Here is a 115,343-nt window from a genome sequence, read left to right on the forward strand (position 1 = left end):
CGGCCGCCGCGTGACGGAACTGCTGAAGCAGCCGCAGTACCAGCCGCTGCAGGTGTGGGAACTGGCCGTGTCGCTGTACGCCGCGAACAACGGCTACCTCGACGATCTCGACGTCAAGCAAGTGCTGTCGTTCGAGAAGGGCCTGCGCGACAACCTGAAGACCAGCCACGCTGACCTCATCAAGCGCATCGAGGACACCAAGGATCTCTCGAAGGACGACGAAGGCGCACTGCGCTCGGCGATCGAATCCTTCAAGAAGTCCGGTGCCTATTGATCCGCGAGTGACACACTGAGGCCGCGCGGGTGCTGATGCGCCCGCGCCGCTTCGGTCAAGGAGCAAGCTATGGCTGGAATGAAGGAAATTCGCGGCAAGATCAAGAGCGTGCAGAACACGCGCAAGATCACGAAGGCGATGGAGATGGTGGCCGCATCGAAGATGCGTCGCGCGCAGGAACGCATGCGCGCCGCTCGTCCGTATGCAGACAAGGTCCGTGCCATCGCCGCGCACATGAGCCGCGCGAACCCGGAGTACCGCCACCCGTTCATGGTGGCAAACGACGGCGCGAAGACGGCCGGCATCATCCTCGTCACGACGGACAAGGGTCTTTGCGGCGGTCTGAACACCAACGTGCTGCGTGCGACGGTGCAGAAGTTCAAGGAGCTGGAAGAGAAGGGCCAGAAGGTCGAAGCCACCGCGATCGGCGGCAAGGGCCTCGGGTTCCTGAACCGCTTCGGCGCGAAGGTGATGTCGCAGGTCGTGCACCTCGGCGACACCCCGCATCTGGACAAGCTGATCGGCGCCGTGAAGACGCAGCTCGATCTGTACTCGGAAGGCAAGCTGTCGGCGGTTTATATCGCTTACACGCGCTTCGTCAACACGATGAAGCAGGAAGCCGTGATCGAGCAGCTGCTGCCGCTGTCGTCGGAACACTTCGAAGCCGATGACGGTACGCCGGCCACGTCGTGGGACTACATCTACGAGCCGGACGCGCAGGCAGTCGTCGACGAACTGCTCGTGCGTTACGTCGAGGCGCTGGTGTACCAGGCCGTCGCGGAGAACATGGCGTCCGAGCAATCGGCGCGGATGGTCGCGATGAAGGCCGCGTCCGACAACGCGAAGACGGTGATCAGCGAACTGCAGCTCGTGTACAACAAGAGCCGCCAGGCCGCGATTACGAAAGAACTGTCGGAGATCGTCGGCGGCGCAGCCGCTGTTTAAGCGCGCGCCCGGGACGACAACTGCGCCTTTGCGCGAGTAAAGAATCAGGTATTTAAAGGAAAAGCGATGAGTACTGCTGCTTTGGTAGAAGGCAAGATCGTACAGTGCATCGGCGCCGTTATCGACGTGGAATTCCCGCGCGACAGCATGCCGAAGATCTACGACGCGCTCATTCTCGATGGCTCGGAACTGACGCTCGAAGTCCAGCAGCAGCTGGGCGACGGCGTGGTCCGTACCATTTGTCTGGGTGCATCCGACGGCCTGCGCCGCGGCCTGACCGTGAAGAACACGAGCAAGCCGATTTCGGTGCCGGTCGGCAAGCCGACCCTCGGTCGTATCATGGACGTGCTCGGCCGTCCGATCGACGAAGCCGGCCCGATCGAAAGCGAAACGACGCGTTCGATCCACCAGAAGGCTCCGGCGTTCGACGAACTGTCGCCGTCGACCGAACTGCTCGAAACGGGTATCAAGGTCATCGACCTGATCTGCCCGTTCGCGAAGGGCGGCAAGGTTGGCCTGTTCGGCGGCGCCGGCGTGGGCAAGACCGTCAACATGATGGAGCTCATCAACAACATCGCGAAGGAACACGGCGGTTACTCCGTGTTCGCGGGCGTGGGCGAGCGTACCCGTGAAGGGAACGATTTCTACCACGAAATGAAGGACTCGAACGTTCTCGACAAGGTCGCGCTGGTGTACGGCCAGATGAACGAGCCGCCGGGCAACCGTCTGCGCGTCGCGCTGACCGGCCTGACGATGGCCGAGCACTTCCGTGACGAAGGCCTCGACGTGCTGTTCTTCGTCGACAACATCTACCGTTTCACGCTGGCCGGTACCGAAGTGTCGGCACTGCTCGGCCGTATGCCGTCGGCAGTGGGCTATCAGCCGACGCTGGCTGAAGAAATGGGCAAGCTGCAAGAGCGCATCACGTCGACCAAGAAGGGCTCGATTACGTCGGTTCAGGCCGTGTACGTCCCTGCGGACGACTTGACCGACCCGTCGCCGGCAACCACCTTCGGCCACTTGGACGCAACCGTCGTTCTGTCGCGTGACATCGCTTCGCTGGGTATCTACCCGGCGGTCGACCCGCTCGACTCGACGTCGCGCCAGATCGACCCGAACGTGATCGGTGAAGAGCACTACTCGATCACCCGTCGCGTTCAGCAGACGCTGCAGCGCTACAAGGAACTGCGCGACATCATCGCGATTCTGGGCATGGACGAACTGTCGCCGGAAGACAAGCTGTCGGTCGCGCGCGCTCGTAAGATCCAGCGTTTCCTGTCGCAGCCGTTCCACGTCGCTGAAGTGTTCACGGGCTCGCCGGGCAAGTACGTGCCGCTGAAGGAAACGATCCGTGGCTTCAAGATGATCGTCGACGGCGAGTGCGACCACCTGCCGGAACAGGCGTTCTACATGGTCGGCACGATCGACGAAGCCTTCGAAAAGGCCAAGAAGATCCAGTAAAGGTCGGGTGTAACGCAGCGGGCGCCCGTGCGTTCGTGAAAAATGTCTCGATGGCATCTTTTCACGGACGGGCGCCCACGTAATACGCTCAACCAGGAGTCGATATGGCAACCATCAAAGTAGACGTCGTCAGCGCGGAAGAGCAGATCTTCTCGGGCGAGGCGAAATTCGTCGCGCTGCCGGGCGAAACGGGTGAGCTGGGTATTCTGCCGGGTCACACGCCGCTGATCACGCGGATTCGTCCGGGTGCGGTGCGCATCGAAGTCGAGGGCGGCAACGACGAATTCGTGTTCGTCGCAGGCGGCATTCTCGAAGTGCAGCCGGGCGCCGTGACGGTGCTCGCCGATACCGCGATCCGCGGCAAGGACCTCGACGCGGCGAAAGCCGAGGAAGCGCGCAAGCGTGCCGAGGAAACGCTGCAGAACGCGAAGTCGGACCTCGACCTCGCAAAGGCGCAATCCGAGCTCGCGACCGCGATGGCGCAGCTCGAAGCGATCCAGCGTCTGGCGAAGATTCGCAGCCGGCACTGAGCCGCGCGCGCGTATCCCGCGAAAGAAAGCAGCCTTCGGGCTGCTTTTTTTTCGTCCGTCGTTTTCATCTGTTTTTTTGCGGGCCGGATCGTATCGTCCGGTCGTGCTATTTCATCCGCCCGCCGCGATTTGATGTCAGAGTGTCGTCAGCAGAGCGCGGCATCATCCGGGCAGAGGCAGTCCGCCGCGATCGCGGCGGAGCAGGCGTGCGCGTCAGCCGCGCGCCGGGCCGATCAGACAAAAACGGACGGAGACATCGATGGCAGCAGACCTTGGCAAGGGGGCGCTGATCGCGCCCGAAAACGGACTGTCGTACGTGCGCGGCGCGACCGACGTGCCGCTATCCGACGCGACGATCAGCCGCTTCCTGCTCGACACGGCGGGCCGCTTTCCCGATCGCCCGGCCGTCGTGTTCCGCGAACAGCAGGTGCGCTGGACCTGGCGCGCGTTCGCGCACGAGGTCGACGTGCTCGCGGCGGGCCTGGCCGCGCTCGGGATCGTGAAGGGCGATTGCGTCGGCATCTGGTCGCCGAACCGCAGCGAATGGCTGCTCACGCAGTTCGCGACCGCGCGCATCGGCGCGGTCCTCGTCAACATCAACCCGGCCTATCGGCTCGCGGAACTCGAATACGCGCTGAACAAGGTCGGCTGCAAGGCCGTGATCGCGGCCGAGCGCTTCAAGACATCGGCGTACGTCGAGATGCTGCAGACCATCGCGCCGGAACTCGCGAGCGCGACGCCGGGCGACCTGCATGCGGCGCGCGTGCCGAGCCTGCGCACGGTCGTGTCGATGGGCGAGGTCGCGCCGGCCGGCATGTTCCGCTTCGCGGACGTGATGGCGCGCGGCCGCGACACGCTCGACGTCGTGCGGCTCGACGCCATCGGCGCGACGCTCGCGGCCACCGATCCGATCAACATCCAGTTCACGAGCGGCACGACCGGCAGCCCGAAGGGCGCGACGCTCACGCACCGCAACGTCGTCAACAACGCGCGCTCGATCGCGATGGCGATGCGTTTCACCGAGCAGGATTCGCTCTGCATCCCGGTGCCGCTATATCACTGCTTCGGGATGGTGCTGGCCGTGCTCGCGTGCGTGTCGAAGGGCGCGGCGATGGTGTTCCCCGGCGAGGCGTTCGATCCGGTCGCGACGCTCGCGGCCGTCGCCGACGAGCGCTGCACCGCGCTGCACGGCGTGCCGACGATGTTCATCGCCGAGCTCGATCATCCGGAGTTCGCGAAGTTCGACCTGTCGACGCTGCGCACCGGGATCATGGCCGGCTCGCCATGCCCGATCGAGACGATGAAGCGCGTCGTGTCGCAGATGCATTTGTCTGAGATCACGATCGCGTACGGGATGACGGAGACGAGCCCCGTATCGTTCCAGAGCTCGACCGATGATCCGCTCGAGAAGCGCACGACGACGGTCGGCCGCATCCAGCCGCACCTGGAGGTGAAGATCGTCGACCCGAACGGCGAGATCGTGCCGGTCGGCGCGACCGGCGAGCTGTGCACGAAGGGCTATTCGGTGATGCTCGGCTACTGGGACGACGACGCGAAGACACGCGAGGTGCTGGTCGACGGCTGGATGCATACGGGCGACCTCGCGACGCTCGACGCCGACGGCTACTGCAACATCGTCGGCCGGCTGAAGGACATGGTGATTCGCGGCGGCGAGAACGTGTATCCGCGCGAGATCGAGGAATTCCTGTTCAGGCATCCGAAGATTCAGAGCGCGCAGGTGTTCGGCGTGCCCGACGCGAAATACGGCGAGGAGCTGTGCGCGTGGATCGTGCTGCGCGCGGACGAGCACATGACCGAGGATGACGTGCGCGCGTTCTGCAGTGGCCAGATCGCGCACTACAAGATTCCGCGCTACATCCGCTTCGTTGACGAGCTGCCGATGACGGTGACGGGCAAGGTGCAGAAGTTCGTGATGCGCGAACGGATGATCGACGAACTGAAGCTCGACGTGCAGAAGACCGCTTGAAAAGACCGAGCGGCCCGGCGGCGGGGCAAACGCGACGGCCTGCGGGCTGTTGCGTTTTCGATGGACGAAAAAAAGCGGGCTTATTAGCCCGCTAAAAACCACACGCTACGGGGTTAGCGCGAGGAGACCAAAGATGAAACCGAGTCCGGCGGGGGCCGGAAACGACTCCAACAGGGATGCCCCTCGGAAGGGCTTCGGTACGTGACCGACTGGCTCGCAGCGCTTCGCGTCCGCTCACACTTGGCACACGAGACCGCATCCGTGTTGAAACCGTTGAGGCCATTGTGGGCGAATTAATGACCCCTCGCGGTAACAAAGTGTTTCAGGTTGTAACGCCCGCCAGATAAGGCTTTCCGGGATTTTTTGCTGTTTTCGGGGTCCTGAAAAAGGTCATATTTACCCATCTTTTCCGCAGAGTTTTCATCGGGTGCGCGTAATGCGTTTTTCATGCGTATCGGCGCCGGTGAATTGCCGATTTACACGCCGGAATGCGCACCGCGCGGCAGATACCGCATCTGACGAATCATTCGTCGGAAAGATTTTGAAACGTGATTGGGGCACGCGATAGTCGGCCATTCGCGATTTCACGCCGGCCGGGCGCCACGCCGATGTGTACCGGCGGTGCGCCCGGCCGGCGGCAATAACGGGGTCTCTGCCGGTTATCGGCCGCTTGTTCCGCGAGCGCTCATGCTCACTTCAGCCACTTGTCGGAGATCGCCTGGTATTCGCCGGACGACAGCGTCAGGTGCAGCCACTGGTCGACGTACTGCTGGAACACGACGTCGCCGCGCGGCACCATGTACGCCTTTTCGCCGAACTGGAACGGCTTGTCCGGATGCACGGAGCACAGGCCCGGATTCAGCTTTTGCTGCAGCAGCGTCTCGGATGCATCCGTCACCATGACGTCCGCCTTGCCCGCGAGGATCTGCTTGAAGATCGTCACGTTGTCCGGATAGACGCTCAGGTTCGCATGCGTGAAGAACTGCTTCGCGAAGCGCTCGTTGGTGCCGCCTGGGTTCACGATCACGCGGGTCTCGGGCCGGTCGATCTGCGCGACGGTCTGGTACTTGTCGGCGTCCGCGCAGCGCACGATCGGCGTCTTGCCGTCGACCACGTATGGCTGCGTGAAGAACACGCGCTTCTGGCGCTCAAGAGTCGTCGACACGCCGCCCACCGCGATATCGCACTTCGCGACGAAGTCGTTGGTGAGGTTCGACCAGCTCGTCTTCACGAAGTCGGCCTTCACGCCGAGCGATTTCGCGAGCGACTCGGCCATGTCGATGTCGATGCCCTCGAAACGGCCGTCCGTCCGGTGGTACGAATACGGCTTGTAGTCGCCCGTCGTGCACACGCGCAGCGTGCCGCGTGCGACCACGTCGTCGAGCCGCGAGCCGATGGCTGTGGCGGTCGGGGCCGCCGTCGTGGTCGTACCCTGCGCGTGCGCGGCGGCGCAGCAAAGCATGGCAGCGGTGAGCGTGGCCAGCGTGGCGAATGTCTTCATCGGTCTCCTCCTTCGTTCGGTTCGATATCAGCGTCCGATCATAACGGAGCCATCGCGCGCGTCATATGGCCGCCATCGCATCGGCATACGCGGCCGTGCGGCCGCGCTCCGGTAAAATGCCGCTTTGCCTTCGCATCGTCGCTCCTACCGTGGCCCATACCCTGCTCAACGACACCTTCCTGCGTGCGCTTCTGCGCGAGCCGACCGACTACACGCCGATCTGGCTGATGCGTCAGGCCGGCCGCTATCTGCCCGAATACAACGCGACGCGCGCGCGCGCCGGCAGCTTCCTCGGCCTCGCGAAGAATCCCGACTACGCGACCGAAGTGACGCTTCAGCCGCTCGAGCGCTTCCCGCTCGACGCCGCGATCCTGTTCTCGGACATCCTGACGATCCCCGACGCGATGGGTCTCGGCCTCGACTTCCAGGTCGGCGAAGGGCCGAAGTTCGCGCATCCGGTGCGCACCGAGGCCGACGTCGCGAAGCTCGCGGTGCCGGACATCGAGGAGACGCTCGGCTACGTGACGGGCGCCGTGCGCGAGATCCGCCGCGCGCTGACCGACGGCCAGGGCCGCCAGCGCGTGCCGCTGATCGGCTTCTCGGGCAGCCCGTGGACGCTCGCGTGCTACATGGTCGAAGGCGGCGGGTCGGACGATTTCCGCACGGTGAAGTCGATGGCGTATTCGCGCCCCGACCTGATGCACCGGATCCTCGACGTGAACGCGCAGGCTGTGGCCGCTTACCTGAACGCGCAGATCGAAGCCGGCGCGCAGGCCGTGATGATTTTCGATACGTGGGGCGGCGCGCTGGCGGACGGCGCATACCAGCGCTTCTCGCTGGACTACATCCGTCGCGTGGTCGCGCAGCTGAAGCGTGAGCACGACGGCGAGCGCGTGCCGGTGATCACGTTCACGAAGGGCGGCGGGCTGTGGCTCGAGGAAATCGCGGCGACCGGCGTCGACGCGGTCGGCCTCGACTGGACCGTCAATCTCGGCGCCGCGCGCGAACGCGTCGCCGGACGCGTCGCGCTACAGGGCAACCTCGACCCGACGATCCTGTTTGCGCCGCCGGCCGTGGTGCGCGAGCAGGCGCGAGCGGTGCTCGACAGCTACGGCAATCATCCGGGGCACGTATTCAACCTCGGCCACGGCATTTCGCAGTTCACGTCGCCCGACCACGTCGCCGAACTCGTCGACGAAGTGCACACCCACAGCCGCAAGATCCGTAGCGGAGCGGCGGGCTGAGCGCAAGTGGTGTCATGCTGCACTGCGGGGTGACGGCGTTTCGCTGTCGGCGCTAAACAGGGCGCAACCCCGCACCGGTTGCCGATTCAAGGCTTGTCAAGACTTGACTTATACACATTTTCCACGTTGCAGCGCGGTAGAGCTCTGTATCGGTCGAATTGTCTCGCTATGGTTTCGTAATTTGAATAGCAGCCTTATGGAATAAGGCTCCGCGGGGCGCGGTCGAGGGCGGCCGAAAACAGCGGAAAGCACGGCCCCGCGCGCTTCGCGGCTGTTGAACGGCGAGTTCTCAACAAAGTTATCCACAGGCTGGTCAGGGTATACGGCGATTCCTAATGCGAATCCAAAACTTAGCGCCGAATCTGAAGTTTTACTTTAAGTTCGCCACCGTGGCGCGGGCCCGGGTGCAAGTCGTCGGTGCGCCTCGCATTGTCGCCGGAGCGCGGTGATGGACGGCACTTACCTCAGGGTCGCCCTCGACCATCCGCTCGCCACCCTGTTCGACTACCGCTGCGACGTCCAGCCGGCGCCCGAGCCCGGTACCTTGGTGCAGGTGCCGTTCGGCAAGCGGCAGGTTGTCGGTCTCGTCTGCGAAGTGACGACTCACACCGACGTGCCGCCGTCCCGGTTGCGGGCGATCGACGCGATTTGTACCGAGCTGCCGCCGCTCGCGCCGGATTGGCTCGCGCTGGTGTCGTTCGCGGCCGATTACTACCAGCGCGGTCGCGGCGAAGTTGCGCTGCCGGCGTTGCCGCAGGCGCTGCGCGACGCGGAGCGCTGGGGGCGTCTGCTGGCACCCGAGGTGCGCCACCGCCTGACCGAAGCCGGTCGCGCGGCATTGCCCGACGCACTGCCGGCGCGCGGGGCCGCGCTGCGGCGGCTCGCGCAGGCACTCGCCGACACCGATTCGATGACGTTGCCCGATGCGCGTGCGTTGCATCCGAAGGCGGCCGCCACGCTCGACGACTGGGCGGCGCGCGGCTGGGTCGCCGTCGAGGAAATCGGCTGGGCCGACGCGCCTGTGCCCAAAGCTGTGGATAACCTGTCGACAACCAGTGGACGAACTGTGCCGCCGGCGCTCACCGACCAGCAGGCGGAGGCGCTCGACGCGATCCGCGCCGCGCACGGTTTCGCGCCGTTCCTGCTGCATGGCGTGACCGGGAGCGGCAAGACCGAGGTCTATCTGCATGCGCTCGCCGCGTTGCTCGATGCGCGGCCCGACGCGCAGGCGCTCGTGCTCGTGCCCGAAATCAACCTGACACCGCAGTTCGAGGCCGCGTTCCGCGCACGCTTCGCGGGCACGCTCGCCGACGACGCGATCGTCACGCTGCACAGCGGACTCGCCGAGGGCGAGCGGGCGCGCAACTGGCTCGCCGCACACACGGGCCGCGCGCGGATCGTGCTCGGCACGCGGCTCGCGGTGCTCGCGTCACTGCCGACGCTCGCACTGATCGTCGTCGACGAGGAGCACGAACCCGCGTACAAGCAGCAGGAAGGGCTGCGCTATTCGGCGCGCGATCTTGCCGTGTGGCGCGCGAAGCATCTCGGCATTCCGGTCGTGCTCGGTTCGGCGACGCCGTCGCTCGAGAGCTGGTGGCAGGCCGATCAGGGCCGCTACACGCGGCTCACGCTGTCGCGCCGCGCGGTGGCCGACGCGACGCTGCCGACCGTGCGGCTGATCGATCTCGAAGAGGAGCGGCGGCGCGGGCGCGCGTCGATGGGCGGGCTGTCGGGGCCGCTCGTCGCGGCGTTGAAGGCGCGGCTCGAGCGCGGCGAACAGAGCCTCGTGTTCCTGAATCGGCGCGGTTACGCGCCGCAGCTCGCGTGCGACGCATGCGGCTGGGTCGCCGGTTGCCCGCGCTGCAGCGCCTACGTCGTGCTGCACAAGCCCGAACATGCACTGCGCTGTCATCACTGCGGCTGGGAAGCGCGCATTCCGCGGTCGTGCCCGGAATGCGGGAACGTCGATATCGCGCCGCTCGGGCGCGGCACGCAGCGTATCGAGGAGGCGCTCGCCGAGGCGGTGCCGGGCGCACGGATACTGCGGATCGACGCGGACAGCACGCGACGCAAGGGCAGTGCGCAGGCGCTGTTCTCGGACGTGCACGCCGGTGAAGTCGACATCCTGGTCGGCACGCAGATGATCGCGAAGGGGCACGACTTCCAGCGCGTATCGCTCGTCGGCGTGCTCAATGCCGACACCGCGCTGTTCTCGCACGACTTCCGCGCGAGCGAGCGGCTGTTCGCGCAGCTGATGCAGGTGAGCGGCCGCGCGGGGCGCGCCGGACTGCCGGGCGAGGTGCTCGTGCAGACGCGCTATCCGCGTCACGCGCTGTATCACGCGCTCGGCCGGCAGGATTACGTCGGCTTCGCGAATTCGACGCTCGGCGAGCGCCGCGACGCGCACCTGCCGCCGTTCGTCTACCAGGCGCTGCTGCGCGCCGAAGGACGCACGCTCGACGCGGCGCTCGCGTTCCTGCTGCAGGCCGCGGCCGCGTTGCCGGGGCTGCCGGGCGCCGATCGCGTGACCGTCTACGACGCGGTGCCGATGACGATCGTCAAGGTCGCGAACGTCCACCGCGCGCAGTTGCTGCTCGAAAGCGCGTCGCGGGCGGCACTGCAGCACGCGCTGCGCGCATGGCAGCCGGAACTGCGTGCGCTGAAGGGCGTGCTGCGGTGGAGCGTCGAGGTCGATCCGCTCGATATCTGAGCGGAGCGCGCGCGGCCGCCGTGCCGCATGCCGATACCGAGCCGGCCGGATCCACCGACCCACCGACCCACCGACCGCGCGATCCTCCTCCTGACCCGTCCCACACCCGCCTGCATGACCCGCCGCCACGTACAGTGCAACCCGCTTTTCCCCTTGGTGGTGCACGCCGCGGGTTGCCCACGTACGCCAACTTGACCCGATCAGGGAAAACACCGATCCGCCGACCACGGGCAACCCCTAGGTTGCAACCTCATAAGTGGCTGATTATATTGAATAACTTGTGGGTGCAACCAATCCATCAATTCGGTTGCACCTTTTTATTGCGTGCCGTAGGATTTCGCGCATCCTCTCACACCACATTGCCGGGCTCGCACCGGCGCACGAACCCACCATGGCAAGCACGACTCTCGGCGTCAAAGTCGACGACCTTCTCCGCTCGCGCCTGAAAGACGCGGCAGCGCGTCTCGAGCGCACTCCCCACTGGCTGATCAAGCAGGCGATCTTCGCGTATCTCGAGCGGATCGAGCACGGCCAGCTGCCGCCCGAACTGTCGGGCAGCAGCGGCGTGACGGAGCTTGCCGACGGCCAGGCGACGGACGGCGACGACGACAACTCGCCGCATCCGTTCCTCGAGTTCGCCCAGAACGTGCAGCCGCAATCGGTGCTGCGCGCGGCGATCACGGCCGCGTATCGTCGCCCCGAGCCGGAATGCGTGCCGTTCCTGCTGGGCCAGGCGCGCCTGCCCGCGAATCTGCAGGCCGACGCGCAGGCGCTCGCGACGACGCTCGTCGAGGCGCTGCGCGAGAAGAGCTCGGGCGGCGGCGTCGAGGGGCTGATCCACGAGTTCTCGCTGTCGAGCCAGGAAGGCGTCGCGCTGATGTGCCTAGCCGAAGCGCTGCTGCGCATTCCCGATCGCGCAACCCGCGATGCGTTGATCCGCGACAAGATCAGCAAGGGCGACTGGCGCTCGCACGTCGGCCACGCGCCGTCGCTGTTCGTGAACGCGGCGACCTGGGGCCTGATGATCACCGGCAAGCTCGTGACGACCAACAGCGAAGCGGGCCTGTCGTCGGCGCTCACGCGCCTGATCGGCCGCGGCGGCGAGCCGCTGATCCGCAAGGGCGTCGACATGGCGATGCGCCTGATGGGCGAGCAGTTCGTCACCGGCGAGACGATTTCCGAAGCGCTCGCGAACAGCCGCAAGTACGAAGCGCGCGGCTTCCGCTACTCGTACGACATGCTCGGCGAAGCGGCGACGACCGAAGAGGACGCGCAACGCTACTACGCATCGTACGAGCAGGCGATCCACGCGATCGGCAAGGCGGCCGGCGGCCGCGGCATCTACGAAGGTCCGGGCATCTCGATCAAGCTGTCGGCGCTGCACGCGCGCTACTCGCGCTCGCAGCAGGACCGCACGATGAGCGAGCTGCTGCCGCGCGTGCGCGCGCTCGCGCTGCTCGCGCGCCGCTACGACATCGGTCTGAACATCGACGCGGAAGAAGCCGACCGTCTCGAACTGTCGCTCGACCTGCTGGAAGCGCTGTGCTTCGACCCGGAACTCGCGGGCTGGAACGGCATCGGCTTCGTCGTGCAGGGCTATCAGAAGCGCTGCCCGTTCGTGATCGACTACCTGATCGACCTCGCGCGCCGCAGCCGTCACCGCCTGATGATCCGTCTCGTCAAGGGCGCGTACTGGGATACCGAAATCAAGCGTGCGCAGGTCGACGGCCTCGAAGGCTATCCGGTCTACACGCGCAAGATCTACACGGACGTGTCGTACCTCGCGTGCGCGAAGAAGCTGCTCGCGGCGCCTGACGCCGTCTACCCGCAGTTCGCGACGCACAACGCGTACACGCTGGCCGCGATCTATCACCTGGCCGGCCAGAACTACTACCCCGGCCAGTACGAATTCCAGTGCCTGCACGGGATGGGCGAGCCGCTGTACGAGGAAGTCACGGGCCGCGACAAGCTGAACCGTCCGTGCCGCGTGTACGCGCCGGTCGGCACGCATGAAACGCTGCTCGCGTACCTCGTGCGCCGCCTGCTGGAGAACGGCGCGAACACGTCGTTCGTGAACCGCATCGCGGATAAAACCGTGTCGGTGAAGGAACTGGTCGCCGATCCGGTCGACGAGGCGTCGAAGGTCGTGCCGCTCGGCGCGCCGCACGCGAAGATCCCGCTGCCGCGCAACCTGTACGGCGACGAGCGTCCCAACTCGATGGGCCTCGACCTGTCGAACGAACATCGTCTCGCGTCGCTGTCGTCCGCGCTGCTCGCGAGCGCGCACCATCCGTGGCGCGCGGCGCCGATGCTCGCCGACGACGCGCTCGCCGACGCCCCGGCGCGCGACGTGCGCAACCCGGCCGATCAGCGCGACCTGGTCGGCACCGTCAGCGAAGCGACGGCCGAACACGTGAGCGCGGCGCTCGCGCACGCGGTGGCTGCCGCGCCGATCTGGCAGGCGACGCCGGTCGATGCGCGCGCCGACTGCCTGGTGCGCGCGGCCGACCTGCTCGAAGCGCAGATGCACACGCTGATGGGCCTGATCGTGCGCGAAGCCGGCAAGTCGCTGCCGAACGCGATCGCCGAAATTCGCGAAGCCGTCGACTTCCTGCGCTACTACGCGGCGCAGATCCGTGACGAATTCTCGAACGACACGCACCGTCCGCTCGGCCCCGTGGTCTGTATCAGCCCGTGGAACTTCCCGCTCGCGATCTTCATGGGCCAGGTGGCCGCCGCGCTTGCGGCCGGCAACACGGTGCTTGCGAAGCCGGCCGAACAGACGCCGCTGATCGCCGCCCAGGCCGTGCGCCTGCTGCGCGAGGCCGGCGTGCCGGCCGGCGCGGTGCAGCTGCTGCCGGGCACGGGCGAGACCGTCGGCGCGGCGCTGGTCGCCGATCCGCGCACGCGCGCGGTGATGTTCACCGGCTCGACCGAAGTCGCGCGCCTGATCAACAAGACGCTGTCCGCGCGCCTCGACCCGGACGGCAAGCCGATTCCGCTGATCGCGGAAACGGGCGGCCAGAACGCGATGATCGTCGACTCGTCGGCGCTCGCGGAGCAGGTCGTCGCGGACGTGATGCAGTCGTCGTTCGACTCGGCCGGTCAACGGTGTTCGGCGCTGCGCGTTCTGTGTCTGCAGGACGACGTCGCGGACCGCACGTTGACGATGCTCAAGGGCGCGATGCACGAGCTGGCGCTCGGCAACCCGGACCGTCTGTCGACCGACGTCGGCCCGGTGATCGACGGCGAAGCGAAGCAGACGATCGACACGCACGTCGCGGCGATGAAGGAGAAGGGCCACGCGGTCACGCAGCTCTCGTCGCCTGAAGCCTGCGCGCACGGCACGTTCGTGCCGCCGACGCTGATCGAGATCGGCAGCATCGACGAGTTGAAGCGTGAAGTGTTCGGCCCGGTGCTGCACGTCGTGCGCTATCGCCGCAGCCAGCTCGACAAGCTGCTCGAGCAGATCCGCGCGACGGGTTACGGCCTGACGCTCGGCATCCACACGCGGATCGACGAGACCATCGCGCACGTGATCTCGAACGCGCACGTCGGCAACATCTACGTGAACCGCAACGTGATCGGCGCGGTGGTCGGCGTGCAGCCGTTCGGCGGCGAAGGGCTGTCGGGCACGGGCCCGAAGGCCGGCGGCGCGCTGTACCTGCAGCGCCTGCTCGCGACGCGTCCGTCGGGCCTGCCGCGTTCGCTCGCGCAGACGCTGATCGCGGACGGCGCGGTTGACGGCGAACAGCGCAGCAACCCGGCGGCGGCGCTCACCGCGCTGCGCGACTGGCTGATCGAGCAGCGCGAGCCGGCGCTGGCCGCACGTTGCGACGGCTATCTGGCGCAGGTGCCGGCCGGTGCGACCGCAGTGCTGACCGGGCCGACGGGCGAGCGAAACACGTATACACTCGGCCCGCGCGGCACGGTGCTGTGTGTCGCGGCCACGCCGGGCGGCGCGCGCGCGCAGTTCGCGGCGGTGTTGGCGACGGGCAACCGCGCGCTGTTCGTCGGCGCGGCGGGCGAGGCGCTGGTCGCCGCGCTGCCGGCTGCGCTGAAGGCGCATGCCGCCGTGCGCAAGCAGGCCGACGCGCCGTTCGACGCGGTGCTGTTCGAAGGCGACAGCGACGAACTGCAGACGCTCGTGAAGGACGTCGCGCAGCGGCCGGGCCCGATCGTGTCGGTGCAGGGCGTGTCGGCGGGCGCGTTCGAGAACGGCGACGCGGAAGACTACGCGCTCGAGCGCCTGCTGACCGAGCGCTCGGTGAGCGTGAACACGGCCGCGGCGGGCGGCAATGCGAATTTGATGACGATCGGCTGACCATCCTTGCCGTTCGGATCAAACAAAGGAAGCGGCAAGGCGATCCCGAAGCCGCTCCATTTACCCTGGTACCAAGGAGATGCTATGCAACACACGATGAAAAAGCTGGCAGGCGCGACGTTCGTCGCCGTCATGTCGCTTGCGGGGACGGCCCATGCGGACGACGTGAAGATCGGTTACGCAGGGCCGATGACGGGCGCCCAGGCTCACTACGGCAAGGATATGCAGAACGGGATCGCGCTCGCGCTGGAAGACTTCAACGCGACGAACCCGAAGATCGGCGGCAAGGCAGTGAAGTTCGTGCTCGAGACGCAGGACGACCAGGCTGACCCGCGCACCGGCACGACGGTTGCGCAGAAGCTCGTCGACGACGGCATCAAGGGCATGCTCGGCCACTTCAACTCGGGCACGACGATTCCGGCCTCGCGCATCTACGCGAACGCCGGCATTCCGGAAATCGCGATGGCGACGGCGCCGGAATACACGCAGCAGGGTTACAAGACGACCTTCCGCATGATGACGTCCGACACGCAGCAGGGCTCGGTGGCGGGCACGTTCGCGTCGAAGGATCTCGGCATGAAGAAGATCGCGATCGTCGACGACCGCACGGCCTACGGCCAGGGTCTCGCCGACCAGTTCGAGAAGGCCGCGAAGGCCGGCGGCGCGACGATCGTCGACCGTGAATTCACGAACGACAAGGCCGTCGACTTCAAGGCGATCCTGACCAAGCTGAAGGCGGCGAAGCCGGACCTCGTCTACTACGGCGGCGCGGATTCGCAGGCAGCGCCGATGGTCAAGCAGATGAAGACGCTCGGCATCACCGCACCGCTGATGAGCGGCGAAATGGTGAAGACGCCGACGTTCCTGAAGATCGCGGGCAACGCGGCCGACGGCACGATCGCATCGCTGGCAGGCCTGCCGCTCGAGGAAATGCCGGGCGGCAAGACCTACGCCGACAAGTACAAGAAGCGCTTCGGCGAAGACGTGCAGACGTACTCGCCGTACGCGTACGACGGCGCGATGGCGATGCTCAACGCGATGAAGAAGGCCGATTCGACCGATCCGGCGAAGTACCTGCCGGTGCTCGCGAAGACCGACATGGCCGGCGTCACGTCGTCGCACGTCGCGTACGACGCGAAGGGCGACCTGAAGAACGGCGGCATCACGATGTACAAGGTCGAGAAGGGCGAGTGGAAGCCGCTGAAGAGCATCGGCGGCAAGTAAGCATGGCGTGAGTCGCCGGCGGCGTCGAAGGGCGCCGCGCGGGGCATCATGTGAAGAAGCCACCGGGCCGTCGGGTCCGGTGGCTTTTTCTTTGGCGTCGGCGGCGGGTTCGGCACCCGTCAGGCCGGGTACGCGCGCTGCAGCAGCGCGGCGACGTCGAGCGCGTGCGGATCGAAGCCGCCCGCGATGCGGCCCCAGTCGGGCGCGGCAAGCCGCGTCGCGATGAACGCGTCGGCGACGGCGGCGGGCGCGTCGCGCCGCAGCAGGCAGGCCTGCGCGACGAGCGCGAGCCGCTGCGCGAACGCGCGGGCCGATGCCTCGAGCGTATCGGCCGATGCCTCGAGCGTATCGGCCGGTGCCGCGAGCATCGCGCGCAGCGCATCGAGCGCCGCGCGGATGCGCGGTTCGCCCGCGCCGAGGTCGGTCAGCTCGGCGAAGAGCGCCGCGGCCGCGTCGGGCTCGCGCGACACCGCGCGCAGCACGTCCAGGCACATCACGTTGCCGGAGCCTTCCCAGATCGAGTTGACCGGCGCTTCGCGGAACAGCCGCGCGATCGGGCCGTCGTCGACGTAGCCGTTGCCGCCGAACACTTCCATCACCTCGCCGGTCAGCTCGACCGCGCGCTTGCAGACCCAGAATTTCGCGGCGGGCGTGACGATCCGCTTCCACGCGCGTTCGCGCGGCGAGTCGTCGCGCTCGAACGCATCGGCGAGACGCATCGCGAGCGCGAGCGCGGCCTCGCTTTCGAGCGCGAGATCGGCGAGCACGGTGCGCATCAGCGGCTGCTCGGCGAGCGCGCGGCCGAACGCGTGGCGCTGGCGCGTGTACGCGATCGCCTGCACGATGCCCTGGCGCAGCATCGCCGCGCTGCCGAGCACGCAGTTCAGCCGCGTGTGCGTGGCCATCTCGATGATGGTCGGAATGCCGCGGCCTTCGTCGCCGAGCATGATGCCCCATGCGTCGTTCAACTCGATCTCGCTGCTCGAGTTGCTGCGGTTGCCGACCTTGTTCTTCAGCCGCTGGATCTCGACCGCGTTCTTCGTCCCGTCGGGCCGCCAGCGCGGCACGTAGAAACACGACGGGCTGCCCGCTTCGGTGCGCGCGACGACCAGGTGCGCGTCGCACATCGGCGCGGAGAAAAACCACTTGTGGCCGCGCAGCCGGTATTCGCCGCCGCGCCCGCCCGCGCCGACGGCGCTCGCCAGTGTCGTGTTCGCGCGTACGTCGGAGCCGCCCTGTTTCTCGGTCATGCCCATGCCGAACCAGATCGAGCGCTTGTCGGCGACCGGCACGTCGCGCGGATCGTAATCATCGCTGTACAGCTTGTCGCGCAGCAGGTCCCACAGCGCGGGTTCCTTCTGCAGCACCGGAATCGCGGCCTGCGTCATCGTCGCCGGGCACAGCGTGCCGGCCTCGATCTGGCCGTGCAGGTAGAAGCCGGCCGCGGTCGCAGCCCAGCGGCCCGGGCGCGTATCGCGGAACGCGAGCGACACGAAGCCCTCGTTGCGGTACATGCCGAGCAGCGTGTGCCACGCCGGATGGAAGTCGACGCGGTCGATGCGCCGGCCGCGGCGGTCGAACGCGTTCAGTTCCGGCGTGTGGCGGTTCGCTTCGTCGGCGAGCTGCGCGGTGTCGGCGCTGCCGAGCCGCGCGCCGTACGCGTCGAGCCGCGGCACGGCCCAGCCGGCGCCCGCGCGGGCGATGGCCTCGCGCAGCGCGACGTCGGTGGCGAAGAGGTTATAGTCGACCAGTTCGTCGAACTGGTTCGTGACGGCATGGGTCGATTCGGTCATCGGGCTGTCTCCGGTCTCGTGCTTCGCGGTCTGCCGGTCAAACGCGTTTCCGCTGAATTTCAGAGTAGCAAATATGCCGCCGCGACATGTTCAGGTTCCGGCGCCGCCCGGCCAGCCGGCGGCGCAACCCGCGCCCGCATTGCGCCGCCGGCCGCGCCAGTCGCGCGCGCAGGCCACGTCCGACGCGCTCCAGGAGGCCTTCGTTCAGCTTTTGCTCGAGCGCGGTTACGCGAAGGCGACGATCCGCGAAATCGCGGCCGTCGCGGGCGTGAGCGTCGGCACCTTCTACGAATACTTCGGCGACAAGCAGAGCCTCGCCGCGCTGTGCATCCACCGGCGCGTGCTGGCGCTGGCCGACCGGCTGCGCGAAGCGGCGCACGGGCTGCGCGGCGTGCCGCGCGCCGCGCTCGCGGCCGCGCTCGTCGATTTGCAGGTCGATGCGATCGCCGCCGACGCCGCGTCGTGGAGCGCGTTCTTCGCGCTCGAGCGGCAGGTGTCGCCGCTCGCCGCATACCGCCGCCATTACGACGCGTATGTCGCGCTGTGGCACGACGCGCTTGCGCAGTGCAGCGATCCGCCGCCGGCCGCGCGGCTCGACGGGATCGCGCGGATGGCGCATGCCGTCTGCTACGGCGGCGTGTCGCAGGCGCTGCTCACGCTCGGGCCGGCGCTCGACTTCGCGGCGTTGCGCGGCGAGTTGCAGGCCGTGCTGGGCGCTTATCTGGCGGCCGCGGGCGCGTGACGCGCGCCGTGGCCGTGCGTCCGAGCGGCCGGCGCACGCCTGTCGCGAGCGTGAACAGGCCCTAGGGGAAATGCCTGACGCGCATGCATTGCCGGGCACACGGCCTTGGCATTGAGCCTTGCGTATGGCCAATCATGAGAAAAATGCATGACCCCCATGACGAACTTTCGATTGTCCGCCCTTATTGACTCGGGCTAAATCATGCGTCATGAGCCGGGCCGCGCGCGTCGCGCGGGCCGGTGCGAAGGACATCTGAAGGAGGAGTCATGCGAAGCGCCACCACGCCCCGCTCGAAGCTGCCGGACGTCGGGACGACGATCTTCACGGTGATCGGCCAGCTCGCCGCGCAGCACGATGCGCTGAACCTGTCGCAGGGCGCGCCGAATTTCGCGCCCGATCCGGCGCTCGTCGAGGGCGTCGCGCGCGCGATGCGCGACGGCCACAACCAGTACGCGCCGATGGCCGGCGTCGCGTCGCTGCGCGAACGCCTCGCGGAGAAGACGGAGACGCTGTACGGCACGCGCTACGACCCGGGCACCGAGATCACGGTGATCGCGAGCGCGAGCGAAGGGCTCTACGCGGCGATCAGCGCGCTCGTGCATCCGGGCGACGAAGTGATCTATTTCGAGCCGTCGTTCGACAGCTATGCGCCGATCGTGCGGTTGCAAGGGGCGATGCCGGTCGCGATCAAGCTGTCGCCCGAGCATTTCCGCGTGAACTGGGACGAAGTCGCCGCGGCGATCACGCCGCGCACGCGAATGATCATCGTCAACACGCCGCACAACCCGACCGCGACGGTGTTTTCCGCCGACGATCTCGAACGGCTCGCGCAGCTCACGCGCAATACCGGCATCGTGGTCCTGTCGGACGAGGTTTACGAGCACGTGGTGTTCGACGGCGCGCAGCATCAGAGCGTCGCGCGTCACCGTGAGCTCGCCGAGCGCAGCGTGATCGTGTCGTCGTTCGGCAAGTCGTTCCACGTGACGGGCTGGCGGGTCGGCCATTGCATCGCGCCGGCCGAACTGATGGACGAGATCCGCAAGGTGCACCAGTTCATGGTGTTCTCGGCCGATACGCCGATGCAGGTCGCGTTCGCGGAAATCCTCGCGCGGCCGGAAAGCTATCTCGGCCTGTCGGCGTTCTACCAGGCCAAGCGCGACCTGCTCGCGCGCGAGCTGGCCGGTTCGCGCTTCGAGCTGCTGCCGAGCGAAGGCTCGTTCTTCATGCTCGCGCGCTTCCGGCACTTCTCGGACGAACGCGACAGCGACTTCGTGTTGCGCCTGATCCGCGATGCGCGCGTCGCGACGATTCCGCTGTCGGCGTTCTACACCGACGGCACCGACGCGGGCGTGATCCGGCTCAGTTTCTCGAAGGACGACGCGACGCTGATCGAAGGCGCGCGGCGGTTGCGTTCGCTGTAATCGCGGGCGCGGCCCGCACCCCAAGCAGGCGACGTGTACGTCGCACGGAAAGTCACCGCCGGAACCGGCGCACGTGCGAACGCACGGCGCCGGCCGACAAGCCAGGAGATCACGATGAAGCATGCACACACTCTCAAGCTCGCGTTCGCACTCGCGTGCGCGCTCGGTTCCGGCGCGGCGCTCGCCGACGGGCAGACGCTGCGTTTCGGCCTCGAGGCGCAATACCCGCCGTTCGAGTCGAAGGCGCCGAACGGCGACCTGCAGGGCTTCGACATCGACGTCGGCAACGCCGTCTGCCAGACCGCGAAGCTGTCGTGCAAGTGGGTCGAGACGTCGTTCGACGGGCTGATTCCCGCGCTGAAGGGCCGCAAGTTCGACGCGATCAACTCGGCGATGAACGCGACCGAACAGCGGCGCCAGGCGATCGACTTCACGACGATCATCTACCGCGTGCCGACGCAGCTGATCGCGCGCACCGGCAGCGGCCTGCTGCCGACGCCGGAATCGCTGAAGGGCAAGCGCGTCGGCGTGCTGCAGGCATCGATCCAGGAAACCTACGCGAAGGCGCACTGGGAGCCGGCCGGCGTGTCGATCGTCGCGTACCAGGATCAGAACCAGGTGTATGCGGATCTCGTGGCGGGCCGTCTCGACGCAACGCTGGTGCTCGCGCCGGCCGGCCAGCGCGGCTTCCTGTCGCGCCCGGACGGCAAGGGTTTCGCGTTCGTCGGCCAGCCGGTGCGCGACGACCGGATTCTCGGCAGCGGGATCGCGTTCGGCCTGCGCAAGGGTGACGACGCGCTGAAGGCGAAACTCGATTCCGCGATCGACAAGCTGAAGGCGGACGGCACGGTGAAGTCGCTCGGCCAGAAGTACTTCGGCGATATCGACATCTCCACCAAGTAAGCGGACGCGCACGATGCAGAGCCTGGATACGGGCGGAGAGCCTGGCGGCGACGGCGCGGCGGCGCCGGCGGACGACACGCTCGAGGCGGCGCTCGTCGCCGCACTGGGCGACACGCTGGTCACGCGGGCGGCCGAGATCGATCCGCGCTACTTCACCGCGTACAACGAGCCGGCCGGTGTGCGGCCTCGCGCGCTGGTGCGCCCGCGCAGCGTCGACGACGTGTCGCGCACGCTCGCGCTGTGCACGCGGCTCGGGCAGCCGGTCGTGCCGCAGGGCGGTCTTACCGGGCTCGCGCGCGGCGCGGTCGCGCTGGGCGGCGAGGTCGTGCTGTCGATGGAGCGTTTCGCGGGCGTCGAGGCAATCGACGCGGCGGCGGGCACGATGACGGTGCGCGCCGGGACGCCGTTGCAGACGGTGCAGGAGGCCGCGGACGCAGCGGGCTTCACCTTCGGCGTCGATCTTGGCGCGCGCGGTTCGTGCCAGATCGGCGGCATGCTCGCGACCAACGCGGGCGGCACGCGCGCGATCCGCTACGGCATGATGCGCGAGCAGGTGCTCGGACTCGAGGCCGTGCTCGCCGACGGCACCGTCGTGTCGTCGATGAACCGGATGCTGAAGAACAACGCGGGCTACGACCTGAAGCAGCTGTTCATCGGCAGCGAAGGCACGCTCGGCGTCGTCACGCGCGCCGTGCTGCGGCTGCATCCGAAGCTCGCCGCGCCGGCCACCGCTCTCTGCCGCGTGCATGGCTACGACGCCGTCGTCGGGTTGTGGAACCGCCTGCGCGCACTGCCCGAGATCGTCAGTTTCGAAGCGATGTGGCCGGCCTTCTACGACTACGTTGCGGGCCGCACGCCCGGCGTCGTCGCGCCGTTCGCGGGCGACGGCGGCTTCGCGGTGCTGATCGAATGCGCGACGAGCGCACCGGGCGGCGATGCGCGCCAGGCGCTGGAAACCGGCCTGGCGGATGCGATCGAGGCGGGGCTGGTCGACGATGCGGCACTCGCGACGTCCGAGCGGCAGGCGCACGACCTGTGGACGTTGCGCGAGGGCCTTGCGATCGATGCGCTGCCGCATCTGGTGAACTTCGACGTGAGCCTGCCGACGGGCGAGCTCGGCCGGTTCGCAGAACGCTGCGAGGCGGCGTTGCGTGCGGTGTGGGCCGACATCGTGTGCCTGTTCTTCGGCCACGTCGGCGACGGCAACGTGCATATCGGCGTATCGCTCGCCGGCATGCACGACGCGGACGCCGAGGCGATCGATCGCTGCGTTTACGCGGTCGTTCGGGACATGGGCGGCTCGGTGTCGGCGGAGCACGGCATCGGCATGCTCAAGCGCGCCTATCTCGCGCACACGCGCAGCGAAGCGGAAATCGGCTTGATGCGGCGCCTGAAGGCCGCGCTCGATCCCGCAGGCGTGCTCAATCCCGGCAAGGTGCTCTAATCGATCGGTGCGAGCCGGGGCGGGCGCGTCAGCCGTCGACCCAGCGCAGCGCGCCGATCTTCAGGTGTTCGACGACGCTGCGCGCCCAGTCGAGCTCCGCGTTGAGCAGCACGAGCGCATGCTCGTTCTGCAACAGGAACAGGCGCGGCACCTGGTCGTTCTGCGCGGCGTTGCGCAGCGACTCGAGACGTTCGCGTTCGGTGTCGAGCGCGGCGATGCGGCGCTCGAGTTGCTGGCGTGCATCGTCGGCGTCGAGCAGCGGCAGGAAGGCGAGGCCGGCGCCGAATGCCGGAAACTCGCGCGCGGGCTCCGCGAGCAGCGCATGCAGCCACGCCTGCCCGGCCGTATGCCCGGCTTCGGTCAGCGTGTACAGCGTGCGTTCGGGAAACGCGCCATCGCGCTCGGTGTCGTGCACGGCGATCAGCCCGTCGCGCAGCAGCCGGTCGATCGTCTGGTAGAGGCTCGTGCGCTGCCGCACGTTGACGACTTCGTCATAGCCGCGCGCCTTCAACTGCTGGAGCATTCCGTATGGATGCATCGGCGTTTCGGTGAGCGTCGCGAGGACCGCGAGCGCGAGCGGAGACAGGCGGCTTGTTGCCATGAATAGTTCGGTTATGTCTAGTGAGAATATAACTAGTATCGACTAGACTATCATATTCCACAAGGGTTTCAGCCGAGGTGTGAGCGCTTCGCGGCCGGCGCGACGGTTTCCATCGTCGTGAGACCGTGAACGATGCCGCAGTCCTCGACCGAATGTTCGCCGACGCACTGGCGGCGCAATTCGGTGAGCTGATCGCGCAGATGCGTCAGTTCGGCGAGGCGCGCGTCGACGTGGCCGATGTGCTCGTCGAGCAGCGCGTTGACCGAATCGCACGGGTCGGCCGGCGTGTCGGTGAGATGCAGCAGCGCGCGGATTTCGTCGTGTGCCATGTCGAGCGCGCGGCAGTTGCGGATGAAGCGCAGCCGCTCGACGTGCACGTCGGTGTAGTTGCGGTAGTTCGAATCGGTGCGCTCGGCGTCCGGCATCAACCCCTCCTTCTCGTAGAAGCGGATCGTTTCGGGCGTGCAGCGGGCCGCCTTGGCCAGTTCGCCGATCTTCATGGCTTTCTCCGTTGTAAGGGTTGACCTTGTAGTGGCTTCAGGGTGTTAACTCTACACCGTCAAGCCATAGAGGAGGTTGTCATGACCGACGCCCAGCGTACCCCCGACCCACGACACCGCCATGCCGGCGGCGCCGATGCGTGCTGCGCCGACGCGCGCGACACGCAGGCGGCGACCGTTGCCGACGCGGCGCCGGCGGCCGGCGAGCACGCGCATGGCGACGCGGCGGCGCACCGCGCGCAGCCGCATGCATGCGGCCACGATCATGACCACGATCACGCATCCGCACACGGGACGGCGCACGATCACGACGACCATGCGCACGGCGACGGGCATGAGCACGGAGCGGCGTGCTCGCACGCCCACGCGGCGCATGACCATGCCGGTCAAGACCACGACCACGACCACGACCACGACCACGACCACGACCACGACCACGACCACGACCACGACCACGACCACGACCACGACCACGACCACGACCACGACCACGACCACGACCACGACCACGACCACGCGGCCGGCGCCTGCTGCGCGCCGGCCGCGCTGACGCTCGCGCCGCTGCCGGTCGCGCGGGCGACCGCGACGGGTCACGTCCGCTCCGCGTTCCGGATCATGCAGATGGACTGCCCGACCGAGGAAACGCTGATTCGCAAGAAGCTCGGCGGAATGCAGCAGGTCTCGGCGCTCGAATTCAACCTGATGCAGCGGATGCTGACCGTCGAACACGTGCCCGGTGCGCAGCCGGCGATCGAAAGCGCGATCCGCACGCTCGGGATGACGCCGGAAGCCGCGTCGGCCGACGCACCGGCAGCACCCGTCGCACCGCCGCCCGCGAAGCCGTGGTGGCCGCTCGCGCTGGCCGGCGTGGCCGCGATCGCGTCCGAGGCCGTGAGCTGGGCCGGTCTGCCGGTGTGGCTGTCGGCGGTGCTGGCGCTCGCGGCGGTGCTTGCATGCGGGCTGACCACTTACAAGAAAGGCTGGATCGCGATCCGCAACGGCAACCTGAATATCAACGCGCTGATGAGCATCGCGGTGACGGGCGCGATGGCGATCGGCCAGTGGCCGGAAGCCGCGATGGTGATGGTGCTGTTCACGATCGCCGAGCTGATCGAGGCGAAGTCGCTCGATCGCGCGCGCAATGCGATCCAGGGCCTGATGCAGCTCGCGCCCGACACCGCGACCGTGCAGGACGCCGACGGCACGTGGCGCACGATCGAGGCCGCGCAGGTCGCGCTCGGCGCGATCGTGCGCGTGAAGCCGGGCGAGCGGATCGGGCTGGACGGCGAAGTGGTCGCGGGACGCTCGACGGTGAACCAGGCGCCGATCACCGGTGAGAGCCTGCCGGTCGACAAGACGTCCGGCGACGCGGTGTATGCGGGCACGATCAACGAAGCGGGTTCGTTCGACTATCGCGTGACGGCGGTGGCCGCCAACTCGACGCTCGCGCGGATCATCCACGCGGTCGAGGAAGCGCAGGGCGCGAAGGCGCCGACGCAGCGCTTCGTCGACCAGTTCGCGCGCGTCTATACGCCGATCGTGTTCGCGGTCGCGCTGCTGGTCGCGGTGGCGCCGCCGCTCGTCATGGGCGGCGCGTGGCACGACTGGATCTACCGTGCGCTGGTGCTGCTCGTGATCGCGTGCCCGTGCGCGCTGGTGATCTCGACGCCGGTGACGATCGTGTCGGGGCTCGCGGCCGCGGCACGGCGCGGGATTCTCGTGAAGGGCGGCGTATATCTGGAAGAAGGCCGCAAGCTCGCGTGGCTCGCGCTCGACAAGACCGGCACGATCACGCACGGCAAGCCGGTGCAGACCGATTTCGACCTGAATGCGACGGACGTCGACGCGGCGCGCGTGCGTCACCTCGGCGCGAGCCTCGCGGCGCGTTCCGATCACCCCGTGTCGCAGGCGATCGCCGCCGCGGCCCGCGACGCGCAGACGGCAGCGTTCGCCGATGTAGAGGACTTCGAAGCACTCGTCGGGCGCGGCGTGCGCGGCACGATCGACGGCACGCGCTACTGGCTCGGCAACCACCGCCTCGTCGAGGAGCTCGAACGCTGCTCGCCGGCGCTGGAGGCGAAGCTCGACGCGCTCGAGCGGCAGGGCAAGAGCGTCGTGATGCTGGTCGACGACACGCGCGTGCTCGGCATCTTCGCGGTGGCCGACACGATCAAGGACACCAGCCGCGCGGCGATCGCCGACCTGCACGCGCTCGGCATCCGCACCGCGATGCTGACCGGCGACAACCCGCACACCGCGCAGGCGATCGCGCGGCAGGCCGGCATCGACGATGCGCGCGGCAACCAGTTGCCCGAGGACAAGCTCGAGGCGGTCGAGGAACTGTCGGCGGGCGGTGCGGGCGCGGTCGGGATGGTCGGCGACGGCATCAACGACGCACCGGCGCTCGCGCGCGCCGACATCGGCTTCGCGATGGGCGCGATGGGCACCGACACGGCGATCGAGACGGCCGACGTCGCGCTGATGGACGACGACCTGCGCAAGATCCCCGCGTTCGTGCGGCTGTCGCGCGCGACGCATCGCGTGCTGGTGCAGAACATCGGCTTCGCGCTCGGCGTGAAGATCGTGTTCCTCGGCCTCACGGTCGCGGGGCTCGGCACGATGTGGATGGCCGTGTTCGCCGATGCGGGCGCGAGCCTGATCGTCGTCGGCAACGGGCTGCGGCTGCTGTCGAAGACGGGCGTGTTCGACGGCGCGGCGGCTAAGCGATGAGGAGCGGGCGATGAGCTTTCTGAAGCGGATCCTGGGCGGCCACGGAGGTCGCCACAGCGGTGGTGGCCACGGCAGCGGGCATGGAGGCGGCCACGGTAGCGGCGGGCATCACGGCGGGCAGCAACGCGATGGTCACGGCGGCCACGATGCGCGCGGCCGCGACCGGCACGGATGGGGCTGGCAGCCGTCGGCCGACGCGCAGGGCGGCCCGGGCGGCAACGTGCCGCTGCGCCAGCTCGCGTGCGCAGGCTGCGGCGCGATCAACGCCGCGGATGCGCGATTCTGCGCGCAGTGCGGCGGATCGCAGCGCGGCAAGGCGTGCAGCCGGTGCCACGCGGCGCTGGCCGCCGACGCGCGCTTCTGCCCTGGCTGCGGGACGCAGGCCGGGTAAGGCGCGATCGCCGGCCGTGTTGCCGGCGTGACGGCCGATCCCCAAGACGGCATGGCGCGCGGGCTCGGCGCCCCCGGCGCCACGCAACACCGCTCAACGCAGCGGCAAATGAATCTCGGTGCGCAGGTCGGCCGGCGCCGCATCCATCGGCGTATTCAGATACAGCTCGAACGGCGGCGCATCGGCGGCTTCGCGGCCCGAGTGCCGCAGCCAGTCGCCGTACAGCCACTGGTAGGCCGTCTTCAGGTCCGCATACGGCCCCGTGTGCAGCAACACCGCGTACTCGCCGCCGGCAACCGCGATGCGCTCCACGGGCGGCGTCGGCTCGACGTCGGGCGCGCCGTCGGCCGGCACGAAGCACGCTTTCGCGCGCAACTGCGCCTCGGGCGTCGTGTCCGGATCGTCGTAGAAGATCCCGATCATCCGCGCGCCGGGGCCGATCAGCCCGTGCCGCCCGACCCACGCGCCGATCTGCCCGAACGCGTCGCCGACCTTCAGGTACGCGCCCGTATGCGGCACCGCATAACCGCGCAGGTCCGGCAGCCGCCGGATCTCGACTTCCTGCTTGAACATGTCTTCCTCCCCTCGCTGTAACGGATAAATCGGCCGGTGGACCCCCGCGAGCCGGTGCTGCACGGGCGGCACGCCGTAAGCATCGCGAAATGCGCGGGCGAACGCGTGCGTCGAGCCGTAGCCGGCGCGCCGCGCGATCGCGTCGAGCGGCAGCGTCGTGCACACGAGATCCTCGGACGCGCGCACGATCCGCATCCGCCGCACCGTCAGCACGATCGACTCGCCGTACAGCGCGCGATATACGCGCTGCCAGTGATACGGCGACAGGCACGCGATTTCGGCGAGCCGGTTCAGGTCGAGCGTGTCGTCGAGGTGCGCAAGGATGTAGTCGTGAACGCGCGCGACGCGTGCCGCATAGCGGGCCCACGCGGGCGTTTCGGCTTTCGTGTCGACGGTCATGCGTGCATCCCGGGCAAGAGTCGACGTCACGGTAGCACGCCGCCGATTGATAAATCTTGCGGAAATGCGTAGGGCAAATAATTCCGGCCCTTTTTATTTCGGCGAAATTGGGTCTCGTTCCCGTCGATCTATGTCTAAAGTTAAAGACGGTGAAATCGGGTGATCGCGTCATTTTTCTCGGGTAAGTTGCTCGGACGGCAACGCACGGTTTTCGAAGTACGCAGGTAGTTCGTCGATGTTCAATCGCAACGCCACGTTTTTCGGGAGAAGAAGAAATGGATGCTTCCAGCTTCATCACGTCGCTGCAGACCACGCTAGGCGGATACCTGCCCAAGATCGCCGGCGCGATCGGCATCCTGGTGATCGGCTGGCTGATCGCCGTGGCGGTGCGGGCCGGCGCGCTCCGGCTGCTCAACGCGCTGAAGGTCGATCAGCGGATCAACGAAAGCACCGGCCAGGGCGCGTGCGTCGAGCGGATCATCGCCGGCGGGCTGTTCTGGCTCGTGCTGCTCGTCACCGCGGTGGGCATCTTCAACGTGCTCAACCTCTACGCGGTCTCCAATCCGTTCTCGCTGCTCGTCACGCACATCGTCAACTACCTGCCGAACCTGATCGGCGGCGCGGCGCTGACGCTGATCGCGTGGCTGATCGCATCGCTGCTGCGCAGCCTCGCGAACCGCGCGCTGAAGGCGAGCAAGGTCGACGACAAGCTGTCCGAAAGCGCGGGCATGCAGCCGATGAGCGGCTATCTCGGCGACGTGCTGTTCTGGCTCGTGATCCTGATGTTCCTGCCGGCGATTCTCGCGTCGTTCGCGCTGTCCGGCCTGCTGTCGCCGGTGCAGGGGATGGTCGACAAGCTGCTCGCGATCGTGCCGAACCTGTTCGCGGCCGCGGTGATCGGCTTCGTCGGCTGGATCGTCGCGCGCGTGCTGCGCGGTCTCGTGACGAACCTGCTCGTCGCCGCCGGCGCCGATCGCCTCACGCAAGGCCTCGACAGCCCGACGCCGGTGCGCGTGTCGAGCCTGATCGGCACCATTGTCTATGTGTTCGTGTTCGTGCCGACGCTGATCTCCGCACTCGACGCGCTGAAGATCGACGCGATCTCGATCCCGGCCACCAACATGCTGAACCAGTTCCTCGGCGCGGTGCCGGACATCGTCGCGGCGATCGTGATCGTGCTCGTCACGTTCTACTTCGCGCGCTTCGTCGCGTCGCTCGCGCAGAAGCTGCTGGAGGCCGCCGGCGTCGACGGGTTGCCGGCCGTGCTCGGCGTCGAGCGCGTGTTTTCGGGGATCCTGCAGCCGTCGGTGCTGGTCGCGCGGCTGATCGTGTTCTTCGCGATGCTGTTCGCGTCGGTCGAGGCCGCGAACCGGCTCGGCTTCACACAGGTGCGCGACGTCGTCACGCTGTTCATCGAATTCGGCGGTCACGTGCTGATGGGCGGCGTGATCCTCGTGATCGGCGTGTGGCTCGCGGGCCTCGCGCGCCGCGTGATCGAGCAGGCCGACCGCGAGCACAGCGTGCTGTTCGCGCGGATCGCGCAATTCGCGATCCTCGGCCTGGTGTTCGCGATGGGGCTGCGCGCGATGGGCATCGCCAACGAGATCGTGCAGCTCGCGTTCGGCCTCGTGCTCGGCGCGATCGCGGTGGCGGTCGCGCTGTCGTTCGGCCTCGGCGGCCGCGAAGCCGCCGGCAAGCTGCTCGACCGCTGGTTCAACCAGCGCGGCGGCGGCCCGTCGGGCCAGTAAGCGTCGGCCGCCCGGCCGCCTCGTGCGGCCGGACGGCGCGCGCGGGACGACCGCGACGCGCGGCCGGCGTTGCCGTCAGCGAAACGTCAGCCGTCATCTTTGCCGAATTTCGATAACACGTCGTTTAATGACTCTCTAGCATCGATTCTCAGTCGCGCGGGCCTGGCAGGCCGGCGCCTTTCAGGAGAATCCGATGAAAGCAGAGTCGAATGGCCGGCCCGTCGCCGGCGCCAAGTCGTCCGGCCAGCCCGCGCTGCAGCAGACGCTCGGGACCTGGCAACTGTGGGGCATCGCGGTCGGCCTCGTGATTTCAGGCGAATATTTCGGCTGGAGCTACGGCTGGGCGAGTGCGGGCACGCTGGGTTTCGTCGTCACCGCGCTGTTCGTCGCGGCGATGTACACCACCTTCATCTTCAGCTTTACCGAACTGACGACGTCGATCCCGCACGCGGGCGGCCCGTTCGCGTATGCGCGCCGTGCGTTCGGCCCGGCGGGCGGCTATCTCGCCGGCGCGGCGACGCTCGTCGAGTTCGTGTTCGCGCCCCCCGCGATCGCGCTCGCGATCGGCGCGTACCTGCACGTGCAGTTTCCGGGGCTCGAACCGAAACACGCGGCGATGGGCGCGTATCTCGTGTTCATGGCGCTGAACATCGTCGGCGTGCAGATCGCCGCGACGTTCGAGCTGGTCGTCACGCTGTTCGCGATCTTCGAGCTGCTGGTGTTCATGGGCGTCGTGTCGCCGGGCTTCGCGTGGAGCAACTTCATGAAGGGCGGCTGGTCGGGCGCCGATCATTTCAGCGTCGGCGCATTCCACGGCATGTTCGCGGCGATCCCGTTCGCGATCTGGTTCTTCCTCGCGATCGAAGGCGTCGCGATGGCCGCCGAGGAGGCGAAGAACCCGAAGCGCTCGATCCCGATCGCCTACGTGGCCGGCATCCTGACGCTCGTCGCGCTGGCCATCGGCGTGATGGTGTTCGCCGGCGGCGCGGGCGACTGGACCAAGCTCGCGAACATCAACGACCCGCTGCCGCAGGCGATGAAGTACATCGTCGGCGCGAACAGCGGCTGGATGCACATGCTTGTGTGGCTCGGGCTGTTCGGGCTCGTCGCGTCGTTCCACGGGATCATCCTCGGCTATTCGCGCCAGATCTTCGCGCTGGCCCGCGAAGGCTACCTGCCGGAGTGGCTCGGCAAGGTGCATCCGCGCTTCAAGACCCCGCATCGCGCGATTCTCGCGGGCGGCGTGGTCGGCATCGCGGCGATCTACAGCGACGAGCTGATCCAGTTCGGCGGCCAGACGCTCACCGCCAACATCGTGACGATGTCGGTGTTCGGCGCGATCGTGATGTATATCGTAAGCATGGCGTCGCTGTTCAAGCTGCGCCGTTCGCAGCCGAACATGGCGCGGCCGTTCCGCGCGCCGCTGTACCCGTTCTTCCCGGCATTCGCGATCGTTGCGGCCCTGATTTGCCTTGCGACGATGGTGTACTTCAACGGGCTGGTGGCGATGGTGTTCGTCGCGTTCCTCGCGCTCGGCTACGCGTACTTCCTTGCGACCCGTTCGCAGCGCGCGAGCGCGCCGGCCGACGTGCTGCTGGAGGAATGACGATGACGAACCCGAACGGCCGCTGGTGACGGCATCCGGCGCGCCCCGTCGAACGGGCGCGCCGTCGGCGTTTCGCAAGGCAAGGACTGGCAAGGAGATTCGAACGATGTCCTACACGGAGACGATCGGCCCGCGTACGTACCGCTTCGCGGACCTGAAGACGCTGCTCGCGAAAGCGAGCCCGCTGCGCTCCGGCGACCAGCTCGCCGGCGTCGCGGCGGCGAGCGAGGAAGAGCGCGTCGCCGCGAAGATCGCGCTCGCGGGCGTGCCGCTGAAGGCGTTCCTGAACGAGGCGGTGATTCCGTACGAACACGACGAGGTCACGCGCCTGATCCTCGACGATCACGACGCGGCCGCGTTCGCGGAAATCTCGCACCTCACCGTCGGCGACTTCCGCAACTGGCTGCTGTCGCCCGCGGCCGACGGCGCCGCGCTCGAACGGATCGCGCCGGGCCTCACGCCCGAGATGGTCGCGGCCGTGTCGAAGCTGATGCGCAACCAGGACCTGATCGCGGCCGCACGCAAGCGCCGCGTCGTCACGCGCTTTCGCAACACGGTCGGGCTGCCGGGCCGGATGTCGGTTCGGCTGCAGCCGAACCATCCGACCGACGACGTGAAGGGCATCGCCGCGTCGATGCTCGACGGGCTGATGTACGGCTGCGGCGACGCGATGATCGGCATCAACCCGGCGACCGACAGCCTCGCGGCGATCGTGAAGCTGCTCGCGATGATCGACGGGTTCCGCGAGCGCTACGGCGTGCCGACGCAGTCGTGCGTGCTCACCCACGTGACCAACACGATCGCGGCGATCGAGAAGGGCGCGCCGGTCGACCTGGTGTTCCAGTCGATCGCGGGCACCGAGAAGGCGAACGCGAGCTTCGGGATCTCGCTCGCGCTGCTCGGCGAGGCGCACGAGGCCGCGTTGTCGCTCGGGCGCGGCACCGTCGGCAACAACCTGATGTATTTCGAGACGGGCCAGGGCAGCGCGCTGTCGGCGAACGCGCATTTCGGCGTCGACCAGCAGACCTGCGAGGTGCGCGCGTATGCGGTCGCGCGCAAGTTCGATCCGTTCCTCGTGAACACGGTGGTCGGCTTCATCGGGCCGGAATACCTGTACGACGGCAAGCAGATCATTCGCGCGGGGCTCGAGGATCACTTCTGCGGCAAGCTGCTCGGCGTGCCGATGGGCTGCGACATCTGCTACACGAATCACGCGGAAGCAGACCAGGACGACATGGACACGCTGCTGACGCTGCTGGGCGCCGCCGGCATCAACTTCATCATGGGGATTCCGGGCGCGGACGACGTGATGCTGAACTACCAGAGCACGTCGTTTCACGACCAGCTCTACGTGCGCGAGGTGCTCGGCCTGCGCCGCGCGCCCGAGTTCGAGGAATGGCTGGAGACGATGGAGATCGCCGACGCGCACGGCGCGCTGCGCGCCGCGAACGCGCGCGTGCCGCTGCTCGCGGGCGCGAACGACTGGATGGGGATTTCGGCATGAGCGACGCCGTCGAAAAGAATCCGTGGGCGCAGCTGAAGTCGTTCACGAACGCGCGGATCGCGCTCGGCCGGGCGGGCAGCAGCCTGCCGACCGCGCCGCTGCTCGCGTTCAACCTGTCGCACGCGCAGGCGCGCGACGCCGTGCACCAGCCGCTCGACGCGGACGCGCTGCGTCGCGAGATCGACGCGGCCGGCTTCGCGACGCTCGGCGTGCAGAGCGCGGCGCCCGATCGCCAGCACTACCTGCGCCGGCCCGACCTCGGCCGCAAGTTGTCCGACGACGGACGCGCGCTGCTGGCCGGCTACGGCGCGGCGCTCGACGATGCGCCGGACGTCGTGTTCGTGGTGGGCGACGGGCTGTCGGCCTTCGCGGCCGCGAAGCAGGCGCTGCCGTTGCTGCAGGCGATGCGGCCGCGGCTCGACGCGGACGGCTGGCGGGTCGGCCCAGTGGTGGTCGCGACGCAGGCGCGCGTCGCGCTCGGCGACGAGATCGGCGAGCTGCTGCGCGCGCAGGTCGTCGCGATGCTGATCGGCGAACGGCCGGGGCTCAGCTCGCCGGACAGCCTCGGCGTGTACCTGACCTGGGCGCCGAAGGTCGGCTGCCACGACGCGCTGCGCAACTGCATCTCGAACGTGCGGCCCGAAGGGCTGCCGCATGCGGCCGCCGCGCACAAGCTGCATTACCTGATGACGCATGCGCGCAGGCTCAAGCTGACGGGCGTCGGCCTGAAGGACGACAGCGACGCGTTGTTGCCGCAGGCGGAAGCGGAGCGGATCGGCGCGGTGTGACGGGGCACCCCGTCTACTTGAACAACCGCTCGCACAGGAAGTCGACGAACACGCGCAGCTTCGGCGACAACTGCCGGCTCGACGGCCACACGATCGAGAACTGCCCCGGCGCGATCCGGTAGTCGTCGAGCACGGTGACGAGCGCACCCGTGTCCAGCGCGTCGCGCGCGAGGAAGTCGGGCATGTAGCCGATGCCGAGCCCCGCCATCACCGCGCCACGCAGCGCTTCCATGTTGTTGCAGGTCATCGCGGTGCGCAGCTTCAGCGGCGTGCCGTCGTCGGCGGAGAGCGCCCAGTCCTGCAGCTTGCCGGTGGTCGGGAAACAGTAGCGCACGCAATCGTGCGTTTCGAGATCGTGCGGCGCCCGCGGCAGGCCGGCCCGCGCGAGATACGCGGGCGTCGCGCACAGCACGAACGCGAACGGGCCGAGCCGCCGCGACATCAGGCTCGAATCCGACAGCGGGCCGCTGCGGATCACCGCGTCGAAACCGCCTTCGACGACATCGACCATCCGGTCGTTGAAATCCAGGTCGAGCTCGACGTCCGGATAGCGCTGCCTGAATTCGGGCAGCACCGGCAGCAGGAACCGGTAGCCGATCACCGGCAGGCTCACGCGCAGCTTGCCGCGCGGGCGCTGCGCGGAGGCCGTCACGGTCGCCTCCGCATCACGAAAATCCTCGAGGATCCGCTGGCAGCGTTCGTAGAAATGGCGTCCTTCGTCGGTCAGCGTGACGCGCCGCGTCGTGCGGTTGAACAGGCGCACGCCGAGCGACTGCTCAAGCCGCGCGATCGTCTTGCCGACGGCGGAGGCCGAGATGCCGAGCGCGCGGCCGGCCGCGACGAAGCTGAGCGCTTCGGCGGTGCGGACGAAGGCGGCGATGCCGTTCAGGTTTTCCATCGACGTAAGCGGGCGCGAAGCGGTGAATTGAAGAATTTTAGTCCGCTATATGCGGAGCTTCACGTTGTTTTTCGACGATTGAATCGAAATTATCCTTGATCGCGCTTGAGGCGCATCCGCGCCGGCTTTTCGAGGAGCGATGATGGATCACCCGTTTTCAGCCGCTTCAGCCACGTCGGCGCGCCGGCGCGCGTGGGTGCTGGCCGCCGTCTGCATGGCGGCGGTCGCGCTGCCGCTGTCGTTTTCGGGCGGCGCGGTCGCGACACCCGCGATCGGCCGCGACCTGCACGGCGGCACGGTCGCGATGAACTGGATCACCAACGCGTTCATGCTCGCGTTCGGCAGTTTCCTGATGGCGGCGGGCGCGCTGGCCGACCAGTTCGGCCGCAAGCGCGTGTTCGCGATCGGCGTCGGCGGCTTCACGCTGATGTCGGTGGCGCTCGCGTTTGCGCCGTCGATGCTCGCCGTCGACCTGCTGCGCGCCGCGCAGGGGCTCGCGGCGGCCGCGGCGCTCGCGGGCGGCACGGCCGCGCTCGCGCAGGAGTTCGACGGCGCGGCGCGCACGCGCGCGTTCAGCCTGCTCGGCACGACGTTCGGGATCGGGCTCGCGTTCGGGCCCGTGCTCGCCGGCGGCCTGATCGCGCACTTCGGCTGGCGCGCGATCTTCGTCACGGGCGCGGTGGCAGGCGCGTTGTCGCTCGCGTTCGGGTTGCCGCGCATGCACGAGTCGCGCGATCCGCACGCGACCGGGCTCGACTGGCCCGGCACGGCCGCGTTCACCGCCGCGCTCACGCTGTTCACGTTCGGCGTGATCGAGGCGTCCGCGCGCGGCTGGACGCATCCGCTCGTCGTCGCGCTGCTGGCGGCCGCGGCGCTGGGCGCGTGCGCGTTCGTCGCGATCGAGACGCGCGTCGCGCGGCCGATGCTCGACCTGTCGCTGTTCCGGATTCCGCGCTTCGTCGGCGTGCAGGTGCTGCCGGTGTCGACCTGCTGCTGCTACATCGTGCTGCTCGTCGTGCTGCCGTTGCGCTTCATCGGCATCGACGGCTTCAGCGAAATCGGCGCGGGCTGGCTGATGCTCGCGATCTCCGCGCCGATGCTCGTCGTGCCCCTCGTCGCGGCGACGCTCACGCGCTGGCTGTCCGCTGGCGTGATCTCAGGTCTCGGGCTCCTGCTCGCGGCGGCGGGCCTCGTATGGCTGGACGTCGCGCTGCGGGGCGGCGCGGGGCCGGCGGCGATCGCGCCGATGCTCGCGATCGGCGTCGGGGCCGGCATGCCGTGGGGGCTGATGGACGGGCTGTCGGTCAGCGTCGTGCCGAAGGAGCGCGCGGGGATGGCGACCGGAATTTTCAGCACGACGCGCGTGGCGGGCGAGGGGATCGCGCTCGCGATCGCAGGCGCGGTGCTGGCGACGCTCGCGCATGCCGATTTGCGGCAGGCGGCGGGCGCCTCCGACGCGGCGTTGCGCGCGGCCGCGCGGCTCGCCACCGGCGATCTTGCCGGCGCGGCGGCCGTGTTGCCGGGCGTCGAGCGTACGGCGCTGCTCGCGAGCTACACGCACGCGTTCGACCGCTTGCTGATCGGGCTCGCGGTCGTCACGGTGCTGTGTGCGGTGGTGGTGTTCGCGTTTCTCGGTGCCCGGCCCGGGGTGACGGAAGCACGCGGCGACGACGGTGAACACGCGCATCCCGACGCGCCGGCGCGCGGCCGAACCGAACCGGCTTGCGCGGAGGCAAGCGGGCGGTGAGCGGGGCGTCGCCGGGCGCGCGCGGGTCGACGATCGCGGGCAGCGTGTCCGTGCATGTTGCGGTCACGCGGATCCGTGAACCGACGGTCGGCCCCGCGCGCGAATGAGCGTCGGGCGCTGCGTCGCGTGCCGGGCACGCGTCCATCACGCTTGCACAAACGTCCGCGGCACCGCACCGGGCACTGCATGCCCGCCTCGTGCCGACGACGACATGGCGCCGCGCATCACGCCAGCACGAGCGGCGGCAATCCCGCATCGGCCCGCGCCTGCGCGCTCTCCACCTCGACGACCACATAGCGCAGCGCATCGGGCCACAGGTGCGCGCGACTGCCGGCATCTTCATCGATCGCCGCGCGCCCTTGCACGAGCCACGTCGTCTGCCGGACGAAATCGACGAACAGCAGCGCGATCGCCGGATTCACGAGCAGGTTGCCGATCGTGTTGAACAGGTTGTTGCCCGCGAAATCGGGCAGCACGAGCGTACGGCGATCGGGCAGGTCGACGAGCGGGGCGAACGAGCCGTCCGCGCGCGGCTGCCGGCCGCGATACGAGCAGTCGCCGTCGCCCGCCGCGTTCGCGGTCGCGACGATCAGGAAAGCCTGTTCGTGGATGAACGCGACGGCATCGTCGCCGAGGGGGCGCGGGTCGTTCATGGTTCGGTCGGCGCGTGGCCGGTGCGTGCGGATCCGCGTTCCGCACGCAAGCGACATGCCACGCTGCGCGCGGGGCGCGCGGCGACGCGTGCGCTTGCGCGCTGTGGAAAATCAGAACACCCGCCGCGCCGCCTGTGCCGTCGCGGTGTTCAGATTCGGCACACTCGTTTTCCGTGCGCCGGCACCGCCCGCGGCGGGCGGCCGGACGCACCGCTCCTGTTCCGTGTTCGGCCGGTTTGGCACGCATGTTGCGTAAACCGTGCAGCGCGATCCAACCGGCGCTGCATTCACACAAGCACGATGAACAGGAGACATGTATGAACCCGTTTGACCTGAAACAACTGGGCCTCGACGTCGAATATCCGTATCGTCAGCAGTACGACAACTACATCGGCGGCAAGTGGGTTGCGCCGGTGAAGGGCGAGTATTTCGAGAACGTGTCGCCGATCAACGGCAAGCCGTTCTGCCGCGTGCCGCGCTCCGGCGCCGACGACATCGAGGTCGCGCTCGATGCCGCGCACGCCGCGCGCCGCAAGTGGGGCAAGACGTCGGTCGCCGAGCGCGCGAACCTGCTGCTCGCCGCCGCCGACCGGATGGAAAAGAACCTGAAGCTGCTCGCGGTGGCCGAGACGATCGACAACGGCAAGCCGCTGCGCGAGACGATGGCGGCCGACCTGCCGCTCGCGATCGACCACTTCCGCTATTTCGCGGGCTGCATCCGCGCGCAGGAAGGCGGCATTTCCGAGATCGACGACAACACCGTCGCGTATCACTTCCACGAACCGCTCGGCGTCGTCGGCCAGATCATTCCGTGGAACTTCCCGCTGCTGATGGCCGCATGGAAGCTCGCGCCGGCGCTCGCGGCCGGCTGCTGCGTCGTGATGAAGCCGGCCGAGCAGACGCCCGCGTCGGTGCTGGTGCTGATGGAGCTGATCGGCGACCTGTTCCCGGCCGGCACGATCAACATCGTCAACGGCTTCGGCAAGGAAGCGGGCGAGGCGCTCGCGACCAGCAAGCGCATCGCGAAGATCGCGTTCACCGGCTCGACGCCGGTCGGCAAGCACATCCTGCGCACCGCGGCCGAGAGCCTGATCCCGTCGACGGTCGAACTGGGCGGCAAGAGCCCGAACATCTTCTTCGCCGACGTGCTCGACCAGGACGACGCGTTCCTCGACAAGGCGCTCGAAGGGCTCGCGATGTTCGCGCTGAACCAGGGCGAGGTGTGCACGTGCCCGTCGCGGATCCTGATCCAGGAATCGATCTACGAACGCTTCATCGAGAAGGCCGTCGCGCGCGTCGAGCGCATCAAGGCCGGCCACCCGCTCGACCTGCAGACGATGATCGGCGCGCAGGCGTCGCAGCAGCAGCTCGACAAGATCCTGTCGTACATCGACATCGGCCGCGACGAAGGCGCGCAATGCCTGACGGGCGGCGAGCGCACGGCACCGGCCGCCGACCTCGGCACGGGCTACTACGTGAAGCCGACGATGCTGCTCGGCAACAACAAGATGCGCGTGTTCCAGGAAGAGATCTTCGGGCCGGTCGCGTCGGTGATGACGTTCAAGGACGAGCAGGAAGCGATCGAACTCGCGAACGACACGTTCTACGGGCTCGGCGCGGGCGTGTGGACGCGCAACGGCACGCGCGCGTACCGCATGGGCCGCGAGATCGAGGCCGGCCGCGTGTGGACCAACTGCTACCACCTGTACCCCGCGCATGCGGCGTTCGGCGGCTACAAGCAGTCGGGTATCGGCCGCGAGACGCACAAGATGGCGCTGTCGAACTATCAGCAGACGAAGTGCCTGCTGGTCAGCTACCAGGCCGAGGCGCTCGGGTTCTTCTGATCGCCGGCGCAGGGAGGCGAAGTGCGGGCCGGGCGGCGGCGCAATGCTGCCCGGTGCGGTGGCCGGTGCCGGACGGCGGCGTGTCCGACGCCGGATCGCCGTGCAACGTTCGACGGTCCGGGCGATCGTCCGGCACTTCGCCGTTTTCGCCTTTCGTCATTCGATACGCGGCGTCGGCTGCGCGGCACCGGCCGTCGCGCGTTCGCGCCCGCATCGCGCATCCATCGATGGCCCCGACGGAAACCAGCATGGCAGAACCGCCCCGATCCTATCCGCGTCACCTGGTGTTCCACGCGGGCGAGCTCGACGCGCAGCACCGGTTCGGCGTGGCCGACGAAGCCGAGCGGATGAGCGACGTCGTCACGACGCGGCTGAGCATCGGCGTGCGCCAGTTCGTCGAATCGCAGCCGTTCATGTTCGTCGGCACGACGTGCGGCGGCCCGGCGCGCGTGACCTGCGACATCGTGCAGGGCATGCGCGACGCGAACGGCGACCTGTGGCCGGTCGTGCGCGTGATCGACACGAAGACGCTGCGCTTCGCGCTGCCGACGCACGGCGACGGCGACCGGATCGATGCGCGCGCGTGCGACGGTAGCGGCATCGGGCTGTTGTTCATCGATTTCGTGCGCGGCATCCGCTATCGGATCAACGGCCGCGCGACGTTGCGCGCCGATCTGCCGGCGGCGGATGCCGCGCCCTGGCCGGCCGGCAGCCCGATCGTCGAGCTGGCGGTCGCGCAGGCGTACGGCAATTGCGGCACGCGGGTCGTGCGGTTGCGGCCGGGCGCGTAGCGCGTCGCCGGGCCGCGCGCGGCGCGCATGCCGCACCCGCGCGGTGCGTGGCGTGCCGCCTCCGGGTGCGCCCTCATGGCGCGCGGCGGCCGCACGGCGTGCAATGACGGGCTTGTCGCCGGACCGCGCGGTTCGGCACGGGACTTGCGTGTTGGACGCAGTTCCGGGCAGGTGAGGAGAACACGATGGGTCAACGAGTGGAGTGCATGGCCGAGCCGACGGCCGAGGACACGCGGTGCAGCGCGCAGGGTGACGACGCGCTCGCCGGCCAGGCCGTGGTCAGCGTCGCGCACGACGCCGACGAGCAGGCGCGCAACCTGATCGGCTGGCGGCAGACTTACGACCAGCTCGCGGCTGGCCGTTTCGTCGGCACGCTGACCGAGCTGCCGCTCGACACGATGAAGCTGTTTCGCGAATCGACCAGCCACCTGCTGCGCCAGGCATGCGAGGTGCGCGGCGACGCGTACTGGTTCGGCATCCCGCTGGTCAGCGACGGCACCGCGCGCGTCGATGCGTGCCGCATCGGGCCCGGTGCGCTCGCGTTCCGGCCCGGCAACGTCGAATTCGAATTGCTGACGCCCGCGCAGTTCTCGATCTACGGCGTGGTCGTGCGCGGCGACGTGCTGCGCCGCTACGCGGAGGAAGTCGAACACTGCGCGCTCGACGAACGGCTGTTCACGCAGCGCGTGATCCAGGTCGGCGATACGCGGCTCGCGCGCCTGTGCGCGCTGCTCGGCCGCCGGCTTGACGGCGCGGCGGCCGTGGGCGGGCCGCTGCCCGACGCGCAGCGCGACGACCTGCAGGCCGAGGTGCTGGCCGCGCTGTTCGATGCGTGCGCGCAGCCCGCGGACGATGGCGTCGGCGGCGCACCGTCGACACGGCGCTGGATCGTCGAGCAGGCGCGCGAGTACGTGCTCGCGCACCGCACGCGCCCGGTCGGCGTGCCCGAGCTGTGCGAGCAACTGCACGTGAGCCGGCGCACGCTGCAGTACTGCTTCCAGGACGTGCTCGGCATGGCGCCCGCGACCTACCTGCGCACGCTGCGGCTGAACGGCGCGCGGCGCGACCTGTGCGGGCGGGCGGCCGGCTCGGTGCAGGACGTCGCGGAGGCGTGGGGCTTCTGGCACCTGAGCCAGTTCGCGACCGACTATCGGCGGCTGTTCGGCAAGCGGCCGTCGGAGACGCTGCGCGAGCGCGCGGTGACGGTGGCGGCCGGATGAGTCGGGCGGCGGCGCATGGCTGCCGCTGCACGCCCGATCTTTCGGGCGATTTTCGTTTTTCTACACGGACGTAGCCGCCGCGTCGCGCGGCGCAGGCCACGGCACGGCATCCCAGTCGATCGCCCGGTATGCGGCTTCGACCGCCGCGAGATCGTCCGGTCGCTCGCTGCGATGCAGCCCGTGCAATTCGGCCGGCACGTCGAGCGCGACCGGCACGCAGCGCGGATAGTCGCGCACGCGCAGCACCGGGCCGATCGTCGTGAAACAGCCGAGCGTCGGCACGTCGAAGCCGTCGGCGAGATGCAGCGCGGACGTATCGGGCGCGAACAGCACGCTCGCCCCCTTGACCCAGGCAATGAAGCGAGCGGTGTCGGCCGCGTCGCGGCTCACGTCGACGTAGGCGGGATGCGCGACCGGACCGAAGCCGACCACCGGCAGCCCGTAACGCTGCGCGAGTCGCTCGACGAACGTCGCGTGCAGCGCCGGCGGCACGCTGCGCACCGCGGTGCTCGCGGTCGGGCAGAACAGCACGTATGGCCGCCGCCATTCGGCCGGCAGCGCGGGCAGCCGCAGCCGCGCGAGCCAGCGGTTGCGCTTCGCGGCGGGCGGCACCGTGGCCGGATCGGCGCCGAGTGCGTCCAGGAAGAAGTCGATCATCGGCTGCCGTGCGAACGCGGGCCAATACAGGTGATTGCCGAGATCGACGCACGGCGCGTGCGCGGGCAGCGCATCGGCGGCGCACGGCAGCGCGCGCGACGGCGCGACGACGTCGGCCGCGAGCGCATACAACGCGTCGACGTAGCGCGGCGCGCGGGCCGGCCGGAACAGCGTGAAGCGCAGGCCGGGATGCATCGCGCGCAGCGCGGCGAGCGCGGTCAGCCCGATCACCGAGTCGCCGAGCGTGACGCCCATTCCGTTGATCACGTGCACGTCCGTCGTGCGGTCGTAGTCGAGCCGGAACGGCTGGTGCGCGGCGTGCAGCAGGCCGAGCGCCGGGGCGGCCGGCACGTGATCCTCCGCGGGGCCGCCGCCGTGCTCGAGATCGTACGGTGCGACGAGCGTGCCGTCGGGCGCGAGCAGCGTGCCGGGGTGGGCGAGCGCGTCGTCGCGCGACAGCGCGAGGCCGGCCGTTGCGGTGCGCAGTTCCACGGTCATGCGCCGCGCGCGCGGCGGCCCTGTTCGCGGATCTGCTCGAGCGTCGCGGCCGGCGTGCTGGCGTCCTGCGGGATGCGGATCTCGATCAGCGCCGGCAGCCCGCAGGTCAATGCGCGCTCCAGCGCGGGCGCGAAGTCGGCGGTGCGCTCGACCGTCTCGCCATGCGCGCCGAACGCGCGCGCATACGCGGCGAAATCGGGATTCGTGAGCCCGGTACCGTGCACGCGCCCAGGATAGTTGCGCTCCTGATGCATGCGGATTGTGCCGAAATGCCCGTTGTTGACGACGATTGCGACGATGTTCAGCCCGTACTGCATCGCGGTCGCGAGTTCGTTGCCGGCCATCATGAAGCAGCCGTCGCCGGCGAGCGCGACGACGGCGCGCGACGGATACAGCGACTTCGCGGCGAGCGCGGCGGGCAGTCCGTAGCCCATCGCGCCGCTGGTCGGCGCGAGCTGCGAGCGGAAGTGCCGGTACGCGAAGTGGCGATGCAGCCAGATCGCGTAGTTGCCGGCGCCGTTGGTCAGGATCGCGTCGTGCGGCAGGCGCTCGCGCAGCTGCACCATCACGTCGCCGAGCTGGACGTCGCCGGGCATCGGCAGCGGCGCATGCCATTCGCGGTATGCACGGTGCGCGTCGGCGGCCGTGCCGGCCCACGCGGGGTGCACCGGCGGTTCGAGCGCGGCGAGCGGCGCCGCGATCTCCGGCATCCCCGACACGATCGGCAGATCGGCCGCATACACGCGGCCGAGCTCGTCCGCGCCCTGGTGCACGTGGATCAGCGTCTGGCGCGTCTTCGGGATGTCGAGCAGCGTATAGCCGCCGGTCGTCGCTTCGCCCAGGCGCGGGCCGAGCACCAGCAGCAGGTCGGCGTCGCGGATCCGCTTGCCGAGCGCGGGATTGATCCCGAGACCGACGTCGCCCGCGTAGTTCGGGTGCGCGTTGTCGAAGGTGTCCTGGAAGCGGAACGCGCATGCGACCGGCAGTTGCCAGCGCTCGACGAAGGTGCGCAGGTTCGCGCATGCGTCGGGTGTCCAGCCGCTGCCGCCGACGATCGCGAACGGCCGCTCGGCGCGCGCGAGCCGTTCGCGCAGCTCGTCGACCTGCGCGGCCGACGGCGACGCCGCGACCCGCTTCGCGGCCGGCACGACGGGCTGCGGCGCGCAGGCTTCGGACAGCACGTCCTCGGGCAGCGCGAGCACGACCGGACCGGGCCGCCCGGACGTCGCGACGTGAAATGCGTGACTCAGGTATTCGGGAATGCGGCGTGGGTCGTCGATCTGCGCGACCCATTTCGCCATCTGGCCGAACATCCGGCGATAGTCGATTTCCTGGAAGGCTTCGCGGTCGAGGTGCTCGCGCGCGCACTGGCCGACGAACAGGATCATCGGCGTCGAGTCCTGGAACGCGGTGTGCACGCCGATCGACGCGTGGGTCGCGCCGGGTCCGCGCGTGACGAACGCGATGCCGGGATGGCCGGTCAGCTTGCCGACCGCCTCCGCCATGTTCGCGGCGGCCGCCTCGTGGCGGCAGACGACCGTCTGGATGCGCGCGGTGTCGTCCGCCAGCGCATCGAGTACGGCGAGGAAGCTCTCGCCCGGCACGCAGAACACGCGTTCGACGTGATTGGCGAGCAACGCATCGACGAGCAGTCGCGCGCCGGAAGTGGCGCGCGGCTCGAGATCCTTGGAATGCGACATGGGCTGCCGTCTCCCTGGGTAGCGGGAGCTACAGCTTACGCCTGTCGGCGGGGCGCCGGTGCGCCGGCCGGCGAAAAGTGTCGGAACGAGCGGGGCGGTGGCGCGCCCCGGCGCGTGCGCCCGCCCGCCGTCACCGCATCAGCATTCGACGATATTCACCGCCAGCCCGCCGCGCGACGTTTCCTTGTACTTCGTCTTCATGTCGGCGCCCGTTTCGCGCATCGTCTTGATCACCGAGTCGAGCGACACGTAATGCGAGCCGTCGCCGCGCAGCGCCATGCGCGCCGCGTTGACGGCCTTCACCGATGCCATCGCGTTGCGCTCGATGCATGGGATCTGCACCATTCCGCCGACGGGGTCGCAGGTGAGGCCGAGGTTGTGCTCCATCCCGATCTCGGCCGCGTTCTCGACCTGCTGCGGCGTGCCGCCGAGCACGGCCGCGAGCGCGCCGGCCGCCATCGAACACGCGACGCCCACTTCGCCCTGGCAGCCGACTTCCGCACCGGAGATCGACGCGTTGAGCTTGTACAGAATGCCGATCGCGGCGGCCGTCAGCAGGAAGTCGATCACGCCCTGCTCGTTCGCGCCCGGAGTGAAGCGCGTGTAGTAATGCAGCACGGCGGGGATGATGCCGGCCGCGCCGTTGGTCGGCGCGGTGACGACGCGGCCGCCGGCCGCGTTTTCCTCGTTGACCGCGATCGCGTACAGGTTGATCCAGTCGATCATCGACAGCGGATCCTGCAGCGCACGCTCCGGGCTGCCCGTCAGCGTGCGGTACAGCTGCGGCGCGCGGCGCTTGACCTGGAACGGGCCGGGCAGGTTGCCGTCGGCTTCCGGGTTGCCGATCCCGCAGCCGCGCGACACGCACGACTGCATCACGGCCCAGATCTTCAGCAGCCCGTCGCGCGTCTCTTCCTCGGTGTGCCACGCGCGCTCGTTTTCCCACATCAGCTGCGCGATCGACTTGCCGGTCGACTCGGCCAGCGCGAGCAGCTCGGCGCCGGTGCGGAACGGATGCGTCATCTGCTCGGCCGCGCTCAGCACCTTCGTGTTCGGCGCGCCGGCCGTCACGACGAAGCCGCCGCCGACCGACAGGTAAGTGCGCTCGACCAGCACCGCGCCGTTCGCGTCGGACGCGCGCAGCTTCATGCCGTTCGGGTGCTCGGGCAGCGCCTGGCGGTAGAACGCGATGTTCTCCTTCAGCACGAACGGCACCGGATGCGTGCCGAGCAGCGCGAGCTTCTTCGACTTGCGGACGTCCTCCAGACGCGCGTCGATCGTGTCGGGATCGACGGTGTCGGGCGCGTCGCCGAGCAGGCCGAGCATCACGCCGCGATCGGTGCCGTGGCCCTTGCCGGTGGCGCCGAGCGAGCCGTACAGCTCGACCTTCACGTTGGCCGTCGCGTCGAGCAGCCCGTCGCGCTCGAGGCCCTGGACGAACATCAGCGCCGCGCGCATCGGTCCGACCGTATGCGAACTGGACGGGCCGATGCCGATCTTGAAGAGGTCAAACACGCTGCCTGCCATTTCGATTCCTGCCTTGCTTTGAGAATAGTGCTAACGCGCCTGCAATGGCAGGCACGCGGCGAGCCATGCGGGCGGATTGGGGGAAAGCTGCCGCGCGACGCGGGCATAACGCCCGTCGAGCCGCGCGGCCAGATGAAAGAGTTCAGTGGCGTTTTTCGGGTCCCACTGCCCCGTGTAGCCCGGCAAGCCGGCTTCGCGGCGCTTCGCGTCGAACGGCACCGGCGAATTCACGAATTCCTCGTGCGTCTTTTCGCCGAGCGCGTACGGCACGAGCCAGTCGAGCGCGACCGCGAGCGTCGCGCCGTTCGCGCCGCGCTCGCGCAGCCAGTTGCGGTTGAAGCGGCGCGCGGCCAGCGCGGCCGTCACCAGCGGCTGGAGGTCGTACACCGCGTAGTGCAGCGCGTCGCGTTCCTCGAAATCCCAGGTCTTGCCGTCCGGGCCGATGTTGTCGGCGAGATGCTCGACGAACAGCCGCTGCGCGGCGTTCATCATCTTGCGGTCGCCGAGCGTGAACGCGGACAGCGCGACCAGCTTGATCCGGTGGCTTTGCCAGTTGTTGCGCCAGGTGCCGGCGAGCGGGCGCTTCTGCGCGTCGATCTGCGCGACGTAACCGGCGCCCAGCTTCGCGATGAACGCCGCCGTCGCGTTGCGCGTCTTGACCGGCAGCGCGCTCGCCGTCATGTCGTACGCGACGATCAGGCTGTCGAAGCGCGTCTCGTCGATCGGGTTGAAGCTCGGCTGGTAGGTCGACACCCACGCGGACAGGAAGCGGTCGACGAGCTGCAGGTAACGCGGCGCATTGGTCACGCGCCACGCGAGCGCGGCGTCGCGCATCAGCTCCATGTCCTTGAGCGCGTCGGCGCTCTGGTCATAGATGCCTTCGTGCGGCAGCGTGCCTTCGGTGTGCACGCGCGCCAACGCCTTCGGCTGCTCGCCGATACGCGCGTCGACGCTGCGGATCAGCGCCTGCACGCCCGGCTCGGCCTGCGTCGTCTCGCTCGCCTGCAACGCGGGCGCCGCGCAGAAATTCATCGCCGCGCGCGCGCTGCCCGCCGCGCCGAGGCCGGCAGCGGCAAACGACAGCGACGCGACGAGCAGCGGCACGAAGCGGCGCGTGCGCGGCCGCTCCTGCGTTGCACCATGGCCCGGAAACATCGGACGCACCATGCGGAACTCCTTGATTGGCTGGATCGCGTGTGATGTTAGCCGGATTGGGGGGCGAGCGTGAATCGATCGGGCCGGCGGAGAACGCAAAAACCGCACGCAACCGGCGGTTGCGTGCGGTGTGGTCACGGCCGGACTCCGGTGCGCGCGGGCGTTATGCGTATTCCGACATCGGCACGCACGAGCAGAACAGGTTGCGGTCGCCGTAGGCGTTGTCCGCACGGCCGACGGGCGGCCAGTACTTGTTCGTGCCGAGCGATGCGACCGGGTACGCGGCCTGCTCGCGCGAGTACGCGTGCGGCCATTCGTTCGCGGTGACGACGGCTGCCGTGTGCGGCGCGTGACGCAGCGGGTTGTCCTCGCGGTCGGCGCGGCCTTCCTCGACCGCACGGATCTCATCGCGGATCGCGATCATCGCGGCGATGAAGCGGTCGAGTTCTTCCTGCGATTCCGATTCGGTCGGCTCGACCATCAGCGTGCCCGGCACCGGGAAGCTCATCGTCGGCGCGTGGAAGCCGTAGTCCATCAGGCGCTTCGCGACGTCGTCGACGCTGATGCCGCTGGTTTCCTTGAGCGGACGCAGGTCGAGAATGCACTCGTGCGCGACCAGCCCGCCCGGGCCCGAATACAGCACCGGGTAGTGCGGCGCGAGGCGCTTCGCGATGTAGTTCGCGTTGAGGATCGCGGTTTCGGTGGCGGCGGTCAGGTTCTTCGCGCCCATCATCGCGATGTACATCCACGAGATCGGCAGGATCGACGCCGAGCCGTACGGTGCGGCCGACACCGCGCCGATGCCGTCTTCCGCGCGCGCGTAGCCGGTCGAACGCTGGTTCGGCAGGAACTTCGCGAGGTGCGCGCCGACCGCGACCGGGCCGACGCCCGGGCCGCCGCCGCCGTGCGGGATGCAGAAGGTCTTGTGCAGGTTCAGGTGCGACACGTCGCCGCCGAACTGGCCCGGCGCGGTCAGGCCGACCATCGCGTTCATGTTCGCGCCGTCGACGTACACCTGGCCGCCGTGCGCGTGCACGATCTCGCAGATTTCGCGGACGTTCTGCTCGAACACGCCGTGCGTCGACGGATACGTGATCATGATCGCCGCGAGATCGTTCGCGTGCTGCTCGGCCTTCGCCTTCAGGTCGGCGATGTCGACGTTGCCCTGCGCGTCGCAGGCGACGACCACGACCTTCATGCCGGCCATGTGCGCGGACGCCGGGTTCGTGCCGTGCGCGGATGCCGGGATCAGGCACACGTCGCGATGCGCTTCGCCGCGCGACGCGTGGTACGCGTGGATGATCAGCAGGCCCGCGTATTCGCCCTGCGAGCCGGCGTTCGGCTGCAGCGACACGGCCGCGTAGCCGGTGGCCGCGACGAGCATCTGCTCGAGCTGGTCGATCATCTCGCGGTAGCCGACGGTCTGCTCGGCCGGCGCGAACGGGTGGATCCGGCCGAATTCGGGCCACGTGACCGGCAGCATTTCCGACGTCGCGTTCAGCTTCATCGTGCACGAGCCGAGCGGGATCATCGAGCGGTCGAGCGCGAGATCCTTGTCCGACAGGCTGCGCAGGTAGCGCAGCATTTCGGTTTCGGAATGGTGGCGGTTGAAGACGTGGTGCGTCAGATAGGCGCTCGTGCGTTCGAGGCCGGCCGGCAGCGCGGCGACGCCGGCGAGGCCCGCGTCCAGCGCGTCGACGCCCGGTGCGGTGCCGCCCGCGGCCTGCGCGAACACGGCGAGGAGATCGGCGAGGTCGTCGCGGGTCGTCGTTTCGTCGACCGACACGCCGACTTGCGTGTCGCTCACGCGGCGCAGGTTGATGCGCTTGGCCTTCGCGAATTCATGGACCTGCGCGGTGCGCGCGCCGGTGTCGATCGTCAGCGTGTCGAAGAACGTGTCGTTGACGGTCGCGAAGCCGAGCTGCTTCACGCCGGCGGCGAACAGCGCCGCGATGCGGTTCACGCGCAGCGCGATCGTCTTCAGGCCGTGCGGGCCGTGGTAGACCGCGTACATGCTCGCCATGATCGCGAGCAGCGCCTGCGCGGTACACACGTTCGACGTCGCCTTCTCGCGGCGGATGTGCTGTTCGCGGGTCTGCAGCGCGAGACGCAGCGCGGGCTTGCCCTGCGCGTCGACGGTCACGCCGACGAGGCGGCCCGGCATCTGGCGCTTGAATTCGTCGCGCACGGCCATGTAGGCGGCGTGCGGGCCGCCGAAGCCCATCGGCACGCCGAAGCGCTGCGTGTTGCCGACCGCGACGTCCGCGCCCCATTCGCCGGGCGGCGTCAGCACGGTCAGCGCGAGCAGGTCGGCCGCGACGACGACATGGCCGCCCGCCGCGTGGATCGCTTCGGTGAGCGCGCGGTAGTCGCGCACGTCGCCGTTCACGCCCGGATACTGGAGCAGCACGCCGAACGCGTTGGCGTGCGCGGCGTCGGCCGCCGGGCCCGTCTTGACCTCGATGCCGATCGGCAGCGCGCGCGTGCGGATTACTTCAAGGGTTTGCGGCAGCACGTCGTCGGCGACGTAGAACACGTTCGACGCCGGCTTGCCGGTGCGCTGCAGCAGCGTCATCGCTTCGGCCGCGGCCGTTGCTTCATCGAGCAGCGATGCGTTCGAGATCGCGAGGCCCGTGAGGTCGGCGACCATCTGCTGGAAGTTCAGGAGCGCCTCGAGGCGACCCTGGGAAATTTCGGGCTGGTACGGCGTGTAGGCCGTGTACCACGCCGGGTTTTCGAGCACGTTGCGCAGGATCACGGCCGGCGTGTGCGTGTCGTGGTAACCCTGACCGATATACGAGCGGAACACCTGGTTCTTGTCCGCGAGGGCGCGCAGCGCGGCGAGGGCTTCGGCCTCGCTCTTCGGTTGCGCGAACGGGCCGAGCGGCAGCGTTTCGGCGCGGCGGATCGAGGCCGGGATCACGGCGTCGATCAGGGCGGCGCGCGACGCGAAGCCGAGCGTGTCGAGCATGGCCTGCTGGCTGGCGGCGTCGGGGCCGATGTGGCGTTCTGCGAACGCGTCGTGCGTTTCGAGCGCGGCGAGCGAGAGGGGCGTGCGGTTCATCAGGCGGTCCGGGTGTTCGAGCTTCATGGCGTGACTCTGGTCCCGCGCGGGCCGGCTGGCCGGCCCCGCGCGGTTCGGGTAGGGAAAATTAGTCGATCAGCTTGCTGTAGGCGTCAGCGTCGATCAGCTTGTCGGTCGAGGCGCCGGCCGCGAGCTTGATCTTGAAGAGCCACGTGCCGTATGCGTCGCTGTTCACTTCTTCCGGCGAGTCGGCGGCTTCTTCGTTGATGGCGACGACCTCGCCGGACACCGGCGAGTAGATGTCGGATGCCGCCTTCACCGATTCGACGACGCCGACGGCGTCGCCCGCGTTCACCGACTTGCCGACTTGCGGCAGTTCGAGGAAGACGATGTCGCCGAGCGTGCTCTGTGCGTGATCGGTGATGCCGACCGTCAGCGTGCCGTCGGCTTCGGTGCGGATCCACTCGTGTTCGTCGGTGTACTTCAGATCGGCCGGGACGTTGCTCATCGGATGCTCCTGGATAAAAGGGTGTGTTCGTTATGCTGGCGCGCCGCCGGGGCGCGCCGGGGTGTGGTTGCGCCGGGCGCCATTTCCCGGCTTCCCGGGAGGCGGCCTCCCGGTCGCCTCTCGGTCGTTACGCAGCGAGGACCTTGCCGTTGCGCACGAACGGCAGTTTTACCACGCGCGCGGGAAGTTGCTTGTCACGAATCTGCACATGAATGATGTCGCCGACCTGGACGGCCGCCGGCACGCGCGCGAACGCGATCGATTCCTGCATCGACGGCGAGAACGTGCCGCTCGTGATCTCGCCTTCGCCGTGCGGCGTGACGACCTTCTGGTGCGCGCGCAGCACGCCGCCCGCCTTGCCGTTTTCCTTCTGCAGGATCAGGCCGACGAACGCGGCGCGCGAGCCGTCGCGCTCGAGCGCGGCGCGGCCGACGAACTCGCGCGGCGCCGACAGGTCGACCGTCCACGCGAGGCCCGCGTCGAGCGGGGACACGGTGTCGTCCATGTCCTGGCCGTACAGGTTCATGCCGGCCTCGAGGCGCAGCGTGTCGCGCGCGCCGAGCCCGCAGGGGCGCACGCCGTTTTGCTGCAGCGCGGCCCACAGCGCTTCGACGTGCACGGCCGGGACGATCACTTCGAAGCCGTCTTCGCCGGTGTAGCCGGTGCGCGCGATGGTGAGATCGCCGAACGGCGTGCCGGCGACCTGCGCGGCGTTGAACGGCTTCAGTTCGCTGGTCGCGGCACGCGCGGCGGGCACCGTCGTCCAGACCTTTTCACGGGCGTTCGGGCCCTGAACGGCGACGATCGCGAATTCGCGGCGCGGCGCGATGGTCAGGCCGTAGCCGCCTTGTTCGTTGAGCTGGTTGAACCACGCGATGTCCTTCTCGGCCGTGCCGGCGTTGACGACGACGCGGAAGAAGTCTTCGGTGAAGTAATAGACGATCAGGTCGTCGACGACGCCGCCCTGCGGATTGAGCAGGCACGAGTAGAGCGCCTTGCCGGGGGTCTTGAGCTTGCCGACGTTGTTGGCGATCGCGTGTTCGAAGAACGCGCGCACGCGGCTGCCGGTGAAATCGACGACGCACATGTGCGACACGTCGAACATGCCGGCGTCGGTGCGCACGGCTTCGTGTTCTTCGATCTGCGAGCCGTAGTTGACGGGCATGTCCCAGCCGCCGAAGTCGACCATGCGGGCATTGAGCGCGCGGTGCGCGGCGTTGAGCGGGGTTTGATTCAGTGCAGTCATCGAGGCCTCAGGCAAGGCGCTTGCGCGCGGGTCAGAACGGCCATGTGCCGACCGTCGCGGCCGTGTGCCTGCGAGCGATGCGATACATGCCCCTCTGTCCTCGATACCTGAGAGATTGCGCCGCGGCCACGAGCCGGCGAACGCGCGCCCCTTCGGTGGGCAGCCTGCCCGCGCTGCAATCGCGCAGCGGGCTACTGCCGCTCTCCAGAGTGCGGGGAGTGCGGCCCGCGCGATGCGCGGACGGGATTCCCCGACGCGGTCGGTCCTTTTGCCTGAGAGTTTGCGGGTGTGCCCCTTCGGCGGCGCGACCGGCGTTGCGAAGCTACGCGGTCACACGCTCTCCCGACGCGTGCGGGCGACTGTACGCGAGCGGGTCGGCATTGTCAATTTGAGCAAAATAATGTCGCTTCGCGACAAGCGACGGCGTGAGGGACGCCGCCGCTTTTGCCGGCACCGGCGGACGCCGGCATGGCCGGTATTACTCGCCGATCGCGCGCGCGGCCGTGTCGAGTTCCTGGTTCAGCACGCGCTGCTCGTCGCCGGACAGGCCGCCGTTGTGCTGGGTCGACATGTCGCTCGCTTCCTGGCGGATCACGTCGAGCCGGTGGTGCAACTGCGCGCCGTACGGCGGCGGGTAGTAGCCGCCGTTGACGCGCGCGTCGATCCGGCGGTGCAGGTTGTCGATCCGGCCCTGGACCTCCAGCAGGCGATCATTCGCGACGACCTGCGGATTCGGCCGCGGCGGGGGCGGGGGCGCCTGTCGGGCCGGCCGCTGCGGCTGCACGACACAGGCCGCGAGCGAGGAAACCAGGACGCAGCATGCCGCTGCGCGAATCAACCGTTGCATCACATTCTCCTGACGGTTTGGTGTCGGATCGACTTTTTGAGAAACGCATCAGACCGGGAGACCGCTGACTTTCGTTCCCGCACCATTTGTAACGGAATGTTCGGGACCGTGTTGTCGCGGCGGCTGACGCGTGGTCGCTGCCGCTGCCGGGGGGCGGCGCGGCGCGACGCGATGGCCGAGGCCGGGACGGCACCGACCCGGCCGGCGGCCGTCAGACGGTGCGGCGCACGAACGGTACCCGGCGGCCTTCATGCTCGCTTTGCGCGGCGAGTTCGATGATCGTCATCACGTCGACGGCGTCCTGCGGCGTGACCGGGAACGGCGCGCCGTCGTGGACCGACGCGGCGAGCGCGCGGTAGAACTCCGCGTACTGGCCGTCGAGCGTCGGCACCGGCCGCTCGACCTCGACTTCGCCGTCGAGCACGCGCAGCACGCCGGGCGGGTTGCCGCCGCCGAACTCGACGTGGTCCGGCGTCAGGCCGGCCTTCAACTGGTCTTCCTGCGTGTCGAGCCCGAACTTCTGGTAGCTGCCGCGCGTGCCGTGCAGCGTGAAGCGCGCGGGCTCGATCGCCGACAGCGCGCTCGCGTGCAGCGCGACGTCCTTGTCCGGATAGCCGAGCAGCAGGTGCACGAAATCGGGCGCCGTGCCGTTGTCGCGGCGCGTCTTGACCGTGGCGTTGACCGTTTCCGGCAGCCCGAACAGCGCGAGCGCCTGGTCGATCAGGTGCGGGCCGAGGTCGAGCAGCAGGCCGCCGCCGCGTGCGGGCTCCTCGCGCCAGCGCGTGCGCGGGATCGGCCGGAAGCGGTCGAAGTGCGACGCGAAATACGTGAGCCGGCCGAGTTCACGGGATTCGACGATGCGCCGCACGGTGAGGAAGTCGCCGTCCCAGCGGCGATTGTGGAACGGCGCGAACAGGCGGCTGCGCGCGTTCGCGAGCCGCGCGAGCGCGAGCGCTTCGTCGGCCGTGAGCGTGACGGGCTTGTCGACGACGACGTGGCGGCCGGCTTCGAGCACCTGGCGGGCGAGCGTGAAGTGCGTGTCGTTCGGCGTGGCGATCACCACGCAGTCGATGTCGTCGAGGCCGAGCAGCGTGTCGAGATCGGGGACGATGCGTGCGCCCGGGTATGCGGCGCGCGCGCGATCGGGTTGGCCCGTCGCGATCGCGGCGATCTCGGTGCGGCCGCTCGTGGCGATCACGGGCGCGTGGAACGTCGCGCCGGCGAAACCGAAACCCATCAAACCAATCCTGAGCAATGACGACATGGCAATCCTTGGCTGCGTACGAGGGGGCAAAGCGTTGCGGCCACCGGCCGCGCGGACGGCTATTGTGGCACGGCGGCACGCGCGCGAGCGGGCGTTGGCCGAACGGACAGGGAGCCGGTGCGCATGCGCATGAATGACCTCGGCCGAATGGCGGGATCGCGCCCGCCGGCGCGCGAATCCGACACAATGGGGACCGTTCCGGCGCGTCCCGCGTCGCCTGCTTGCCCCGTTACCGGATCGAAACCATGGGATATCCGCTTGCCACCGCCGCCCTGGGTCCGTTGCTGCTGATGCAGGGGCGGCGCGTGCGCCGCGTCACGCCGCGGCTCGCCGAGGCGGCCGGTCCGCGCGACGGCACGGCTGGCGACGGGCCGCCGCTGCGCGTGCTGGTGCTGGGCGATTCGGCCGCCGCGGGCGTCGGTGTCGCGTCGCAGCGCGACGCGCTGTCGGGGCAGCTCGCCCGCGCGCTTGCGGCATCGCACCGCGTAAGCTGGAAATTGCTGGCGCGCACGGGGCTGACCGCCGAGGAGCTCGTCGACTGGCTTGCCGCCGAGCCGGCGCAGCCGTTCGATGTGGCGGTGACGTCGCTCGGCGTGAACGACGTGACGGGCGGCGTGTCGCCGGCGCGCTGGCGCGCCGCGCAGGCGGCGCTCGTCGAGCTGCTCGCCGCGCGATTCGGGGTCGCGCACGTGATCCTGTCGGCAGTGCCGCCGATCGAGCGCTTTCCGGCGCTGCCGCAGCCCCTCGCGTGGTATCTCGGCCTGCGCGCCAAGCGGCTCAACGCGACGCTCGCCGAGTGGGCCGCGACGCAGCCGCGCTGCACGTTCCTGCGCGTCGCGCTGCCGCTCGAGCCGCACCTGATGGCGGCGGACGGCTTTCATCCCGGCGCGGCCGCGTGCGCCGCGTGGGCCGCACAGGCCGCCGACGCGCTCAGGCAGCGCCTGCGCGCGTGACGGCGCGCCGGGGTCGAACCGTCAGCGCGTGCGGTTCATCCGGATCACGCCGTCGGCGCCCGTCTCGAAGCTGACCTGCCGCGCGAACGACGGATGCTGTGCGACGAGCTCGTCGCCCATCGCGAACCACGTGTAGCCGAGCGTCTTCAGGTAGTCGAGCAGCGCCGCGCGCTTTTCGGAGAACCATTCGAGGTTCCAGGCCTCGAGCAGCAGCGGCGGAAAGCCGTGCCGTTCGAGGAAGGCCGTGCCGCCTTTCAGCACGTCGAGTTCGAGGCCTTCGACGTCGATCTTGATCAGCGACGGTGACTTCGGGAAGTTCAGCGTGTCGAGCCGGGCGATCGGCACGTCGCTCGGCTGCTGGCTCGCGACGGTCTCGACCGAGTTGCGGCGCAGGTTGAACTGCTCGTCGAGAGAGAAGCCGCCGATGTTGATCGAGCGCGAATAGTCGATCGCGGGCAGCGGGATGATGCCGTCCTGGTTGCCGATCGCGACGTTGAACGCGTGCACGTTCTCGAGCCGGTTCAGGAACACGTTGCCGCACAGCTGGTAATAGACGATGCGCTGCGGCTCGAACGCGTAGACCATGCCGCCCTGCGCGGCGATGCTCTTGGCGATCGGCACCGCATAGGCGCCGAGGTTCGCGCCGATGTCGAGGACCAGCGGCGCCTCCTCGTTCGCGTAGAACATCTGGCTGATGGTCAGCAGCGATGCGTCCCAGGAGCCGTTGTAATAGAGGTTCGCCGAAATCGCGTCCCGGGTCGCGAACAGCAGGTAATCGGCGTTGTCGGTCTTGACGAGGTTGACTCTGGGTAGCATGGCGCGAGGTGTCAGGGTTGTCGGGCGAAGAGGGCGGCGTGCACGCATGGCGCGGCGATGCGCCGATGCTCGCCGCCGCCGTGTGTCAGGCCAGGTAGTTCGACCACTTCTGGTGTTCGCGGTAGTACTGCTCCTCCGCGTCCGTCAGGCCGGTCTCCTTGTACCAGGGCACGTGCTTGCAGGTGTAGCGGCCCGCGAACCGGACGCCGCATAGATGCGAGTCGCGGCGGAAGTAGCGTTTGTTGTAGACGGCGAACGTCGTATCGATCGGCGCGTTGTAGATCGGGTCGCCGCCCGCCGTGCTGCCGATCTGGTGGCGCCAGAAGTTCGCCTCCCATTCGAGCGTCGTGTATTGGCGGTCGCCGCAGAAGAGCGTCGTTTCCTTCATCAGCTCCGGTTGCGAGATGTCGAGCGCGAAGCCGGCCTTGCCGGTCTGGAACGCTTCGGTCGCGTCGATCAGCTCGAACAGGAATTCGGGCGGCAGCGCGTCGTTCAGTTCGAGGTCCGGATCGGTGACGCAGAAGAGGTCCGGCAGGCGCGCGTAGTTCGCGTCCGACAGGAACAGGTCGCGCGGGCCCGCGTTGCGATCCAGGCGCACGACGGTCACGTCGTCCTGCACGCTTTCCAGGAACGCGAGCATGTCCGGCGCGCTCGACGCGTTGTCGACGATCACGATGTTGCGCAGGCCGCGCGCCTTCAGCTGGGCCACCATCCGGCGCGTATAGGTCGGATTGTTGAAGGTCGGGATCAGCACCGGCACCGTGGCGACCAGGCCGCCCGCGAAATGCCGGAACTGACGGCTGCCCGGCAGCGTCGTGCAGAGCGTCGCATTCGGCACCAGGGGCAGCGCGACAGGCTGCGGCGCCGGCGCGGATTGCATCACGTGCGCCTCGAGGTCGGCGAGGTCCTGCCGGGTGTCGGCGTCGTCGGGCATCAGCGCGGCGGCCTTGCGCATCGGCGCGAGGGCTTCCGCGTGGCGCTCCTGCTGAACCAGCGTGACGGCCAGCGCCCGCCAGCCGAGCCCGACGTCGGGCATCCATTCGGTCAGCTGGGTCGCGATGCCTTCGGCCTGCGCGAATTGCCGCTTGTCGAGCAGCGCGGCGAGCGTATTCATGAATTCGGAGAGCACGGCCGCCAGCTCGTCGGCGGAGGCCGATGGCGCATCGGCCTCCGCGAGTTCGAGCGACAGCGCGTCGATGCCGTGCGTGCGGGCCTGCGCGACCAGCGCGCGCGCCGCATCCATCTGGTTGTCGCGCGTCAGCGCGTCGATGCACGCGATCCAGTAGCGCCGCTGCGACGGCTCGGTCGCCACCGCGGCCCGGAAGTGCCGCAGCGCGGCGTCGCGCCGGTCGAGCTGTTCGAGCACCGTCGCGAGGCGGAGGTGCGAATCGGCGTGTTCGGGATGCGTTTGCAGGATCTGGCGGTAGGCCTGCTCCGCGTCCTGAAGCGAGCCGGCGGCGTGAAGCGCGGCGGCGCGGGCCAGCTCGGCCTCGGAGACGGGAGCGGCGATGACGGTGTCATTCATGGCGGCGGAAATCGATGACGGCGAATGAAGGGGCGGCGGCGCGTACTCGCCGACGTTTCACGTATGTTGCCGCCGGGGGCCGCGCGACGATGGATCAAACAGAGGGGAGATTTGCTGCCTGTTCGGATGTTCGGCGTGCGTCCGCCGACGCGGGCAGCGCACGGAAAGCGCGTGGGGAAAGGGGGCGGGAAAAGGGTGTCGGAAAAGGGGCGCGAAGCCCGCCGGTGTTGCGCGTCGCCACCCGGCGGCATCGTCAGCCGCCGGCCGCCGCCGACGTGTTAACATGCGCGTCCTGCCCCGCGTGTCCGCCTGCAATCCAGGCCTGCCGCGCGCGGCATCCTCCCGGCGTTCCGCCGTCAACCGCAACATCATCCGTCATCATGTCCGCAGGCCTCAACCCCGCTCAGAACGAAGCGGTGCGCTACCTCGACGGTCCCTGCCTCGTGCTCGCCGGCGCGGGCAGCGGCAAGACCCGCGTGATCACGCAGAAGATCGCGCACCTGATCGAAGCGAAAGGTTTCGAGCCGCGCCACATCGCGGCCGTCACGTTCACGAACAAGGCCGCGGCCGAAATGCGCGAGCGCGTGTCGAAGCTGCTGGAGGGCAAGACGCTCACCACGCCCGGCAAGGAAGGCCGCAAGGTGCCCGTCAACCAGCTCACCGTGTGCACGTTCCACTCGCTCGGCGTGCAGATCCTGCGTCAGGAGGCCGAGCACGTCGGCCTGAAGCCGCAGTTCTCGATCATGGATTCGGACGACTGCTTCGGGATGATCCAGGAGCAGATCGGCACCACTGACAAGGGCCTGATCCGCAAGATCCAGAGCACGATTTCGCTGTGGAAGAACGGCCTGATCATGCCCGATGAGGCGATGACGATCGCGGCCAACGAGGACGAGCACCAGGCTGCGCTGGTCTACCGCAACTACGTCGCGACGCTGCACGCGTACCAGGCGGTCGACTTCGACGACCTGATCCGCCTGCCGGCCGAGCTGTTCGCGAAGAACGAGCAGGTGCGCGACCGCTGGCAGAACAAGCTGCGCTACCTGCTGATCGACGAATACCAGGACACCAACGCGTGCCAGTACGAGCTGCTGAAGCTGCTCGCCGGCCCGCGCGCCGCGTTCACGGCGGTGGGCGACGACGACCAGGCGATCTACGGCTGGCGTGGCGCGACGCTCGAGAACCTCGCGCAGCTCGGCAAGGATTTCCCGAAGCTGCACGTGATCAAGCTCGAGCAGAACTACCGGTCGACGGTGCGGATCCTGACCGCCGCGAACAACGTGATCGCGAACAACCCGAAGCTGTTCGAGAAGAAGCTGTGGTCCGAGCACGGGATGGGCGACTCGATCACCGTCACGCCGTGCAACGACGAGGAACACGAAGCCGAATCGGTCGTGTTCCGTCTGTCCGCGCACAAGTTCGAGCGGCGCACGCAGTTCCGCGACTACGCGATCCTGTATCGCGGCAACTTCCAGGCGCGGATCTTCGAGCAGGTGCTGCGGCGTGAGCGGATTCCGTACGTGCTGTCGGGCGGCCAGTCGTTCTTCGACAAGGCCGAGATCAAGGACCTGTGCGCGTACCTGCGCCTGATCGCGAACGCCGACGACGATCCCGCGTTCATCCGCGCGGTGACGACGCCGCGCCGCGGGATCGGCAACACGACGCTCGAAGCGCTCGGCTCGTTCGCGGGGCAGGCGAAGGTGTCGCTGTTCGAGGCCGTGTACATGGGCGGGATCGAGGCGCGGCTGTCCGCGCGCCAGGTCGAGCCGCTGCGGATGTTCTGCGACTTCATCCAGCGCCTGACCGATCGCGCGGACAAGGAGCCCGCGACCGTCGTGCTCGACGACATGATGGAGGCCATTCACTACGAGGCCTATCTGTACGACGCGTTCGACGAGCGGCAGGCGCAGTCGAAGTGGCAGAACGTGCTCGAATTCCTCGAATGGCTGAAGCGCAAGGGCACCAAGCCCGAGACCGAGGCCGTCGACGGCGAGGCCGACGGCTTCCACAACGCCGACGGGCTCGCCGATACCGGCAAGAACCTGCTCGGCCTGATCCAGACCGTCGCGCTGATGTCGATGCTCGAAGGCAAGGACGAGGATCCGGACGCGGTGCGCCTGTCGACCGTCCATGCGTCGAAGGGGCTCGAGTATCCGCACGTGTTCCTGGTCGGCGTCGAGGAAGGCATCATGCCGCACCGCGGCGGCAGCGAGGACGACGGCCCGATCGACAACGAGCGGATCGAGGAGGAGCGCCGGCTGATGTACGTCGCGATCACGCGCGCGCAGCGCAGCCTGCACCTGAACTGGTGCAAGAAGCGCAAGCGGGCGCGCGAGACGGTCGTGTGCGAACCGTCGCGCTTCATCCCCGAGATGGGTCTCGACGAAGCGCCGCCGCCGACGCCGGAGGAAGCGCCGATGACGCCGAAGGACCGGCTCGCGAGCCTGAAGGCGCTGTTGCAGAAGTGACGTGCGGGAGGCGGCCGGCCCGGCCGCGCCGGCAAAAGAAAACCCCCGCGATGCGCATGCGCCGCGGGGGTTTTTTCTGGCCGGCAGGCGTTACTTCGACGCGTTGACCATGTAGTCGACGGCCGCCTTCACGTCGGCGTCGGACGCGCTCGACCCGCCCTTCGGCGGCATTGCGCCCTTGCCGTGCAGCGCGTAGTTGTAGACGGTATCCATCGAGTCCTTCAGGCGCGGTGCCCAGTCCTCCTTGCTGCCGAACTTCGGCGCGCCGAGCACGCCGGCCGCGTGACACGCCTGGCAGACCTGCGTATACAGCGCCTTGCCGGCCGATGCGGCGTCGGCGCTGGTCGGCGCGGCCGCGGGCTTTTCGCCGGCCTTCGGAATCGCGGCGATTGCGGCCATTGCAGCGGCGGCCTGCGCGTTCGACGCGTCGGCGTCCGACGCGCCTGCCGCACCCGCCGCGCCGCTCGCCGCCGGCGCCGCATTGGCGGCCGGGGCAGCCGGTTCGGGGAAGTTCGCGCCGTCGTTGTTCGCCATGTAGACGATCGCGCGGGCGATTTCATAGTCGCTGACGTCGTCGGGATTCGTGCCGCCACGTGGCGGCATCGCGCCCTTGCCCGACAGCGCCGTCTTGAGCAGCGTGTCGAAGCCTTGCGAGATGCGCGGCGCCCAGTCGTCCTTGTTGCCGAACTTCGGCGCGCCGGCGGCGCCCGTGCCGTGACACGTCACGCACACGGCCTTGTAGACTTCCTCGCCGGTCTTGTACGTGCGGGGCGCGTTGGCGTCCTTCACGTCGACCTTCGCGAGCGGCGCGATCCGCGCGGCGACCTGTTCGTCCGATAGCGCGTCCGTGCCGGCGCCCGAGCGGAACGCGTGGTTGGCATACGTGGCAAACAGGACGATCAGGGCGATCGGAATCGCGAATGATGCGATGACGACGGCAATCAGCTGCCCGGGGGTTTTGACGGGAGATTCGTGGGGTGCTTCGCTCATGCTTGCCTCGTCTCCGTGAATAGGAATTGTGAGCGCGGTGCAACGGCAAAATGGCAGTCCAATGAAGCACGGACGATTATAGACGGAACGTTTACATCACGGCGAGCGGCGCGAAGGCGCGTGTTTACCCGCAGGAATGGGGGCCTGACGGGGATTCTGCGGGCAAGGTGGACGCTTCATGGGAAACCGGGTATCCTTGCCGTCTTGCCAATGGTGGGCGGCCGGTTTATTGGGGTCGACTCACTGTCACACGCGCCCGTAGCTCAATGGATAGAGTACTGCCCTCCGAAGGCAGGGGTTGCTGGTTCGATCCCAGCCGGGCGCGCCAAGCCTAGTCAGGCTCTCAGCAGTTTTATTCCTCGAATTGATCTTCCGCCATGCTCCGCTAGGGCAGCATGAGGGCAAAACCTGCGCGCGTGTGCGATGCCGGTCCATTTGCCGATCACCGAACATCAGCTCGACGATACAGTCGTCAAGCGGTAGCACGAGTGAAAAGCCCCGCGCGGGGCGGGGCTTGGTTTAGTGGGTCGACCGCCTCTATATCCGAGATGTCGGCGAGTAAGGTGCATCATTGAGACGCACACAGCGCTCTGGCGCGAAAGCAAAAAGCCCGCTTGCTTTCGCATAGCGGGCTTCGATGTTGGTTGCGGGGATAGGATTTGAACCTATGACCTTCGGGTTATGAGCCCGACGAGCTGCCAGACTGCTCCACCCCGCGGCACGGATTGTAATCACAATGCGGCGCTGCGTCAAAGTGTGTCGGCACCTGTTACTCATCCTCCTACTTGTCGCGGTTACTGACGAAGAGACGCGGAGGAGCAGATGGCGAGAATCGGCTGGCCGCGTTTTTCGCCCGCTTGGCCTGCTCGTCCTTCTTGCCGGCTTCACCTTCCTTCGCGTAGAGGGAAGGGCAATAGCGGCAGCAGCGCGAACTTCGACCGCCGTAGCCTCAACACGGTCAAGCACCACGCCCTGAAGCAGCGTCAACACGTCACAATCTCCCATCGGAAGGGGAACAGCTTTCGTGCGCTTGCCAAATGGCCTGATCAGGCTTCCAGCGAATTTCCCCGTTCGTCGTGTTCTGTCGCGCAGCTGGATTGCAGCGTGCGCCAGCGTTTCCCGCTAATCCGCGACGAACCAAAAAAGAAGCCCGCCGAACGGAGTTCAGCGGGCTTTCGTCGCGCGCGGCGCATTCGATGTCTCCCCGGTGCAACCAATCCAGACGACGCGCGAGCCGCGAAAGCCGCGCGCCGCGAGCGGGGCCGGCCGCGATCCGCGGGTTACTCGAACGACTTCAGGTTGTTCAACGGAACCAGACGCCACTGTTGGGCCGGCGAGCCGTTGATCGGATATAGCCAGAGCGGATTCCCGTTGCTGACGACACGGCCCTTGTCGTCGAGGCACAGGCTTTCGTCGGCCCGCGGCACGATCGGCCGCCGGCTCGTTCGGCGCGGTCAACATCGACAAGCCGGTCAACGAGACCGCGAAACCGGAACCTGATCGGCCACGCGCTCGCGCGCATCGTGCCGGTATCGCACGGTCCGCGCACGTGCCGGCCGCCGAGCGCCGAGGCGCCAGACCGCCCCCGAGACGCCACCCGTCCCGCGATGCGACGAATTACGGGCGTTTTGCTCGACTGATCGTCCCTTCGAAACACAGCGAACGTCGCGACAATATCCGCGAGTTTCCAGCCGTCGGCGCCGACGCGCCGGCGTGTCCGCGCCTGCCTTTCATGCGACCCGGCCCCCCCGGCCTGACGGCGGGGGCGCCGGCTGTCGCACGCCGGAAGCGCCGTCCGGGCATCGTCCGGGGCAGTCGCCCGGGCGGCCGGTTCGTCATCCATGCCTATCGCAGACCCAGCAGACCCAGCGGACCCAGCGGAAGCCCCGCCTATGAACGAAAACCTCCTCGAACGCGGATACCTGTCCGGCGGCGTACGGGAACCGTCCGACGGCCCGTCCGGCGCGGACACGCCAGTCGAGGCGCTGCTCGCGTCCGCGCTGGACCATTACGACGCGGGCCGGCTCGACGCCGCCGAGCGTCTGTGCCGACAGGTGCGGCAGCGCGAGCCCGAGCGGGCCGAGGCGCTGCACGTGCACGGGCTGGTCGCGTTTCGCCGCGGCGACTTCGACGCTGCCGTCGCGGCGATCGCGGACGCGATCCGGCGCGATCCGCAGGCACGCTATTACTACAACCTGGGCACCGTGATGGCCGCGCACAACCGGCCCGCGGCGGCGGCCGAGTGCTTCCGGCAGGCGCTCGCGCTGCAGCCGGACGATGCGGACGCGTACAACAACCTCGGCAACGCGTTGCGCACGCTGAAGGATTGCGAAGGCGCGGTGGAGGCGCTGGGCACGGCGATCCGGCTGCGGCCCGACCACGCGCAGGCCTACAACAATCTCGCGAACGCGATGCTCGATGCGGGCGAACTGGAGGCCGCGCTTGAAGGCTACCGCGCCGCGATCGCGTTGCGGCCAGATCTGCTCGAGCCGCACGACAACCTGCTGTTCGCGTTGAATTACAGCGCGGCCGCCGCGCCGCACGTTCATTTCGATGCCGCGCGGCATTACGGCGCGCAGGCCGCCGCGCGAGCGGTGCCGTACCGCTCGTGGCCGACGGCCGATGGCGCGAGACCGCTGCGGGTCGGCATCGTATCGGGCGACCTGAAGCATCACCCGGTCGGCTATTTCCTCGAAAGCGTGCTGCGCGCGACCGATCGCACGCGCGTGGTGTTCGTCGCGTATCCCACTCGCGATGTCGAGGACGACCTGACACAGCGGCTGCGCCCGCTGTTCGCGGGCTGGACGAGCCTCGCCGCGCTGAGCGACGAGGCCGCGGCCCGGCGAATTCGCGACGATGCGATCGACATCCTGATCGACGCGGCGGGCCACACGATCTTCAACCGGCTTGCGCTGTTCGCGTGGAAGCCGGCGCCGGTGCAGGTGTCGTGGATCGGCTATGTCGCGACCACCGGGCTCGACGCGATCGATTACGTGCTGGGCGATCGCCACGTGCTGCCGGCCGACGAGGAAGCGCATTTCGTCGAGCGGCCGTGGCGCCTGCCCGACAGCTATCTGTGCTACACGCCGCCGCGCGACGCGATCGTGCCGGGCCCGCTGCCGCAGCTGGCCGGCGGCGCGGTGACGTTCGGCTATTTCGGCAAGCTCGGGAAGATGAGCGACGCGGTCGTACGCGTCTGGTCGCGGGTGCTCGCGGCGGTGCCCCGGTCGCGGCTGCTGCTCAAGGCGAGCGAGCTGGCCGGCGCGTACGCGGTGCGCCGCACGCGCGAGCGGTTCGCGCAGCACGGCATCGATCCGGCGCGGCTGCTGCTCGAGCCGAATGCGCCGCGCGGCGAATACCTGGCGTCGTACCGTCGCGTCGACGTGATGCTGAGCCCGTTCCCGTATTCGGGCGGCACGACGACCGCCGATGCGTTGTGGATGGGCGTGCCCGTGCTCGGCATCCGGGGCGACCGGTTCGTCACGCACATCTGCGAAAGCCTGCTGCAGACGGTCGGCCTGGCCGATTGGGTCGCGCGCGACGAAGACGACTACGTCGCGAAGGCCGCGGCCTTCGCGACCGATCCGGCGCAACTGCGGCTGCTGCGGACCGGCCTGCGCATGCAGTTGATCGCATCGCCGCTGTGCAATGCGCCGCGCTTCGCGCGGCATCTCGAGGACGCGTTCCACGGAATGTGGGCCCGTCGCGCGGACCGGGCCAGCGACATCGCCCGCCCGCTCGGCTGACTCATCGACCGGACCGCGCGCGAAACGACGCAACGACGAAACGACGACATGCAACAGACCACGGACATTCTCGGCGCCGCACTGGCGCATCACCAGGCGGGCCGGCTGGGCGACGCGAAGGCGGGCTACGAGCAGCTGCTCGCGCGCGAGCCCGCGCATCCGGACGCGCTGCATTTCCTCGGGCTGCTGACCTGTCAGGCAGGGCAGCCGGAAGAGGGAATCGCGCTGATGCGCCGCTCGATCGACGCGTATCCGAGCGCGATCTATCACAACAATCTGGGCAACGCGCTGCGCGAGCGAGGCCGGCTCGACGATGCGATCGCTCAGTACCGCGAAGCGGTGCAGCGACAGCCGGACTACGCGGAAGCGCACAACAACCTGGGCGATGCGCTGCGCGAGGCGCGGCAGCCGGATGCGTCGATGCAGCACTGCGCGCAGGCGATCGCGCTGCGGCCGGACTATGCGCAGGCGTACAACAACCTGGGCAACGCGCTGAAGGATCTGGGGCAGGCGGATGCGGCGGTGCTCGCATACGGCAAGGCGATCGAACACGATCCGCGCTACGCCGATGCGTACAACAATCTCGGCAACGTGCTGACGACGCAGCGCAAGTTCGACGCGGCGGTGGACAGCTACCGCGCGGCCGTCGCGCTGGCCCCGGCCAGCCCGATCGCGCACCGCAATCTCGGCGCGGCGCTGCTTGCGCGCGGCGACCGCGACGAGGCGATCGCGACCTTGCGCCGTCTCGTCGAACTGGCGCCCGCCGACGCGCAGGCGCGCGTCGATCTCGGTACCGCGCTGCGCGACGCAGGGCTGGCCGACGCGGCGATCGAGCATTTCGAGCGCGCCGCGGAACTGTCGCCGTTGCGCGCCGACGCGCACGCGGGCCTCGCGGAGGTGCTGTACCGCCGGCGGCAGACGGCGCGTGCGGCCCAGTGCATGACGCGTGCGCTCGAGCTGGCGCCCGATCACGGTCCCGCCTACCGCATGCTCGGCGACATGTATCACGATCTGGGCAAGTACGACGCGTCCGTCATGTGCTACCGGGCCGCGACCGAACTCGATGCGAACGACGTCGACGCGCATCATCGCTGCGCGATGGTGCTGCTGAAGCAGAACTGCGCCGACGACGCGCTGCATCACGCGCGCGCGGCGCTCGCATTGAACGACCGCGCGGCGCCCGCGCACATGACGCTCGGCGACGTGCTCGGCATGCTCGGCGATGTGGATGGCGAACTCGCGCATTACCGCCGCGCGGTCGAGCTCGACGTGACGAATCCGGTCCTGCACGACCGGCTGATCTTCGCGCTCGCCACGCACCCGTCGATCGACCAGGAAGAGACGCGCCGTGCCGCACGGCATTTCGGCGAACACGTCGAAGCCGATGCACGGCCGCTCGCGCATGCCGACATCGGCTCGCGCCCGTCGGGCGGACGACTGCGCATCGGCTGGGTGTCGGGCGACCTGGTGACGCATCCGGTTGGCATTTTCCTCGAAGGCGTGCTGGCGCATCTCGATCGACACCGGCTCGAATTGATCGCCTATCCGACGTCGGCGGCGGAAGACGACACGACCGCGCGCCTGAAACCGTATTTCGACGCGTGGCATCCGCTTCTTGACCTGTCGGACGAACAGGCGGCGCAGCGGATTCGTGCGGATGGCATCGACGTCCTCGTCGACCTGTCGGGCCACACGGCGCTAAACCGGCTCGGCGTGTTCGCATGGAAGCCCGCGCCGGTGCAGGTCACGTGGATCGGCTTCTTCGCGTCGACGGGGCTGCGCGCGATCGACTACGTGCTGGGCGACCGGCACGTGCTGCCGGCCGATGAGGAAGCGCATTTCGTCGAGCGGCCGTGGCGGCTGCCCGACAGCTATCTGTGCTTCACGCCGCCGCATCCGGCGCTCGACGTCGGTCCGTTGCCGCAACGCGAGAACGGGGTGACGACGTTCGGCTATTTCGGCAAGCTCGGGAAGATGAACGATGCGGTCGTGCGCGTGTGGTCGCGGGTGCTTGCCGCGGTGCCGGGCGCGCGGCTGTTCCTGAAGGCGGGCGAGCTCGACGGCGCGCATGCGGTGCGCCGGACGGTCGAGCGGTTCGCCCGCAACGGGATAGACGCGAGTCGGCTGGTAATGGAAGGCCGCTCGCCGCGCGCCGATTACCTGACGGCCTATCACCGCGTCGACATGATGCTGAGCCCGTTTCCGTACCCGGGCGGCACGACCACGGCCGAGTCGCTGTGGATGGGCGTGCCGGTGCTCGGGATGAAGGGAGCGCGGTTCGTCACGCACATCTGCGAGAGCGTGCTGCAGACGGTCGGCCTCGGCGACTGGATCGCCCATGACGAAGACGACTACGTCGCGAAGGCCGTGGCCGCGGCGGCCGATCCGCAGCGGCTCGGTGTGCTGCGGCAGGCATTGCGCGCGCGGCTGCTCGCGTCGCCGCTGTGCGACGCGCCGCGCTTCGCGAAACATCTCGAGGAGGCGTTTCACGGGATGTGGATGGACAGGACGAACGCGGGCGCCGACTAGCGGGCCGCAGCGGGCGACGAACGGAATTGAGCCGCCCGGCAGGGCGGCGCGCGAACGACGAAACGACGACATGCAACAGACCACGGACATTCTCGGCGCCGCACTGGCGCATCACCAGGCGGGCCGGCTGGGCGACGCGAAGGCGGGCTACGAGCAGCTGCTCGCGCGCGAGCCCGCGCATCCGGACGCGCTGCATTTCCTCGGGCTGCTGACCTGTCAGGCAGGGCAGCCGGAAGAGGGGATCGCGCTGATGCGCCGCTCGATCGACGCGTATCCGAGCGCGATCTATCACAATAATCTGGGCAACGCGCTGCGCGAGCGAGGCCGGCTCGACGATGCGATCGCTCAGTACCGCGAAGCGGTGCAGCGACAGCCGGACTACGCGGAAGCGCACAACAACCTGGGCGATGCGCTGCGCGAGGCGCGGCAGCCGGATGCGTCGATGCAGCACTGCGCGCAGGCGATCGCGCTGCGGCCGGACTATGCGCAGGCGTACAACAACCTGGGCAACGCGCTGAAGGATCTGGGGCAGGCGGATGCGGCGGTGCTCGCATACGGCAAGGCGATCGAACACGATCCGCGCTACGCCGATGCGTACAACAATCTCGGCAACGTGCTGACGACGCAGCGCAAGTTCGACGCGGCGGTGGACAGCTACCGCGCGGCCGTCGCGCTGAACCCGGGCCGGGCGATCGTGCACGGCAATCTCGGCACCGCGCTGCTCGCACGCGGCGACCTCGACGAATCCATCGCGACGCTGCGCCGGGCGGTCGAACTCGATCCGCTGGATCCGCAGGTCCACAACTGTCTCGGCAGTGCGCTGCGTGAAGCGGGCCGGAACGACGAAGCGATCGAGCATTTCGAACGGGTTGTCGAGCTGTCCGGCGGCGACGTCGACGCACACCTCAACCTGAGCCGGGCGCTGAAGAGCCAGAACCGGATCGAGGAGTCCGTCGAGGCCGGCAAGCGGGCCATCGAGCTGGATCCGCGCCGCGCGGAAGGCTATGTGAACCTGGCCCACGCGTATTACTGGCTGGACCGCGTCGACGACGCGATCGTGCAGTACCGGCATGCGCTCGAATTCGATCCGGATTCGGCGGACATTCACCAGAACCTGTCGATCGCGCTGTGCCAGGCGCGGCGCGTCCATGAAGCGCTGGAAAGCGCGCAGGCCGCCGTCGCACTCGAACCCGGCACCGCGCGCCGGCATGCGCATCTCGCGGACGTGCTGCGCAAGACCGGCGACGTCGACGCGGCGATCCGGTGCTATCGCCGCGCGCTGGAGTGCGATCCCGACAATCCGGGCACCTACACGTCGCTGCTGTTCTGCCTCGCGGGCCAGACCAGCTTCGACCCGGATGCGTACCTGGCGGATGCGCGTGTTTTCGGCGCGCGCATGTCGATGCACGCGCAGCCGTGGCGGCACCGGCCGGCGCCGCTGAACGGGCGCAGGTTGCGTGTCGGCTTCGTGTCGGGCGATTTCCGGCGGCACCCGGTCGGCATCTTTCTCGAAAGCGTGGTCGCGCATCTCGATCGGTCGCGGCTCGAACTGGTCGCGTTCACGACGTTCGACACCGAGGACGACTACACCGCGCGGCTGAAGCCGCATTTCGACGGCTGGCATCGCATCACGGATCTCGGGACGGAGCAGACGGCCCGACGCATCCACGACGAGCGGATCGACGTGCTCGTCGACCTGGCCGGACATACGGCGCACAACCGGCTGCCTGCCTTTGCATGGAAGCCGGCGCCGATCCAGGTGAGCTGGCTCGGCTTTTTCGCGTCGACCGGCATCGCGGAGATGGACTATTTCCTCGGCGATGCGCACGTGCTGCCGGCCGCCGAGGAAGCGCACTTCGTCGAGCGGCCGTGGCGGCTGCCGGACAGCTACCTGTGCTTCACGCCGCCGCCGTACGACGTGCAGGTCGGCCCGCTGCCGATGCTGCGCAACGGGCACATCACGTTCGGTTGCTTCGGCAAGCTCGTCAAGGTGACCGACGACGTGGTGCGCGTCTGGTCGCGCCTGCTGCACACCGTGCCGGGCGCGAAGCTGCTGCTCAAGGCGTATGAACTCGCGGTCGAGGACATCTGCGATGCGACGCGCGCGCGCTTTGCGGCGCACGGCATCGACGCCGACCGCCTGATCCTCGAGCAGGGCTCGTCGCGCGACGCATACTTCGCTGCGTACAACCGCGCGGACGTGATGCTGAGCCCGTTCCCGTACCCAGGCGGCACGACGACGGCGGAGTCGCTGTGGATGGGCGTGCCGGTGCTCGGGATGAAGGGAGAGCGGTTCGTCACGCACATCTGCGAGAGCCTGCTGCATGCGGCCGGTCTCGGCGACTGGATCGCGAGCGACGAAGCGGACTACATTGCGAAGGCCGTCGCGTTCTCCCGCGATCGCGGCGAGCTCGCGGCGATGCGTGCCGGGTTGCGTCAGCAGATGCAGCGTTCGCCGCTCGGCGACGCGAAGCGGTTCGCCCGCCACCTCGAGGACGCGTTCCACGGCATGTGGGACGCATGGCTCGCCGGCACACCGGACGACGCGCCGGCGCGGTAACGGCCGCGGCCGGCCCGGCGCCGCGCCGCCGGGCATCGCGGCGCGGTGCGGCGCATGCGGTGCATGCGGACATCCCAAAAAAAGAAGCCGCATCGCTGCGGCTCTTCGAGGAGTGCGCCCTCGCGGGCGTCGTTGTTGTTCTCGTTCGTTACGCGTCGGTGCGGTTCAGCCGAGCATCCCGGTCGACTGATAACGCGATGCCGCGTCGATGCGCTGCAGCGCCAGCCGATGATTCGTCATCAGCCGCTCGCGGCCGGCCTTCGCCTGTTCGGTGACGATCGCGTCGAGCCGCTGGATCTCGCGGACGATCGCGAGCGCATCCGGCGTCTGGTCCGCGTCGAGCGACATCAGCAGCGTCGCGCGTTCGTCCACGAGCGCGGCGGCGCGCTCCCATGCGTCGTGTGAGACGGCGTCCGCGAGCGCGTGCGTGAGCGCCAGCGCGCGTGTCAGCGAAGTGTGTTCCATGGCGAGTAGTCCTCGTGGGCGGCGGCCGGGTGCCGGTCCGTCACTTGTTGGTGGCGAGCGTGCCGGCGCTGCTCGCACCGCCGAACAGCTGCGTCAGGTACTGCTGGTTGTTCTGCATCTTCGTCATCAGCGTGTTGAGCGCGGTGAACTGCGCGTTGTACTGGGCCGTGAGCGAGTCCTGGTAGTTCTTCAGCTGCGTCGCCTGGTCCTGCAGGTTCGACAGGTCCTTGTTCAGCGAGGCCGTGCGCTGGTCGATCAGGCCGCCCGTCTGCGAGTACGAATTCGCGAAGTTGTTCAGCGCGACCCCGACGCCGTTCGTCGAGTTGAAGATCGCCGAGACGGCCGAGCCGTTGGTCGTGAGTGCGGTCTGCAGCTTCGTGCTGTCGACCGTGAGCGTGCCGTCGGTGTTCAGGTTGATGCCGATCGACGACAGGCTGTAGGTCTTGCCGCCCGACGTGACGCCGCCGCTGAGCGCGGTCGCGAGGCCGTTCGTGATCGAGTTCAGCATCGCGTCGCCGAGCAGCGGGCCGGCCGTCGAGCCCGACGACGTGGTCGTGTACGACGACAGGCTCGATGCCGTCGTGACGAAGGTCGAGTACGCCTTCGCGAAATTGTTGATCGCCGTCGTGATGCCGGTCGTGTCCTGCGCGATCGTGAGCGTCTGCGTCGTGTTGACCGCGGCGGCCGTCAGGTTCAGCGTGACGCCGGTCAGCGCGTTGGAGATCTGGTTCGTCGCGCTCGTCACGGTGCTGCCGGCGATCGTGATGTTGGCGTCCGCGGCGGGCGTCACCGTGTTGTAGGTCGACTGCGTCGAGTCGAGCTTGCTGTTCAGGCCGGCGCCCGCGGTGATCGACACCGTGTTCGCCGCCCCGGTGTTGTTCGACGAGAGCACCAGATGCTGGCCGTCGGACGCGTTGATCACGGTGGCCGTCACGCCCGGGTTGTTCGAGGCCTTGTTGATGTTCGCGGCGATCGTCGCGAGCGTATCGGTCGACGAGACCGACAGCTGCATCGAGCCGGTGCCGACGCCGACGGTCAGCGTGCCGCTGCCGATCGTGTCGGACGACGTGAGCGCCGGCGAAGAAATCGAGTTGGCGGTCGCGACCGCGTTGACTTTCACCGCGTACGTGCCGGCCGCCGCGCCGCTCGCGGTGGTGGCGGTGAGGCCGGAGCCGCTGGCCGTCGCGGTCAGTGCCGACAGCGCCGTGCCGTCGGTGAGGCCCTTCAGCGCCGTTTGCAGCGCCGCGAGCTGTGACTTGATCTGCCCGATCGCGGACAGTTCGGTGTTGTCGGACGTTTGCTTGTTCGCGAGTGCGGTCGTTTGCGCGGCGGTCTTCGCGGTGACGAGCGCGGAGACGAGCGAATTGACGTCGAGCGACGACTTCGTCGAGCCGCTGATGAGGGACTGCGCAGCCTGCTGGAGCGCGGTGTTCAGGTCGCTGGAGGACGTGGTGGTGGTGGTCGTCGAGGTCATTCGGGTGCTCCGGTCCGCATCGCCGGACAGGTTCGGGCGAATCGCGCGTCGGTGTCGAACAAGCGCGCAACGGGAGGTGAGCCTCCCGGGTGCGCGATGAAAAGGCGCGGGCGCCGGACCCAGGTCGCGGCGCCCGTGCCGGCGGACGGCGCGTCGCGAGACGCGCGCCGCCGGTCATGGGGTATTAACCCAGGAGCTTCAGGACTTGCTGCGGCAGCGAGTTCGCTTGTGCCAGCACCGAGATACCTGCTTGCTGCAGCACTTGCGCCTTGCTCAGGTTCGCCGTTTCCGTCGCGAAGTCCGCGTCGGTGATCTGCGAACGGGCTGCCGACATGTTGGTCGACTGCGTCTGCGTGTTCGTGATGGCCGACTGGAACGTGTTCTGCGTTGCGCCGAGCGTTGCCTGGAACGTGTTGACCTTCGTCAGCACTGCGTCGATCGAGCCCATCGCGGCTTGCGAATCCGTGACGCTCGAAACCGTCAGCGCGGAGAGGCCGAGGTTTGCCGAGTCCCAGCTCTGCGAGCCGAAGTTCGCTGCGATCGTCTGGCCGTTGATTGCGCCGATCTGGAAGCTGACCGTGCCCAGGCCTTGCAGGACGGATTGACCGTTGAACGTCGTTTGCGTTGCGACGCGCGAGATTTCCGTCAGACGGGTCGAGACTTCCGACTGCAGGTTTGCACGTGCGTTGGAGTCGAGCGAGCCGTCGCCTGCTTCAACTGCCAGCTGGCGGATACGTTGCAGGTTGTCGACGATCGACTGGAGCGCGCCGGCCGTCGTCTGGACCATCGAGATGCCGTTGTTCGCGTTCGACACGCCTTGGTTCAGCGCGTTGATCGCGGCCGTCTGGGTCGTCGCGATTGCGAGGCCCGCTGCGTCGTCTGCCGCGCTGTTCACGCGCTTGCCCGACGACAGGCGGTTGATCGCTTGCGACAGCGCGTTTTGCGAGCCCGACAGATTCGTCTGCGTCGACAGCGAAAGGATGTTGGTGTTGATGTTCAGCATTTGCTTCCTCGTTTTGGAAAATGCCTGAGTACAGACAGGATCAGGTTCGTTTTCGGCGTTGCGCTTTATCGCGAGTGGCGCTGCCCGCCTTTCCTGGTTGACGGCGGCACCCGGCGAAAACTTTAGAGGGATGTGTGAGGAAAATCGGGACGGAAGCATGCCGCTGCCGCGAAGTCCGCGCCTGGTATGGCTGGCAGCGATTTTGGCGGGGTTGCGCGACGGTCTCGTTGGACGGTGTATGCGGCCGCGCCGCGCGGGGCGGCGAAGCGGGATCGACAAAAGGATAGTTTTGTCTGTGATTTCCTGATATGATGGCGGGCTGAATTGAGATTTTCTGTCAAGCCTGTGCCGTCCCGGCACTCTTGCTGGCAGTCAAACGCGGCGCTGCACGCGGCTTGTGAAGCGTACTCGCGGTGCTTTGTGCCTCTCTTTTCCGGCCTCCGAGGCCGTATTTCCGCTCGTTTCGCCTGTTGTGGGGACGCCCGGATGGCCGGTGCGTGGCGCTTGGCCGCTACGTTTTTGACCGTTTAAGCAATTTAGGAACGACATGACGACGATTCTTCTGAAAGAAAACGAGCCGTTCGAAGTGGCGATTCGCCGCTTTCGCCGTGCTATCGAAAAAAATGGCCTGATCGCTGAACTGCGCGAACGCCAGTCCTACGAAAAGCCGACCGCAGTCCGCAAGCGCAAGAAGGCAGCTGCCGTCAAGCGCCTGCACAAGCGCCTGCGCAGCCAGATGCTGCCGAAGAAGCTCCACTAAGAGCATCTACGGTTCGCCGCGAAACGGCGGAGCGTGCTTCGAAAGAAGCCGCTCCGCCGTTTTGCTTTTCGGGCCGGAAAATCGGCTTCGATCTCGGGATTCAAGCCTTGGCGGGGTGGCCGCCTGGCGGCGGCGCGGCGGGTTCGACGGATTGCCGGGCGGTCTCGGGCCGCCGCGGGGGGCGTTCCGAAGTGGTCATCGCGACGCTCGGCGTCGGCGTGACGCGATCGGCATCTGTTTGAAGAAGCGCAAGCGCGTGCGTGCGGGCCACGCACGACGCGATGACGTATCGATGCACCAATCCGGCCCGCCGGGCGGGGCTGCGTCGCCGTCAGCCTGCCTTGCGGCGCCGTGCCGGTTGCTGCTTGCCGCCGAGCGCCGCGCATTTGGCGTGACACGGGCAGCCGGTCTCGTGGTCGTTGACCATCCCGGTTGCCTGCATCAGCGCGTAGCAGATCGTCGAGCCGACGAACTTGCAGCCGTATTCCTTCAGCGCCTTGCTGAGCGCATCGGACTCGGCGGTCGATGCGGGCGCGTCGCGATACGACTGCCACGCGTTCTGCACCGGCGTATGGTCGACGAACGACCACAGGAATTGCGCGAGCGACCCGTGGTCGTCGCGAATGCGCTGCACGGCCCGGGCATTGGTCACCGCGGACTCCACCTTCGCGCGATTGCGCACGATGCCCGGATTTTCGAGCAGCTTCTCGATGTGCTTCGGCGTGAAGCGCGCGACCGCGTCGACATCGAACTCGGCGAACGCCTCGCGATAGCCGGCACGCTTGTTCAGGATCGTCGACCACGACAGCCCCGCCTGCGCGCCTTCCAGAATCAACATTTCGAACAGATGGCGATCGTCATGCGACGGCACGCCCCACTCGGTATCGTGATAGTGAGCATCCGCTTCCGTCCTTACCCAGTTGCACCGCTGCGACATCGTCAGCCTCGTTCCAGAGTCGATTCGATCGTGCCAGCATAGCGGAAGGCCCATTCACGGCATAGCTGGCCGAACGGCAGATGGGCGTGCGGCGCCGATCCGGTTAAGCTTGGCGCCTGTTCGAATCAGCAGGATCAACGCATGACGGCACTACTTTTTGCGATCGGCATCGACGGCGGGGGCACCGGCACCCGTGCGGTACTGGCCGACCGGCACGGGCGCGAGCTCGCGCAGGGGCGCGGCGGCCCGTCGGGGCTCGGCCTCGGCATCGAGCGCGCGTGGGCATCGATCGGCGCGGCCTGCGCCGACGCCTTCACGCTGGCCGGGCTCGCGTTCGACTGGTCGCAATGCGCGCTCGGTTGCGGGCTGGCTGGCGTCAACAACGCCGCGTGGCTCGCCGCATTCCGTGCGCAGGCGCCGCTCGACGCGCTCGCGATCGAGAGCGACGCGTATACGACCGTCGTCGGCGCGCACGGCGGCGCGCCGGGGCTCATCGTCGCACTCGGCACGGGCAGCATCGCGGCGGCGCTCGACACGGCGGGCGACTGCCGCATCGCGGGCGGCTTCGGTTTTCCGTCCGGCGACGAGGCGAGCGGTGCGTGGCTCGGCATGCGCGCGCTTGCATACGCGCAGCAGGCGCTCGACGGCCGCGTGCCGCGCGACGCGTTCGCCGGCGCGCTGCTCGCGGAAACGGGCGTGCACGATCGCGACGGACTCGTCCAGTGGTCGTGCGATGCGAACCAGACGATCTACGCGCGCCTCGCGCCGATCGTGTTCGCGCACCGCGACCATCCTTGCGCGGCGGCGCTGATCGCGCAGGCCGGCGAAGAGATCGGCAAGATGATCGACGCGCTTGATCCGCGGCAGGCGCTGCCGGTCGCGCTGTGCGGCGGGCTGGCCGACGCGCTGGCGCCGGCCGTGCCGGCGCGCCACGCGGCCCGGCTGCGCGCGCCGCTCGACGATTCCGCGCACGGCGCGTTGCGGCTTGCGTTGCAGGCATTGAGGGCAGCCGAAGCGGGGTGAGCGGTTCAAATGGGCGGCGTGCGGTGAGTGGTGAGCCGGCCGGGCAGGCCGAACGGCCCGAAACCGGCCCGTTCCCCAACCGCCCGGCGGCCCCCTGGGCACGACGTTAAAATGGCGGTTCCGCAGCGTCCTGCGCGCCATTCACCCGTCCCCATGTACAAAGTCATCGCCACCGACCTCGACGGCACCCTGCTGAACAGCGACCACCAGCTCGATCCGTACACGATCGAGACCGTCCGCCGGCTCGACCGCGACGGCCTGCAATTCGTGATCGCGACGGGGCGCCACTATGCGGACGTCGCCGGCATCCGCGACGTGCTGGGCATCCGGCCGTACCTGATCACGTCGAACGGGGCGCGTGTGCATGCGCCGGACGACACGGCGATCCACGCGCAGGACATCGATCCCGCGATCGTCCGCGGCCTCGTGCAGCCGGGCGTGACCGGCGCGCACGGGCGCGTGATCGTCAACCTGTTCACCGACCGCGGCTGGCTGATCGACCGCGACGCGCCGCACCTGCTCGAATTCCACCAGGATTCGGGATTCCGGTACGACGTGATCGACATGTCCGCGCACGACGGCGCCGATATCGCAAAGGTGCTGTATATCGGCGAGCCGGCCGATCTGGCGGTGGTCGCCGAGCAGATGCGCGTGCGGTTCGGCGATGCGCTGTACATCACGTATTCACTGCCCGACTGTCTCGAAGTGATGACCGCCAACGTGTCGAAGGGCCGCGCGCTGCGTGCGGTGCTCGCGCGGCTCGGCGTCGACGCCGGCCACTGCATCGCGTTCGGCGACAACATGAACGACATCGACCTGCTCGAAACGGCCGGTCACGCGTTCATGATGAACAACGCGAACCCCGACCTGATCGCGCACCTGCCGCACATCCCGCGGATCGGCAACAACTTCGACGCGGGCGTCGCCCGCCACCTGCGCACGCTGTTCGCGCTCGAGGACACCCTCGACGGCGTCGCCGCTTCCTGAGCGGCCATGAAAAACGGGCGCCAGCGGCGCCCGTCCAAATTACCTGCCTCTATGTTGTTCGACAGCGTGAGGCTCGCTGCTCTGCTCGCGTGACCCCGTAGCGTTTTATTCGTTGGTGCGAGCGGATGCGGGCAGCAGGCCGACGGCATCGTCGCGCCCGGCGATGAGCGGATAGACGATCCCCGCGATTGCCGCACCGATGATCGGCGCGACCCAGAACAGCCACAGCTGGCCGATCGCCTCGCCGCCCACGAACAGCGCCGGGCCGGTCGAGCGGGCCGGGTTCACCGACGTGTTGGTGACCGGGATGGAGATCAGGTGAATCAACGTCAGGCACAGGCCGATCGCGATCGGCGCGAAGCCGGCAGGCGCGCGCTTGTCGGTGGCGCCGAGAATCACGAACAGGAAGAAGCCCGTCATCACGACTTCGCAGATGAACGCCGCCCCGAGCGAGTAATGGCCGGGCGAGCGCTCGCCGAAGCCGTTCGTCGCAAAGCCGCTGCCGACGACGTCGAAGCCCGGCTTGCCGGTCGCGATCAGGTACAGCACGAACGCACCCAGCGTGGCGCCGACCACCTGCGCAACGATGTACGGCGCGAGATCGCGCGCCGGGAAGCGGCCGGCGACCGTCAGGCCGACGCTCACCGCCGGATTCAGGTGGCAGCCCGAAATATGGCCGATCGCGAATGCCATCGTCAGCACGGTCAGGCCGAAGGCGAGTGCGACGCCGGCAAAGCCGATGCCGAGGCCCGGAAAGGCGGCGGCCAGCACGGCGCTTCCGCACCCGCCGAGCACCAGCCAGAACGTGCCGAATACCTCTGCAGCCAGACGCTGAGAAAGATTCATGTAAGGACCTCGTTCAAGTGGGTTGAAGACAAACGGGCGACCGGATGATTTATTCCGACGCCGGAATTGGTCTGGATTATAGGAAATGAATCGGCTTCGAGAGGGTCAACGATTGTTAAATTTGAATGGCCGGAGAATGGCTTTTATTAGAATAAGTCCGCATTCTCGATATCGACGAATCGGTTAAAGATGACAGCATTAAATTCGAAGAGCAGGGCGGCAGTACGATGACGTAACGGATGTTGGCGTTCCGGCCGGACTCGCTGGAGCCGCATCATGGAAAAGGGGAGTCGAAAAATGTCTCAATACGCGAAACTCAAGGCGCAGATCGCCGAGTTGCAGGCCCAGGCGGACGACGTGCGTCGCCAGGAAGTGGCGACGGTGATCGCCGACGTCCAGCGAATGATTGCCGAATATGGCCTGACGGCCGAGGACCTGGGCTTCGCGGAGCGCGCGCGGCGGGGCCGTCCGCCGAAAAAGGCGCCGCTGCCCCCGAAATACCGCGACCCGAAGTCGGGCGCAACCTGGAGCGGGCGCGGCAAGCCGCCGAATTGGATCGTCGGGAAAAACCGCGATCGTTTCCTGATCGAATGACCGCGCAAAAAGAAAGAGCCGCATCGTCGATGCGGCTCTTTGGCGTCTTCGGGATTTTCGCGCCGATTTCGGCGCGAATTTCACCGGATATTTCCTGACGAATTTCGGCGTCAGGCGCCCGCGACCTGACGCAAGACAGGCCGTTTTGCCGCCGTGCAAAGCAATTCGTAAGTTTCGACATAACGCCGCGCCATCGCTTTCGAGCTGAAGCGCGTATCGAAACGTGCGCGGATTGCGTCGCGCGACAGGCTGTCGATCCGGTGCAGCGCACCGACGGCGCCCTGCACGTCCTCGACGATGAAGCCGGTCACGCCGTCCTCGATCACTTCCGGCACCGAGCCGCGGTTGAACGCGACGACCGGCGTGCCGCAGGCCATCGCCTCGATCATCACCAGGCCGAACGGCTCCGGCCAGTCGATCGGGAACAGCAGCGCCTTCGCGCCGGACAGGAACGCCGGCTTCTGCGCCTCGTTGATCTCGCCGATGAATTCGACGTGCGCCTCGCCGAGCAGCGGCTCGATCACTTCCTTGAAGTAATCGGCGTCGGCCTTGTCGACCTTCGCGGCGATCTTCAGCGGCAACCCGCTTTGCGCGGCGATCCGGATCGCGGTGTCGACCCGCTTTTCGGGGCAGATCCGGCCGAGGAACGCGAGGTATTCGGGCTTCACGTGCGGTTGCGGCGTGAGCAGCGTGTCGGGCAGCCCGTGATACACGGTGCCGGCCCATGCGGCCTGCGGCAGCGGCTTGCGCTGGTTGTTCGAGATCGATACGACCGGCGCGTCCGGGAAGGCGTCGAACACCGGCTGCAGCTCCGGCAGGTCGAGGCGGCCGTGCAGCGTCGTCACGTAAGGCGTATCGAGGCGCGACATCAGCGAGAACGGCATGTAGTCGAGGTGGAAGTGCAGCACGTCGAATTCGTGCGCGACACGGGCGACCTGTTCGATCAGGCGCATATGGGGCGCCATCGAGTCGCGTATCGACGGGTCGAGCCGCAGTGCGCGCGGCCATGCCGCCTCGAGACGGGCGGACGTGACGGAGTCGCCGCTCGCGAACAGCGTCACGTCGTGGCCAAGCTCGACGAGCGCCTCGGTGAGGTAGGACACGACACGCTCGGTGCCGCCATAGAGTTTCGGCGGGACAGCTTCGTAAAGCGGCGCGATCTGGGCAATACGCATGGGCGTTCTCCGGTGTCGACCAGCGCAGGGCGCTCGAGTGCGCATGCTGGTCCGATGCAGGGTTGCGGAACTCGCCGACGCACGCGCTCTGCGGTACGTGGCCCGGTCCGGGGCGCGGTGCGCGGAAGGCCGGGCGGCAAGCTGCGGGGCGGGCCGGCACGGCTCCCGCCGCCGCCCATTGGAGTCCATTATCGATATCGCCTTCAGGGGTTCGAGTGTTTTTTCAAACACTTAAGGCTTGTTACACCATGAAATACGCGAAAACCCCGATAAAAAGGGTGCGGAAACATAAAGCGATATGGCAACGAGAATTGTTGCGCTATCGTGAAAAACCACTATAATTTTTACCGATTCACTTTCCGGCAGCCTTGTCGGAAGGCCTCCAGCCGGATTTGTCCCATGCGGTACCGCATCGTCGACGAATTCGCGCGTCACTCGCCCCGCCGTTTGTTCCCTTTCAATTCGCTTTGTCGGAAAAATTCCTACACGGTTTACAGACAAATCCTGCGCGGCATACGCCACTTCGCTGATACCGACATAAATCCCGTTTGGCCAAAATTCGCCCTGTAAGACTATAAACGTGCCGACGGTGCGCCCAGCGCGGCCTGATCGAGCAAACGTTTTCATAACACGAAAGGCCAAAGCAAAGCTCTTAACGGGGGAATCATGAGCGCCACCAGCGAAATGCTCAGTGAGATCAAAGAGGTCAACCTGTCGTACCTCCTCCTCGCGCAGCGCCTGCTGCGGGAAGACAAAGCGATGGGCATGTTCCGCATGGGTGTATCCCAGGAACTGGCCGACGTGCTCGCGAACCTCACGCTCGCCCAGACCGTGAAGCTCGCGGCATCGAACCAGATGTTGTGCCGCTTCCGCTTCGACGATCACGCGTTGCTGTCGTCGCTCGCCGACAAGGGGCGCAGCGACGTCGTCACGCACGCGCATTCGGCCATCCTGATGGCCGGCCAGCCGGTCGAAAGCGTCCGCTGATCCTTCCCGCCTTGCGTTCGTCCCGGCGCGCCGCGCCGGCAGGCGGCGCTTTGGCCACTCATCCGAACAACGTCAAGCGGACGGTTATTCACCATGGCAAGCAAAAGCGTCGTGATCGAGGTGAAGGAAATCACTCTCGCCATCGAACTGATCGAACTGGGCGCCCGGCTGCAGCTGCTGGAGGCGGAGACGAGCCTGTCGCGCGATCGCCTGATCAAGCTGTACAAGGAGTTGAAGGGCGCGTCGCCGCCGAAGGGGATGCTGCCGTTCTCGACCGACTGGTTCATGACGTGGCAGCCGAACATCCACTCGTCGCTGTTCTACAACATCTATCGGTTCATGCAGGATCACGGCCGCTGCGAGCCGATCCAGTCGATCGTGAAGGCGTACCGGCTCTATCTGGAGCACGTGAACCTGTCCGGCGACGAGGCTGCGCTGAGCCTCACGCGCGCATGGACGCTGGTGCGCTTCTTCGACTCGGGGATGCTGCAGATGACCCCGTGCACGCGTTGCGGCGGCCATTTCGTCGCGCATGCGCATGATCCGCATCAAGGTTTCGTGTGCGGCCTCTGCCAGCCGCCGTCGCGCGCGGGCAAGACCCGCAAGGCCGCCGCCGCGCGCGCCGAGCTGTCCGCCGCCGCGGCCTGAGCGCCTTCGGGCGGGGCGCGAGCGGACGCCGGACGGCTGCCGCGCGCCGCGCGAACCGGCCGGGGCTTGCTGGTAAACACCGCCGCGCCGCCGCGGCGCGGCCGCGAAAGTTTTCCTGCCGACTGCCGTAAACCTGATTAACGGCGGTCTCCCCGCCGGTCATTCGTGAGGGACAGGCAGTGCTGATTATCGTGGGAACACTCGTGACGCTGTTGTCCGTCTTCGGCGGTTACGCGCTGGCAGGCGGGCATCTGGGCGCATTGATCCAGCCGGTCGAGATCCTGATGATCGCGGGCGCGGGCGTCGGCGCGTTCATCCTCGGCAACGGCATGAAGACCATCAAGGGGACGCTGCGTGTGCTGCCGACGCTCTTCAAGGGCTCGAAGTACACCAAGGACGTCTATATGGAGCTGATGGCGCTCCTGTACGTGCTGCTCGCCAAGGCGCGCAAGGAAGGCACGCTGACGCTCGAGGCCGACATCGACGATCCGGACAAGAGCCCGATCTTCACGCAATACCCGAAGATCCTCGCCGATCGCCACATCGTCGAATTCCTGACCGATTACCTGCGCCTGATGGTGGGCGGCAACATGAACGCGTTCGAGATCGAGAGCCTGATGGACGAGGAGATCGAGACGCACCACGCCGAAGGCGAGGGCCCGGCGCACGCGCTGATGCGTGTCGGCGACGCGATGCCGGCGTTCGGGATCGTCGCGGCCGTGATGGGCGTCGTCCACACGATGGCATCCGCCGACAAGCCGCCCGCGGTGCTCGGCGCGATGATCGCGCAGGCGCTGGTCGGCACGTTCCTCGGGATCCTGCTGTCGTACGGGCTGATCGGGCCGCTCGCGAGCCTCGCGGAGCAGCGCGTGGCCGAGTCGACCAAGATGTTCCAGTGCATCAAGGTGACGATTCTCGCGAGCCTGAACGGCTATGCGCCGGCGATCGCGGTCGAATTCGGCCGCAAGGTGCTGTTCTCGACCGAGCGGCCGTCGTTCACCGAGCTCGAAGAGCACGTGCGCCGCGTGAAGGCGAAGTGACGCGGAGCGTTCGATGAGCAAGAACAAGGATCGCGCGATCGTCGTGAAACGGGTGGCCCCGCAGAAGAAGGGCCACCACGGCGGCGCATGGAAGCTCGCCTACGCGGACTTCATGACCGCGATGATGGCGTTCTTCCTGCTGATGTGGCTGCTGAGCTCGGTCACGCCGGTGCAGCTGAAGGGGATCGCCGAGTACTTCAACACGCCGCTGAAGGCCGCGCTGTTCGGCAGCGGCGATCGCAGCTCGCAGGACTCGAGCATCATCAACGGCGGCGGCCGCGACCTGTCGAGCCTCGACGCCGGCACGCTGCGCCGCACCGACGGCACGACGTCGCTCGCCGACCGCGTCGCGAAGGCCGGCGACGACAAGACGCGCTCGCAGGCGCAGGGCGCGCAGGACCGGCTCGAGCAGACGCGCCTGCACGACCTGCAGATCAAGCTGATGGCGGCGATCGAGGCGAACCCGACGCTGCGCCAGTTCAAGCAGCAGATCCGCATCGATTCGACGCTGATGGGACTGCGCATCGAGATCGTCGATACGCAGAAGCGGCCGATGTTCGCGATGTCGAGCGACCACGTCGAGCCGTATATGCGCGACATCCTGCGCGAGATCGGCAAGACGCTGAACGACGTGCCGAACCGGATCATCGTCCAGGGCCACACCGACGCGGTGCCGTACGCGGGCGGCGAGGGCGGCTACAGCAATTGGGAGCTGTCGGCCGACCGCGCGAACGCGTCGCGCCGCGAGCTGATCGCGGGCGGCATGGACGAGGCGAAGGTGCTGCGCGTGCTCGGCCTCGCGTCGACGCAGAACCTGAACAAGGCCGATCCGCTCGATCCGGAAAACCGCCGGATCAGCGTGATCGTGCTGAATCGCAAATCCGAAGACGCGCTGATGCGCGACGACGCGACGACCACGACGCTGTCGGCCGACGCGGCGGGCTCGAAGCTGCTGGCCCAGCAGCTCGGCGGCCCGGCGCCGGCCGCGCGACCGATGCTCGCGAGCGCCGTCGCCGTGGCGCCGAAACCCTGACGTTTCCCAGATTTCGAGACAGACATGATCCGAACCATTCTCGCCATCGACGACTCGGCGACCATGCGCGCGCTGCTGCAGGCGACGCTGGCGCAGGCCGGCTACGACGTGACGGTGGCGCCGGACGGCGAAGCCGGCTTCGACATGGCGGCCACCGTGCCGTACGACCTGGTGCTGACCGACCAGAACATGCCGCGCAAGAACGGGCTCGAGGTGATCGCCTCGCTGCGCAAGCTGACGGCATACGCGGATACGCCGATCCTCGTGCTGACCACCGAAGGCAGCGATGCCTTCAAGGACGCCGCGCGCGACGCGGGCGCGACCGGCTGGATCGAAAAGCCGATCGACCCGGCCGTGCTGATCGACCTGGTCGCGACGCTGTCCGAGCAGACCGCCTCCTGACATGTACGCGACGAATTCAACCGGTGACCGGGCATGACTCTCGACATCACGCAGTTCTACCAGACCTTTTTCGACGAAGCGGACGAGTTGCTCGCGCAGATGGAGCAGCTGCTGCTGAACCTCGACGTCGGCTCGCCCGACCCCGAGGACCTGGCCGCGATCTTCCGCGCCGCGCATTCGATCAAGGGCGGCGCGGCGACCTTCGGCTTTTCCGCGCTGACCGAGACGACCCACATCCTCGAGTCGCTGCTCGACCGCGCGCGCAACCATGAGCTGACGCTGACCAAGGAAATGGTCGACGCGTTCCTCGAGACCAAGGACGTGCTGTCCGACCAGCTGGTCGACTATCGCGCCAGCGCGGAACCGGACGCGGCGGCTGCCGCGACGATCTGCGCGAAGCTCGAACGCCTGAAGGCCGAGAGCGGCGCGGGTGCGCCCGCGGCCGCGGACGTCGCGCCTGCGGTGCCGGCCGAGGCGGCCGCACCGGCCCCGGCGCCCGTCGCCGACGACCGCGCGCCCGATCACGTGGTCGAACAGGCCGTCGCGGCCGCGCATCCGGCGGACGACGCCGGCGCGGGCGGCCCGCACCTGAAGATCACGCTCGTCGGCGTCGACGCGAAGGACCAGGCGCTGCTCACCGAGGAACTCGGCAATCTCGGCCGGATCGTCGGCCGGGAGGAAGCGGGTGCGGACCTGACGCTGTGGCTCGAATCGGACGTGCCGTCCGACGACATCGTCGCCGTGTGCTGCTTCGTGATCGACGACAGCCAGATCCGCATCGCGCGCGGCACCGCGCCGGCCGCACCGGCGGCGCCTGCCGCCGCGCCGGCCGCGCTCGAACCGGCCGCCGCGCCGGAGCCGGCCGCACGCGTCGAGGTATTCGCGCAAGCCGCCGGTGCCGCGCCGGCCGCCGCCGCATCGCAAGCGTCGGCGCAGCCAGGCGCCGCCGCGCAACCGGCGCCGCAAGCGGCCCCGCAACCGCACGCCGAAGCCGCCGCGCCGGCTGCCCACGCCGCCGCCCACCACGACGACAAGCGTCCGCGCCCGGCCGCCGCGGCATCGGGCGCCGAAGGCAGCTCGATCCGCGTCGGCGTCGAGAAGGTCGACCAGTTGATCAACCTGGTCGGCGAACTCGTGATCACGCAGGCGATGCTCGCGGAAACGGCGAGCGCGTTCGATCCGGCGCTGCACGACCGCCTCTTCAACGGGATGGCGCAACTGGAACGCAACGCGCGCGACCTGCAGGAAGCGGTGATGTCGATCCGCATGATGCCGATGGACTACGTGTTCAGCCGCTTCCCGCGCCTCGTGCGCGACCTGGCCGGCAAGCTCGGCAAGCAGGTCGAACTCGTCACGTTCGGCCAGGCGACCGAGCTCGACAAGAGCCTGATCGAGCGGATCATCGACCCGCTCACCCACCTCGTGCGCAACAGCCTCGACCACGGGATCGAGACCGTCGACAAACGCGTCGCCGCCGGCAAGGACTCGGTCGGCCAGCTCGTGCTGTCGGCCGCGCATCACGGCGGCAACATCGTGATCGAGGTCAGCGACGACGGCGGCGGCCTGAACCGCGAGCGGATTCTCGCGAAGGCCGCGAAGCAGGGCATGCAGATTCCCGACACCATCAGCGACGACGAAGTCTGGCAGTTGATCTTCGCGCCGGGCTTCTCGACCGCCGAGACGGTGACCGACGTGTCGGGCCGCGGCGTCGGGATGGACGTCGTGAAGCGCAACATCCAGTCGATGGGCGGCCACGTCGAGATCAGCTCGCAGGCCGGCCGCGGCACGACCACGCGGATCGTGCTGCCGCTCACGCTCGCGATTCTCGACGGGATGTCGGTGAAGGTCGGCACGGAGATCTTCATCCTGCCGCTGAACTTCGTGATGGAGTCGCTGCAGCCGTCGAACGACGACATCTACACGGTCGGCAACGGCGAGCGCGTGGTGCGCGTGCGCGGCGAATACCTGCCGCTCGTCGCGCTGCACGAGGTGTTCTCGGTCGAGGACGCGCGCACCGATCCGACCCAGGGGATCGTCACGATCATGGAAACCGAGGGGCGCCGCTTCGCGATGCTCATCGACGAGCTGGTCGGCCAGCAGCAGGTGGTGGTGAAGAACCTCGAAACGAATTACCGCAAGGTGCACGGCATCTCGGCGGCGACCATCCTCGGCGACGGCAGCGTCGCGCTGATCGTCGACGTCGCGGCGCTGAACCGCGAAACCCGTGCGATGCACGGCGCCCGTGCCGGCGCCGAGCTCGCGATGATCTGATGTCTCTCGCCATTCAACCGATTGGGGGCAAACGTGTCTGCTGAAGTCCAAATGATCAATCCGGCCGCGGCGAACGCGGCAACGAGCCGCCGCGACGCGGAACAAGGCGACGCGACCGGCCAGGAATTCCTGGTGTTCACGCTCGGCGACGAGGAATACGGGATCGACATCCTGAAGGTGCAGGAAATCCGCGGCTACGACAGCGTCACGCGCATCGCGAACGCGCCGGACTTCATCAAGGGCGTGATCAACCTGCGCGGGATCATCGTGCCGATCGTCGACATGCGGATCAAGTTCCATCTCGGCCGCGTCGAGTACGACCACCAGACCGTCGTGATCATCCTGAACGTGTCGAACCGCGTCGTCGGGATGGTGGTCGACGGCGTGTCGGACGTGCTGACGCTGCAGACCGACCAGATCATGCCGGCGCCGGAGTTCGGCGCGACGCTGACGACCGAGTACCTGACGGGCCTCGGCACCGTCGATGGCCGGATGCTGATCCTGATGGACATCGAAAAGTTGATGTCGAGCCGTGAAATGGCGCTGATCGAAACACTCGGCGGGTAAGCGCGCCGCGCGCGCAGGAATTTCGGGAGAATCTGCAATGTTGCATAACTGGTCGATCCGCACGACGCTCACGGCGGTCGGACTCATCCTCGTGTGCCTGGCCGCCGCGGTCGGCGGGCTCGGCCTCTACGCGCTCAATCACGCGAGCCGTTCGCTCGACGAGATCGCGCACGTCGACCTGCCGGCGATTCACACGCTGGACGACACGGCCGCGCACCTGCTGCGCTCGCGCATAGCGCTCGATCGCTTTCGTACGCTGACCGAAGCCGGCAATGCGGCCGAGGCGTCGAAGGTGCTCGACCGTGCGCAGGAGCTGTTTACGAAGTCGAACCAGAACTGGCAGGCGTTCCAGTCGACGCCGAAGCTCGGCGTCGAGCAGGCGCTCGTAGACGAGCTCACCGCCCGCTACACGACGATCGTGAAGGAAGGCGTCGAGCCCGAATTTGCCGCGGCGCGCGCGGGCGACATGGCGGCGTACCACGCGATTGCCGACGCGAAGATCAGCCCGATGTTCGTCGCGTTCGACCAGACGGCGGCGGCCGTGATCGCATCGCTGCAGAAGCGCGCGGAAGAACGCCAGGCCGCGACGCAGTCGCAGATCTCGCTGATGGTCGCGCTGATCGCGGCCGGCATCGCGATCGCGTTCGTCGTCGTGATCGCGATCCGCTTCGCCATGCGCGGGCTGATCGTGAAGCCGCTCGAGGACGCGATCGCGCACTTCGAGCGCATCGCCGGCGGCGACCTCACGCAGCCGGTGAACGTGTCCAGCAGCAACGAGATCGGCCGTCTGTTCGGCGGCATCAAGCGGATGCAGGACGCCGTGACGACGATGGTGCAGGCCGTGCATCGCGGCACCGAATCGATCGACGTCGGCGCGCGCGAGATCTCGACCGGCAACACCGACCTGTCGCAGCGCACCGAGGAGCAGGCCGCGTCGCTGCAGGAAACCGCATCGAGCATGGAGCAGCTGACCGGCACCGTGCGGCAGAACGCGGAGAACGCGCGGCAGGCGAGCCAGCTCGCGGTGAACGCGTCCGACATCGCGACGCAGGGCGGCGACGTCGTCGGCCAGGTCGTGTCGACGATGCAGGATATCGCGGCGAGCTCGGGCAAGGTCGTCGACATCATCGGCACGATCGAAGGCATCGCGTTCCAGACCAACATCCTCGCGCTGAACGCGGCGGTCGAAGCCGCGCGCGCGGGCGAGCAGGGCCGCGGCTTCGCCGTGGTCGCGGGCGAAGTGCGCTCGCTGGCGCAACGCAGCGCGAGCGCCGCGAAGGAAATCAAGCAGCTGATCGGCGATTCGGCCGAGAAGGTCGAAAGCGGGTCGGCACTCGTCGCGCGCGCCGGCTCGACGATGGACGAGATCGTGCAGGCCGTGCGCCGCGTGACCGACATCATGGGCGAGATCAGCGCCGCGTCGGACGAGCAGTCGACCGGCATCGAGCAGGTCAATCGCGCGGTCGGCCAGATGGATTCGGTCACGCAGCAGAACGCGGCGCTCGTCGAGCAGGCCGCGGCGGCGGCCGCATCGCTCGAGGAGCAGACGCGCCAGATGAAGGCGGTCGTGTCGGAGTGGCGCGTCGCGGGCGGCATCGCGCTCGCGCCGGCGCGCCATGCTGCACGCCCGGCCGCGCACGCAGCGGCGCCGGCGTTGCCGTCGGCGCACCGTCACGAAGCGTCGCCGGCCGCATTGCCGGCACCGCAGCCTGCCGCGCAGCCGGCCCGTCGCGCCGCACCGGCGCCGCATGCCGCGGCACCGGCCGCGAGCCACGAAACCCGGCGCGCGCCGGACGCCGCTGCCGCACGCGCATCGAAGGAAGCGCCGGCCGCGGGCGGCTACGGCCCGCGTCTCGCGAAGGCGGCCGCCGCACCGGCACCGAAGTCCGCCGAGAAGCCCGCACTGGTACGCCCCGCGCTGAACGGCGAGAAGCCGGCGATGGCGGCGGCCGGCACGTCCGACGACGACTGGGAGACTTTCTAAGCCATGCCGTCCGCGCGCGCACCGTTTCGACCCGATGCACCGGATGCCTCGCCCCGCGCGGGCGAGCCGGGGCGCGACTTCGCGTTTACCGGCGCGGATTTCGCACGCATCCGCGCGCTGATCCATCAACGCGCGGGCATTTCGCTGTCCGAGCACAAGCGCGACATGGCGTACAGCCGGCTCGCACGCCGGCTGCGCGCACGCGGCCTCGACACGTTCCGCGACTACCTCGACCTGCTCGAGCAGGAGGACGATCCGCTCGAGTGGGAAGCGTTCACCAACGCGCTGACGACGAATCTGACCGCGTTCTTCCGCGAGTCGCATCATTTCCCGATCCTCGCCGATTTCGTGAAGCGTCGCGCGGCGCCCGTGTCGGTGTGGTGCTCGGCGGCGTCGACCGGCGAGGAGCCTTACTCGATCGCGATCACGCTGATCGAGGCGCTCGGCGAATCGGCCGCGCGCGGCGCATCGATCCTCGCGACCGATCTCGACACGCAGGTGCTCGCGAAGGCCGAGGCCGGCATCTACACGTACGACCAGGTCAAGCACCTGAGCCCGGAGCGGCTCAAGCGCTTCTTCCTGAAGGGCACGGGCGCGCAGGCCGGCCGCGTGAAGGTGCGCCCGGAACTGCGCGCGATGATCCGCTTCGAGCAGCTGAACCTGACCGATGCCGACTACGGGATCGCGAAGCCGTTCGACGCGATCTTCTGCCGCAACGTGATGATCTATTTCGACAAGCCGACGCAGGGGCAGGTGCTGTCGCGCTTCGAGCCGCTCGTGAAGCCGGGCGGCCTGCTGTTCGCCGGGCATTCGGAGAATTTCACGTACGTCTCGCAGGCGTTCCGGCTGCGCGGGCAGACGGTGTACGAACTGACGCGCGATGCCGCGCCGGGCCTGCGCCCGCACGGCGCCGCACCGGCCGCGACGGCGCCGCCGCGCGCCCATGCGCGTGCCGCGGGTGCCGTGCCCGCTTACGGAGAACGCGGATGAGCGCCCTACCGATCGCGACCAATCGCTACTTCGACAACCACTTCGAACGCCCCGGCGTGAAGCTGCTGCCGAACGAGTTCTACACGACGTCCGAGGACATGGTGCTGATGACCGTGCTCGGCTCGTGCGTCGCCGCGTGCCTGCACGACCCGTTGGCGGGCATCGGCGGGATGAATCACTTCATGCTGCCCGACGACGGCGCCGACGCCGGCGCGGCCGCGTCGGAGTCGATGCGCTACGGCGCGTACGCGATGGAAGTGCTGATCAACGAACTGATCAAGGCCGGCGGCCGCCGCGAGCGCTTCGAGGCGAAGGTGTTCGGCGGCGCGGCCGTGCTGGCCGGGATGACGACCATCAACATCGGCGACCGCAACGCGGATTTCGTGCGCCGCTATCTCGCGCTCGAACGCATCCGCATCACCGCGGAGGACTTGCAGGGCGTGCACCCGCGCAAGGTCGCGTTCATGCCGCGCACGGGCCGCGCGATGGTGAAGAAGCTGCGGCTGCAGGTGCCGGGCGTGACCGAGCGCGAAGCCGCGCTGGCGCGCGAGGCCGACCGCGTGCGCGCCGAGCGGCCGCGCGCGCACGTCGAGCTGTTCGCGGCGAAGCGGCCGGCCGCGCCGCCGCCGGCACGCCCGCGCATCGAGCTGTTCGGCGCACGCGGCGGCGCGGGCGCGCAGACGACGAACACGAAGGCCGGCAGCCCGTTTGCGGCCAACCTTTCGAGAAAGCAGGAGGCATGACCGCAGTGCAGAAGATCAAAGTGTTGTGCGTCGACGACTCGGCGCTGATCCGCAGCCTGATGACGGAGATCATCAACAGCCAGCCCGACATGGAAGTGTGCGCGACCGCGCCCGATCCGCTCGTCGCGCGCGAGCTCATCAAGCAGCACAACCCCGACGTCCTGACGCTGGACGTCGAAATGCCGCGCATGGACGGGCTCGACTTCCTCGAGAAGCTGATGCGCCTGCGGCCGATGCCGGTCGTGATGGTGTCGTCGCTGACCGAGCGCGGCTCCGAAATCACGCTGCGCGCGCTCGAACTCGGCGCGGTGGATTTCGTCACGAAGCCGCGCGTCGGGATTCGCGACGGCATGCTCGACTACGCGGAAAAGCTCGCGGACAAGATCCGCGCCGCATCGCGCGCGCGCGTGCGCCAGGCGCCGCAGCCGCAGGCCGCCGCGCGCACGGCGAGCGGCCAGCCGGCCGCGCCGATGGTCAACAACCCGCTCGTCAGTACCGAGAAGCTGATCATCATCGGCGCGTCGACGGGCGGCACCGAGGCGATCCGCGAGGTGCTGACGCCGCTGCCGCCGGACGCGCCGGCGGTGCTGATCGCGCAGCACATGCCGCCGGGCTTCACGAAGTCCTTCGCGCAGCGGCTGAACGGCCTGTGCCGGATCGCGGTGAAGGAAGCCGAGCACGGCGAGCGCGTGCTGCCGGGCCATGCGTACATCGCGCCGGGCCATGCGCACCTGCTGCTCGCGCGCAGCGGCGCGAACTACATCGCGCAGCTGTCCGACGAGCCGCCGGTGAACCGGCACCGGCCGTCGGTCGACGTGCTGTTCCGCTCGGCGGCGCAGCATGCGGGCAAGAACGCGATCGGCGTGATCCTCACGGGGATGGGCCGCGACGGCGCGGCCGGCCTGCTGGACATGAAGCGTGCGGGCGCCCACACGTTCGCGCAGGACGAGGCGAGCTGCATCGTGTTCGGGATGCCGCGCGAGGCGATCGCGCTCGGCGGCGCGGACGAGGTCGCGCCGCTTTCGGAGATGAGCCGGCGCGTGATGGCGCGACTGGCGACGATGGGCGACCGCGTGCAGCGCGTCTGAATGGAATGTCAGGGGGCACGTGCGATGCTGCGGGCCCCGACGGTAACGAATCTGCAAAGGAACGACGATGGACAAGAGCATGAAAATCCTGGTGGTGGACGATTTCCCGACGATGCGCAGGATCGTCCGCAACCTGCTCAAGGAACTGGGCTACACGAACGTCGACGAGGCCGAGGACGGCGCGGCCGGCCTCGCGCGGCTGCGCGGCGGCGGCTTCGACTTCGTGATCTCCGACTGGAACATGCCGAACCTCGACGGCCTCGCGATGCTGAAGGAAATCCGCGCGGATGCGACGCTCACGCACCTGCCGGTGCTGATGGTCACGGCCGAGTCGAAGAAGGAGAACATCATCGCGGCCGCGCAGGCGGGCGCGAGCGGCTACGTCGTGAAGCCGTTCACGGCCGCGACGCTCGACGAGAAGCTGAACAAGATCATCGACAAGATGGCCAAGGCCGGGAGCTGACGTGAACGAGCCGATCCATGCGGCGCTCGCCGGCGCGGCAGTCAACGCCGACGGCCACGCCGAAGGCGCCGATTACGCGAGCGACCGGATCCTCGCGCGCATCGGCCACGTCACGCGCACGCTGCGCGATTCGATGCGCGAGCTCGGGCTCGACAAGCATGTCGAGCGCGCGGCGGAAGCCGTGCCCGATGCGCGCGACCGGCTGCGCTACGTCGCGACGATGACCGAGCAGGCGGCCGAGCGCGTGCTGAACGCGATCGAGGTCGCGAAGCCGATGCAGGAGCGCATCCAGAACGAGGCCGAGGCGCTCGATGCGCGCTGGGCGCAGTGGTATGCGGCGCCGATCGAGCACGCGGAAGTGCGCGAGCTGATGGACGACACGCGCACGTTCCTGCGCGCGTTGCCGGAGGCGGCGTCGGCGACCAGCGCGCAGCTGCTCGAGATCATGCTCGCGCAGGATTTCCAGGACCTGACCGGGCAGGTGATCAAGAAGATCATGGACATGGTCTACCTGATCGAGCAGCAGCTGCTCACGGTGCTCGTCGAGAACATCGCACCCGAGCGGCGCGAGCAGTTCGCGGCGACCGCGGCCGCGCTCGCGGCCGAACAGATCAGCGCGACCGGCAGCCCGGAGTCGCTGCTGAACGGGCCGCAGATCGCGCCGGAAGGCAAGTCCGACGTCGTGCAGGACCAGGCGCAGGTCGACGACCTGCTCGCGAGTCTCGGCTTCTGATGCTGTCCCATTGCATCGGCGCAGCGCCCGATCGTGGCGCGGCCCGGTGCGCATGGCTTTCCCCCATGCTCGTCACGACGCGCCCCCGCGCGCGGGTCGTGCCGCACGTCATGTTGCGTTGCGTCATGCAACGTTGATTTGACACTCCGACACACTCCGCAGGCATACTACGCGTCAGCAGCAACGAAGCGTCATTCTTAAGACTTTCATTTGTTGGCCCGCAGCGCCGCGCCTGACGATGGCGCCGCCGGCAACGAAGCCAGTCCCTTGGGGGGGAACGTGAAGCTGAAACGCTTGGGCTGGGCCGCCGCGCATGCGACGGCCGCAATGGGTGTGCTGTGGGCCGTCCACGCACAGGCCGAACTGGGCGGCGCGCCGATGTCGCCGCCGGCGGACGATCGCGCCGCCACGGTGCGCGCGCTGCAGCGCGCGATGCGCTCCGCCGACGGCGCGCAGGCGAACGCGGCCGCCTACACCGTCCGCGAGATCACGCTCGGATCGGGCACCGTCATCCACGAATACACGAGCACGGCCGGCACCGTGTTCGGCCTCGCCTGGCGCGGGCCGAGCATGCCGGACCTCGAGTCGCTGCTCGGCAGCTATTTCCCGCAGTACACCGCCGGCGTCCAGGTCGCGCATGCGGCGCGCGGCTGGCGCGCGCCCGTGTCCGTCGATACGAGCGGCCTCGTGATCCGCACCGGCGGCCACATGGGCGCCTTCGCGGGCCAGGCATGGCTGCCGACGGCGCTGCCTGCCGGGCTGACCGGCAACGACATCCAGTGACAGCGGGAGAGCGATCTTGCGAATTCCTCGTACCTTCAAGCGCTGGCTCGGCCTGCTGAGCGTCGCGGCCGCGACGGCCATGCTCGTGACCGCCTGCGGCGGCGGCGATGACAACGGCGGGAGCAGCGGCAACAACGGCGGCTCCAACGTATCGGACGGCAATACCGCGAACACGGCGGTGATCACGGTCGGCACCGGTGTCGCGCACGTGATCAACATCCCGACCGTCAACGTGAAGATCTGCGTGCCGGGCACGACGAACTGCCAGGTGGTCAACAACGTCCTCGTCGATACGGCGTCGTACGGGCTGCGGCTGGTCAGCAGCGCGCTGTCGTCGGGCGTGTTGAACAAACTGCCGCAGACGACGAGCGGCGGCGCGCCCGTGGCCGAGTGCGGCAAGTTCGTGTCGAGCTTCACGTGGGGCTCGGTGCGCACCGTCGACCTGTCGATCGGCACCGAGCAGGCGGGCTCGCTGCCGGTGCAGATCATCGGCGATCTCGGCACCAGCAACGTGCCGGGTTCATGCTCGAACAACGGCGCCCGAACGTCCGCCAACACCGCCGGCGACCTCGGCGCGAACGGCATCCTCGGCATCGGGCCGGCACCGGTCGATTGCGGCACGAGCTGCGCGACGTCCACGTCGGCGACGTCCAACAACTACTACGCGTGCCCGAACGGCAATTCGAGCTGCGCGGTGGCGCTGGTGCCGGTTGCGCAGCAGGTGGCCAACCCGGTCCATCGCTTCACGACCGACAACAACGGCGTGATCGTGCAGATGCCGAACATCTCGAGCAGCGGGCAGGGCAGCGCGACGGGCCTGCTGACGTTCGGGATCAATACGCAGAGCAACAACGCGCTCGGGGCGTCGACGGTGCTGACGTCGACGACGACGGGCGACGTCGATGCGACGTTCCTTGGCGGAAACGTGACTGCGTTCTTCGATACGGGCTCGAACGCGTACTTCTTCAACGATTCGTCGCAGAAGGCCTGCTCGACCAATACGCAGTTCTACTGCCCGTCGTCGACGACCACCTATACGGCGACGCTGACCGGCAAGAACGGTGTGTCGGGCGGCGTGTCGATGCCCGTCGCGAACGCCGATGTGCTGTTCGCGAATTCGTCGACGTTCGCGTTCAACGATATCGCCGGCCCGTTCGGCGCGGCTGGCTGGCTCGATCTCGGCATGCCGCACTTCTACGGCAAGACGATCTACTTCGGGATGGACCGGACCGGCAGCGGCGGCGCGCAGCCTTACGTCGCGTTCTGACCGCGCACGCACGGCGGCGGCAGGAAAGGGGGCGAGCGATCGCCCCCTTTTTTTCGCCTTCGCCGGCGGCGACGCACTACGCATCGGGCGGCCGCGCCGTGCCGGCACAGCGCCTACGATATAAGACCGGCACCGGTGCCGGCACGACATCGAGGAGACAACGCCATGAGCCAGCGTATTCAACGCATCACGCCGTTTCTGTGGTTCGACCGCGACGCCGAGGCGGCCGCCCGCTTCTACGTGTCGGTGTTCGACGACGCGCGGATCCTGAACGTCGCCCGCTACGGCAAGTCCGGTGCGCAGGCGTCCGGGCAGGCCGAGGGCGCGGTGATGACGGTGTCGTTCGAACTGGACGGGCAGGCGTTTCTCGCGCTGAACGGCGGCCCGGCGTTTCCGCTCACGCCGGCCGTGTCGTTCGTCGTCAACTGCCGCGACCAGCAGGAGATCGACCGCTACTGGACGGCCCTGTCCGACGGCGGCGACGAGCGCGCGCAGCAGTGCGGCTGGCTGCGCGACCGTTTCGGCGTGTCGTGGCAAGTGGTGCCCGTGCAGATGGCCGAACTGATGGCGGGCGATCCGGCACGCGCCGAGCGCGTGATGGCGCAGGTGATGAAGATGAAGAAACTCGATCTCCATGTGCTGGAGCAGGCGGCGGCGGGCTAGCGCGAACGCCGGCCGGGACGCGCCGTTCCCGACGTGCGTGCGTGACGCCCGGCAATATTCCCGGTCGGCCGGTAAATGCGCGCCGAACGATCGATTCGATTATCGATCGCGGCGCGTTTCATGCTGGTGTAATCAAGTCATGGATTATCTGGCCGTCGTTTATGCCGGGACGTCGCGATTATAAAAATGACGTGACATGCCCGCAGGCGATGCAGCGTTCCGTCGCTGAAGCCGCTCCTGTTATGCCGGAGCCCGCATGCGAGCCGGTCGGCACGCGAAAAGAGATGCAATGCCCGGAAATTCAAACTTATAATGCCCGCGTTGTTTCCGGGGTCGCCGATATAAAACATGAGGGCAATAAAATGAATTTCACCGAAGCCGTTCGTTCCGCACTCAATCAATATGCGAAATTCGAAGGCCGCGCGCGCCGTGCCGAATACTGGTATTTCGCGTTGCTGACCAGCGTCGTGTCGATCGTCTGCCAGGTGCTCACGATGGCGGGGCGCGACGCGAGCGCACTTTCGCTGCTGCTGATGATCGTCGCGGCCGTCGTGTCGCTCGCGCTGGTGCTGCCGAGCCTCGCGGTCACCGTCCGCCGCCTGCACGATACGGGCCGCTCCGGCTGGTTCCTGCTGATCGCGTTCATTCCGATCGTCGGCGGGATCCTGCTGCTCGTGTGGATGTGCTCGCGCGGCACCAACGGCCCGAACCGTTTCGGCTCGGATCCGATCCCGGTGATCTGAGCGCCGCCCGCCCCGACGCGCGACGCCGTCGCGTCGGGGCGGGCCGACGATCGTTCCACGGCCGCCTCGATCTCCCGCTTCCCCGCTTCATCCCCTCACACGCCTCACCGCGCCCGCCCGCGAACGCGGTTTCCACCGCCTCCCGGCGCGCCGCGCCTGCCCGCGACCTCCCGCCGCACCGGCTCGCCCGATTCCCCGAAATACCCCCCTTTCCCGGCTTTGCTCGACCGATCGGCGTTTGACGTGCGCATGAATAATCGGTGTCACTGGAAAGCGGCATTTCGCCGTACCCGACTGGAGGCACCGTGGCAGACGAGAGCGATCTCGACAGAACCGAAGCCGCCACTCCGAGACGCCGCGAGAAGGCGCGCGAGGAGGGGCAGGTCGCGCGTTCGCGCGAACTGGCTTCGTTCGCGCTGCTCGCGGCCGGGTTCTACGGCGCGTGGCTGCTCGCGGGTCCGTCGGGCGCCCATCTCCAGACGATGCTGCGCGGCGCGTTCGCGTTCGATCGCGCGACCGCGTTCGACACGCACCGGATGCTGTCGGCGGCCGGCAGCGCGAGCGTCGAAGGTCTCGCCGCGCTGCTGCCGATCCTCGCGCTCACCGGCCTCGCCGCGCTGCTCGCGCCGATGGCGCTCGGCGGCTGGCTGATCTCGCAGAAGACCTTCGAACTCAAGTTCGACCGCCTGAACCCGATCTCCGGCCTCGGCCGGATGTTCTCGATCCAGGGGCCGATCCAGCTCGGGATGTCGCTCGCGAAGACGCTTGTCGTCGGCGGGATCGGCGGGATCGCGATCTGGCGCAGCAAGGACGAGCTGCTCGGCCTCGCGACCCAGCCGCTCGGCTCGGCGCTCGCCGATGCGATGCACCTGGTCGCCGTGTGCTGCGGCACGACGGTCGCCGGGATGCTGGTGGTCGCCGCGCTCGATGTGCCTTACCAAATCTGGCAGTACAACAAGAAGTTGCGCATGACGAAGGAAGAAGTGAAGCGCGAGCATCGCGAGAACGAAGGCGATCCGCACGTGAAGGGCCGCATCCGCCAGCAGCAGCGCGCGATCGCGCGGCGCCGGATGATGGCCGCCGTGCCGAAGGCCGACGTGGTCGTCACGAACCCGACGCACTTCGCCGTCGCGCTGCAGTACACGGACGGCGAGATGCGCGCGCCGAAGGTCGTCGCGAAGGGCGTGAACCTCGTCGCCGCGCGCATCCGCGAGCTCGCGGCCGAGCACAACGTGCCGCTGCTCGAAGCGCCGCCGCTCGCGCGTGCGCTGTATCACAACGTCGAACTCGAACGCGAGATTCCCGGCTCGCTGTACTCGGCCGTCGCCGAAGTGCTCGCGTGGGTCTACCAGTTGAAGCGCTTCCGCTCGGAAGGCGGCGACTTCCCGGCCGCGCCGGTCGATCTCGACGTGCCGGCGGAACTCGACAAGGGGTCGTCGGTATCGGCCGACGACGAGCGTGAAGAAGCCGAAGACACGCTCGGCAAGCAAGGAAACGCAGCATGAGCACCCCGACCACCGGCCTGTTCGCCAAACGCCAGAATCCGTTCGCCGGCACCAACCTGCGCGCGCTCGCGGGCCCGATCCTCATCTGCATGATCCTGGGGATGATGATCCTGCCGCTGCCGCCGATGCTGCTGGATCTGCTGTTCACGTTCAACATCGCGTTGTCGGTGATGGTGCTGCTCGTCAGCATGTACACGATGAAGCCGCTCGACTTCGCGGCGTTCCCGAGCGTGCTGCTGTTCTCGACGCTGCTGCGCCTGTCGCTGAACGTCGCGTCGACGCGCGTCGTGCTGCTCGAGGGCCACACCGGCCCCGACGCGGCCGGCCAGGTGATCGAGGCGTTCGGCCACTTCCTCGTCGGCGGCAACTTCGCGGTCGGCATCGTTGTCTTCGTGATCCTGATGATCATCAACTTCATGGTGATCACGAAGGGCGCGGGGCGGATCGCCGAAGTGTCCGCGCGCTTCACGCTCGACGCGATGCCGGGCAAGCAGATGGCGATCGACGCCGACCTGAACGCGGGCCTCATCAACGAAGAGCAGGCACGCAAGCGGCGCCTCGCCGTGTCGCAGGAAGCCGAGTTCTACGGCTCGATGGACGGCGCGTCGAAGTTCGTGCGCGGCGACGCGATCGCGGGCCTGATCATCATGGCGATCAACGTGATCGGCGGGCTGATCGTCGGGATGGTGCAGCACGACATGTCGTTCGCGGCGGCCGGCACCAACTACACGCTGCTGACGATCGGCGACGGCCTCGTCGCGCAGATCCCGTCGCTCGTGATCTCGACGGCGGCCGGCGTGATCGTGTCGCGGGTCGCGACCGACGAGGACATCGGCACGCAGATCACCGGCCAGCTGTTCACCAACCCGCGCGTGCTGACCATCACCGGCGCGATCATCGTGCTGATGGGGCTGATCCCGGGCATGCCGCACTTTGCGTTCCTCGCGCTCGGCGGCGGCGCGATCTGGCTTGCCCGCACGCAAGTCCGCCGCGCGGCGGCCCGCGTGGCGGCCGGCGACGTGACCGAGATCGCACCGCCCGCCGCGCTGCCGGGCGACAGCCACGAGGCGACCTGGGACGACGTGCAACTGATCGATCCGCTCGGCCTCGAAGTCGGCTACCGGCTGATTCCGCTCGTCGACAAGAACAGCGACGGCGAACTGCTCAAGCGCATCAAGAGCATCCGCAAGAAATTCGCGCAGGAGATCGGCTTCCTGCCGCCGGTGATCCACATCCGCGACAACCTCGAACTGCGGCCGAACGCGTACCGGATCGCGCTGAAGGGCGTCGAGATCGGCGCGGGCGAAGTGTTCCCGGGCCAGTGGCTCGCGATCAACCCGGGCCAGGTGACGGCCGCGCTGCCGGGCGCCGTGACGCAGGATCCGGCATTCGGGCTGCCCGCCGTGTGGATCGACGTCGCGATGCGCGAGCAGGCGCAGGTGTACGGCTACACGGTCGTCGATGCGAGCACGGTCGTCGCGACGCACCTGAACCATCTGGTCGTCCAGCACGCGGCCGAACTGCTCGGCCGCCAGGAAGTGCAGGCGCTGGTCGAGCGCACCGGCAAGGATGCGCCGTCGCTCGTCGAGGACCTCGTGCCGAAGACGATCTCGCTGACGACGCTGCAGAAAGTGCTGCAGAACCTGCTCGAGGAAGGCGTGCCGATCCGCGACATGCGCACGATCCTCGAGGCCGTGTCCGAACACGCGGGCCGCGGCGACGCGTACGAGATCACCGCCGCGGTGCGGCTGTCGCTCGGCCGTGCGATCACGCAGCAGTGGTATCCGGGCTCGGGCGAGATGCAGGTGATGGGCCTCGATTCGAATCTCGAGCGGGTGCTGTCGCAGGCGCTCGCCACCGGCGCGAACCCGGGCCTCGAGCCCGGCCTCGCGCACAACCTTCTGACCGGCACGCAACAGGCGATGCTGCGTCAACAGAATCTCGGGCTGCCGCCGGTGCTGCTGGTGCAGCATGCGCTGCGCGCGATGCTCGCGCGTTTCCTGCGCCGCAGCCTGCCGCAACTGAAAGTGCTGTCGTATGCCGAAGTGCCGGACACGCGCACGATCAAAGTCGTTAACGTCATCGGGGGTTCCGCTTGAACATTCGCAAATTCACCGGCGCGACCAGCCGCGACGCGCTTCGCCTCGTGCGCGAGGCACTCGGCGCCGACGCCGTCGTGCTGTCGAACCGCACGCTCGATGACGGCAGCGTCGAAATCGTCGCACTCGCCGATTCGGATCTCGCTGCGGTCACGCCGCCGGCCGCCGTCCGGGCACGCACCGTCGCGCCGCGCGCGCCGGAATCCGTGCCGGCCGCGGCCGTCCCGGGCATCGTGTCGCGCCCGGGTGCCGCGCTCGCGCGCCCGGCCGTCAATCCGTATGCGGCGGGCGAAGGCGGCCTGCCGGACGTGTTCTCGTCGGTGTTCGGCGCAAGCGCCGAAGCGACGAAGCCGGCAGCCGAAGCGGCCGCCTTCGACGCCGGCATGGACGCGGCATCGAACGCGCCGGTCGCGCCTGCGCCCGCTGCCGGCACGCCGGCGGCAGCGTCCGAACCCGCGCCGTGGCTCGTCGAGCACGCGAAGCGCCTGACCCAGCAGCGCGAAGCGCTGATCGCCCGCGCGCAGGCCGCACCGGCCGCGCCGCAGGCACCGGCGCGCGCGCAGCAGGACGCCGCGTCCGCGACGCCGGCCGGCTGGGCGCGCGACATCGTGCGCGACGCCGAACGCCGGATGCCGTCGGCCGCCGCGCCGATGACCCGCCAGAGCGAAGCGAGCACCGCGAAGCCGGCCGAACGCACGCGCCTGTCCGCGGAAGCGGCGGCCGCGGTGGCCGACGCTGTGAAGACGCGCATCGAGAGCATCGTCAACGATACGGTGATGCACGAGCTCGGCGCGATGCGCGGGATGATGGAAGAGCAGTTCGACAGCCTGATGTGGCACGACCGCCAGCGCCGCAGCCCGGTGCACGGCGCGCTGACCAGGCACCTGTTCTCGGCCGGCTTCTCCGCGCAACTGGTGCGCATGCTGGTCGACAACCTGCCGTCCGGCGACGACGCGCAAACCTTCGAGCAGGCCGCCGAATGGGCGCAGTCGGTGCTCGCCGCGAACCTGCCGGTGCTCGAGAGCGAAGACGCGCTGATGGAGCGCGGCGGCGTGTTCGCGCTGATGGGGCCGACCGGCGTCGGCAAGACGACCACCACGGCGAAGCTCGCCGCGCGCTGCGTGATGCGCTTCGGCGCGAGCAAGGTCGCGCTCCTGACCACCGACAGCTACCGGATCGGCGGCCACGAGCAGCTGCGCATCTTCGGCAAGATCCTCGGCGTGCCCGTGCACGCGGTGAAGGATGCGGGCGATCTCGAGCTCGCGCTGTCCGAGCTGCGCAACAAGCACATCGTGCTGATCGACACGATCGGCATGAGCCAGCGCGACCGCGCGCTGTCCGACCAGATCGCGATGCTGCACGGCGCGAACGCGCCGGTGCAGCGCCTGCTGCTGCTCAACGCGACGAGCCACGGCGACACGCTCAACGAGGTCGTCCAGGCCTACCGCAGCGCGGCCGAGTATCCCGATCTCGCCGGCTGCATCCTGACCAAGCTCGACGAGGCGACCCACCTCGGCGGCGTGCTCGACACGGTGATCCGCTACAAGCTGCCGGTCCATTACGTGTCGACCGGCCAGAAAGTGCCGGAAAACCTGTACGTCGCATCGACCCGGTTCCTGCTGAAGAGCGCGTTCTGTGTGCCGCGCGACGGCTCGCCCTTCGTGCCGCAAGACGAGGACATGCCGACGCTGCTTTCCGCACTGACCGCACGTTCCACCGCCGAGCTGCACGAGGTGCGATTTGGATAAACGGATCATCGATCAGGCCGAAGGGCTGCGGCGCCTGCTGGCCGGGCGCGCGTCGCGCATCGTCGCGGTGACGGGCGGGCCGGCGGGCGTCGGCTGCACGACGACCGTCGTGAACGTCGCGGCCGCGCTGACCGCGCTCGGCAAGGACGTGCTCGTCGTCGACGAGCGCGCCGACGTGCATTCGGCCACGGCGACGCTCGCGGGCGCCTGGCTGCGCGACGGCGAACGCACGCGCGTCGCCGCCGGGTTCGGCCTGTGCGCGGCCGCGCGGGACGGCTACAGCGATTCGCAACTGAGCGACTTCGTCGACGGCCAGGCCGACATCGTGTTGGTCGACGCGCAACTCGGTGCCGACGGCACGTTCTCCCCGCTCGCGCGCGAGGCGCACGACGTGCTGATCGTCACGCGGGTCGCCGCGCAGGCGATCACCGAGGCGTATGCGTGCATGAAGCGCCTGCATTTCGCGCACGCGGTCGCGCAGTTCCGCGTGCTGACCAATCACGTCGGCAGCCATGCCGACGCCAGGACCGCATTCGACAACCTCGCGGGCGTCGCGAGCCGCTACCTGACGGTGTCGATCGCCGACGCCGGCTGCGTGAGCGCCGATCCGCTCGTCGAGCATGCACGCGACCTGATGCATACCGCGGTCGACGCGTTCCCGTCGTCGGTTGCGGCGCGCGATTACCGGCAGATCGCCGCCGACCTGCTGTACTGGCCGATGCGCCCGCGATCGGGCGCCGGCCGCGCCGTGCATGCGGGCGGCAAGCCGTCGTACGAGGCGGGTGCGGCACACGCCGCGTGAGCGCCACCGGAAGGAGAGAGCCATGATGTACAACGCTCAAGGAAAGATGACCCAGGCCGACGTGCTCGCGCAATACGCGCCGCTCGTGCGGCGCCTGGGGCTGCAGCTCGTCGCGAAGATGCCGGCGAGCGTCGATCTCGACGACCTGATCCAGGCCGGCATGATCGGCCTGATGGACGCGGCCGGCCGCTACAAGGAAGACCAGGGCGCGCAGTTCGAGACCTACGCGACCCAGCGCATCCGTGGCGCGATGCTCGACGAACTGCGCAGCAACGACTGGCTGCCGCGCAGCCTGCGCAAGACGTCGCGCGAGGTCGAGCACGCGGTGCACCAGGTCGAGCAGCATCTCGGCCGCTCGGCGAGCGAGACCGAGATCGCACAGCACCTGAAGATGCCGCTCGACGAATATCAAGGGATGCTGCAGGACCTGCACGGCAGCCAGCTCATCTACTACGAGGATTTCGATCGCGCGGCCGACGACGAGCCGTTCCTCGACCGCTATCGCGTCGATCACGCCGATCCGTTGTCGTCGCTGCTCGACGAACACCTGCGCGAGGCGCTCGTCGAAGCGATCGAGCGGCTGCCCGAGCGCGAGAAACTGCTGATGTCGCTGTACTACGAGCGCGGGCTGAACCTGCGCGAGATCGGCGCGGTGCTCGAGGTCAGCGAGTCGCGCGTGTGCCAGCTGCACAGCCAGGCCGTCGCGCGCCTGCGCGCGCGGTTGCGCGAACAGGCTTGGGTCGGCGCCGAGAACTGACCCTTTCATAGCGCCCGCGCGCGCCGACGCCGCGCGCGGTGCGTGGCGCGCGACGCGCATTTCCCGCGCCGATTTGCTACAATCCCTCCCGCTTCCCGAGGAGCGTTGCGACGGACCATCCTGCGTCCGCCAGGCTCGGAAAGCTTCACCAAGCAGCCGTGCGGCAACATTCGCGCCGGCCCCGCTTCCTGAACGGCGCTCACGTCACCAATTTCTAGAACTTTTTTAGAAAGGAGGGCGTGATGAACGCCATTATCGATTCGCAAGCTTCCAAGGATTACATCGTCGCCGACATGGCGCTTGCCGGCTGGGGCCGCAAGGAGCTGAACATCGCCGAGACCGAAATGCCGGGCCTCGTGCAGATCCGCGACGAATACAAGGCGCAGCAGCCGCTGAAGGGCGCGCGCATCGCAGGTTCGCTGCACATGACGATCCAGACCGGCGTGCTGATCGAGACGCTGAAGGCGCTCGGCGCCGATGTCCGCTGGGCGTCGTGCAACATCTTCTCGACGCAGGACCACGCCGCTGCCGCGATCGTCGAAGCCGGCACGCCGGTGTTCGCGTTCAAGGGCGAGTCGCTCGACGAATACTGGGAATTCTCGCACCGCATCTTCGAATGGCCGAACGGCGAATTCGCGAACATGATCCTGGACGACGGCGGCGACGCAACGCTGCTGCTGATCCTCGGCTCGAAGGCCGAGAAGGACCGTTCGGTGATCGCGAAGCCGACCAACGAGGAAGAAGTCGCGCTCTTCAAGTCGATCGCGAAGCACCTCGACGCCGATCCGACCTGGTACTCGACGCGCCTCGCGCACATCAAGGGCGTGACCGAAGAAACCACGACCGGCGTGCACCGCCTGTACCAGATGGAAAAGGACGGCCGCCTGCCGTTCCCGGCGTTCAACGTGAACGATTCGGTCACGAAGTCGAAGTTCGACAACCTGTACGGCTGCCGCGAGTCGCTCGTCGACGGCATCAAGCGCGCGACCGACGTGATGATTGCGGGCAAGGTCGCGGTCGTCGCGGGCTACGGCGACGTGGGCAAGGGCTGCGCGCAATCGCTGCGCGGCCTGGGCGCGACCGTGTGGGTCACCGAAATCGATCCGATCTGCGCGCTGCAGGCGGCGATGGAAGGCTACCGCGTCGTGACGATGGAATACGCGGCCGACAAGGCCGACATCTTCGTGACGGCGACCGGCAACTACCACGTGATCAACCACGATCACATGAAGGCGATGCGCCACAACGCGATCGTCTGCAACATCGGCCACTTCGACTCGGAAATCGACGTCGCGTCGACGCGCCAGTATCAGTGGGAAAACATCAAGCCGCAGGTCGACCACATCATCTTCCCGGACGGCAAGCGCGTGATCCTGCTGGCCGAAGGCCGCCTCGTGAACCTCGGCTGCGCGACCGGCCACCCGTCGTTCGTGATGTCGAACTCGTTCGCGAACCAGACGCTCGCGCAGATCGAACTCTTCACGCGCGGCGAACAGTACGAGAACAAGGTGTACGTGCTGCCGAAGCATCTCGATGAAAAGGTCGCGCGCCTGCACCTCGCGCGCATCGGCGCAAACCTGTCCGTGCTGTCGGACGAGCAGGCTTCGTACATCGGCGTGCAGAAGGACGGCCCGTTCAAGCCGAACCACTACCGCTACTGATGCACCGCCGCCGCCGCGCCGCGTTCATGCGCGGCGCGCGGCACGGTGCCGGACCGCCGGCCGTCGCGCCGTGTCCGCCGCCGCGCGGGCACGTGCGGCGGCCGGCGGCGGCCATTGACCGACCAGATCGACAACCGAACCGGAGCCCTCCATGAGCGTCATCCTCACCTGGGTCATCAACGCCCTCGCGCTGCTGATCATCACGTACCTCGTGCCGTCGATCCACATCAAGAGCTTCGGCACCGCGCTGATCATCGCGGTCGTGCTCGGCCTGATCAACACGGTGATCCGTCCGGTGCTGATCCTGCTGACGCTGCCGGTCACGATCGTCACGCTCGGGGTGTTCATCCTCGTCGTGAACGCGCTGTGCTTCTGGTTCGCGTCGTCGCTGCTGAAGGGTTTCGAGGTGTCGGGTTTCTGGTCGGCGTTCTTCGGTTCGATCCTGTACAGCATCGTGTCGTGGCTGCTGTCCGCGCTGATCTTCGGGCAGCGCGACATCGGCTGACGGCCGCGCCCATTCTTGCGAATCATGAAATCGATCGAACTCTCGTTTGAATTCTTCCCGCCGAAGACGGCGGACGGCGTCGAAAAGCTGCGCGCGACGCGTGCGCAGCTGCTGCCGCTGAAGCCGAAATTCGTCTCCGTGACATTCGGCGCCGGCGGCTCGACGCAGCAGGGCACGCTCGATACCGTGCTCGACATGCAGAAGGACGGCCTCGAGGCCGCGCCGCACCTGTCGTGCATCGGCTCGTCGCGCGACAACCTGCGCGCGATCCTCGACCAGTACCGCTCGCACGGCATCCGGCATATCGTCGCGCTGCGCGGCGATCTGCCGTCGGGGATGGGCGAGGTCGGCGAGCTGCGCTATGCGTCCGAGCTCGTCAGCTTCATCCGCGCCGAGCATGGCGACTGGTTCCACATCGAAGTCGCCGGCTATCCGGAGTATCACCCGCAATCGCGCTCGCCGAAGGCCGATCTGGAAAACTTCGCGCGCAAGGTGAAAGCCGGCGCGAATTCCGCGATCACGCAGTACTTCTTCAACGCCGACGCGTATTTCCGCTTCGTCGACGATGCGCGCAAGCTGGGTGTGGACGTGCCGATCGTGCCGGGCATCATGCCGATCACGAACTTCTCGCAGCTGATGCGCTTCTCGGAAATGTGCGGCGCGGAAGTGCCGCGCTGGGTCGCGCGCCGGCTCGAGAGCTTCGGCGACGATCGCGACGCGATCCGCGCGTTCGGCGCGGATGTCGTCACGAGCCTGTGCCAGCGCCTGATCGACGCGGGCGTGCCGGGTCTGCACTTCTATACGCTGAACGCGGCGACCGCGACGCGGACGATCTGCGAACGGCTCGCGATGTAAGCGTCATCGCGCGGTTGCATGCGCAAAAGCCCTGCCGGCAAAACCGGCGGGGCTTTTTTTTCACCGACGACCGACGGCGCTGGTGTCAGCGCTGCGCCTGCATCAGCGGCGGACGCCGATCGAACCATGGCCGCGCCTGTTCGAGCTGGCGCGCGAGCCTCAGCAGCAACGCCTCGTCGGTGTGACGCGCGACGAACTGCACGCCGATCGGCAGGCCGCGCGCGTTCCAGTAGAGCGGCACCGACATCGCCGGCTGGCCCGTCAGGTTGAACAGCTCGGTGCAGCCGGCCCACGCGAACGCCTTCTCCGACGCCTTCGCGAGCATTTCCCGCAGCAACGGTTTTACCGGCAGCGCGCCGAGCAGCTTCATCTGCGCGGCTTCGAGCGGCGTCGGCTGCAGCTCGCCGATCTTGACCGGCGGCCCCGCGAGCGTCGCGCACAGGATCGCGTCGTAGCGGGACACGAGGCCCGAGACCTGCACGGTGAGCTGGCGCTGCCATTCGAGCACGTCCGGCAGGCGCGCGCGGGCGATGCGCCTGCCGACGACGGCCATCGCCCACGTCGCCGGTTCGAACTCCGCGCGCCTCGGCGTGCGCCCGGTCAGCGCGCGTGCACCCAGCACCATCTCTTCGGCGATCGTCGCCCACAGCGTGAGAAAGGTTTCGGCCGCGCGTGCGTAGTCGATGTTCAGCGTCGCCGGCTCGACGTGATGGCCGAGCGATTCGACGAGCGCGGCCGCGTCGTCGAGCGCCGCGCGCGTGTCGTCGGAAAGCGCCGGCGCGAGCATCGGGTCGACGACGAGGCCGATCCGCAGCGGACCGGGCGGCGTGTCGAGCTCGCCCAGAAAGGTGCCGGGCGCGCCAGGCGGCAGCGTCTGGCCGGTCGTCACGTCGAGCAGCAGCGCGCTGTCGCGCACGCTGCGCGACACCGCATGCTGAACCACGAGCTCGCCGTTCGACGGTAAGTCGACCAGCACCGGATTGAGGCTCGGCTTCAGCCCGAACAGCCCGCAGCACGAAGCCGGAATCCGGATCGAGCCGCCGCCGTCCGACGCATGCGCGAGCGGCACGATGCCGGCCGCGACGGCCGCGGCCGCGCCGCCGCTCGAGCCGCCGGGCGTGTGATCGAGGTTCCACGGATTGCGGCACGCGCCGAACAGTTCGGGTTCGGTGTATGGCATCTGGCCGATTTCCGACGTGTTGGTCTTGCCGAACACGTTGAGCCCCGCCGCGCGGCTGCGCGCGATCACCGGCGAATCGTCGGCTGGGACGAAGTAGCGATAGTGGCGGCTGCCCATCGACAACGGCAGCCCGGCGACCGCCGCGCCGAGATCCTTGACGAGATACGGGACGCCCGCGAACGGCGCATCGGTGCCGGTATCGACGGCCGATTCCGCCCGCTTGCGCGCATCGTCGTAGTCCTGCAGCACGATCGCGTTGATCGCGCCGTTCACCGCTTCGGCCTGGCCGATCGCGGCGTCCAGCAGTTCGCGCGGGCTCGCCTTGCGCTCGCGCACGAGTGCGGCGAGGCCGAGCGCGTCATGCGCGAGATAGTCCGAGTGCATCGCAGTCACCCCCGTTGTGACCCGTGGCGATGAAAGGAGGATAACGCGGGCCCGACGCGCCGGGCCCGCTGCCGGCCGCCGTTACGCGTGCTCGGCGAGGAACGTGAGCGTGCGGCCGTGCGAGAGCGCCGACGCGCGCTGGTTGTACGACGCGCGATCGGTGCAGTTGAAGCCGTGTTCGGCGCCCGGATACAGGTGGAACGACGCGTTGTGGCGGCCCGCGAACGCGGCCTTCACCTGCTCGACGGCGTCGAGCGGAATTCCGTGGTCGTTCTCCGCGTAGTGGAACAGGATCGGCTGCGTGATCTTGCCGGCGAGATCGAGCGCATTCTGGATGCCGCCGCCGTAATAGGCGACCGCCGCATCGACCTTGCCGGCCGCGGCCGCGCGATACGCGAGCTGGCCGCCGAAGCAGTAGCCGATCGCGGCGACCTTGCCGGCGGCTTCGGGGCGCGCGCGCAACGCGTCGGCGGCCGCGCCGATGTCCGCGATCGCGAGACCGACGTCGGTCTTCTTCATCAGCTCGATGCCCTTGTCGCGATCGGCGCCTTCGTAGGTCAGCTCGACACGCGGCTGCGTGCGCCAGAACACGTCCGGCGCGAGCGCGACGAAGCCGTCGGCCGCGTACTGGTCGGCGACCGCGCGGATGTGCGCGTTCACGCCGAAGATCTCCTGGATGATGATGACGGCGGGGCCCTCGCCGCGCTTGGGCAGCGCGAGATAGCCGCCGAAGCTGTCGTTACCGGTCGGGATGTCGATCCATTGGGCAGTCACGTTGGAACTCCTGGCGAACGGGCGCGCGACATGCGCACCGCGGATGGAAAAAAGGGCGGCCTAGTGTGCCACCAATCCCGTCGCGCTGCAGCGCGCAAGCGGCGCGCCTGCCGGGTGTGCGCGCGTGTCGAATCCGCGTCTCGAACCTGCTTCTCGCGCAGCGATCGTTTCGATCTCGATTATTCATTTTTCGGCGCTGCGCCGCTTCGATAGAGTCGACGTGTCGGCCTTTACAAAGCGCTTTCGCACATCGTCATCGAAGGATTCGCCATGCCAGCCCGTGCATTTTCCACTCCGTTTTCCGAACGCTTCGGCCTGCGCCTGCCGCTCGTGCAGGCGCCGATGGTCGGCGCGACCACGGCCGCGATGGTCGCGGCCGCATCCAATGCCGGCGCGCTCGGCAGTCTCGGCGCCGGCGCGTTCGAGCCGGATCGGCTCGCGACCGAAGTCGCCGCGATTCGCGCGGCGACCGCGCGTCCGTTCGCCGTGAACCTGTTCGTGTTGCCCGAGGCCGCGCCCGACGCGGCGACCGTCGCACGCGCGCTCGCCGCGATCGATCCGTTGAACGCGACGCTCGGGCTGCCGCCGGGCACCGCGCCCGCGCGCTACGCGCCCGACTTCCGCGCGCAATTCGACGCGCTCGTCGCACTGCGCGTGCCGGTCGCGAGCTTCACGTTCGGCGTGCTCGACGCGGCCGACGTCGCGCGCCTGAAGGCCGCCGGCACCTACGTGATCGGCACCGCGACGCACGTCGCCGAAGGGCGCGCGTGGCAGGCGGCCGGCGCCGACGCGCTGTCCGCGCAAGGCGCCGAAGCGGGCGGCCATCGCGGGACCTTCATCGGCTCGGCCGACGATGCGCTGATCGGCACGCTCGCGCTGGTGCCGCAGCTCGTCGATGCGACCGGCCTGCCTGTGCTCGCCGCGGGCGGCATCATGGACGGCCGCGGGATCGCCGCCGCGCTCGCGCTCGGCGCGCAGGGCGCGCAGCTCGGCACCGCGTTCCTGACGTGTGCGGAAAGCGCGATCGCGGCGGACTGGAAAGCGCGACTGCTCGCGAGCGCCGATACGTCGACGCAGGTCACGCGCGCGATCACGGGCCGCCATGCGCGCGGATTGCGCAATACGCTGATGACGCGGCTCGGCGAACGCGTGGCCGACGCCGCGCCGTACCCGGTGCAGAACGCGCTGACCCAGCCGCTGCGCCAGGCCGCCGCGCGCGCGAACGACGGCGACTACCTGTCGCTGTGGGCCGGGCAGGGCGCGCCGCTCGCGCGACGGCGTGCCGCCGCGCTCACGACGTCGCAACTCGTCGACGCGCTCGACGCTGAATGGCGCGCGACGGCCGGCTGACCGGCTCGTATCGAAGCGAGAAAAGCGCGTGTTGTCACGCGCGTTTCATTCAATGATCCCGCGCACAAAATACCGAATCGAAATGACGCGGGAATGCTTTGAATCAACCTTTCATCCGGCCGTCCGAGATTAGCGGAAACCCTTATCCGGTGGGGCTCGCGGCGATATTCGAGCATTCATTCCAAAGCGCCCATATCGGTAGTGTTACCACTACCCCAAAAAAGTCCCACAAATTAATTTGATCACCTACACTTGCGCGCAAGTACGGGCGGGCGGCCGCTACAAGCGACTGTTTCCCTACGTGCTTGAGGCCAAGTGCATGAACGATGCAACCGGCGAATCGTCCAGTGAATGCAAACACAGGGATGGCAGCGGGGCACCGGGCGATGGCGTTTATTGGGACCGAAACTGGAGACTTACATGAATATCAAGATGCAAAAGCTGTTGCCGATCACCGCAGCGGCGATGCTGTGCGCTGCAGCTGCAAGCAACGCGGCCGCCGATCAAGTCGTCAAGATCGGCCACGTCGCGCCCTTGACGGGCGGTATTGCACACCTGGGCAAGGACAACGAAAACGGCGCGCGTCTCGCAGTCGAGGAGATCAACGCCAAGGGTCTCACGGTCGGCGGCCAGAAGATCACGCTGCAACTCGACCCGCAGGATGACGCGGCCGACCCGCGGCAGGCCACGCAGGTTGCGCAGAAACTCGTCGACGACAAGGTCGTCGCGGTGGTCGGCCACCTGAACTCGGGCACGTCGATCCCGGCCTCGAAGATCTACAGCGATGCGGGCATCGTGCAGATCTCGCCGTCGGCGACCAACCCGGCTTACACGCAGCAAGGCTTCAAGACCACGTATCGCGTGGTGGCGACCGATGCGCAGCAGGGCCCGGCACTCGCGAACTACGCGCACTCGAAGGGCATCAAGAGCGTCGCGGTGGTCGACGATTCGACCGCATACGGCCAGGGCCTCGCGAACGAGTTCGAGAAGAAGGCGAAGGCGCTCGGCCTGAAGGTGATGTCGCACGACGCAACGAACGACAAGGCGGTCGACTTCCGTGCGATTCTGACCAAGATCAAGGGCGAGAATCCGGACGCGATCATGTACGGCGGCATGGACGCCACCGGCGGCCCGTTCGCGAAACAGGCGAAGCAGCTCGGCCTGCGCGCGAAGATCTTCGCGGGCGACGGCGTGTGCACGGAAAAGCTGGCCGACCTGGCCGGCGACGCGACCGACAACGTCGTGTGCTCGGAAGCCGGTGCTTCGCTCGAGAAGATGGCGGGCGGCGCGGCGTTCAAGGCGAAGTACGAGAAGCGCTTCGGCCAGCCGATCCAGATCTACGCACCGTTCACGTACGACGCCGTGTACATCATCGTCGATGCGATGAAGCGTTCGAACTCGACGGATCCGGCGAAGATTCTCGCGGCGATGCCGGCGACGAACTACTCGGGCGTGATCGGCACGACGACCTTCGACTCGAAGGGCGACCTGCAGCACGGCGTGATCTCGCTGTACAACTACAAGAACGGCAAGAAGTCGCTGCTCGACGAAGTGAAGATGTAAGCTGAAAAGCGGCCGACAGAAGGGGTAAAGGCGCGCCTGCGGCAACGCAGGCGCGCTTTCTTTTTGGCGAATCTGCAGCGGGTGGCGGGGCCGCCGCGGTCAGATCTTCAGGTGCGCGAGCACCTTCGGCGCGACGGCCGCGACGAGCGCCGCGCACAGCGCGACGACCGACAGGCCGACGGTCAGATTCACGGCCTGCGCGACCGCGCCGATCACGACCGGACCGAACAGCAGTCCGAAATACGCGAGCCCGGCCACGTGCGCGAGCCCTTCGGCCGCGTGGATGCCCTTCACGCGCGCGGCGGCGGCGAACAGCACGGGCATCATGTTCGCGAGGCCGATGCCCATCAGCGTGAAGCCCGTCAGCACGGCGATCGGGTTCGGCAGCAGCAAAGCGCCGATCATCCCGGCGCACGCGAGCGATGCGCTCGCGAACACGAGCTGCGGTGCGCCGAAACGCGCGCGCACCGCGTCGCCCGCGAATCGCGCGACCGCCATCCCGCCGGAGAATGCTGCATAGGCCGCGCTTGCGAGCGCGGGGCTCGCCGCGACGACGTCGCGCATGTAGACGGTCGCCCAGTCGTACATCGCACCTTCGGCGATCAGCGCGATCAGCGCGATGCCGCCCAGCATCCACAGCGCGGGTGAACGCCAACGGTTGCCGCCGCCGTGCGCGTGCTCGTGATGCGGCACGTGCGGCAGCACGGCCGGGCTAGCGACGAGCAGCACCGCCGCGCCGACGGCCGCCGCGAGCGCGAGATGCACGGCCGGCGCCATGCCGGCCGACAGCAGCGCGCCGCCGGCCGCCGCCCCCGACATCCCGCCGATGCTGAACATCCCGTGCAGCGACGACATGATCGGCTTGCCGAGCGCGATCTCGACCGCGCTCGCCTCCGCGTTCATCGCGACGTCGAGCGTCGCCATCGAGAAGCCGAACAGCGCGAGCACGACGAGCAGCATCCAGTAATCAGGCACGACGAGGATCAGCGCAGCGCATGCGGACATCACGAGCCCGCCCGCGAGGCACGCGGTGCGCGAGCCGACGCGCGCGATCCAGCGCGCGATCGTCAGCATCGCGGCGATCGAGCCGCCCGCGACCGCGAACAGCGCGATCGACAGCAGCCCCGGGCTCAACGCGAACTTGTCGCGCACGGTCGGCACGTGCACGCCCCACGACGCGTACATCATGCCGGCGATGAAGAACAGTGCCATCGTGGCCGTGCGTGCACGCTGGCGGACCGGCAAGGCCAGCAGGCGATGCGCGTCGGGCGGCGCGGCGAAGTCGGACGAGGATCGGGAGGAGGTTTCGGACACGGAGCGCTCTTGAATGGACGATGCGCGGGCGCGTCGCGCCCGTCGGATGGGTCCGATTCTATCGAACCGCTTACGGTCTTGCCGGCGCGCTGGCCGTTCGGCCGATCACGCTTCGGCGCGCGCCGCTTGCGCGTGCCGCGTCGGCCATTCGGCGGATGCCCGGCGGGACGCCGCCGCGAGTAACATCGGTGCGCAGGCGGCGTGCCCGAAGCGTTCCAGTGCGGCGCGTCATCGCCACCGTTGCCGCCCAGGCTTTTCGACCGCAGGAGTCACCGTGAACATCGATCCCGCCCTTGCCCTGCACCTGCTGCACCGCTGCGCGCTCGGCACGCTCGCGACCCACGCGCGCGAACCGCAAGGCTTTCCTTATCCGACGGTCGTGCCGTTCGCGCCCGATGCAAGTCACCGCCCGGTGATTCTCGTGAGCGGCCTTGCCGAACACACGCGCAACCTCACCGCGGATCCGCGCGCGGGATTCCTCGTCGTCGACGCGCCGGACGGCGACGTGCTGAACGCCGAGCGCGCAACGCTGCTCGGTCGCTTCGTGCCGCTCGGCGACGATCCGCATGTCGCCGCGCGCTACACGCGCTACGAGCCCGATGCCGGACGCTACCTCGCGCTCGGCGACTTCACGTTCTGGGCGCTCGACATCGAGCGGCTGCGCTACATCGGCGGATTTGGCCGGATGGGCTGGGTGGACGGCACCGGTCTCGATGCGCTGCCGCCGCTCGGGTTCGACGACGAGCGGGCGTTGTGGGATGCGTACGATTCGAGCGATGCGCGCCGCGACGGGCTCGACCTGCTCGGCGTCGATCGTCACGGCGCCGACTGGCGTTGCGACGGCCGCCGCGTGCGCACGCCCTTCGATTCGGTGCCGGGCGACGCCGGTGCGTTGCGCGAACGGTTGATTGCCTGCGCACGGGATGTGACGTGACGCCGCGGATACAAATGTGTCTGAATAGCGCCACGCGCCGTACGATTTTCCTGAACTTGTCGTCGGATGAAAGCTTTGATTTTTTCTCATGCAGGGTAATTGCGTATGTTGATAGGCCTATTACCCGATCAGTAATGTCCTAATCTCTATGCAAGTGCGTGAAAATTTGAGAAAAGGCCGCAGCCGGTCAAAATGACATGCGTGAATTTCAATTGGTCTCGGGATTTTCATGAATCTCGCTTCTATCAAATCCTTTTTGTGCTAATCTCTGCCTTCGAAAATCCGAGGCACAAATATTCCATGAATGGTGAGCCGGCTGCAGACCGGTGCCATTGGTCATATAGAAAGGAAAACTATGTCTTCTTACAAGGACCTGCTGGCCCAGCGGGAGAAGCTGGAGAAGCAAATCGAAGAAGCGAAGTCGCGCGAATACGCCGAAGTGCTGAATGACGTGAAGCAGAAAATTGCCGACTACGGCTTTTCGCTCGCCGAACTCGGCCTCAGCCGCGCGAAGGCAGGCAAGGTCGGTCGTCCGCGCGCAGGCGTGGCAGCCAAATACCGCGATCCGGAAACGGGCGCGACGTGGTCGGGCCGCGGCAAGCCGCCGCGCTGGATCGCCGGCAAGAACCGCGAACAGTTTGCGATTTAAACGATCGTTTAAGTCGACGTCTCAAAAAGAGCCGCGCATCCGCCAGGAGCGCGGCTTTTTGCATTCTGATATCGGAATGTATGTGCGTTGTCATGAAAATGTCAGAAACGGGTGTGAATGAAAATGCAACCCGTTCGCATAAGCGGTTGATTTGAATGGAAAATTTCGTGTTAACGGAATGCCGAAAGCGCGTCGTTTGATAGAATTCCGTATCCCAACCGATATCTCGTATTTCATGTCCACGTTTTCCGACGACGCGCAAAGCGCAGATAAGCACGCGGTCGCGCGCAAGAGCACCCTCGTCAGTATTGTGCTGAATGTGGTGCTTGCGACGTTTCAGATCGTCGTCGGCGTGGTTGCGCATTCGCAGGCATTGATTGCCGATGGCATCCATTCGATTTCCGATTTGATCTCGGATTTTGTCGTGCTGGTTGCGAATCGCCATAGTGGTGCATCGCCGGATGCCGATCACAATTACGGACACAGCCGTTATGAGACCGTCGCGTCGCTGTTTCTCGGCGCGATCCTGATCGCCGTCGGTATCGGCATGCTCTGGCGCGCCGGCGATCGTCTCGTCAATCTCGAAAACATCCCGGCCGTCCATTTTTCCGCGTTGATCGTCGCGCTGACCGTGCTCGTGTCGAAAGAGGCGCTGTTCCGCTACATGCTGCGCGAGGCACGGCGCGTGCGTTCGGCGATGCTCGTCGCGAACGCGTGGCATGCGCGCTCGGACGCCGCTTCATCGCTCGTCGTCGCGATCGGCATCGTCGGCAGTCTCGCCGGCGTGCGGCTGCTCGACCCGATCGCCGCGGCGATCGTCGGTTTCATGGTCGCGCGCATGGGCTGGACGTTCGGCTACGACGCGCTTCAGGACCTGTCGGATCGCGCACTCGACACCGCCGACACGGCCGAGATCCGCGCGCTGCTCGAGGCGACGCCGGGCGTGCGCGACGTGCACGACCTGCGCACGCGCAAGATGGGCGATGCGGCGCTCGTCGACGCGCACATCCTCGTCGATCCGATGATTTCCGTCTCCGAAGGTCATTACATCGCGGAAACCGCACGTGCGCGCGTGCTGCGCGACCCGCGCGTGCTCGACGCGCTGATCCACGTCGACCCGGAGAACGACACGGCGCGCCGTCCGGCGCTCGCGCTGCCGCCGCGTGCCGAGATCACGGCGCGGCTCGAGGCCGCGCTCGCGCAACGCGGGCTGCATCCGGCCGCGATCAATCTGCACTACTTGAGTACGGGGCTCGAGATCGACGTGACGCTGGACGCCGGCGCGGGCGATACCGATGCGGCGCTGGCCGGCCGGCTCGACGTCGACGCGCTGAAGCGGCAGTTCGGCGCGCGCCGGATCGGCTTCACGCGCGGGCTGCCCGCGCAGGCCTGAGCGGCGCGGGCGACCGCGGGCCGCGCGTTACAGCGGCAGTTGCGTGTCGAACTTGATTTCGCGCAGCACGACGCTCGTGCGCACCTGCGACACGGCCGGGATCTTGAAGATCCGTTCGTGCAGGAAGACGTCGTAGGCCTTGATGTCGGGGGCGACGATCTTGAGGATGTAATCGGCCTCGCCCGTCGTGCTGTAGCACTCGGTGACTTCCGGGCAGGTCGCGATCTCGCGCTCGAACTGCTCGACGCCGCCTTCGTTGTGACGGGTCAGGTGCACGTGCGCGAGCGCGCACACGTGCAGGCCGAGCTTCTCGCGATCGAGCAGCGCGGTGTAGCGCTGGATCACGCCGGACTGTTCCATGTCCTTGATGCGGCGCCAGCACGGCGTGCTCGACAGGCCGACCTGGTCGGAGATTTCCTGCACGGAACGGCGCGCGTCGAGCTGCAACAGGCGAAGGATTTTTTGCGAAAAGGAATCGAGCGTCACCTGCGCCTCCATGCGGCAGCTACAACACGCTGAATGTTAGAGGGCCGGGAAAGGAAAGGCAATCTGGCGGCGCGTCGCTGAGCGAGATTCGCTAATTTGCACGCGGATCCGTGGGATTTTGTCCCGCCCCCGCCTGCTCCGACCGATCGGTGTCGCCCACCGCGAGGCCCGCGAGCGCGGCCTGCTGGCGGCGCAGGTCGGCGAGCATGTTGCAGAACAGCGCGCCTTGCTCGATCGCGTCGTCGAGCGCGACGTGCGTGTGCGGATGATCGTCGAACCAGTGCTTCGGAAAGCGCGGCTTGATCGCCTTGCGGTACGGCAGGCCCGTCATCGCGAACGCGAGCGTCTTGATGTCGAGCGCCGACCACGAGAACGGGCAGCGTCCGGCGAAGCGCATCATGTACCAGAACATGAACGTGAAATCGAAGCCGGCCGGCATCGCGACGAACACCGGCTTGCCGGGCAGCGCCTCGACCCACTCGACGTACGCGACGAGCGCGGCCTCGGGCGCCTGCAGGTCGCGCCGGCACGCGGCCCACGCTTCCGGTTCCGTCTTCCACCACGCTTCCTGCACCGGATGGGCCTGCGCGCCGGGCAGCGTCTCGAGGTTCGCCGAGAACGTCGCGATCAGCTGCTTGTCCTCGGTATAGGCGGCCGACGCGAAGCTCAGCATCGAGTGCGGGCCGGGAATCGGGCCGTCGGCCTCGACGTCGGTGCTGACGTAGATTTCGGGGATGGCGGTCTGGTTCATCCGAACACCTTGTCGGACACGAACGGATTCGTGCGGCGCTCGTCGCCGAAGGTCGAGACCGGGCCGTGGCCCGGCACGAACGTCACGTCGTCGCCGAGCGGCCACAGCTTCTCCTTGATCGAACGCACGAGGTCCGCGTGGTTGCCGCGCGGGAAATCGGTGCGGCCGATCGAGCCGGCGAACAGCACGTCGCCGACGATCGCGACGCGATGCGCGCGGCTGAAGAACACGACGTGGCCGGGCGTGTGGCCCGGGCAGTGATAGACCTCGAGCGTCTCGTCGCCGAACTGCACGGTGTCGCCGTCGTTCAGCCACTGGTCCGGCTCGAACGCCTCGGCGGCCGGGAAGCCGAAGCGCTGGCTCTGCATCGGCAGTTGCTCGATCCAGAAGCGCTCGTCTTCCTGCGGTCCCACGATCGGCACGCCGTAGTGCGTCGCGAGCGCCTTCGCGCCCG

General features: G+C 68.1%; 96 protein-coding genes, 2 tRNA genes and 3 riboswitches (2 of these 101 cut by a window edge). Of the genes, 63 read left to right on the top strand and 35 right to left on the bottom strand.

Features of this window, described 5'->3' with window-relative positions:
- From atpA to WS87_RS01550, 5 genes are all read left to right on the top strand, one after another.
- On the top strand, positions 1 to 274 hold the 3' portion of the coding sequence (atpA, locus tag WS87_RS01530; RefSeq protein WP_014895499.1) for a F0F1 ATP synthase subunit alpha. Its footprint begins 1,268 nt before the window's first position; only the last 274 of its 1,542 coding nucleotides appear in the window; its start codon lies beyond the left edge, outside the window; the stop codon is at positions 272 to 274.
- A gap of 69 nt (positions 275 to 343) precedes the next feature.
- A complete protein-coding gene (atpG, locus tag WS87_RS01535; RefSeq protein WP_034188170.1) occupies positions 344 to 1,219 on the top strand; it encodes a F0F1 ATP synthase subunit gamma in 876 nt (291 codons plus the stop codon).
- Between the two features lie 66 nt (positions 1,220 to 1,285).
- Positions 1,286 to 2,680, top strand: coding sequence for a F0F1 ATP synthase subunit beta (gene atpD / locus WS87_RS01540; protein WP_044845237.1), 1,395 nt, complete (start codon positions 1,286 to 1,288; stop codon positions 2,678 to 2,680).
- Positions 2,681 to 2,784: 104 nt separating this feature from the next.
- On the top strand, positions 2,785 to 3,210 hold the full coding sequence (locus WS87_RS01545; RefSeq protein WP_006477288.1) for a F0F1 ATP synthase subunit epsilon: 426 nt from the start codon (positions 2,785 to 2,787) through the stop codon (positions 3,208 to 3,210).
- A 259-nt stretch (positions 3,211 to 3,469) separates the two neighbouring features.
- On the top strand, positions 3,470 to 5,197 hold the full coding sequence (locus WS87_RS01550; RefSeq protein WP_059814521.1) for an AMP-binding protein: 1,728 nt from the start codon (positions 3,470 to 3,472) through the stop codon (positions 5,195 to 5,197).
- Between the two features lie 691 nt (positions 5,198 to 5,888).
- Here WS87_RS01550 and WS87_RS01560 read toward each other — a convergent pair.
- The gene (locus WS87_RS01560; RefSeq protein ID WP_059814518.1) at positions 5,889 to 6,698 is read right to left on the bottom strand and encodes a transporter substrate-binding domain-containing protein; all 810 of its coding nucleotides are present in this window, start codon (positions 6,696 to 6,698) and stop codon (positions 5,889 to 5,891) included.
- Positions 6,699 to 6,847: 149 nt separating this feature from the next.
- Here WS87_RS01560 and hemE point away from each other — a divergent pair, with 149 nt between their 5' ends.
- The 4 genes from hemE (at position 6,848) to WS87_RS01580 (ending at position 16,200) form a co-directional block, all read left to right on the top strand.
- Positions 6,848 to 7,942: a uroporphyrinogen decarboxylase gene (gene hemE, locus WS87_RS01565; protein WP_279610106.1), complete on the top strand. Its 1,095-nt coding sequence runs from the start codon at positions 6,848 to 6,850 to the stop codon at positions 7,940 to 7,942.
- A 448-nt stretch (positions 7,943 to 8,390) separates the two neighbouring features.
- On the top strand, positions 8,391 to 10,652 hold the full coding sequence (locus WS87_RS01570) for a primosomal protein N' (protein ID WP_059814515.1): 2,262 nt from the start codon (positions 8,391 to 8,393) through the stop codon (positions 10,650 to 10,652).
- A 391-nt stretch (positions 10,653 to 11,043) separates the two neighbouring features.
- Positions 11,044 to 14,976, top strand: a complete 3,933-nt coding sequence (putA, locus tag WS87_RS01575) for a trifunctional transcriptional regulator/proline dehydrogenase/L-glutamate gamma-semialdehyde dehydrogenase (protein WP_059814512.1) — start codon at positions 11,044 to 11,046, stop codon at positions 14,974 to 14,976.
- Between the two features lie 84 nt (positions 14,977 to 15,060).
- Positions 15,061 to 16,200, top strand: coding sequence for a branched-chain amino acid ABC transporter substrate-binding protein (locus WS87_RS01580; RefSeq protein WP_059465030.1), 1,140 nt, complete (start codon positions 15,061 to 15,063; stop codon positions 16,198 to 16,200).
- Positions 16,201 to 16,319: 119 nt separating this feature from the next.
- Here WS87_RS01580 and WS87_RS01585 read toward each other — a convergent pair whose 3' ends face one another.
- Positions 16,320 to 17,993, bottom strand: coding sequence for an acyl-CoA dehydrogenase family protein (locus WS87_RS01585; RefSeq protein WP_059814509.1), 1,674 nt, complete (start codon positions 17,991 to 17,993; stop codon positions 16,320 to 16,322).
- Between the two features lie 73 nt (positions 17,994 to 18,066).
- On the opposite strand from WS87_RS01585, the gene WS87_RS01590 reads away from it, so the two are divergent.
- The 4 genes from WS87_RS01590 to WS87_RS01605 all read left to right on the top strand — a co-directional run bounded on the left by WS87_RS01590 (position 18,067) and on the right by WS87_RS01605 (position 22,503).
- Positions 18,067 to 18,735, top strand: a complete 669-nt coding sequence (locus WS87_RS01590) for a TetR/AcrR family transcriptional regulator (protein WP_059814507.1) — start codon at positions 18,067 to 18,069, stop codon at positions 18,733 to 18,735.
- Between the two features lie 266 nt (positions 18,736 to 19,001).
- The gene (locus WS87_RS01595; protein ID WP_059814504.1) at positions 19,002 to 20,156 is read left to right on the top strand and encodes a pyridoxal phosphate-dependent aminotransferase; all 1,155 of its coding nucleotides are present in this window, start codon (positions 19,002 to 19,004) and stop codon (positions 20,154 to 20,156) included.
- A 114-nt stretch (positions 20,157 to 20,270) separates the two neighbouring features.
- Positions 20,271 to 21,059, top strand: a complete 789-nt coding sequence (locus WS87_RS01600; protein WP_059814666.1) for an ABC transporter substrate-binding protein — start codon at positions 20,271 to 20,273, stop codon at positions 21,057 to 21,059.
- Positions 21,060 to 21,072: 13 nt separating this feature from the next.
- Entirely contained in the window at positions 21,073 to 22,503 is a 1,431-nt protein-coding gene (locus tag WS87_RS01605; protein WP_059814501.1) for an FAD-binding oxidoreductase, read from the top strand.
- 28 nt (positions 22,504 to 22,531) lie between these two features.
- Here the strand turns inward: WS87_RS01605 and WS87_RS01610 are convergent, their stop codons facing one another.
- From WS87_RS01610 to WS87_RS34500, 3 genes are all read right to left on the bottom strand, one after another.
- Positions 22,532 to 23,104: a PadR family transcriptional regulator gene (locus WS87_RS01610; protein WP_059814498.1), complete on the bottom strand. Its 573-nt coding sequence runs from the start codon at positions 23,102 to 23,104 to the stop codon at positions 22,532 to 22,534.
- Positions 23,105 to 23,172: 68 nt separating this feature from the next.
- Entirely contained in the window at positions 23,173 to 23,604 is a 432-nt protein-coding gene (cadR, locus tag WS87_RS01615) for a Cd(II)/Pb(II)-responsive transcriptional regulator (protein WP_059814495.1), read from the bottom strand.
- 51 nt (positions 23,605 to 23,655) lie between these two features.
- Entirely contained in the window at positions 23,656 to 24,198 is a 543-nt protein-coding gene (locus tag WS87_RS34500; protein ID WP_261341819.1) for a hypothetical protein, read from the bottom strand.
- Between the two features lie 27 nt (positions 24,199 to 24,225).
- On the opposite strand from WS87_RS34500, the gene WS87_RS01620 reads away from it, so the two are divergent.
- The gene (locus tag WS87_RS01620) at positions 24,226 to 26,334 is read left to right on the top strand and encodes a heavy metal translocating P-type ATPase (protein ID WP_261341820.1); all 2,109 of its coding nucleotides are present in this window, start codon (positions 24,226 to 24,228) and stop codon (positions 26,332 to 26,334) included.
- A gap of 10 nt (positions 26,335 to 26,344) precedes the next feature.
- The gene (locus WS87_RS01625) at positions 26,345 to 26,725 is read left to right on the top strand and encodes a zinc ribbon domain-containing protein (RefSeq protein ID WP_059816425.1); all 381 of its coding nucleotides are present in this window, start codon (positions 26,345 to 26,347) and stop codon (positions 26,723 to 26,725) included.
- 93 nt (positions 26,726 to 26,818) lie between these two features.
- Here the strand turns inward: WS87_RS01625 and WS87_RS01630 are convergent, their stop codons facing one another.
- Complete coding sequence (locus WS87_RS01630; protein WP_059816428.1) at positions 26,819 to 27,697, bottom strand: AraC family transcriptional regulator; 879 nt, start codon at positions 27,695 to 27,697, stop codon at positions 26,819 to 26,821.
- 275 nt (positions 27,698 to 27,972) lie between these two features.
- On the opposite strand from WS87_RS01630, the gene WS87_RS01635 reads away from it, so the two are divergent.
- From WS87_RS01635 to eutC, 4 genes are all read left to right on the top strand, one after another.
- Complete coding sequence (locus tag WS87_RS01635; protein ID WP_059531158.1) at positions 27,973 to 29,445, top strand: mechanosensitive ion channel; 1,473 nt, start codon at positions 27,973 to 27,975, stop codon at positions 29,443 to 29,445.
- A 193-nt stretch (positions 29,446 to 29,638) separates the two neighbouring features.
- Complete coding sequence (gene eat, locus WS87_RS01640; RefSeq protein WP_059816432.1) at positions 29,639 to 31,051, top strand: ethanolamine permease; 1,413 nt, start codon at positions 29,639 to 29,641, stop codon at positions 31,049 to 31,051.
- Between the two features lie 106 nt (positions 31,052 to 31,157).
- Positions 31,158 to 32,555: an ethanolamine ammonia-lyase subunit EutB gene (locus WS87_RS01645; protein WP_059816435.1), complete on the top strand. Its 1,398-nt coding sequence runs from the start codon at positions 31,158 to 31,160 to the stop codon at positions 32,553 to 32,555.
- On the top strand, positions 32,552 to 33,343 hold the full coding sequence (gene eutC, locus WS87_RS01650) for an ethanolamine ammonia-lyase subunit EutC (protein ID WP_059531149.1): 792 nt from the start codon (positions 32,552 to 32,554) through the stop codon (positions 33,341 to 33,343). The genes WS87_RS01645 and eutC overlap by 4 nt, the downstream gene beginning before the upstream one ends.
- A gap of 13 nt (positions 33,344 to 33,356) precedes the next feature.
- Here eutC and WS87_RS01655 read toward each other — a convergent pair whose 3' ends face one another.
- Positions 33,357 to 34,241: a LysR family transcriptional regulator gene (locus WS87_RS01655; protein ID WP_059531146.1), complete on the bottom strand. Its 885-nt coding sequence runs from the start codon at positions 34,239 to 34,241 to the stop codon at positions 33,357 to 33,359.
- A gap of 142 nt (positions 34,242 to 34,383) precedes the next feature.
- Between WS87_RS01655 and WS87_RS01660 the strand changes: the two genes are divergently transcribed.
- Positions 34,384 to 35,988, top strand: a complete 1,605-nt coding sequence (locus WS87_RS01660) for an MFS transporter (RefSeq protein ID WP_059816658.1) — start codon at positions 34,384 to 34,386, stop codon at positions 35,986 to 35,988.
- Positions 35,989 to 36,212: 224 nt separating this feature from the next.
- On the opposite strand, the gene WS87_RS01665 is transcribed toward WS87_RS01660, so the two are convergent.
- Positions 36,213 to 36,641 (bottom strand): pyridoxamine 5'-phosphate oxidase family protein, encoded by a 429-nt coding sequence (locus tag WS87_RS01665; protein WP_059691516.1) that lies wholly within the window; start codon positions 36,639 to 36,641, stop codon positions 36,213 to 36,215.
- A gap of 317 nt (positions 36,642 to 36,958) precedes the next feature.
- Between WS87_RS01665 and exaC the strand changes: the two genes are divergently transcribed.
- The 3 genes from exaC (at position 36,959) to WS87_RS01680 (ending at position 40,496) form a co-directional block, all read left to right on the top strand.
- Positions 36,959 to 38,485 (top strand): acetaldehyde dehydrogenase ExaC, encoded by a 1,527-nt coding sequence (exaC, locus tag WS87_RS01670; RefSeq protein WP_059531136.1) that lies wholly within the window; start codon positions 36,959 to 36,961, stop codon positions 38,483 to 38,485.
- Positions 38,486 to 38,733: 248 nt separating this feature from the next.
- Complete coding sequence (locus WS87_RS01675; RefSeq protein ID WP_059816437.1) at positions 38,734 to 39,276, top strand: hypothetical protein; 543 nt, start codon at positions 38,734 to 38,736, stop codon at positions 39,274 to 39,276.
- 185 nt (positions 39,277 to 39,461) lie between these two features.
- On the top strand, positions 39,462 to 40,496 hold the full coding sequence (locus WS87_RS01680) for a helix-turn-helix domain-containing protein (RefSeq protein WP_059816440.1): 1,035 nt from the start codon (positions 39,462 to 39,464) through the stop codon (positions 40,494 to 40,496).
- 60 nt (positions 40,497 to 40,556) lie between these two features.
- On the opposite strand, the gene WS87_RS01685 is transcribed toward WS87_RS01680, so the two are convergent.
- From WS87_RS01685 to WS87_RS01725, 9 genes are all read right to left on the bottom strand, one after another.
- A complete protein-coding gene (locus tag WS87_RS01685; RefSeq protein WP_059816443.1) occupies positions 40,557 to 41,651 on the bottom strand; it encodes a glycosyltransferase family 9 protein in 1,095 nt (364 codons plus the stop codon).
- The gene (locus WS87_RS01690; RefSeq protein WP_059816447.1) at positions 41,648 to 43,351 is read right to left on the bottom strand and encodes a thiamine pyrophosphate-binding protein; all 1,704 of its coding nucleotides are present in this window, start codon (positions 43,349 to 43,351) and stop codon (positions 41,648 to 41,650) included. Before WS87_RS01690 ends, WS87_RS01685 begins: the two co-directional genes overlap by 4 nt.
- 138 nt (positions 43,352 to 43,489) lie before the next feature.
- Positions 43,490 to 44,878, bottom strand: coding sequence for an L-serine ammonia-lyase (locus WS87_RS01695; protein WP_059816452.1), 1,389 nt, complete (start codon positions 44,876 to 44,878; stop codon positions 43,490 to 43,492).
- Positions 44,879 to 44,908: 30 nt separating this feature from the next.
- Positions 44,909 to 46,045 carry an alginate lyase family protein gene (locus WS87_RS01700; protein ID WP_059816455.1) on the bottom strand — a complete coding sequence of 379 codons (1,137 nt, stop codon included), beginning with the start codon at positions 46,043 to 46,045 and terminating at the stop codon, positions 44,909 to 44,911.
- A gap of 151 nt (positions 46,046 to 46,196) precedes the next feature.
- The gene (gene gcvP / locus WS87_RS01705; RefSeq protein WP_059816460.1) at positions 46,197 to 49,124 is read right to left on the bottom strand and encodes an aminomethyl-transferring glycine dehydrogenase; all 2,928 of its coding nucleotides are present in this window, start codon (positions 49,122 to 49,124) and stop codon (positions 46,197 to 46,199) included.
- A 61-nt stretch (positions 49,125 to 49,185) separates the two neighbouring features.
- Positions 49,186 to 49,566: a glycine cleavage system protein GcvH gene (gcvH, locus tag WS87_RS01710; RefSeq protein WP_057926424.1), complete on the bottom strand. Its 381-nt coding sequence runs from the start codon at positions 49,564 to 49,566 to the stop codon at positions 49,186 to 49,188.
- Positions 49,567 to 49,693: 127 nt separating this feature from the next.
- Positions 49,694 to 50,812 carry a glycine cleavage system aminomethyltransferase GcvT gene (gene gcvT, locus WS87_RS01715; RefSeq protein WP_059816463.1) on the bottom strand — a complete coding sequence of 373 codons (1,119 nt, stop codon included), beginning with the start codon at positions 50,810 to 50,812 and terminating at the stop codon, positions 49,694 to 49,696.
- An 84-nt stretch (positions 50,813 to 50,896) separates the two neighbouring features.
- A riboswitch (glycine riboswitch) is annotated at positions 50,897 to 51,030 on the bottom strand.
- 32 nt (positions 51,031 to 51,062) lie between these two features.
- Positions 51,063 to 51,167: riboswitch (glycine riboswitch) on the bottom strand.
- Between the two features lie 123 nt (positions 51,168 to 51,290).
- On the bottom strand, positions 51,291 to 51,659 hold the full coding sequence (locus WS87_RS01720; RefSeq protein ID WP_059531112.1) for a hypothetical protein: 369 nt from the start codon (positions 51,657 to 51,659) through the stop codon (positions 51,291 to 51,293).
- A gap of 211 nt (positions 51,660 to 51,870) precedes the next feature.
- Positions 51,871 to 52,923, bottom strand: a complete 1,053-nt coding sequence (locus WS87_RS01725; RefSeq protein WP_059816466.1) for an oxidoreductase — start codon at positions 52,921 to 52,923, stop codon at positions 51,871 to 51,873.
- A gap of 245 nt (positions 52,924 to 53,168) precedes the next feature.
- Between WS87_RS01725 and WS87_RS01730 the strand changes: the two genes are divergently transcribed.
- A complete protein-coding gene (locus tag WS87_RS01730; RefSeq protein ID WP_059816469.1) occupies positions 53,169 to 53,876 on the top strand; it encodes an SGNH/GDSL hydrolase family protein in 708 nt (235 codons plus the stop codon).
- A 21-nt stretch (positions 53,877 to 53,897) separates the two neighbouring features.
- On the opposite strand, the gene WS87_RS01735 is transcribed toward WS87_RS01730, so the two are convergent.
- A complete protein-coding gene (locus WS87_RS01735) occupies positions 53,898 to 54,692 on the bottom strand; it encodes an FkbM family methyltransferase (RefSeq protein WP_059531107.1) in 795 nt (264 codons plus the stop codon).
- An 85-nt stretch (positions 54,693 to 54,777) separates the two neighbouring features.
- Complete coding sequence (locus tag WS87_RS01740; protein WP_059816473.1) at positions 54,778 to 56,217, bottom strand: glycosyltransferase family 2 protein; 1,440 nt, start codon at positions 56,215 to 56,217, stop codon at positions 54,778 to 54,780.
- A 380-nt stretch (positions 56,218 to 56,597) separates the two neighbouring features.
- On the opposite strand from WS87_RS01740, the gene WS87_RS01745 reads away from it, so the two are divergent.
- Entirely contained in the window at positions 56,598 to 58,685 is a 2,088-nt protein-coding gene (locus tag WS87_RS01745; protein WP_059531101.1) for a UvrD-helicase domain-containing protein, read from the top strand.
- Between the two features lie 90 nt (positions 58,686 to 58,775).
- Here the strand turns inward: WS87_RS01745 and WS87_RS01750 are convergent, their stop codons facing one another.
- A complete protein-coding gene (locus WS87_RS01750) occupies positions 58,776 to 59,675 on the bottom strand; it encodes a c-type cytochrome (RefSeq protein ID WP_059816477.1) in 900 nt (299 codons plus the stop codon).
- Positions 59,676 to 59,927: 252 nt separating this feature from the next.
- Between WS87_RS01750 and WS87_RS01755 the strand changes: the two genes are divergently transcribed.
- Positions 59,928 to 60,003: transfer RNA gene (locus WS87_RS01755), tRNA-Arg, on the top strand.
- A gap of 313 nt (positions 60,004 to 60,316) precedes the next feature.
- Here the strand turns inward: WS87_RS01755 and WS87_RS01760 are convergent.
- Positions 60,317 to 60,393 (bottom strand) — tRNA-Met (locus WS87_RS01760).
- 562 nt (positions 60,394 to 60,955) lie between these two features.
- The gene (locus WS87_RS33450) at positions 60,956 to 61,102 is read right to left on the bottom strand and encodes an RICIN domain-containing protein (RefSeq protein WP_159085628.1); all 147 of its coding nucleotides are present in this window, start codon (positions 61,100 to 61,102) and stop codon (positions 60,956 to 60,958) included.
- 465 nt (positions 61,103 to 61,567) lie between these two features.
- On the opposite strand from WS87_RS33450, the gene WS87_RS01765 reads away from it, so the two are divergent.
- The 3 genes from WS87_RS01765 (at position 61,568) to WS87_RS01775 (ending at position 68,510) form a co-directional block, all read left to right on the top strand.
- On the top strand, positions 61,568 to 63,421 hold the full coding sequence (locus WS87_RS01765) for an O-linked N-acetylglucosamine transferase, SPINDLY family protein (RefSeq protein WP_082750569.1): 1,854 nt from the start codon (positions 61,568 to 61,570) through the stop codon (positions 63,419 to 63,421).
- 48 nt (positions 63,422 to 63,469) lie between these two features.
- The gene (locus tag WS87_RS01770; protein WP_059816482.1) at positions 63,470 to 65,950 is read left to right on the top strand and encodes a tetratricopeptide repeat protein; all 2,481 of its coding nucleotides are present in this window, start codon (positions 63,470 to 63,472) and stop codon (positions 65,948 to 65,950) included.
- Between the two features lie 70 nt (positions 65,951 to 66,020).
- A complete protein-coding gene (locus tag WS87_RS01775; RefSeq protein ID WP_059816485.1) occupies positions 66,021 to 68,510 on the top strand; it encodes a tetratricopeptide repeat protein in 2,490 nt (829 codons plus the stop codon).
- A 165-nt stretch (positions 68,511 to 68,675) separates the two neighbouring features.
- On the opposite strand, the gene WS87_RS01780 is transcribed toward WS87_RS01775, so the two are convergent.
- The 3 genes from WS87_RS01780 to WS87_RS01790 all read right to left on the bottom strand — a co-directional run bounded on the left by WS87_RS01780 (position 68,676) and on the right by WS87_RS01790 (position 71,452).
- Entirely contained in the window at positions 68,676 to 68,975 is a 300-nt protein-coding gene (locus WS87_RS01780) for a flagellar protein FliT (protein ID WP_059816490.1), read from the bottom strand.
- A 40-nt stretch (positions 68,976 to 69,015) separates the two neighbouring features.
- Positions 69,016 to 70,449: a flagellar filament capping protein FliD gene (fliD, locus tag WS87_RS01785; protein ID WP_059691527.1), complete on the bottom strand. Its 1,434-nt coding sequence runs from the start codon at positions 70,447 to 70,449 to the stop codon at positions 69,016 to 69,018.
- Between the two features lie 184 nt (positions 70,450 to 70,633).
- On the bottom strand, positions 70,634 to 71,452 hold the full coding sequence (locus WS87_RS01790; RefSeq protein ID WP_059508662.1) for a flagellin domain-containing protein: 819 nt from the start codon (positions 71,450 to 71,452) through the stop codon (positions 70,634 to 70,636).
- Positions 71,453 to 71,999: 547 nt separating this feature from the next.
- On the opposite strand from WS87_RS01790, the gene rpsU reads away from it, so the two are divergent.
- A complete protein-coding gene (gene rpsU, locus WS87_RS01795) occupies positions 72,000 to 72,212 on the top strand; it encodes a 30S ribosomal protein S21 (RefSeq protein ID WP_006401410.1) in 213 nt (70 codons plus the stop codon).
- Between the two features lie 331 nt (positions 72,213 to 72,543).
- Here rpsU and WS87_RS01800 read toward each other — a convergent pair whose 3' ends face one another.
- Positions 72,544 to 73,149: a DNA-3-methyladenine glycosylase I gene (locus WS87_RS01800; protein ID WP_059816493.1), complete on the bottom strand. Its 606-nt coding sequence runs from the start codon at positions 73,147 to 73,149 to the stop codon at positions 72,544 to 72,546.
- A gap of 141 nt (positions 73,150 to 73,290) precedes the next feature.
- On the opposite strand from WS87_RS01800, the gene WS87_RS01805 reads away from it, so the two are divergent.
- Together WS87_RS01805 and WS87_RS01810 are read left to right on the top strand one after the other, a co-directional pair.
- Positions 73,291 to 74,172 carry a BadF/BadG/BcrA/BcrD ATPase family protein gene (locus tag WS87_RS01805; protein WP_059816498.1) on the top strand — a complete coding sequence of 294 codons (882 nt, stop codon included), beginning with the start codon at positions 73,291 to 73,293 and terminating at the stop codon, positions 74,170 to 74,172.
- Between the two features lie 153 nt (positions 74,173 to 74,325).
- The gene (locus WS87_RS01810) at positions 74,326 to 75,159 is read left to right on the top strand and encodes a Cof-type HAD-IIB family hydrolase (protein ID WP_059816502.1); all 834 of its coding nucleotides are present in this window, start codon (positions 74,326 to 74,328) and stop codon (positions 75,157 to 75,159) included.
- A gap of 105 nt (positions 75,160 to 75,264) precedes the next feature.
- Here the strand turns inward: WS87_RS01810 and aqpZ are convergent, their stop codons facing one another.
- Positions 75,265 to 76,005, bottom strand: coding sequence for an aquaporin Z (gene aqpZ / locus WS87_RS01815; protein WP_059601946.1), 741 nt, complete (start codon positions 76,003 to 76,005; stop codon positions 75,265 to 75,267).
- A 297-nt stretch (positions 76,006 to 76,302) separates the two neighbouring features.
- Here aqpZ and WS87_RS01820 point away from each other — a divergent pair, with 297 nt between their 5' ends.
- The gene (locus tag WS87_RS01820) at positions 76,303 to 76,599 is read left to right on the top strand and encodes an H-NS histone family protein (protein WP_059533499.1); all 297 of its coding nucleotides are present in this window, start codon (positions 76,303 to 76,305) and stop codon (positions 76,597 to 76,599) included.
- Positions 76,600 to 76,709: 110 nt separating this feature from the next.
- Here the strand turns inward: WS87_RS01820 and WS87_RS01825 are convergent, their stop codons facing one another.
- Positions 76,710 to 77,774 carry a glycosyltransferase family 4 protein gene (locus WS87_RS01825; RefSeq protein ID WP_059816505.1) on the bottom strand — a complete coding sequence of 355 codons (1,065 nt, stop codon included), beginning with the start codon at positions 77,772 to 77,774 and terminating at the stop codon, positions 76,710 to 76,712.
- Between the two features lie 231 nt (positions 77,775 to 78,005).
- Complete coding sequence (locus WS87_RS33455; protein ID WP_156437106.1) at positions 78,006 to 78,401, bottom strand: hypothetical protein; 396 nt, start codon at positions 78,399 to 78,401, stop codon at positions 78,006 to 78,008.
- Positions 78,402 to 78,440: 39 nt separating this feature from the next.
- On the opposite strand from WS87_RS33455, the gene flhD reads away from it, so the two are divergent.
- The 25 genes from flhD (at position 78,441) to metF (ending at position 104,111) form a co-directional block, all read left to right on the top strand.
- Complete coding sequence (flhD, locus tag WS87_RS01835) at positions 78,441 to 78,761, top strand: flagellar transcriptional regulator FlhD (protein ID WP_014895554.1); 321 nt, start codon at positions 78,441 to 78,443, stop codon at positions 78,759 to 78,761.
- A 93-nt stretch (positions 78,762 to 78,854) separates the two neighbouring features.
- Positions 78,855 to 79,409 (top strand): flagellar transcriptional regulator FlhC, encoded by a 555-nt coding sequence (gene flhC / locus WS87_RS01840; RefSeq protein ID WP_059452623.1) that lies wholly within the window; start codon positions 78,855 to 78,857, stop codon positions 79,407 to 79,409.
- A gap of 179 nt (positions 79,410 to 79,588) precedes the next feature.
- A complete protein-coding gene (motA, locus tag WS87_RS01845) occupies positions 79,589 to 80,449 on the top strand; it encodes a flagellar motor stator protein MotA (RefSeq protein ID WP_059452624.1) in 861 nt (286 codons plus the stop codon).
- 13 nt (positions 80,450 to 80,462) lie between these two features.
- Positions 80,463 to 81,482, top strand: coding sequence for a flagellar motor protein MotB (gene motB / locus WS87_RS01850; RefSeq protein WP_059816508.1), 1,020 nt, complete (start codon positions 80,463 to 80,465; stop codon positions 81,480 to 81,482).
- Positions 81,483 to 81,506: 24 nt separating this feature from the next.
- Entirely contained in the window at positions 81,507 to 81,884 is a 378-nt protein-coding gene (locus tag WS87_RS01855) for a response regulator (protein WP_059533493.1), read from the top strand.
- Between the two features lie 33 nt (positions 81,885 to 81,917).
- Positions 81,918 to 84,155, top strand: coding sequence for a chemotaxis protein CheA (gene cheA / locus WS87_RS01860; RefSeq protein WP_059816511.1), 2,238 nt, complete (start codon positions 81,918 to 81,920; stop codon positions 84,153 to 84,155).
- Positions 84,156 to 84,206: 51 nt separating this feature from the next.
- Positions 84,207 to 84,722 (top strand): chemotaxis protein CheW, encoded by a 516-nt coding sequence (gene cheW, locus WS87_RS01865; protein WP_031397017.1) that lies wholly within the window; start codon positions 84,207 to 84,209, stop codon positions 84,720 to 84,722.
- A 37-nt stretch (positions 84,723 to 84,759) separates the two neighbouring features.
- On the top strand, positions 84,760 to 86,706 hold the full coding sequence (locus WS87_RS01870; RefSeq protein WP_059816515.1) for a methyl-accepting chemotaxis protein: 1,947 nt from the start codon (positions 84,760 to 84,762) through the stop codon (positions 86,704 to 86,706).
- A 3-nt stretch (positions 86,707 to 86,709) separates the two neighbouring features.
- On the top strand, positions 86,710 to 87,696 hold the full coding sequence (locus tag WS87_RS01875) for a CheR family methyltransferase (protein ID WP_059816519.1): 987 nt from the start codon (positions 86,710 to 86,712) through the stop codon (positions 87,694 to 87,696).
- Positions 87,693 to 88,439, top strand: a complete 747-nt coding sequence (cheD, locus tag WS87_RS01880; protein WP_059816523.1) for a chemoreceptor glutamine deamidase CheD — start codon at positions 87,693 to 87,695, stop codon at positions 88,437 to 88,439. The genes WS87_RS01875 and cheD overlap by 4 nt, the downstream gene beginning before the upstream one ends.
- Positions 88,436 to 89,527: a protein-glutamate methylesterase/protein-glutamine glutaminase gene (locus WS87_RS01885; RefSeq protein ID WP_059682805.1), complete on the top strand. Its 1,092-nt coding sequence runs from the start codon at positions 88,436 to 88,438 to the stop codon at positions 89,525 to 89,527. Before cheD ends, WS87_RS01885 begins: the two co-directional genes overlap by 4 nt.
- A 67-nt stretch (positions 89,528 to 89,594) precedes the next feature.
- Positions 89,595 to 89,990: a chemotaxis response regulator CheY gene (gene cheY / locus WS87_RS01890; protein WP_006754880.1), complete on the top strand. Its 396-nt coding sequence runs from the start codon at positions 89,595 to 89,597 to the stop codon at positions 89,988 to 89,990.
- Between the two features lies 1 nt (position 89,991).
- Positions 89,992 to 90,723 carry a protein phosphatase CheZ gene (gene cheZ / locus WS87_RS01895; protein WP_059533481.1) on the top strand — a complete coding sequence of 244 codons (732 nt, stop codon included), beginning with the start codon at positions 89,992 to 89,994 and terminating at the stop codon, positions 90,721 to 90,723.
- Positions 90,724 to 91,002: 279 nt separating this feature from the next.
- Positions 91,003 to 91,506 carry a DUF2844 domain-containing protein gene (locus tag WS87_RS01900; RefSeq protein WP_059816527.1) on the top strand — a complete coding sequence of 168 codons (504 nt, stop codon included), beginning with the start codon at positions 91,003 to 91,005 and terminating at the stop codon, positions 91,504 to 91,506.
- A 16-nt stretch (positions 91,507 to 91,522) separates the two neighbouring features.
- Positions 91,523 to 92,773 carry a DUF3443 domain-containing protein gene (locus tag WS87_RS01905; protein WP_059816531.1) on the top strand — a complete coding sequence of 417 codons (1,251 nt, stop codon included), beginning with the start codon at positions 91,523 to 91,525 and terminating at the stop codon, positions 92,771 to 92,773.
- Positions 92,774 to 92,938: 165 nt separating this feature from the next.
- Positions 92,939 to 93,436: a VOC family protein gene (locus tag WS87_RS01910; protein WP_059816536.1), complete on the top strand. Its 498-nt coding sequence runs from the start codon at positions 92,939 to 92,941 to the stop codon at positions 93,434 to 93,436.
- 41 nt (positions 93,437 to 93,477) lie between these two features.
- Positions 93,478 to 94,179, top strand: a complete 702-nt coding sequence (locus WS87_RS34655) for a DUF805 domain-containing protein (RefSeq protein WP_442861403.1) — start codon at positions 93,478 to 93,480, stop codon at positions 94,177 to 94,179.
- Positions 94,180 to 94,484: 305 nt separating this feature from the next.
- Positions 94,485 to 95,684, top strand: coding sequence for a flagellar biosynthesis protein FlhB (gene flhB, locus WS87_RS01920; RefSeq protein WP_059816543.1), 1,200 nt, complete (start codon positions 94,485 to 94,487; stop codon positions 95,682 to 95,684).
- Entirely contained in the window at positions 95,681 to 97,783 is a 2,103-nt protein-coding gene (flhA, locus tag WS87_RS01925; protein ID WP_059816548.1) for a flagellar biosynthesis protein FlhA, read from the top strand. Before flhB ends, flhA begins: the two co-directional genes overlap by 4 nt.
- On the top strand, positions 97,780 to 99,531 hold the full coding sequence (gene flhF / locus WS87_RS01930; RefSeq protein WP_059816552.1) for a flagellar biosynthesis protein FlhF: 1,752 nt from the start codon (positions 97,780 to 97,782) through the stop codon (positions 99,529 to 99,531). The genes flhA and flhF overlap by 4 nt, the downstream gene beginning before the upstream one ends.
- Entirely contained in the window at positions 99,524 to 100,333 is an 810-nt protein-coding gene (locus WS87_RS01935) for a MinD/ParA family ATP-binding protein (protein ID WP_059816556.1), read from the top strand. The genes flhF and WS87_RS01935 overlap by 8 nt, the downstream gene beginning before the upstream one ends.
- Before the next feature lie 22 nt (positions 100,334 to 100,355).
- Entirely contained in the window at positions 100,356 to 101,090 is a 735-nt protein-coding gene (locus WS87_RS01940) for an RNA polymerase sigma factor FliA (RefSeq protein WP_059816559.1), read from the top strand.
- A 91-nt stretch (positions 101,091 to 101,181) separates the two neighbouring features.
- Positions 101,182 to 101,298, top strand: a riboswitch (S-adenosyl-L-homocysteine riboswitch).
- A gap of 34 nt (positions 101,299 to 101,332) precedes the next feature.
- Positions 101,333 to 102,751: an adenosylhomocysteinase gene (ahcY, locus tag WS87_RS01945; protein ID WP_059533465.1), complete on the top strand. Its 1,419-nt coding sequence runs from the start codon at positions 101,333 to 101,335 to the stop codon at positions 102,749 to 102,751.
- Positions 102,752 to 102,902: 151 nt separating this feature from the next.
- Positions 102,903 to 103,256, top strand: coding sequence for a phage holin family protein (locus WS87_RS01950; RefSeq protein WP_006477367.1), 354 nt, complete (start codon positions 102,903 to 102,905; stop codon positions 103,254 to 103,256).
- Positions 103,257 to 103,280: 24 nt separating this feature from the next.
- Positions 103,281 to 104,111: a methylenetetrahydrofolate reductase [NAD(P)H] gene (gene metF, locus WS87_RS01955; RefSeq protein WP_059699664.1), complete on the top strand. Its 831-nt coding sequence runs from the start codon at positions 103,281 to 103,283 to the stop codon at positions 104,109 to 104,111.
- 85 nt (positions 104,112 to 104,196) lie between these two features.
- Here metF and WS87_RS01960 read toward each other — a convergent pair whose 3' ends face one another.
- Positions 104,197 to 105,675, bottom strand: coding sequence for an amidase (locus WS87_RS01960; RefSeq protein ID WP_059816564.1), 1,479 nt, complete (start codon positions 105,673 to 105,675; stop codon positions 104,197 to 104,199).
- A gap of 81 nt (positions 105,676 to 105,756) precedes the next feature.
- Positions 105,757 to 106,449, bottom strand: a complete 693-nt coding sequence (locus WS87_RS01965) for a dienelactone hydrolase family protein (protein WP_059816568.1) — start codon at positions 106,447 to 106,449, stop codon at positions 105,757 to 105,759.
- Positions 106,450 to 106,719: 270 nt separating this feature from the next.
- Between WS87_RS01965 and WS87_RS01970 the strand changes: the two genes are divergently transcribed.
- Both WS87_RS01970 and WS87_RS01975 read left to right on the top strand, forming a co-directional pair.
- Complete coding sequence (locus WS87_RS01970; protein WP_059816572.1) at positions 106,720 to 107,799, top strand: NAD(P)H-dependent flavin oxidoreductase; 1,080 nt, start codon at positions 106,720 to 106,722, stop codon at positions 107,797 to 107,799.
- A gap of 420 nt (positions 107,800 to 108,219) precedes the next feature.
- Positions 108,220 to 109,362, top strand: coding sequence for a branched-chain amino acid ABC transporter substrate-binding protein (locus WS87_RS01975; RefSeq protein WP_059816575.1), 1,143 nt, complete (start codon positions 108,220 to 108,222; stop codon positions 109,360 to 109,362).
- A 99-nt stretch (positions 109,363 to 109,461) separates the two neighbouring features.
- Here WS87_RS01975 and WS87_RS01980 read toward each other — a convergent pair whose 3' ends face one another.
- Entirely contained in the window at positions 109,462 to 110,676 is a 1,215-nt protein-coding gene (locus WS87_RS01980) for an MFS transporter (protein ID WP_059816578.1), read from the bottom strand.
- Positions 110,677 to 110,950: 274 nt separating this feature from the next.
- Between WS87_RS01980 and WS87_RS01985 the strand changes: the two genes are divergently transcribed.
- From WS87_RS01985 to WS87_RS01995, 3 genes are all read left to right on the top strand, one after another.
- Entirely contained in the window at positions 110,951 to 111,610 is a 660-nt protein-coding gene (locus WS87_RS01985; protein ID WP_059816582.1) for a HugZ family pyridoxamine 5'-phosphate oxidase, read from the top strand.
- Positions 111,611 to 111,965: 355 nt separating this feature from the next.
- Positions 111,966 to 112,259 carry an H-NS histone family protein gene (locus tag WS87_RS01990; protein WP_006491875.1) on the top strand — a complete coding sequence of 98 codons (294 nt, stop codon included), beginning with the start codon at positions 111,966 to 111,968 and terminating at the stop codon, positions 112,257 to 112,259.
- A gap of 235 nt (positions 112,260 to 112,494) precedes the next feature.
- On the top strand, positions 112,495 to 113,652 hold the full coding sequence (locus tag WS87_RS01995) for a cation diffusion facilitator family transporter (protein ID WP_059533450.1): 1,158 nt from the start codon (positions 112,495 to 112,497) through the stop codon (positions 113,650 to 113,652).
- Positions 113,653 to 113,679: 27 nt separating this feature from the next.
- Here the strand turns inward: WS87_RS01995 and WS87_RS02000 are convergent, their stop codons facing one another.
- The 3 genes from WS87_RS02000 to WS87_RS02010 form a co-directional block, all read right to left on the bottom strand.
- Positions 113,680 to 114,150, bottom strand: coding sequence for an Lrp/AsnC family transcriptional regulator (locus WS87_RS02000; protein WP_006477376.1), 471 nt, complete (start codon positions 114,148 to 114,150; stop codon positions 113,680 to 113,682).
- A 79-nt stretch (positions 114,151 to 114,229) separates the two neighbouring features.
- Complete coding sequence (locus WS87_RS02005) at positions 114,230 to 114,889, bottom strand: hypothetical protein (protein WP_059452651.1); 660 nt, start codon at positions 114,887 to 114,889, stop codon at positions 114,230 to 114,232.
- Positions 114,886 to 115,343 carry the 3' portion of an MBL fold metallo-hydrolase gene (locus WS87_RS02010; protein ID WP_059533448.1) on the bottom strand. It continues 187 nt past the right edge of the window, so only the last 458 of its 645 coding nucleotides appear in the window; the start codon falls outside the window, past its right edge — the gene reads right to left on this strand; the stop codon is at positions 114,886 to 114,888. Before WS87_RS02010 ends, WS87_RS02005 begins: the two co-directional genes overlap by 4 nt.

The sequence above is a fragment of the Burkholderia sp. MSMB0856 genome (genome assembly GCF_001524645.2).
GTDB classification, from domain to species: Bacteria; Pseudomonadota; Gammaproteobacteria; order Burkholderiales; family Burkholderiaceae; genus Burkholderia; species Burkholderia diffusa.

Excerpts from the sequence above, each read along its gene's own strand:
- atpG (WP_034188170.1), top strand. The coding sequence starts at position 344 with ATGGCTGGAATGAAGGAAATTCGCGGCAAGATCAAGAGCGTGCAGAAC.
- atpD (WP_044845237.1), top strand. The coding sequence starts at position 1,286 with ATGAGTACTGCTGCTTTGGTAGAAGGCAAGATCGTACAGTGCATCGGC.
- WS87_RS01545 (WP_006477288.1), top strand. The coding sequence starts at position 2,785 with ATGGCAACCATCAAAGTAGACGTCGTCAGCGCGGAAGAGCAGATCTTC.
- WS87_RS01550 (WP_059814521.1), top strand. The coding sequence starts at position 3,470 with ATGGCAGCAGACCTTGGCAAGGGGGCGCTGATCGCGCCCGAAAACGGA.
- WS87_RS01560 (WP_059814518.1), bottom strand. The coding sequence starts at position 6,698 with ATGAAGACATTCGCCACGCTGGCCACGCTCACCGCTGCCATGCTTTGC.
- WS87_RS01570 (WP_059814515.1), top strand. The coding sequence starts at position 8,391 with ATGGACGGCACTTACCTCAGGGTCGCCCTCGACCATCCGCTCGCCACC.
- putA (WP_059814512.1), top strand. The coding sequence starts at position 11,044 with ATGGCAAGCACGACTCTCGGCGTCAAAGTCGACGACCTTCTCCGCTCG.
- WS87_RS01580 (WP_059465030.1), top strand. The coding sequence starts at position 15,061 with ATGCAACACACGATGAAAAAGCTGGCAGGCGCGACGTTCGTCGCCGTC.
- WS87_RS01585 (WP_059814509.1), bottom strand. The coding sequence starts at position 17,993 with ATGACCGAATCGACCCATGCCGTCACGAACCAGTTCGACGAACTGGTC.
- WS87_RS01590 (WP_059814507.1), top strand. The coding sequence starts at position 18,067 with ATGCCGCCGCGACATGTTCAGGTTCCGGCGCCGCCCGGCCAGCCGGCG.
- WS87_RS01595 (WP_059814504.1), top strand. The coding sequence starts at position 19,002 with ATGCGAAGCGCCACCACGCCCCGCTCGAAGCTGCCGGACGTCGGGACG.
- WS87_RS01600 (WP_059814666.1), top strand. The coding sequence starts at position 20,271 with ATGAAGCATGCACACACTCTCAAGCTCGCGTTCGCACTCGCGTGCGCG.
- WS87_RS01605 (WP_059814501.1), top strand. The coding sequence starts at position 21,073 with ATGCAGAGCCTGGATACGGGCGGAGAGCCTGGCGGCGACGGCGCGGCG.
- WS87_RS01610 (WP_059814498.1), bottom strand. The coding sequence starts at position 23,104 with ATGGCAACAAGCCGCCTGTCTCCGCTCGCGCTCGCGGTCCTCGCGACG.
- cadR (WP_059814495.1), bottom strand. The coding sequence starts at position 23,604 with ATGAAGATCGGCGAACTGGCCAAGGCGGCCCGCTGCACGCCCGAAACG.
- WS87_RS01620 (WP_261341820.1), top strand. The coding sequence starts at position 24,226 with ATGGACTGCCCGACCGAGGAAACGCTGATTCGCAAGAAGCTCGGCGGA.
- WS87_RS01625 (WP_059816425.1), top strand. The coding sequence starts at position 26,345 with ATGAGCTTTCTGAAGCGGATCCTGGGCGGCCACGGAGGTCGCCACAGC.
- WS87_RS01630 (WP_059816428.1), bottom strand. The coding sequence starts at position 27,697 with ATGACCGTCGACACGAAAGCCGAAACGCCCGCGTGGGCCCGCTATGCG.
- WS87_RS01635 (WP_059531158.1), top strand. The coding sequence starts at position 27,973 with ATGGATGCTTCCAGCTTCATCACGTCGCTGCAGACCACGCTAGGCGGA.
- eat (WP_059816432.1), top strand. The coding sequence starts at position 29,639 with ATGAAAGCAGAGTCGAATGGCCGGCCCGTCGCCGGCGCCAAGTCGTCC.
- WS87_RS01645 (WP_059816435.1), top strand. The coding sequence starts at position 31,158 with ATGTCCTACACGGAGACGATCGGCCCGCGTACGTACCGCTTCGCGGAC.
- eutC (WP_059531149.1), top strand. The coding sequence starts at position 32,552 with ATGAGCGACGCCGTCGAAAAGAATCCGTGGGCGCAGCTGAAGTCGTTC.
- WS87_RS01655 (WP_059531146.1), bottom strand. The coding sequence starts at position 34,241 with ATGGAAAACCTGAACGGCATCGCCGCCTTCGTCCGCACCGCCGAAGCG.
- WS87_RS01660 (WP_059816658.1), top strand. The coding sequence starts at position 34,384 with ATGGATCACCCGTTTTCAGCCGCTTCAGCCACGTCGGCGCGCCGGCGC.
- WS87_RS01665 (WP_059691516.1), bottom strand. The coding sequence starts at position 36,641 with ATGAACGACCCGCGCCCCCTCGGCGACGATGCCGTCGCGTTCATCCAC.
- exaC (WP_059531136.1), top strand. The coding sequence starts at position 36,959 with ATGAACCCGTTTGACCTGAAACAACTGGGCCTCGACGTCGAATATCCG.
- WS87_RS01675 (WP_059816437.1), top strand. The coding sequence starts at position 38,734 with ATGGCAGAACCGCCCCGATCCTATCCGCGTCACCTGGTGTTCCACGCG.
- WS87_RS01680 (WP_059816440.1), top strand. The coding sequence starts at position 39,462 with ATGGGTCAACGAGTGGAGTGCATGGCCGAGCCGACGGCCGAGGACACG.
- WS87_RS01685 (WP_059816443.1), bottom strand. The coding sequence starts at position 41,651 with ATGACCGTGGAACTGCGCACCGCAACGGCCGGCCTCGCGCTGTCGCGC.
- WS87_RS01690 (WP_059816447.1), bottom strand. The coding sequence starts at position 43,351 with ATGTCGCATTCCAAGGATCTCGAGCCGCGCGCCACTTCCGGCGCGCGA.
- WS87_RS01695 (WP_059816452.1), bottom strand. The coding sequence starts at position 44,878 with ATGGCAGGCAGCGTGTTTGACCTCTTCAAGATCGGCATCGGCCCGTCC.
- WS87_RS01700 (WP_059816455.1), bottom strand. The coding sequence starts at position 46,045 with ATGGTGCGTCCGATGTTTCCGGGCCATGGTGCAACGCAGGAGCGGCCG.
- gcvP (WP_059816460.1), bottom strand. The coding sequence starts at position 49,124 with ATGAAGCTCGAACACCCGGACCGCCTGATGAACCGCACGCCCCTCTCG.
- gcvH (WP_057926424.1), bottom strand. The coding sequence starts at position 49,566 with ATGAGCAACGTCCCGGCCGATCTGAAGTACACCGACGAACACGAGTGG.
- gcvT (WP_059816463.1), bottom strand. The coding sequence starts at position 50,812 with ATGACTGCACTGAATCAAACCCCGCTCAACGCCGCGCACCGCGCGCTC.
- WS87_RS01720 (WP_059531112.1), bottom strand. The coding sequence starts at position 51,659 with ATGCAACGGTTGATTCGCGCAGCGGCATGCTGCGTCCTGGTTTCCTCG.
- WS87_RS01725 (WP_059816466.1), bottom strand. The coding sequence starts at position 52,923 with ATGTCGTCATTGCTCAGGATTGGTTTGATGGGTTTCGGTTTCGCCGGC.
- WS87_RS01730 (WP_059816469.1), top strand. The coding sequence starts at position 53,169 with ATGGGATATCCGCTTGCCACCGCCGCCCTGGGTCCGTTGCTGCTGATG.
- WS87_RS01735 (WP_059531107.1), bottom strand. The coding sequence starts at position 54,692 with ATGCTACCCAGAGTCAACCTCGTCAAGACCGACAACGCCGATTACCTG.
- WS87_RS01740 (WP_059816473.1), bottom strand. The coding sequence starts at position 56,217 with ATGAATGACACCGTCATCGCCGCTCCCGTCTCCGAGGCCGAGCTGGCC.
- WS87_RS01745 (WP_059531101.1), top strand. The coding sequence starts at position 56,598 with ATGTCCGCAGGCCTCAACCCCGCTCAGAACGAAGCGGTGCGCTACCTC.
- WS87_RS01750 (WP_059816477.1), bottom strand. The coding sequence starts at position 59,675 with ATGAGCGAAGCACCCCACGAATCTCCCGTCAAAACCCCCGGGCAGCTG.
- WS87_RS01765 (WP_082750569.1), top strand. The coding sequence starts at position 61,568 with ATGAACGAAAACCTCCTCGAACGCGGATACCTGTCCGGCGGCGTACGG.
- WS87_RS01770 (WP_059816482.1), top strand. The coding sequence starts at position 63,470 with ATGCAACAGACCACGGACATTCTCGGCGCCGCACTGGCGCATCACCAG.
- WS87_RS01775 (WP_059816485.1), top strand. The coding sequence starts at position 66,021 with ATGCAACAGACCACGGACATTCTCGGCGCCGCACTGGCGCATCACCAG.
- WS87_RS01780 (WP_059816490.1), bottom strand. The coding sequence starts at position 68,975 with ATGGAACACACTTCGCTGACACGCGCGCTGGCGCTCACGCACGCGCTC.
- fliD (WP_059691527.1), bottom strand. The coding sequence starts at position 70,449 with ATGACCTCGACGACCACCACCACCACGTCCTCCAGCGACCTGAACACC.
- WS87_RS01790 (WP_059508662.1), bottom strand. The coding sequence starts at position 71,452 with ATGCTGAACATCAACACCAACATCCTTTCGCTGTCGACGCAGACGAAT.
- rpsU (WP_006401410.1), top strand. The coding sequence starts at position 72,000 with ATGACGACGATTCTTCTGAAAGAAAACGAGCCGTTCGAAGTGGCGATT.
- WS87_RS01800 (WP_059816493.1), bottom strand. The coding sequence starts at position 73,149 with ATGTCGCAGCGGTGCAACTGGGTAAGGACGGAAGCGGATGCTCACTAT.
- WS87_RS01805 (WP_059816498.1), top strand. The coding sequence starts at position 73,291 with ATGACGGCACTACTTTTTGCGATCGGCATCGACGGCGGGGGCACCGGC.
- WS87_RS01810 (WP_059816502.1), top strand. The coding sequence starts at position 74,326 with ATGTACAAAGTCATCGCCACCGACCTCGACGGCACCCTGCTGAACAGC.
- aqpZ (WP_059601946.1), bottom strand. The coding sequence starts at position 76,005 with ATGAATCTTTCTCAGCGTCTGGCTGCAGAGGTATTCGGCACGTTCTGG.
- WS87_RS01820 (WP_059533499.1), top strand. The coding sequence starts at position 76,303 with ATGTCTCAATACGCGAAACTCAAGGCGCAGATCGCCGAGTTGCAGGCC.
- WS87_RS01825 (WP_059816505.1), bottom strand. The coding sequence starts at position 77,774 with ATGCGTATTGCCCAGATCGCGCCGCTTTACGAAGCTGTCCCGCCGAAA.
- WS87_RS33455 (WP_156437106.1), bottom strand. The coding sequence starts at position 78,401 with ATGAAAACGTTTGCTCGATCAGGCCGCGCTGGGCGCACCGTCGGCACG.
- flhD (WP_014895554.1), top strand. The coding sequence starts at position 78,441 with ATGAGCGCCACCAGCGAAATGCTCAGTGAGATCAAAGAGGTCAACCTG.
- flhC (WP_059452623.1), top strand. The coding sequence starts at position 78,855 with ATGGCAAGCAAAAGCGTCGTGATCGAGGTGAAGGAAATCACTCTCGCC.
- motB (WP_059816508.1), top strand. The coding sequence starts at position 80,463 with ATGAGCAAGAACAAGGATCGCGCGATCGTCGTGAAACGGGTGGCCCCG.
- WS87_RS01855 (WP_059533493.1), top strand. The coding sequence starts at position 81,507 with ATGATCCGAACCATTCTCGCCATCGACGACTCGGCGACCATGCGCGCG.
- cheA (WP_059816511.1), top strand. The coding sequence starts at position 81,918 with ATGACTCTCGACATCACGCAGTTCTACCAGACCTTTTTCGACGAAGCG.
- cheW (WP_031397017.1), top strand. The coding sequence starts at position 84,207 with ATGATCAATCCGGCCGCGGCGAACGCGGCAACGAGCCGCCGCGACGCG.
- WS87_RS01870 (WP_059816515.1), top strand. The coding sequence starts at position 84,760 with ATGTTGCATAACTGGTCGATCCGCACGACGCTCACGGCGGTCGGACTC.
- WS87_RS01875 (WP_059816519.1), top strand. The coding sequence starts at position 86,710 with ATGCCGTCCGCGCGCGCACCGTTTCGACCCGATGCACCGGATGCCTCG.
- cheD (WP_059816523.1), top strand. The coding sequence starts at position 87,693 with ATGAGCGCCCTACCGATCGCGACCAATCGCTACTTCGACAACCACTTC.
- WS87_RS01885 (WP_059682805.1), top strand. The coding sequence starts at position 88,436 with ATGACCGCAGTGCAGAAGATCAAAGTGTTGTGCGTCGACGACTCGGCG.
- cheY (WP_006754880.1), top strand. The coding sequence starts at position 89,595 with ATGGACAAGAGCATGAAAATCCTGGTGGTGGACGATTTCCCGACGATG.
- WS87_RS01910 (WP_059816536.1), top strand. The coding sequence starts at position 92,939 with ATGAGCCAGCGTATTCAACGCATCACGCCGTTTCTGTGGTTCGACCGC.
- flhA (WP_059816548.1), top strand. The coding sequence starts at position 95,681 with ATGAGCACCCCGACCACCGGCCTGTTCGCCAAACGCCAGAATCCGTTC.
- WS87_RS01940 (WP_059816559.1), top strand. The coding sequence starts at position 100,356 with ATGATGTACAACGCTCAAGGAAAGATGACCCAGGCCGACGTGCTCGCG.
- ahcY (WP_059533465.1), top strand. The coding sequence starts at position 101,333 with ATGAACGCCATTATCGATTCGCAAGCTTCCAAGGATTACATCGTCGCC.
- WS87_RS01950 (WP_006477367.1), top strand. The coding sequence starts at position 102,903 with ATGAGCGTCATCCTCACCTGGGTCATCAACGCCCTCGCGCTGCTGATC.
- metF (WP_059699664.1), top strand. The coding sequence starts at position 103,281 with ATGAAATCGATCGAACTCTCGTTTGAATTCTTCCCGCCGAAGACGGCG.
- WS87_RS01960 (WP_059816564.1), bottom strand. The coding sequence starts at position 105,675 with ATGCACTCGGACTATCTCGCGCATGACGCGCTCGGCCTCGCCGCACTC.
- WS87_RS01970 (WP_059816572.1), top strand. The coding sequence starts at position 106,720 with ATGCCAGCCCGTGCATTTTCCACTCCGTTTTCCGAACGCTTCGGCCTG.
- WS87_RS01975 (WP_059816575.1), top strand. The coding sequence starts at position 108,220 with ATGAATATCAAGATGCAAAAGCTGTTGCCGATCACCGCAGCGGCGATG.
- WS87_RS01990 (WP_006491875.1), top strand. The coding sequence starts at position 111,966 with ATGTCTTCTTACAAGGACCTGCTGGCCCAGCGGGAGAAGCTGGAGAAG.
- WS87_RS01995 (WP_059533450.1), top strand. The coding sequence starts at position 112,495 with ATGTCCACGTTTTCCGACGACGCGCAAAGCGCAGATAAGCACGCGGTC.
- WS87_RS02000 (WP_006477376.1), bottom strand. The coding sequence starts at position 114,150 with ATGGAGGCGCAGGTGACGCTCGATTCCTTTTCGCAAAAAATCCTTCGC.
- WS87_RS02005 (WP_059452651.1), bottom strand. The coding sequence starts at position 114,889 with ATGAACCAGACCGCCATCCCCGAAATCTACGTCAGCACCGACGTCGAG.